The organism is Thermogemmata fonticola (assembly GCF_013694095.1).
GTDB lineage: Bacteria > Planctomycetota > Planctomycetia > Gemmatales > Gemmataceae > Thermogemmata > Thermogemmata fonticola.
On record NZ_JACEFB010000003.1, the window covers coordinates 115,343 to 230,685 of the forward strand.

Annotated in this window: 83 protein-coding genes, 1 tRNA gene, 1 pseudogene and 1 riboswitch (2 of these 86 running past the window's edge); of the genes and pseudogenes, 39 read left to right on the plus strand and 46 right to left on the minus strand. The window is 58.2% G+C overall.

What is annotated here, in order from left to right; all coding sequences use genetic code 11:
* Positions 1–640, minus strand: the 5' portion of a protein-coding gene (locus H0921_RS06550; RefSeq protein WP_194537258.1) for a sigma-54-dependent transcriptional regulator. Its footprint begins 767 nt before the window's first position; the window shows 640 of its 1,407 coding nt (coding positions 1–640); it begins with the start codon at positions 638–640; its stop codon lies beyond the left edge, outside the window.
* Between the two features lie 594 nt (positions 641–1,234).
* On the opposite strand from H0921_RS06550, the gene H0921_RS06555 reads away from it, so the two are divergent.
* Together H0921_RS06555 and H0921_RS06560 are read left to right on the plus strand one after the other, a co-directional pair.
* On the plus strand, positions 1,235–5,383 hold the full coding sequence (locus H0921_RS06555) for a PVC-type heme-binding CxxCH protein (protein WP_194537259.1): 4,149 nt from the start codon (positions 1,235–1,237) through the stop codon (positions 5,381–5,383).
* An 87-nt stretch (positions 5,384–5,470) separates the two neighbouring features.
* On the plus strand, positions 5,471–6,820 hold the full coding sequence (locus H0921_RS06560) for a hypothetical protein (RefSeq protein WP_194537260.1): 1,350 nt from the start codon (positions 5,471–5,473) through the stop codon (positions 6,818–6,820).
* Positions 6,821–6,865: 45 nt separating this feature from the next.
* Here the strand turns inward: H0921_RS06560 and H0921_RS06565 are convergent, their stop codons facing one another.
* Complete coding sequence (locus H0921_RS06565) at positions 6,866–7,486, minus strand: ParB N-terminal domain-containing protein (RefSeq protein WP_194537261.1); 621 nt, start codon at positions 7,484–7,486, stop codon at positions 6,866–6,868.
* A 136-nt stretch (positions 7,487–7,622) separates the two neighbouring features.
* A complete protein-coding gene (locus H0921_RS06570; RefSeq protein WP_194537262.1) occupies positions 7,623–7,814 on the minus strand; it encodes a hypothetical protein in 192 nt (63 codons plus the stop codon).
* Positions 7,815–7,860: 46 nt separating this feature from the next.
* Here H0921_RS06570 and H0921_RS06575 point away from each other — a divergent pair, with 46 nt between their 5' ends.
* Positions 7,861–8,172 carry a DUF167 domain-containing protein gene (locus H0921_RS06575; RefSeq protein WP_194537263.1) on the plus strand — a complete coding sequence of 104 codons (312 nt, stop codon included), beginning with the start codon at positions 7,861–7,863 and terminating at the stop codon, positions 8,170–8,172.
* Between the two features lie 215 nt (positions 8,173–8,387).
* Here H0921_RS06575 and H0921_RS06580 read toward each other — a convergent pair whose 3' ends face one another.
* From H0921_RS06580 to H0921_RS06595, 4 genes are all read right to left on the minus strand, one after another.
* Positions 8,388–9,956 (minus strand): lipopolysaccharide biosynthesis protein, encoded by a 1,569-nt coding sequence (locus H0921_RS06580; RefSeq protein ID WP_194537264.1) that lies wholly within the window; start codon positions 9,954–9,956, stop codon positions 8,388–8,390.
* 107 nt (positions 9,957–10,063) lie between these two features.
* The gene (recA, locus tag H0921_RS06585; protein ID WP_194537265.1) at positions 10,064–11,200 is read right to left on the minus strand and encodes a recombinase RecA; all 1,137 of its coding nucleotides are present in this window, start codon (positions 11,198–11,200) and stop codon (positions 10,064–10,066) included.
* A 536-nt stretch (positions 11,201–11,736) separates the two neighbouring features.
* On the minus strand, positions 11,737–12,225 hold the full coding sequence (locus tag H0921_RS06590) for a hypothetical protein (protein WP_194537266.1): 489 nt from the start codon (positions 12,223–12,225) through the stop codon (positions 11,737–11,739).
* A gap of 387 nt (positions 12,226–12,612) precedes the next feature.
* Positions 12,613–13,134, minus strand: a complete 522-nt coding sequence (locus H0921_RS06595) for a hypothetical protein (protein WP_194537267.1) — start codon at positions 13,132–13,134, stop codon at positions 12,613–12,615.
* 633 nt (positions 13,135–13,767) lie between these two features.
* Between H0921_RS06595 and H0921_RS06600 the strand changes: the two genes are divergently transcribed.
* The 4 genes from H0921_RS06600 to H0921_RS06615 all read left to right on the plus strand — a co-directional run bounded on the left by H0921_RS06600 (position 13,768) and on the right by H0921_RS06615 (position 18,251).
* Positions 13,768–15,603: a sulfatase gene (locus H0921_RS06600; protein ID WP_228499127.1), complete on the plus strand. Its 1,836-nt coding sequence runs from the start codon at positions 13,768–13,770 to the stop codon at positions 15,601–15,603.
* Between the two features lie 266 nt (positions 15,604–15,869).
* Positions 15,870–17,558 (plus strand): glycosyltransferase family 39 protein, encoded by a 1,689-nt coding sequence (locus H0921_RS06605; protein ID WP_194537268.1) that lies wholly within the window; start codon positions 15,870–15,872, stop codon positions 17,556–17,558.
* A gap of 141 nt (positions 17,559–17,699) precedes the next feature.
* Positions 17,700–17,864, plus strand: a complete 165-nt coding sequence (locus H0921_RS06610) for a hypothetical protein (RefSeq protein WP_194537269.1) — start codon at positions 17,700–17,702, stop codon at positions 17,862–17,864.
* A gap of 27 nt (positions 17,865–17,891) precedes the next feature.
* Positions 17,892–18,251: a hypothetical protein gene (locus H0921_RS06615; protein WP_194537270.1), complete on the plus strand. Its 360-nt coding sequence runs from the start codon at positions 17,892–17,894 to the stop codon at positions 18,249–18,251.
* Between the two features lie 495 nt (positions 18,252–18,746).
* On the opposite strand, the gene H0921_RS06620 is transcribed toward H0921_RS06615, so the two are convergent.
* From H0921_RS06620 to H0921_RS06630, 3 genes are all read right to left on the minus strand, one after another.
* Positions 18,747–20,153 carry a 6-phosphofructokinase gene (locus H0921_RS06620; RefSeq protein ID WP_194537271.1) on the minus strand — a complete coding sequence of 469 codons (1,407 nt, stop codon included), beginning with the start codon at positions 20,151–20,153 and terminating at the stop codon, positions 18,747–18,749.
* A 134-nt stretch (positions 20,154–20,287) separates the two neighbouring features.
* Positions 20,288–21,637, minus strand: coding sequence for a serine/threonine protein kinase (locus tag H0921_RS06625; RefSeq protein ID WP_194537272.1), 1,350 nt, complete (start codon positions 21,635–21,637; stop codon positions 20,288–20,290).
* 165 nt (positions 21,638–21,802) lie between these two features.
* Positions 21,803–22,831, minus strand: a complete 1,029-nt coding sequence (locus H0921_RS06630; RefSeq protein ID WP_194537273.1) for an aldose 1-epimerase — start codon at positions 22,829–22,831, stop codon at positions 21,803–21,805.
* Between the two features lie 77 nt (positions 22,832–22,908).
* Here H0921_RS06630 and H0921_RS06635 point away from each other — a divergent pair, with 77 nt between their 5' ends.
* Together H0921_RS06635 and H0921_RS06640 are read left to right on the plus strand one after the other, a co-directional pair.
* Positions 22,909–23,979, plus strand: a complete 1,071-nt coding sequence (locus H0921_RS06635; RefSeq protein WP_194537274.1) for an Ldh family oxidoreductase — start codon at positions 22,909–22,911, stop codon at positions 23,977–23,979.
* A gap of 219 nt (positions 23,980–24,198) precedes the next feature.
* Positions 24,199–25,701 (plus strand): glycosyltransferase, encoded by a 1,503-nt coding sequence (locus H0921_RS06640; RefSeq protein ID WP_194537275.1) that lies wholly within the window; start codon positions 24,199–24,201, stop codon positions 25,699–25,701.
* Between the two features lie 92 nt (positions 25,702–25,793).
* Here the strand turns inward: H0921_RS06640 and H0921_RS06645 are convergent, their stop codons facing one another.
* The 3 genes from H0921_RS06645 to selD form a co-directional block, all read right to left on the minus strand.
* Positions 25,794–27,011 carry a hypothetical protein gene (locus H0921_RS06645; RefSeq protein ID WP_194537276.1) on the minus strand — a complete coding sequence of 406 codons (1,218 nt, stop codon included), beginning with the start codon at positions 27,009–27,011 and terminating at the stop codon, positions 25,794–25,796.
* Positions 27,012–27,034: 23 nt separating this feature from the next.
* Entirely contained in the window at positions 27,035–27,829 is a 795-nt protein-coding gene (locus tag H0921_RS06650) for a 3-keto-disaccharide hydrolase (RefSeq protein ID WP_194537277.1), read from the minus strand.
* Positions 27,830–27,932: 103 nt separating this feature from the next.
* The gene (selD, locus tag H0921_RS06655; RefSeq protein ID WP_194537278.1) at positions 27,933–30,137 is read right to left on the minus strand and encodes a selenide, water dikinase SelD; all 2,205 of its coding nucleotides are present in this window, start codon (positions 30,135–30,137) and stop codon (positions 27,933–27,935) included.
* A gap of 205 nt (positions 30,138–30,342) precedes the next feature.
* Between selD and H0921_RS06660 the strand changes: the two genes are divergently transcribed.
* The 5 genes from H0921_RS06660 (at position 30,343) to tgt (ending at position 36,082) form a co-directional block, all read left to right on the plus strand.
* The gene (locus H0921_RS06660) at positions 30,343–30,597 is read left to right on the plus strand and encodes a hypothetical protein (protein WP_194537279.1); all 255 of its coding nucleotides are present in this window, start codon (positions 30,343–30,345) and stop codon (positions 30,595–30,597) included.
* 398 nt (positions 30,598–30,995) lie between these two features.
* Complete coding sequence (locus H0921_RS06665) at positions 30,996–31,919, plus strand: HEAT repeat domain-containing protein (protein WP_194537280.1); 924 nt, start codon at positions 30,996–30,998, stop codon at positions 31,917–31,919.
* 443 nt (positions 31,920–32,362) lie between these two features.
* Entirely contained in the window at positions 32,363–33,751 is a 1,389-nt protein-coding gene (locus H0921_RS06670; RefSeq protein ID WP_228499133.1) for a DNA-directed RNA polymerase subunit alpha C-terminal domain-containing protein, read from the plus strand.
* 511 nt (positions 33,752–34,262) lie between these two features.
* A complete protein-coding gene (locus H0921_RS18305; protein ID WP_194537281.1) occupies positions 34,263–34,820 on the plus strand; it encodes a PEP-CTERM sorting domain-containing protein in 558 nt (185 codons plus the stop codon).
* Positions 34,821–34,960: 140 nt separating this feature from the next.
* Positions 34,961–36,082, plus strand: a complete 1,122-nt coding sequence (gene tgt / locus H0921_RS06680) for a tRNA guanosine(34) transglycosylase Tgt (RefSeq protein WP_194537282.1) — start codon at positions 34,961–34,963, stop codon at positions 36,080–36,082.
* Positions 36,083–36,295: 213 nt separating this feature from the next.
* Here the strand turns inward: tgt and H0921_RS06685 are convergent.
* The 7 genes from H0921_RS06685 to H0921_RS06715 all read right to left on the minus strand — a co-directional run bounded on the left by H0921_RS06685 (position 36,296) and on the right by H0921_RS06715 (position 40,556).
* Positions 36,296–36,367, minus strand: a tRNA-Val gene (locus tag H0921_RS06685).
* Between the two features lie 177 nt (positions 36,368–36,544).
* On the minus strand, positions 36,545–36,847 hold the full coding sequence (locus tag H0921_RS06690; protein WP_194537283.1) for a carboxymuconolactone decarboxylase family protein: 303 nt from the start codon (positions 36,845–36,847) through the stop codon (positions 36,545–36,547).
* 20 nt (positions 36,848–36,867) lie between these two features.
* Complete coding sequence (gene hscB / locus H0921_RS06695; protein ID WP_194537284.1) at positions 36,868–37,398, minus strand: Fe-S protein assembly co-chaperone HscB; 531 nt, start codon at positions 37,396–37,398, stop codon at positions 36,868–36,870.
* 175 nt (positions 37,399–37,573) lie between these two features.
* Positions 37,574–37,978 carry a HesB/IscA family protein gene (locus tag H0921_RS06700; RefSeq protein ID WP_194537285.1) on the minus strand — a complete coding sequence of 135 codons (405 nt, stop codon included), beginning with the start codon at positions 37,976–37,978 and terminating at the stop codon, positions 37,574–37,576.
* A 108-nt stretch (positions 37,979–38,086) separates the two neighbouring features.
* Positions 38,087–38,563, minus strand: coding sequence for a Fe-S cluster assembly scaffold IscU (gene iscU, locus H0921_RS06705; RefSeq protein ID WP_194537286.1), 477 nt, complete (start codon positions 38,561–38,563; stop codon positions 38,087–38,089).
* Positions 38,564–38,705: 142 nt separating this feature from the next.
* The gene (locus tag H0921_RS06710) at positions 38,706–39,926 is read right to left on the minus strand and encodes an IscS subfamily cysteine desulfurase (protein WP_194537287.1); all 1,221 of its coding nucleotides are present in this window, start codon (positions 39,924–39,926) and stop codon (positions 38,706–38,708) included.
* Positions 39,927–40,073: 147 nt separating this feature from the next.
* Entirely contained in the window at positions 40,074–40,556 is a 483-nt protein-coding gene (locus H0921_RS06715) for an RrF2 family transcriptional regulator (protein ID WP_194537288.1), read from the minus strand.
* Positions 40,557–40,895: 339 nt separating this feature from the next.
* On the opposite strand from H0921_RS06715, the pseudogene H0921_RS18495 reads away from it, so the two are divergent.
* Positions 40,896–41,399: pseudogene (locus H0921_RS18495) on the plus strand (glycosyltransferase family 2 protein); the annotation flags it as partial.
* Positions 41,400–41,562: 163 nt separating this feature from the next.
* On the opposite strand, the gene H0921_RS06720 reads toward H0921_RS18495, so the two are convergent.
* The 3 genes from H0921_RS06720 to H0921_RS06730 all read right to left on the minus strand — a co-directional run bounded on the left by H0921_RS06720 (position 41,563) and on the right by H0921_RS06730 (position 46,301).
* A complete protein-coding gene (locus H0921_RS06720; RefSeq protein WP_194537289.1) occupies positions 41,563–43,059 on the minus strand; it encodes a CCA tRNA nucleotidyltransferase in 1,497 nt (498 codons plus the stop codon).
* 248 nt (positions 43,060–43,307) lie between these two features.
* Positions 43,308–44,705, minus strand: a complete 1,398-nt coding sequence (locus tag H0921_RS06725; protein ID WP_194537290.1) for a Gfo/Idh/MocA family protein — start codon at positions 44,703–44,705, stop codon at positions 43,308–43,310.
* 315 nt (positions 44,706–45,020) lie between these two features.
* Positions 45,021–46,301: a dihydroorotase gene (locus H0921_RS06730; protein ID WP_194537291.1), complete on the minus strand. Its 1,281-nt coding sequence runs from the start codon at positions 46,299–46,301 to the stop codon at positions 45,021–45,023.
* 279 nt (positions 46,302–46,580) lie between these two features.
* On the opposite strand from H0921_RS06730, the gene H0921_RS06735 reads away from it, so the two are divergent.
* Positions 46,581–47,366 carry a tetratricopeptide repeat protein gene (locus H0921_RS06735; protein WP_194537292.1) on the plus strand — a complete coding sequence of 262 codons (786 nt, stop codon included), beginning with the start codon at positions 46,581–46,583 and terminating at the stop codon, positions 47,364–47,366.
* 57 nt (positions 47,367–47,423) lie between these two features.
* Here H0921_RS06735 and bioA read toward each other — a convergent pair whose 3' ends face one another.
* The 5 genes from bioA to thiS form a co-directional block, all read right to left on the minus strand.
* Positions 47,424–49,334, minus strand: a complete 1,911-nt coding sequence (gene bioA / locus H0921_RS06740) for an adenosylmethionine--8-amino-7-oxononanoate transaminase (protein ID WP_194537293.1) — start codon at positions 49,332–49,334, stop codon at positions 47,424–47,426.
* Between the two features lie 8 nt (positions 49,335–49,342).
* Positions 49,343–50,476: an aminotransferase class I/II-fold pyridoxal phosphate-dependent enzyme gene (locus tag H0921_RS06745; protein WP_194537294.1), complete on the minus strand. Its 1,134-nt coding sequence runs from the start codon at positions 50,474–50,476 to the stop codon at positions 49,343–49,345.
* 15 nt (positions 50,477–50,491) lie between these two features.
* A complete protein-coding gene (gene bioB, locus H0921_RS06750) occupies positions 50,492–51,454 on the minus strand; it encodes a biotin synthase BioB (RefSeq protein WP_194537295.1) in 963 nt (320 codons plus the stop codon).
* A gap of 55 nt (positions 51,455–51,509) precedes the next feature.
* Complete coding sequence (locus H0921_RS06755; RefSeq protein WP_194537296.1) at positions 51,510–52,622, minus strand: Gfo/Idh/MocA family protein; 1,113 nt, start codon at positions 52,620–52,622, stop codon at positions 51,510–51,512.
* Positions 52,623–52,841: 219 nt separating this feature from the next.
* Positions 52,842–53,888 carry a sulfur carrier protein ThiS gene (gene thiS / locus H0921_RS06760; RefSeq protein ID WP_194537297.1) on the minus strand — a complete coding sequence of 349 codons (1,047 nt, stop codon included), beginning with the start codon at positions 53,886–53,888 and terminating at the stop codon, positions 52,842–52,844.
* A gap of 388 nt (positions 53,889–54,276) precedes the next feature.
* Here thiS and H0921_RS06765 point away from each other — a divergent pair, with 388 nt between their 5' ends.
* On the plus strand, positions 54,277–56,376 hold the full coding sequence (locus H0921_RS06765) for a bifunctional serine/threonine-protein kinase/formylglycine-generating enzyme family protein (protein WP_194537298.1): 2,100 nt from the start codon (positions 54,277–54,279) through the stop codon (positions 56,374–56,376).
* A 170-nt stretch (positions 56,377–56,546) separates the two neighbouring features.
* On the opposite strand, the gene H0921_RS06770 is transcribed toward H0921_RS06765, so the two are convergent.
* Positions 56,547–57,179: a UbiX family flavin prenyltransferase gene (locus H0921_RS06770; protein ID WP_194537299.1), complete on the minus strand. Its 633-nt coding sequence runs from the start codon at positions 57,177–57,179 to the stop codon at positions 56,547–56,549.
* A gap of 174 nt (positions 57,180–57,353) precedes the next feature.
* Here H0921_RS06770 and H0921_RS06775 point away from each other — a divergent pair, with 174 nt between their 5' ends.
* From H0921_RS06775 to H0921_RS06785, 3 genes are all read left to right on the plus strand, one after another.
* Positions 57,354–58,763 carry a DUF1570 domain-containing protein gene (locus tag H0921_RS06775; protein WP_194537300.1) on the plus strand — a complete coding sequence of 470 codons (1,410 nt, stop codon included), beginning with the start codon at positions 57,354–57,356 and terminating at the stop codon, positions 58,761–58,763.
* A gap of 93 nt (positions 58,764–58,856) precedes the next feature.
* Positions 58,857–60,059, plus strand: coding sequence for a CaiB/BaiF CoA transferase family protein (locus H0921_RS06780; RefSeq protein ID WP_194537301.1), 1,203 nt, complete (start codon positions 58,857–58,859; stop codon positions 60,057–60,059).
* 672 nt (positions 60,060–60,731) lie between these two features.
* On the plus strand, positions 60,732–61,745 hold the full coding sequence (locus H0921_RS06785) for a hypothetical protein (RefSeq protein ID WP_194537302.1): 1,014 nt from the start codon (positions 60,732–60,734) through the stop codon (positions 61,743–61,745).
* Positions 61,746–61,837: 92 nt separating this feature from the next.
* Here H0921_RS06785 and H0921_RS06790 read toward each other — a convergent pair whose 3' ends face one another.
* Complete coding sequence (locus H0921_RS06790) at positions 61,838–62,791, minus strand: acyl-CoA desaturase (protein WP_194537421.1); 954 nt, start codon at positions 62,789–62,791, stop codon at positions 61,838–61,840.
* 376 nt (positions 62,792–63,167) lie between these two features.
* Here H0921_RS06790 and H0921_RS06795 point away from each other — a divergent pair, with 376 nt between their 5' ends.
* Positions 63,168–63,623 carry an SRPBCC domain-containing protein gene (locus H0921_RS06795; RefSeq protein ID WP_194537303.1) on the plus strand — a complete coding sequence of 152 codons (456 nt, stop codon included), beginning with the start codon at positions 63,168–63,170 and terminating at the stop codon, positions 63,621–63,623.
* A gap of 171 nt (positions 63,624–63,794) precedes the next feature.
* On the opposite strand, the gene H0921_RS06800 is transcribed toward H0921_RS06795, so the two are convergent.
* Positions 63,795–64,670 (minus strand): MlaE family ABC transporter permease, encoded by an 876-nt coding sequence (locus H0921_RS06800; protein ID WP_194537304.1) that lies wholly within the window; start codon positions 64,668–64,670, stop codon positions 63,795–63,797.
* Between the two features lie 156 nt (positions 64,671–64,826).
* Positions 64,827–67,058, minus strand: a complete 2,232-nt coding sequence (locus tag H0921_RS06805) for a caspase family protein (protein WP_194537305.1) — start codon at positions 67,056–67,058, stop codon at positions 64,827–64,829.
* A 429-nt stretch (positions 67,059–67,487) separates the two neighbouring features.
* Here H0921_RS06805 and H0921_RS06810 point away from each other — a divergent pair, with 429 nt between their 5' ends.
* The 10 genes from H0921_RS06810 to H0921_RS06855 all read left to right on the plus strand — a co-directional run bounded on the left by H0921_RS06810 (position 67,488) and on the right by H0921_RS06855 (position 83,189).
* A complete protein-coding gene (locus H0921_RS06810; RefSeq protein WP_194537306.1) occupies positions 67,488–68,492 on the plus strand; it encodes an isocitrate/isopropylmalate dehydrogenase family protein in 1,005 nt (334 codons plus the stop codon).
* Between the two features lie 241 nt (positions 68,493–68,733).
* Entirely contained in the window at positions 68,734–69,822 is a 1,089-nt protein-coding gene (locus H0921_RS06815) for an arsenate reductase/protein-tyrosine-phosphatase family protein (RefSeq protein WP_194537307.1), read from the plus strand.
* A complete protein-coding gene (gene rpiB / locus H0921_RS06820) occupies positions 69,819–70,283 on the plus strand; it encodes a ribose 5-phosphate isomerase B (protein WP_228499136.1) in 465 nt (154 codons plus the stop codon). The genes H0921_RS06815 and rpiB overlap by 4 nt, the downstream gene beginning before the upstream one ends.
* Before the next feature lie 196 nt (positions 70,284–70,479).
* A complete protein-coding gene (locus H0921_RS06825; RefSeq protein ID WP_194537308.1) occupies positions 70,480–72,678 on the plus strand; it encodes a tetratricopeptide repeat protein in 2,199 nt (732 codons plus the stop codon).
* Between the two features lie 74 nt (positions 72,679–72,752).
* On the plus strand, positions 72,753–74,243 hold the full coding sequence (locus tag H0921_RS06830) for a tetratricopeptide repeat protein (protein WP_194537309.1): 1,491 nt from the start codon (positions 72,753–72,755) through the stop codon (positions 74,241–74,243).
* Positions 74,240–75,901: an exosortase C-terminal domain/associated protein EpsI gene (locus H0921_RS06835; protein WP_194537310.1), complete on the plus strand. Its 1,662-nt coding sequence runs from the start codon at positions 74,240–74,242 to the stop codon at positions 75,899–75,901. Before H0921_RS06830 ends, H0921_RS06835 begins: the two co-directional genes overlap by 4 nt.
* A gap of 237 nt (positions 75,902–76,138) precedes the next feature.
* Complete coding sequence (locus H0921_RS06840) at positions 76,139–77,371, plus strand: hypothetical protein (protein ID WP_194537311.1); 1,233 nt, start codon at positions 76,139–76,141, stop codon at positions 77,369–77,371.
* A 321-nt stretch (positions 77,372–77,692) separates the two neighbouring features.
* Positions 77,693–79,711 (plus strand): M28 family peptidase, encoded by a 2,019-nt coding sequence (locus H0921_RS06845; RefSeq protein ID WP_194537312.1) that lies wholly within the window; start codon positions 77,693–77,695, stop codon positions 79,709–79,711.
* 58 nt (positions 79,712–79,769) lie between these two features.
* Positions 79,770–81,071, plus strand: a complete 1,302-nt coding sequence (locus tag H0921_RS06850; RefSeq protein ID WP_194537313.1) for a nickel pincer cofactor-dependent isomerase, group 22 — start codon at positions 79,770–79,772, stop codon at positions 81,069–81,071.
* 75 nt (positions 81,072–81,146) lie between these two features.
* Positions 81,147–81,288, plus strand: a riboswitch (cyclic di-AMP (ydaO/yuaA leader).
* Between the two features lie 104 nt (positions 81,289–81,392).
* On the plus strand, positions 81,393–83,189 hold the full coding sequence (locus tag H0921_RS06855) for an amino acid permease (RefSeq protein WP_194537314.1): 1,797 nt from the start codon (positions 81,393–81,395) through the stop codon (positions 83,187–83,189).
* A gap of 106 nt (positions 83,190–83,295) precedes the next feature.
* On the opposite strand, the gene H0921_RS06860 is transcribed toward H0921_RS06855, so the two are convergent.
* From H0921_RS06860 to H0921_RS06880, 5 genes are all read right to left on the minus strand, one after another.
* Complete coding sequence (locus tag H0921_RS06860; RefSeq protein WP_194537315.1) at positions 83,296–83,910, minus strand: hypothetical protein; 615 nt, start codon at positions 83,908–83,910, stop codon at positions 83,296–83,298.
* Between the two features lie 350 nt (positions 83,911–84,260).
* Positions 84,261–86,363: a thioredoxin domain-containing protein gene (locus H0921_RS06865; RefSeq protein ID WP_194537316.1), complete on the minus strand. Its 2,103-nt coding sequence runs from the start codon at positions 86,361–86,363 to the stop codon at positions 84,261–84,263.
* A 216-nt stretch (positions 86,364–86,579) separates the two neighbouring features.
* On the minus strand, positions 86,580–87,764 hold the full coding sequence (locus tag H0921_RS06870) for a DUF1573 domain-containing protein (RefSeq protein ID WP_194537317.1): 1,185 nt from the start codon (positions 87,762–87,764) through the stop codon (positions 86,580–86,582).
* A gap of 298 nt (positions 87,765–88,062) precedes the next feature.
* Positions 88,063–88,917 (minus strand): sugar phosphate isomerase/epimerase family protein, encoded by an 855-nt coding sequence (locus tag H0921_RS06875; protein ID WP_194537318.1) that lies wholly within the window; start codon positions 88,915–88,917, stop codon positions 88,063–88,065.
* A 296-nt stretch (positions 88,918–89,213) separates the two neighbouring features.
* A complete protein-coding gene (locus tag H0921_RS06880) occupies positions 89,214–90,518 on the minus strand; it encodes a Tm-1-like ATP-binding domain-containing protein (protein WP_194537319.1) in 1,305 nt (434 codons plus the stop codon).
* Positions 90,519–90,675: 157 nt separating this feature from the next.
* Here H0921_RS06880 and H0921_RS06885 point away from each other — a divergent pair, with 157 nt between their 5' ends.
* Complete coding sequence (locus H0921_RS06885) at positions 90,676–91,077, plus strand: hypothetical protein (RefSeq protein ID WP_194537320.1); 402 nt, start codon at positions 90,676–90,678, stop codon at positions 91,075–91,077.
* Positions 91,078–91,167: 90 nt separating this feature from the next.
* Positions 91,168–92,010 (plus strand): phosphoenolpyruvate hydrolase family protein, encoded by an 843-nt coding sequence (locus H0921_RS06890; protein ID WP_194537321.1) that lies wholly within the window; start codon positions 91,168–91,170, stop codon positions 92,008–92,010.
* Between the two features lie 78 nt (positions 92,011–92,088).
* Here the strand turns inward: H0921_RS06890 and H0921_RS06895 are convergent, their stop codons facing one another.
* From H0921_RS06895 to H0921_RS06915, 5 genes are all read right to left on the minus strand, one after another.
* Complete coding sequence (locus tag H0921_RS06895; RefSeq protein WP_194537322.1) at positions 92,089–93,222, minus strand: hypothetical protein; 1,134 nt, start codon at positions 93,220–93,222, stop codon at positions 92,089–92,091.
* Positions 93,223–93,809: 587 nt separating this feature from the next.
* Positions 93,810–94,148, minus strand: coding sequence for a (2Fe-2S)-binding protein (locus H0921_RS06900; RefSeq protein ID WP_194537323.1), 339 nt, complete (start codon positions 94,146–94,148; stop codon positions 93,810–93,812).
* Between the two features lie 35 nt (positions 94,149–94,183).
* Complete coding sequence (hpnC, locus tag H0921_RS06905; protein ID WP_228499138.1) at positions 94,184–95,131, minus strand: squalene synthase HpnC; 948 nt, start codon at positions 95,129–95,131, stop codon at positions 94,184–94,186.
* Between the two features lie 120 nt (positions 95,132–95,251).
* Positions 95,252–96,622 carry a PhoPQ-activated pathogenicity-related family protein gene (locus H0921_RS06910; protein ID WP_228499140.1) on the minus strand — a complete coding sequence of 457 codons (1,371 nt, stop codon included), beginning with the start codon at positions 96,620–96,622 and terminating at the stop codon, positions 95,252–95,254.
* 97 nt (positions 96,623–96,719) lie between these two features.
* The gene (locus H0921_RS06915; protein ID WP_194537324.1) at positions 96,720–98,267 is read right to left on the minus strand and encodes a PhoPQ-activated pathogenicity-related family protein; all 1,548 of its coding nucleotides are present in this window, start codon (positions 98,265–98,267) and stop codon (positions 96,720–96,722) included.
* Positions 98,268–98,640: 373 nt separating this feature from the next.
* Here H0921_RS06915 and H0921_RS06920 point away from each other — a divergent pair, with 373 nt between their 5' ends.
* Both H0921_RS06920 and H0921_RS06925 read left to right on the plus strand, forming a co-directional pair.
* On the plus strand, positions 98,641–99,957 hold the full coding sequence (locus tag H0921_RS06920) for a tetratricopeptide repeat protein (RefSeq protein WP_194537325.1): 1,317 nt from the start codon (positions 98,641–98,643) through the stop codon (positions 99,955–99,957).
* A gap of 255 nt (positions 99,958–100,212) precedes the next feature.
* Entirely contained in the window at positions 100,213–101,259 is a 1,047-nt protein-coding gene (locus tag H0921_RS06925; RefSeq protein WP_194537326.1) for a hypothetical protein, read from the plus strand.
* A 91-nt stretch (positions 101,260–101,350) separates the two neighbouring features.
* Here the strand turns inward: H0921_RS06925 and H0921_RS06930 are convergent, their stop codons facing one another.
* Positions 101,351–101,671, minus strand: a complete 321-nt coding sequence (locus H0921_RS06930) for a hypothetical protein (RefSeq protein WP_194537327.1) — start codon at positions 101,669–101,671, stop codon at positions 101,351–101,353.
* Positions 101,672–101,867: 196 nt separating this feature from the next.
* On the minus strand, positions 101,868–103,361 hold the full coding sequence (locus tag H0921_RS06935) for a tetratricopeptide repeat protein (RefSeq protein WP_194537328.1): 1,494 nt from the start codon (positions 103,359–103,361) through the stop codon (positions 101,868–101,870).
* Between the two features lie 158 nt (positions 103,362–103,519).
* Between H0921_RS06935 and H0921_RS06940 the strand changes: the two genes are divergently transcribed.
* Positions 103,520–104,482 carry an L-threonylcarbamoyladenylate synthase gene (locus tag H0921_RS06940; protein ID WP_194537329.1) on the plus strand — a complete coding sequence of 321 codons (963 nt, stop codon included), beginning with the start codon at positions 103,520–103,522 and terminating at the stop codon, positions 104,480–104,482.
* A 45-nt stretch (positions 104,483–104,527) separates the two neighbouring features.
* Here H0921_RS06940 and H0921_RS06945 read toward each other — a convergent pair whose 3' ends face one another.
* Positions 104,528–107,203, minus strand: a complete 2,676-nt coding sequence (locus tag H0921_RS06945) for an autotransporter-associated beta strand repeat-containing protein (RefSeq protein WP_194537330.1) — start codon at positions 107,201–107,203, stop codon at positions 104,528–104,530.
* A 624-nt stretch (positions 107,204–107,827) separates the two neighbouring features.
* Between H0921_RS06945 and H0921_RS06950 the strand changes: the two genes are divergently transcribed.
* Positions 107,828–109,378 (plus strand): thioredoxin-like domain-containing protein, encoded by a 1,551-nt coding sequence (locus tag H0921_RS06950; protein ID WP_228499142.1) that lies wholly within the window; start codon positions 107,828–107,830, stop codon positions 109,376–109,378.
* Between the two features lie 155 nt (positions 109,379–109,533).
* Here the strand turns inward: H0921_RS06950 and H0921_RS06955 are convergent, their stop codons facing one another.
* The gene (locus H0921_RS06955; RefSeq protein ID WP_228499144.1) at positions 109,534–111,159 is read right to left on the minus strand and encodes a methyltransferase regulatory domain-containing protein; all 1,626 of its coding nucleotides are present in this window, start codon (positions 111,157–111,159) and stop codon (positions 109,534–109,536) included.
* Positions 111,160–111,410: 251 nt separating this feature from the next.
* On the opposite strand from H0921_RS06955, the gene H0921_RS06960 reads away from it, so the two are divergent.
* Together H0921_RS06960 and H0921_RS06965 are read left to right on the plus strand one after the other, a co-directional pair.
* Complete coding sequence (locus H0921_RS06960) at positions 111,411–113,495, plus strand: PPC domain-containing protein (RefSeq protein ID WP_194537331.1); 2,085 nt, start codon at positions 111,411–111,413, stop codon at positions 113,493–113,495.
* A gap of 451 nt (positions 113,496–113,946) precedes the next feature.
* Positions 113,947–115,343 carry the 5' portion of a TlpA family protein disulfide reductase gene (locus H0921_RS06965; RefSeq protein ID WP_194537332.1) on the plus strand. It continues 250 nt past the right edge of the window, so only the first 1,397 of its 1,647 coding nucleotides appear in the window; its start codon is at positions 113,947–113,949; its stop codon lies beyond the right edge, outside the window.

Below are 115,343 nucleotides of genomic sequence, written 5' to 3' on the forward strand. Positions count from 1 at the left end.
TCTCGTCATCGAGCAGATTCTCGTTTAGAGCGGCGCAATTCATGGCTACGAAGGGCTTGCCCCGCCGGGGACTGTTGGCGTGCAGGGCTCGGGCCACCAGTTCCTTGCCCGTACCGTTTTCTCCCAGAATCAGCACGGAAGCGGAAGTCGGAGCGTAGGCTTTGAGATGCTGCAACACCTTTTGCATTTTCGGGCTGTTCCCGACAACGCCCTCAAAGCCAAACTTTTCATCCAACTGGCGGCGTAACTCCCGCACAGTGCGAATCCGCTCGGCGGCGTGATCGACCACGGCCCGCAGTTCAGCCAAATCGATTGGTTTCTGCAAGTAATGGGCCGCTCCCAGTTTCATCGCCTCCACTGCTGTGCGGACATCGCCGTAACCCGTAATCACGAAGACTTCGGTTTCCGCCTGCAATTGCTTGCAACGCCGTACGACTTCCAACCCATCCACTTCCGCCATCTTCAGGTCCGTCAGTACGATGTCGAATGCTTCCGTTTCCAGACGGGCCAGACCCGCACGGCCGCTACAACAGATGGTGCAATTATGACCGCGGCGCTCTAAGCTTTCCGCCAAAGTCTCCGCGAGCAATTCATCATCGTCGATGATGAGCACCCGCAAGGCTTCTTCGGGACTGGACATGTTCCTCTACCCCGTGACTTGGGAATCCACCGCCTCGTTTCCCACTAGCTCATTCTTTTGGTTTTTGTTCCCGCGCCTCAGCGCCGCTAGCTACCTAGGAACAGGAATAGCCTAACTTCCCTTCCCCTGTCCGGCTTCCCCTATTGTTTTAGAGAGTCCTGGACACGGTGAGGGATTCATCCCCCTGGGGAGACGTTCCGCCAGGAATGATCGCCACATCCCCCGACAGCGGGTGTTCTCCGCGGATCCAGGTAACAACACTCCCCATGACGAGAAAACCCTATTATCTTAGGAAGTGATGCCACGACAGGGGAAAGTTTGGATGCAGCGCTGGCCGAACAGGTCCTGCTGCCCCAGGCCGACCTCTGCCGCGACCGAGGAATTCCCAGGAAAAACTGCCACCGCCGGTGTCAGGACCTGGGAAGAATGACCCTTTTCATGAAGCAATATTTGTAGCAATCGTATGCCAGTGGGATATTCTATGGAGGCCCGCCGGGCCGCGCCGAGTTGAAATGAGGACAGGAATACCCCAGGGGCGCGAGCAGGAAATCATGGGCCGACCCAGGAGTCATAAAGCCGTACGGAGGGTAATGCATGAGTCCGTGGATCCTCTCATTGGCGTTGCTCGCTCCCGCTCAGTCCAGCGATGGGTCTGCGGGAAATAACGAGGTGGGGCACCTGCCGCGTGCGGCCGATGGCCGTCCCTTGAATCTGGACTTTGAGACTGGCGATCTGCGAGATTGGGCGGCCGAAGGAGAGGCTTTCCGGGATCAGCCGATTCGCGGAGATACGGTACGCCGCCGCCGGGGAGACATGCGCAGCCGGCATCAGGGGGAATACTGGATCGGCGGATACGAGAAGTACGGCGACAAACCCACAGGTACGCTCACCAGCGTCCCCTTCCGAGTGACCCATCGCTGGGCTAGCTTCCTAGTCGGCGGCGGACCCTGGCCAGAAACCTGTGTGGAAATCCTCTGCGGTCCGAATGTCATCCTGCGCGTATCCGGTTTGGAAGAGGAAGATATGCGGCGGGTGGTGGTGGACCTGTCCCAATATGTGGGCCAGGACATTCGCATCCGCCTGGTAGACCGGCACAGCGGCCATTGGGGGCACATCAATTTCGACGATTTCCGCTTTCATGACCAGAAGCCGAACTTCCCCGAACGTCCAAAGCACCACCCTCTACCGCCACCGGATCAGTACAAATATGCCGGCCTGCCCCCCCAACAGGCAGCTCAGGTGATGACAGTACCGCCCGGTTTCTCCGTAACGCTCTTTGCCGGGGAACCGGATGTCCATCAACCGATCGCTTTTTGCCTGGACCATCGCGGCCGGCTGTGGGTGATCGAGGCCTATACCTATCCTCAACGCCAGCCGGAAAAGGGTCCGCTGATCCCGGTCCAGCCAGGCAAGCCAGCCGTCGGGGACAAAATCATTATCTTCGAGGATACGAATGGAGATGGCAAATACGACAAACGGACAGTTTTCCTAGAAGGGTTGAATTTGGCGTCGGGGATCGAGGTGGGATTCGGTGGAGTCTGGGTCGGTGCTGCCCCGTATCTGCTATTCATCCCGGACAAGGACGGTGACGACAAGCCCGATGGTCCGCCGCAAATCCTGCTAGATGGCTGGGGTTGGCAGGATACCCACGAAACGCTCAACAGTTTCATTTGGGGACCAGATGGCTGGCTCTACGGCTGCCACGGTGTCTTCACTCATTCCCGCGTGGGCAAACCCGGCACCCCGGATAAAGATCGCATTCCAATCAACGCCGGCATCTGGCGCTACCATCCAACCCGCCATGTTTTCGAGGTCGTGGCCCACGGAACCAGCAATCCCTGGGGATTGGATTACAACGCTTGGGGAGATTTCTTTTGTGAAGCCTGCGTCATTCCGCACATGTGGCACATCGTCTTAGGGGGTCGCTATCACCGCCAGGCAGGGACGCACTTCAACCCTTACACTTACGACGACATTAAAACCATCGCCGTGCATCGGCACTACGTTGGTCCCACTCCTCATGGAGGAAACAACCGCTCCGATAGCGCCGGCGGCGGACATGCCCATTGCGGCCTGATGTGCTACCAGGGCGGCGCGTGGCCGAAAGAATACTGGGGCAAATTGTTCATGGGCAATCTGCACGGCCACCGGCTCAATGTGGACATAATCACCCCCAAGGGCAGCGGCTATGTTGCCAATCGTCAGCCGGACTTTCTGCTCTCCCACGATCGCTGGTTCATCCCCGTCGCCATCAAGAGCGGGCCGGATGGCAATGCCTACCTGCTCGATTGGTACGACAAGCAGATTTGCCACTTGCCGCAACCGGAGAAATGGGACCGCACGAACGGACGCATTTACAAGATCAGCTATCAGGGAACCCGCCCGGTAGTGGGTTTGGACCTGTCCCGTTGCAGCGACCTGCAACTCGTGCAATATCAGGAACACAGCAACGACTGGTATGCCCGGATGGCTCGCCGCTTGTTGCAAGAGCGAGCCTATCAGCGAAGCCTGCAAGCGGACCGACCCGCCTGCCCGGAAGATTGCTTGCTGGAGGAGCAAGCCTATCGGCATTTGGTCGCGCTAGCCAGCCGGCATCCTGAGCCAACCATCCGACTGCGTGCCTGGTGGACGCTGCACCAGGTCCACCCGGATGGATGCCCGCTGCTCAAGCAAGCCTTGCAGGATGCCGACCCCCACATCCGGGCATGGGCCATCCTGCTGGCTTGTGAAAACGGCCTACCCGCATGGTTGACGAGCGGCGACCTCAACGATCTGTACGGTCCCCAAGAAACCTCCCCCATCGTGCGGCGTGCTCTGGTCTCAGTGGTGCTGCGCGATCCCTCCCGATATGTGCCCGCCCTACCCCGTTTGATGCCACGTTGGCTAGCCCACGCGGAGGATGCCAGCGACCCGAACCTGCCTTACCTGTACTGGTACGCTTTGGAACCCTACGTCGCACGACAGCCGGCGGATGGCCTACGGTTGGCAGCGGAAGGAAAAATCCCCTTCGTCCAGGAATGTGCCGCCCGCCGTGTTGGTGCCCTGGGCACTCCGGAAGCCTTACGCCTGCTCGTGCAGCATCTGGTCCAAGCACCGGGAGAGGAGCAGCGCGGGGCATATCTCCGCGGTTTGCAGGAAGCAGCACGGGGCAAGCGGCAACTTCCTATGCCGGAGGGGTGGCCTCAAGCCTTGGAACTGCTCTTGCGGGCGCGCGACAGCGCCGTGCGGCAACAAGCCCTGGCATTGGCTGCCACCTTCGGAGACAAATCCGCCCTCACCCTCCTGCGGAAAGTGTTGGCCGACCCACAGGCGGACGCCGGCGCACGCCTGTCCGCTCTGACGGCTTTGGTCGATGCTAGAGATGCCGAAGCCATTCCTCTGTTGCATGCGGCCGTGGCGGAACCATCTTTGCGAGCCAGTGCCATCCGGGCCTTGGCTGCCTGGGATCATCCCCAAACGCCTGCCGTCTTGCTCCTGCACTATCCCCGCTTGACTCTGGCCGAAAAGCGTGAAGTCCTCGCCACTCTGGCCTCCCGCCTCAGTTTCGCCAGGGAGTTGATGGCTGCCATCGCCGCACGCAAAATTCCTGCCAGCGATGTCCCAGCGGAAATCATCCGCCAGCTTCGCAGCTATAAGGACGCATCCTTAGACCGCCAAATCGCCGAGTTGTGGGGCATCGTCCGCGATTCGCCAGCCGAGCGCAAAGCGCTCATCGCACAATGGCGTGCTCGGCTCAACGCCTCGCCGCCTGGCGATCCCATCCTGGGGCGTGCGATCTTCGCCAAAACCTGCCAGCAGTGCCACGTCCTCTACGGAGTTGGCGGACAGGTCGGACCGGAAATCACGGGGGCAAACCGCTCCAGCCTGGATTATCTCCTGGAAAACATCCTCGATCCCAGTGCGGTTATCCCCAAGGAATACGCCGCCACGCGCATCGTCACCAGCGACGATCGCACTATCATCGGTATTATCAAGACAGAGAATAACGGTGTTCTGACGATCCAAACTGAACGCGAACTGCTCACGCTTCCCGTGGCAGACATCGTAGAGCGCAAGCCCTCCGAGCAGTCGATGATGCCGGATGACATCCTGCGGCAACTGAGCGAATGGGAGTTCCGCTGCCTCATCGCCTATTTGCAAACGACCCAACAGGTGCCCATGCTCGCCACACCCGACAATGCCAAGGATTTCTTCAATGGCAAGGACCTGACCGGCTGGGACGGCGACCGCACCCTCTGGACGGTGGAGGAAGGGGCCATCGTGGGCCGAACAAAAACGGGCTTGAAGCGCAACAATTTCCTCGTATCGCAACTGGCTGTGGAAGACTTCAAGCTGTCCCTCAAGGTCAAACTGGTGCCCAATAAGGAGAACAGCGGTATTCAATTCCGCAGCGTCCTCCTGCCGGATGGCGAGATGCGCGGGCCGCAAGCCGACATCGGCGCTGGCTGGTGGGGTAAACTCTATGAGGAAAGCGGGCGAGGTTTACTTGCCAAGGAAGGAGGAGAAAAATACGTCAAGCCGGAGGACTGGAACGACTACGTCATCGAAGCCATCGGCCCCCGCGTTCGCATCTGGATCAACGGCCAATTGTGCACTGACTACACCGATGACAAACTCGCACGCCGGGGAGTCATCGGGCTACAAATTCACAGCGGCGGACCTATGGAAATCCGTTTCAAAGACCTCCGCCTGGAAGTCTATCCATCTCAGCCCGCCCCGGAAAAAAAGACGGAGAAAAAATAATCGGCTACCCGCCAGGTGGTAGTGACAGCAGCCGCCGACATTGCTATGCCCCGTCCCCGCCGAATCCATCCAGCAGGAGGGCAAGGCATGGGACGCTGGCTTTTGGTCCCGGCGGTAGGAACGACCATGATGGTCCTGGCCCTGGCGACGGCCCAACAGTCGCTGCCACCGCCCGCCACGTTCCCGAGACGACCGGCTGTTTCCCCTCCATTATCGGAACCGCCAGCCGCTCCCGTTCAACCGGGGAAAGTCATTGCTTCTCCAGCAACTTCATCTCCAGCAGGGCCGGGAACGGCTCCATCCCTTCGATCGGACACTGTGGCGGTGAGTAACCAACGGATGCCTTTAAAAGTGGCGGAGCTGACTTTGAAACGCTTGGTCACCGGAGCAGATTCTGCAAGCTGGCAAATCTGGGCGGGCCATCGTCTGTTCCGGGATTTCGCCGACGACGAAGAAAGCGCCCGCGCCGTGCTAACCACCTTGCGCGATCAGCGGCCGGAGGAATGGTTCCTTATCGGTTCGCCGCACCCAATTGTCGAATACGGTCTAGTCAACGGTCAGCCGCCGCTGATGTTGGGCCGCACGGGATCAGGCGATCCGCGATCCGGCAGTTCCTTCCTGACCCACCAGCTCGATACCCACCGGCCCTTGATGAGCGGCACCGGATTGCATGCCATCCTGCCCATCGATCTGCGAACGATCCGCCTGGAACAAATCCACGGTGTGTGGGTCCTGCGGGATGATCACAATCTGCTGATCAACTTCGCCGATCAGCAAGCAGCGGGTGAGCAGGCGCTGGCAGCCATCCGGCGGCATGGCCTGAATCGCTTGGGGATTGTGGGCAGGCGCCGTCCTGTTTTTCGCTGTCTGTTTGCCGCCACCGAGGAGGGACGAGAGGGCCTGCCGGAACCGCTGCGCCGCCAGCATCTGCAACTCCAGAGTGATGCCCTCAATCCGATCGGCTTGGCCGTACCGGGAGTGGGATACGTGGGTCTGCTCCACCGTTTTGATCCCCGCAGTTTGAGCCTGCGCAAGCAAGGCGGACAATGGCAGATCGTGACCGCCGACGATTATGTGCTTGGCCAATTCGGCCCCGCGGAAAGCCATGCGGCTGATGCCCTCCGCCTGCTCCGTGAGGGGCAATTCACCGCCATTGCCCGTTACGGTCCGGCCACGTTGCTCTTCCGCCAGGAGCAAATCGCCCATCGCCTCCCGTTGCATACCCATGTCCGAGTTTTTGATCCGCGCAATTTACGCGTCGTCACCACGGGCCAGCGTTGTTTTGTGGCGGATCAAGGCCGCCCGGTGTGCGATTGCCGCGATTCTGCCGAAGGACAAACCATTATCGCCATCCTTCAGGCTTTCGGATGCAATTTGCTCGCCCATATCGGACCCACACCCCGTCAAGGCTTGACCTTCTTCGCCCGCCATCCATGAACCGCCGCCCCCCCACACCACTGACCGCGGTACTGCATAAACCGTTCACACCCCTTCTCGGAGAAATGCCGTTGTCGAAGAGTTGCTAACACCGGCAGGGAGAACATGGCAACGCAAATCATGCCGGCGGATGAGAGCGTCCAGCTCCCCTTCAACTTGCCGCCAGCGTGGGGAGGGTATGCACAGAATGACTTCAATCTCTTCCCTGTCCGCTGAGATCGGCTCGATGTTCAGAGGCTGAGGCCTCCAATCCAGGTTCTGCAAAGTCGCGGTTGTAAAACCGGTCAATTCCAGCTCTGGCAACTGCTCCAACTCGCGGAGCACAGCCAGCAAGCGTTTGGGATCGAAGCGGCCTTGAGCCTCTGGATTATTCAGGACAAGGTTAAGGGCTTTTTCCCGTTCCGGTGTCAGGTGCACCACCGAGACGGGCACGACTTCTACGCCCAGCTCCCGCAGAATACGTAGGCGGAAGTGACCTCCCACCACATGACCGGTTGTTTCATTCCAAACCAGGGGTTCGACCAGCCCGAAGCTCTGCAGACTCCGGCGCAATCGGTGGTAAACCCGCGACGTCTCCGGCAAGACCGCCCGCGGATTGTAAAGGGCCTCCTTCAACTCTTTCAGCGGCAAATAGCGGATTTCGAGCGGGGTCATCCTCTGAGTCATCGCGATTCCCTCGAATGTAAACATATTATCATGTGTACATAAGTATGCACCATAATTCGGGACTTGTCAAGGCAAAAATGTCCGAGGGAGTTAGTTTGTGCTCCCAGAGTGCAGGGAAGGACTGATAAACTAAAGGTTAGAGAATCAGAAAGCCCAAGGGCGGGTCGTCATGGGCGCGGGCGTCATTCGTTTCCGTTGTCCGCACTGCGGTCACGCCTACGAGGTGCTGGAGGCGATGGCCGGCCTTCCCCTGATCTGCAAACGTTGCCGCGGATCGTTCTTCGTACCTTGGCCATCCCAAGCCAGCCCAACTCCGTCGGAGAGCCATGCCGACCCATCGGACCCTGCCTCGCCCCTTTCTCACGAGCCGACCAATGACAACACTGACCGTGCACAATCACCCGGAGGGAGTCGTCGTGGAAATTTGGGTCCAGCCGAGAGCCAAACAAAACGCCTTCCTGGGAATCCATGACGGCAAGTGGCGGATCGCCTTGACTGCTCCCGCGCAACAGGGACGAGCCAACGCCGCGCTGATGGCCTTTCTGGCTGAATGGCTGCATCTACGCCGTTCGCAAATCGTCCTGCTCCGGGGTCAAACCCATCGGCACAAAACGCTGCTGCTCCGCGACGTCACAGAAAACCAACTCCGGCAACACCTCCGTTCCCTCTTTTCAGAAGGCGAGTAATCCGAAGGCGAGTCACCTCCTCCGCTTTCCGTTGGCAGGTCAGGAACGGCATGCCTCGCAACCCTCTTCAGGGAGTTAGTTCGCCAGAATGAATTGTTCCCATCCGCCTTCTGGCCAAAACACAACGGTTCAAACATTTCCAACTGTTGGCCCATCGAGTGGAACTAGGCGCTAGAGGGTGGCAAAAAGGAATCAAGAGGATGCGGCGGAGCGGATCAGGAGCGGCCACGGAACACGGCGGTCAAGTTTCGCAGGACACCGTGCCTTGCATGTTTTCCGGACCGAAAGGACCAGAGGCTTCCTTCGCAAAGCAGGACCAGCAGGGCGTAGGGAACCAAACCAGTAGTGATAGCGATCATCAGAGCCTGCCATTCCGCGGGGATTGGTCCTATAGTCCACCAAATGATAAGCGGTAAAGTGACGCACACCAGGGGACGCTTGCAACTCCGCTGCCAGTATTCCCCCCAGTTCGTATGAGTATGGCGGCAGGCGGCCATAATGGTCCAGAGGCAGAAGAGCACATTCGGGATCGCAACCGCAACTGCCAGTCCCATCAAATGCCAGAAGGAGGCCACCAGCAGACCGATGGTGAGGACCGCTGCGCCTTCCAGGAGTGCCCATCGGGCAAACCCGCGCAACTGTCCCACACCGTAAAGCACGCGAGCTGCCACCGATTGGGCCACACCCAGGGTAAGGGTCAGGGAGAGAATGAGAACCACCGGATAACTCGCATCGGCGACGCTGGAAGAGCCGAGCCAGCGATTCAGAAAGGCATGGCCGAAGAACACCAATCCGCCGTGTACCGGCAAGACAAGGTAGAGCACCGCCCGCGTCGCATCGAGGAAGAGGCGGCGCAAGCCTTCGCGGTCGTTCACGGCTTCCCGCTGGCTAATGGCAGGTGTCAAGGTAGTCGTGGCCGCCCGCAGCAGGTTCTTTCCCATGTCGATCAGGCGATACGCCAGGGTGTAATGAGCCACAGCCGCCGCCGAGAGGAACAGGCCCGCCACGATCGGCCCGCTCTGCCCACTCAACCGCCCGGCGACCATGGCCAGAAATGCATCGCGGCTGTATCCGCGCACCTCTCGCAGGGTGGTCCGATCCACCCAGCGCCAGGAGAGTGACAAACCCGGCAAATCACGCCGCACAACCCACCACATCACGCCGTGTTCCACAAGCTGGCTCAGGCTCAAGACAACGGCCAGGCCCGTCAAACCCGGTGCAGTCTCCATCACCAGTACGATACCGCTGACTCGCAGAACAAGAGCGCCCAACCGCACAGCGCTCTTCTGCCCAAACCTTTGCAAGCCATCCAGTAAAGTGGGAAACACACTCAGGGGCAGCGTGAAGGCAAACTGACCGAACATCAGAAGCAGAAATGGTAGGAGTCGATCGGCCTGGTCCAACCGGTTTTCGAGGAGGGGGGCGAGGACCAAGCCCAAGGGCAGACTCACGAGCAGCACAATCCCAGCGGCACCGCAGTAGAGCCAGAAGGCGGCAGCGGCATAGCGGCTCAATTCTTGCTGAGCGCTCAGCGCATGGTAGCGGGCCACGTAGCGGACGAGGCAAGCTGCTAGGCCTAGGTCCAGGAGAGTGAAGTACGCTAGCAGGGCTTCTACCATACACCACACGCCATAGCGGGCTTCCCCTAATCGGCGGAGCAGGTAAGGAGCCAGAAAGAAAGCCACGGTTAAGGTGGCGGCGAAGGCGACCCAGTTGGCCAGTGCCCCCCACGCCATGGTGCGGCCACTGGACCCAGGAGCGGAGTCATGGTGTTGCTCAGACATGGCAGTTGCCCTTCCTTGGGCTATGCGGCAGGCGGGAGCAGAGCCAACCGTTGGGTGTTTTCAATAGGCGTTATTTGGTATGCACCGCCGGGGACAGGTGAAACACTTCAGTTTTCTACGGCAGTACGCGAGCGGGCTTTGCGCTTCGGTTCCTCAGCCTGCTGCTCCAGTGCCTCCAAAGCAGCTTTCGCCTCGGCCTCTTCGCGTTCCGCTTCCAGAGCCAATTCTGCGTCCGTGGTGCTCTTGGGCTTATGCTTGCTCAGGACCGCTTGGCGAATCTCTTCGCACAGTTCCTCACGTTCTCGCAAAAATTGCAAGGCCGCTTCCTTCCCGTGGCCCAGCCGTTCTCCCTTGTAACTGAAGTGTGCCCCGCTTTTGGCGATGATCTGCTCATCCACCGCGAGGCGGAAGAGATCACCGAGCCAATCGATCCCGCGATCGAAGAGAATGTCGAACTCTGCGGTGCGGAAGGGCGGAGCCACCTTATTTTTCACCACGCGAACGCGAGTTTCTGCCCCGATCGCCTCTTCATCTTGCCGGAGTGTTGTCACTCGTTTGACTTCCATGCGGACGCTGGCATAGAACTTGAGGGCCAACCCGCCCGGCGTCGTATTCGGATCACCGTACATCACCCCGATCTTTTGGCGAATCTGGTTAATGAAGACCAGGCAGGTCCGGCTCTTGTTGATGATCGGCGTGAGCACCCGCATCGCCTGGCTCATCAAGCGGGCTTGCAGCCCCACCTTGGCATCGCCGATCTCCCCATCCTGAATTTCGCTTTTCGGTACCAAAGCGGCCACCGAATCGACCACGATAATATCCACCGCATTGGAACGGATTAGCATCTCGGCGATCCGCAGGGCTTCCTCCCCATAGCTAGGCTGCGAGACCAGCAGGGCATCCAGATCAACGCCAATCCGCTTGGCCCAACTGGGGTCCAGGGCATGCTCGGCGTCGATATACGCCGCCACTCCTCCCTGCTTTTGGGCATTGGCCACCGCATGCAGGGCAATCGTCGTCTTACCGCTCGACTCCGCTCCGAAAATCTCCACGACCCGGCCCCGCGGCAAACCCTTCCCGCCCAGGGCAATATCCAGCGACAGCGAACCGGTTGGAATCCCTTCCACGTCCTGCGCTGTCATATCCCCCAACGACATGATCGAGCCTTTTCCGAACTCCTTCTCGATCGCCGCGAGAGCGTTCCGCAGCTCCTTGTTGTCCAGCAACTTGTCCTTCTCCGCCATGGTTCTGTCTCCCCTGAGAGTATGTTGTATTTCGGATCAATCTGGGAAAGAGAAAAGGCGCCGCCACCCGGCCCTTGGTTCCTCTGTCCCTGTTGCGTGTAAAGAAGTTTACCCTCTTCCCCCCATTTTAGAGAAGGTCAGCAGGTCAAAAAAATTCCCGCGCATCCCAAGGTCTGCCGCGTGGCGAATTCATCTGCTGTCCTGCCTCCCATGAAACACAGACTCGGAGTTGCCGACCCTCCCCGTTCGTATTTTCTCCGCTGACTTATCAAAACTGTACGCGTACCTCCCGGCGAAAAACAAGACGAGCCGTCCTCCCCCGCTCTGGCCATTGCTGGTTCCTGATGGGAACTGCGGCATCACAGCGGTGGTGTCACAATAGGCTTAGGGGGATTCAAGGCTCAACCGCCAGGAAGGAACTGGAAGGCTAACCGCTGGGAACGGATCGGCTGCCTTTGCCATCCGGCTCAGTGGCTCCTGCAACTGTCGGTGCGACATGTGAGTGGTCGCGGAAGACCGGTTTTTCACCCATCGGTTCACTCCAAAGCAGCGTATTCGCGCTCCAGACGCTGGGCCACCGGGTGCCAGAAACTGGGATCGACGGCCGCATACATCATTTCGGCCCGTTGGATGAGAAAGCGAGCAATTATCTGCTCATGGGACAGTAACTTATACTGCCATGCCACGGAAGTGAAGAAACCCTGCCGGCGACGGAGTATGGGATCGGCCATCTCCACAGCCTGCCGAAGGGTAATTTCCCCGACGACCAAACGCACCGTGATATGATCCAAGGCCTGACAACTGAGATGCAACCGAACCCTTGTTCGCTCCAGGTGCTGCCTTTGCTCCTGAATCTGGCCCCAATCTAGGCCAGGCTGCGTCCTGCGGGGCAAGCAGAATGTGATCGTTTCCGGCGGTTCTGCTCGTTCAGAGTTATCGCATGCCCAGTGCCACACGGAGTGCATCGCCAACACCCCAAAGGCCATCCCGATCATCAAGCCCGGCATCTTGAAGAAGCCTTGCAATGGTGAGTCCTCCTGTCGGGCAACGGCAGTCTCTCTGGGGAATACGCCCTTTCAGGCATCTCTCCCGCAGGAGAGGTTACTGCCTGCCGGTGAAGGTGGCGTAAGAGTTCGGAGAGGCTTTGCTGCTAGTCAGGGAGAGGCACGTCGCTCAGGCAAAGGCTCTGGCCGCAGAGGACAAGATGTTTCGGAGAGGGAGGAAAATTCACGATCGTTCATGAGAAAGTTCGCTGCCGCTCAGGAGAAACCAGAGAGAGCACCGAACAGTCCGAATCCAGAAACAACGCTTTTTCAACTTTCATGACCATTGTTCTTCCGAGGCTTTCAAGACGCCTGCCGTTTCAAGTGTCCCCACGAGGCACCTCAGTCGAGGCGCCACTTCTGCATGACTCAATGTTCCCAAGCATACCTTCCCAACACAAGTTGCTGCCGCTCGGCTTCCAAGCGCTTCCAAACGCGAGCCTGTTCCGCCGGGGGTAGTTGCTGCACCTGAAACTGCACGTGGTGCAGGACATTGGCCAGAGTCTTTTCATAGTCGTTGCTGCCGGGATAGTGATGGCGCAAGACGGTCAGATAACCGGGATCGGATTGCATGGACTGCCAGAACTCCTCCGTGACCTGAGCGAGGGAGCATTCGCCTTCGATCAGGAGAGCGACGAGGTGTTCTTTGTGGAGGATGCGTTGCCGGAGGCGGAGGTTGGCGTGGTCGAGTATTTCCGTACGGCGCTGTTCCGTCTGGAGTTGTTGCTGAAGGCAAGGCCACTCCCGAAGGTCCTCAACAAGTTGATCCACAACAGGAGGGCGGAAGGCTGTCATAGCCAAAAGTATGCTCATGCCCACCGCCAAGCGGGCCAGGCGGAACGTTTGGAACACAGTTGTTTCTCCCAAGCCGGAACCGAGGGTTAAGAACATCGCAGCTTCCCAAAACTGGAAGGCTGCGGGGAAGAGGCAGGAGAACGGGGTGCTAGCCATATCGTCGAGCTGCGCCGCCGTTCCGTGTCAGGGGGGCTTCTTCTGTTCGTTCTTCCCAGGAATCTCCCTGGCGTCGAACAGCCACAGGTCTGAGCTGTTGCTCGCACCTGTAGGGGGTGAGACTGCCGGTTCCGGTCCGCAGACCCCACCACTTCTGAAGGTATGCAACACCGGTGCCACAGGGCAGGTTTCGCTCCTTCACCCTCTCTATCGATGAACACAAGCCTTATTTTGCTAGCCGTTGTCACGGCGAGAAGAATATCGTCGGGTTTTCAGCATCCCAATCCGCCTCGACCATTTTTGCGCAGGGCCTGGGCAAAATCGCTGAATTTCTCGCACAAGCAGCCCAAAGCCGCACGGCCAGAGCTTTTTCGTCTGTGGAGAAAAAATTGGGGGCCTTATCAATCCGGCGCCACTGCACCATACTGCGGAGGATGAGGATTGCGAGTGTTAGACGGAAATGCGATGATTGGTCAAGCTGCTGGGATTCTCACTCGCAAGAGCGACTTCCTGAGGATAACATGAGGAACTGGCAAGCAGCGAAGAGGATGGAACCCAACAGTGAGACATGCCATGAAGCATCGATTATGGTATCCAACTTGCGGGATGGTATGGGCGACCGTTTTGTTGGCCAGTGGATCGGTGTCAGCCGGGGAAGAGCGGCAATTGTTCAATGTGGTGTTGTTCGTCATCGATGATCTGGGGCAACGCGATCTCGGTTGTTATGGCAGTACCTTCTACCGTACACCCCATATTGATCGCTTGGCGCGGGAAGGGATCCGCTTCACCGACTTTTACGCCGTCTGTCCCGTCTGTTCCCCGACACGGGTGAGCATCCTAACCGGGCAGTATCCTCAACGCTGGAATATCACCGACTGGATTCCGGGCCGAAAGGATCAACCAGATCAACGATTACAGCGTCCGTCCATTCGTACAGAGTTGCCTTTGGAGGCGGTCACCATTGCCGAAGTGCTCAAGCGTCGCGGCTACGTGACGGCCCACATCGGCAAGTGGCATCTAGGGGGAAAAGGTTTCGGTCCGAAGGAACAGGGTTTCGACATCAATGTCGCCGGTGATGAGACGGGAACGCCTCGAAGTTATTTCGCCCCCTTCCGCAACAAAGGGGGCGTGATGCCTGGCTTGGAGGAGGCTCCGGAAGGGGAGTATTTGACGGACCGGTTGGCAGCGGAGGCCGTCCGGTTCATCTCCGCGCACAAGGACAGGCCGTTTTTCCTCTACCTGCCGCATTACGCCGTCCATACGCCGTTGCGAGCACCTGCGGAGCGTATCCGCCGCTATCCGAACCAACCGCGGCCGGGAACCCAGAGCAATCCCGTTTATGCCGCGATGGTCGAAAGCATGGACGACGCGGTCGGACAAGTGCTGCAAGCGCTTGCGGACTATCGCCTGGCAGACAAGACGGTGGTGCTTTTTACGAGCGATAACGGCGGGTTGGCCACTCGCGAAGGCGGACCTACTGGTGCCACTTACAACGGTCCACTTCGTGCCGGGAAGGGATTTCTTTATGAGGGAGGCGTGCGCGTGCCTCTGATCATCCGCTGGCCGGGTCGCGGCAAGCCGGGTACTACCTGTGCTGAGGTTGCTTGCAGCAACGACCTGTTCGACACGATTCTCGATGCCGCTGGGGGACGCCAACCCCCAGACCCCCCAACGGACGGCCGGTCATTATTCCCCCTGTTGGATGGGAAGCCGCTATCGGAACGAGCCATTTACTGGCACTATCCTCACTATGCCAATCAAGGTTCCCGCCCTGGAGGTGCCATCCGCCGGGGTCGTTATAAACTCGTCGAAGACTACGAAACTGGCCGCCACGAGTTGTACGACTTGAGCCGCGACCTCTCCGAGGAGAAGAATTTGGCAACGGAGCAGCCGGACTTAGTGCGTCAACTCGCCAGTGAACTAGAAAAATGGCGCCAGCAGGTTGACGCTCGCATGCCGCGGCCCAATCCGCAGTATCGTCCGCATCCCCCCGATGCCAACGGTACGATCACGCTACCCGCCCGCACGGCTCTGATCCACGGCCAACAGTGGCGTTTTGAACCGCTGCCCCACCAGGAAAGTCTCGGTCATTGGGTCCAAACGGGAGACAGTGCAAGCTGGGATTTCACCGCCATCCAGCCTGGCCGCTTCCGCCTGGAATTGGTCTACGGCTGCCACTCCAATGCTGCCGGTGCCTCGGTGGAAGTATCGCTCGATTCCTGGCGCCAACAACACACCCTCCAAGCGACAGCCGGCACGCACGACTATCAGCCTCACGTCGTAGGAGAACTGAAGGTGGATCAACCGGGCCGACACACACTCACCCTCAAGCTCGTGCGGCCACCGAGCCGTCCGCTAGTCGAGTTGCGGTCCATCGTTTTACGGCCGGTCAAGGACGGCGGTCGATGAGGCCGCATTACCTTCTCTGCTGATCTCACTCACCGCGTTGTTTTCCCCTTGGGTCAACCGTCCTCATTCCAGCTCTCGGCCAAGTCGCCTCGTACATCGGGGTTGACCGGACAAGGCATTTTGCGGCATGTAATGGCGTGCAGTTGTGACCGGGGATCGCATGCCTAGGCGGTGGAAACCGGTGGGGTGAACTGAGTTCCCCGGTGAGTGTCAGCCAGATATTCGGCCACGTTATCCCGATGATCCACAGGTTGGAGACAGCCGGAGTGCCACTCTCACGACCTTACCTGCCGCATCGAGACTCGATATACACCTCCACTTTCCTGTCGGATGGCGGACCTTCTTTTGCCCCTGGGTTTTCTCGCCAAGCGGGCAGGCTAGCCGCCGGTCTGATTTTCCTTTCGACATTCCTAACGGTTCTGTACCAATGGTGGACCCCAGCTCATGATTTAACGCCCGATGAAGCCCACTACTGGGATTGGTCCCGTCATTTGGATTGGAGCTATTACAGCAAAGGGCCTCTGGTCGCCTGGCTGATCCGGGTGGCGGACGTTTTGCTAGGGGACTGGAGCGTGGCTTGGACGGGGGATCGGGCGGCTGCTATCCGTTTTCCCGCCGCGCTCTGTCATGCGGCTGTGCTGGCCGGCTGCTATCTCCTCACCTGCCGTGTTTTCCAATTTCCGCGCCTGGCCCTGTGGGTCGTCTTCGTGAGCCTGATGGTTCCGCTGGTCCGCATTGGTGCCTTGCTCATCACCATTGATCCGCCATTTCTGGCGTGTTGGTGTTGGGCACTACTCATGGTACTCCAGGCTCTTGATGGCCGACGGCTCGCCTGGTGGGGTGCCGCCATTTTCATCGCTCTTGGCATCCTCGCCAAGTATACGATGCTTCTATTTCCTGCTGCCATCACACTGTTCGTACTTTGTCACCGCCGCCGTCCCGATGCTTTCCGTGGGCTGATCATACTCTATCTGGGCGTCGTCATGGGTTCACTGCCCATTCTTTACTGGAACGCCCAGCACGATTGGGTGACGTTCCGCCACGTTTTGGGCCAGGTCGCCGCAGTGGGGCAACAGCAGACCTCCCGTGGCCAGCCTTTCGGGTTGCTGTTGTTTTTAGGAGGGCAATTGGGCACCCTTTTCGGCTTCTGGCTGTTGGCCTTTCTGGCGGCTGCATGGTTTTTCCGGCCTTCCCGATGCCGGGATTACCCCCTTCAGCTTCTCTGGTGGACTTCCGTCCCCCTGTGGCTATTCTTCGCCGCCGCCTCTTTGATCAAGCCAGGACAACCGAATTGGCCAGCTCCCACTTACATCGCGGGTTTTATTCTCGCGGTGGCGTGGTTCTATCATCAATTGACTCGCGGACCGTATCCCCGTTTGCTCGCCAGTCTGGCTGCGGTCAATCTGGCGCTCGGATTGGCAGCCGTCCTGATGCTCCACTTCCCCCAGACCTACCGTCCCGTCCTCGCCCGCTGGTTGCCCCCCCCATCCCCGCATCAGCCCACCCCCATCCGCAAGCTCGACCCCACCGCACGACTCGCAGGCTGGAAAAGCCTTGCTGCTTACCTCGACCAACTCCGCGAACAGATCGCCCAACGCCACGGCCAAGCTCCCATCCTTTGCGGCACCTACTGGAACCAGCCGGGGATTCTGCGCTTCTACTGCCAGGGCCACCCCGATACCTACACCATCGGCATCCCCAACCGCTCCGATCGCCACAGCCAGTACGACTTTTGGAGACCTAACCCCGTGTCCGACCCGGAACTTTTCCATGGGCGGACCTTTCTGATCGTCGGAGATATCGGCCCCCACCTACTGCCCGCGTTCGAGAAGGTCGAGCCACCGTTGCGATTCACCCACTCCGAAGAGGGCATCCCGCTCCAAAGCTGGACCATCTGGATCGCCCACGGTTTCCGCGGATGGAAACACCTGCCGTCTTTCCAGGTTCCGTATTGAACCGCCCCCGTCCCGGTCTGGCCCCAAATTTGTTACACCCCTGCACTTGCAAATTCTCCGCCGGAATGCAGAATAACCGGTGATGGTGTTGGAGCGGGTCCAGCACCTCATGTTGTGTCCGTATTGGGAAAGGAGGTTGACATGCGGGTCACCTTCGGGCTTGGGCTAGCCTTGGCCACGCTCGCCCTGCCTGCCACGTCCGTCGCGGATGATATCAAATCCGGACCGGACAAGCGCATCGGTGGCGCTTTCGACGTCAAGGTCGTCACCGGCGAAAACAAAGGCCGTACCATGTGCTATGTATGAAAGTACAACGGCGAGGGTCGGCCTGCCGTGGTGATGATCTTCACCCAAAAGGCCGATGACGACTTGGCCAGTTTGGTCAAGGCTGTGGATGCGGTTCAGAAGACACACGCCGATCTCGGCACGGTTGTCGTGGGCGTCAGCGGAGTCGAAACCAGCGACTTCGAAAAACTCCAAGCCACCCACAAACTGACGACACCCCTGACCGTGTCTGTCGAAAAAGACGGTCCCAAACGTTACAACCTCAACAAGGAAGCAGCGGTCACCGTGCTGATCTACACGCGGGGCGGAAACATTTTCAAGAATTTCGCCTTCCGGGATACGAAAAGCGCGGCGGCCAAAGCCTCGGAAATCGCCAAAGCGGCTGAACAAGCCTTGGCGAAAAAGTGACCGTGATAGGCAGGATCGACCCATTGTTCTCGAATAAGGGTCGGTAGCCTGCGGGCCGGCGGCTTTTTCCACGCCGGCCTTGTTCTTTTAATCCGCTTCGCTTCTTCCATTCCCGTCGCTTGCACCCCATAACCCCACTGTACCGCCCTCACCCCTCCGCACCACTACACCACCATCTCCCCCCACTCCAATCGCCGCTACCCTCCTTACGCCCTTGGCTCCCTGAACCTGCCCAGCAAATGCGATTCAACGAGGCGCGGTTTTTTTATCGGGAGGGCATGTTTTGCCTTCCCCGCATGTACTGATATTTTGTACTAATGTAAACATGAACCATAAAACAGGAAAAGTCAAATCGCGTTAGCGATTTTCCTGGCAAAAGAGCGGTCTGACAATGACACAACGAGCTGGAAGTACACCACTTACAACTTGTGAAGCCGAAAAAATTCCCGTTTTTTTACCACTCCAGACTATGCCCTAGGCGGAAAAGGAAGGAGGTTAGGACTCGGAAAGGTAGCGGATGCGTTTGTCAATATCGACGTTGACGGAATGGTAGGGCATGGTCAAGTGACTGGGATCGAAGAGTTCCGTGCGGAGGACTTCGACATCATCCGGCGCCAGGGCATTATTGAAAATGGGGAGGAGGTAATCGATGCCGACGGGGCTGGGGCGAAGGGAGCGGGGGTCATAGAAGCTGGGGTGCATGAGTCGAGCGTGGATGTATCCCCAGCGATCGCGGAAGTCGTTCGCCTGGGCTTCACTGAGGAAGAAGCCGCGCTGACGGGTGTATTGGAGGATGGCCACGGCATTCGCCATGCCGCGCAGGAGCATATCGACCGCGTGTCCGCCAAGCTGAGCAGCATAGAAACGGTCGAAGAGGATAGGACGGCCCCCCCGCTGCGTGTGTCCCAATTTCCGGGTGAAGATAGCGGCACGAGCCGACTCATTCCGCCGTTTGCTGGTGAAGTAGTCATCACCCAGCCGCTGGATGAGTAGCGCGCGGAGGGCTTCCGAGGCTCCGCTGAGGATTTTATTCCCCGCGGGGTCGGTGCTAGCATGTTCAGCGCCTAACTCTTGGCCATGTTCATCGACAATCCCTTCACCGCAGACGATAACACAATGTTTCTGCAAGGTGTAGATTTCCTTGATCCGTTCAACGAGCATGTCGATCTGCAAGCGATGTTCCGGAACTAGGAGAATATCCGGCTGGCCATAGGCGGCTCCCAAAGCGAGATAGCCAGAATGCCGCCCCATGACTTCCACGATGGCAATGCGGCGGTGGCTCTCAGCGGTGGTCCGGATGCGCTGCACGCCGGAAGCGGAGACATAGACGGCCGTGGCGAACCCCGGCGTCACATAGTTGACCATCTGGTCGAGATCGAAACGGTGGTGGGAAGGTTTGCGGGTATAAGGATAGCCGTCCTTGATGATGGCATCGGTCACTGTCTCGTGGGGTGCATGGCGGATCCATTCGTCCGGTTCACCGCGATAGTTGAGTCCCAAGTCGTTGTCGATAGTTTTGGGAGCCAGCACTGTCGGAACGATGTCACTTAGGGCTTGCATGCCATTGAGGGTGCCATCGCCGCCGATGCAGATGAGTCCGTCGATGCGGAGGCGATGGAGGCGTTCGGCAATGCGGGCAATCTGTTCGCTGTCGTCCACATCGACGTAATCCCGCGACGCCCCCAAAATGGTCCCACCCCGGGTGGGATCGAGTTCAGGAATGGGCGTGAAAAGAGGATTGAGATGGACATGAGGCACACGCGGATTGAGCAGACCGCTGAAACCCTTGATGATGCCGTACATCTCGATTTTGTGCTGGCAGGCTCGCGTCACTGCCCCGTAGATCGTGGCATTGAGTGCTGGAGTATCGCCGCCCGCCGTAAGAATCGCCAGTCGTCTCATGAGTGTGAGAACCTTCTAGGTGAGAAAGATTGCTATATCCGTTGAAGTTGGGGGAGAGGTTGAAGGCAGTGTATGAAGCTAGGGGCAGATAGGCAGCCGGGGGAAAGGAGCAGGCGCAGCAGGGGCGCGAGGTCTCAGGCCCCTAAGTATTTGCGGATGAGAGCATTGAGTTTGTCACAGCGCTGCCGCCAGACGGTCATAGAATGCGGCGGATATTCCGGGAGGGGGCGATAGTAAAGGGTCATGTCTAAGCGGGAGTGCTGGGGTTTAGGCTTGTACAAGCGCAGTTCGACTTCGATAGGTTCGTTATCTCGCTCCACGCGGGGCCGGCCTTTCTGGAACCATCGGAACAAGCCGCTACTGCTCGTGGGTTGGCTCTGATAGCCATCCGGAACACCCAAACGGAGGACGATCAGGCCGGGTTCACAAGTGACGACCACTCCGAGGAGATCGTCCATAAAGCCGCGGAGTTTGGCCGCAACCATGCGTTCGGGCATCTCGACGGTGAAGCGGTGGACCACTTCATACGGATGGGGCCGCCTCAGTTCCCGGCTATCTCCCGCCGCGGGCGGCGGCGCTTTTAGGGGGCCCCCACAATCGGGCGGCTGAGTCTCCTCCCAAATGTCCCGATCGATGGCTTTGCTGAACAGGGTGGCCAATTCCTTTGCGCTTTGGGGACGCTCATTAGGATACTTCGACAAGGTCAATTGCACGACCTCTTCAACTTCAGGGGGAATGCTGCGGATGCCTAGCTGAGCGAATCGCGGTGGGGGTTGGCGCACATGAGCCGCGAGAACTTGGGACACTTCCGAGTAGGGGAAGGGCAGGTGGCCGGTGAGCATCTCAAAGAGGATCACTCCAACGGAGTAGAGATCGCTGCGGGCATCGACGGTGTCACCCCGGATCATTTCTGGGCTGACATATGAGGGCGTACCCAAGGAGTGAATCGAGCCGTAACCTGTCAACTCCTTCGGTTGAATGAAAGGGCGCGTGGCAAAGCCAGCAAAGCCGAAGTCCATGACTTTGAGGCTTTCCTGGATCGTACCGGCGCGCTGGACCATGAGATTGGCTGGCTTGAGGTCGCGATGGATGATCCCGGCATCATGGGCATGTTGCAGGGCGTGGCAGAAACACCCTAAGAGTTTGCCGACCCGTTCCAAGTCCAAGGTGCGGTGGCGCCGCAGCAACTGTTCCAGTGTTACTCCGGGGACATACTCCATGACCAGGCAAGGTCCGAGATAGGCATCGACATCAGCTTCGTACAATTGCACGGTATAGGGATGGCAGAGGCGTGCCAGGGACTGTACCTCCGCATCGAACATTTGGCGGAACTTGGGGTGGGACGTGATGTGGGCGTGGATTTTTTTAACGACGACGGGAGGGCCGCCCTCCAATGGTTCGGCCAGAAAGACTTCCGCATTGCTCCCCTGCCCCAAGGAGCGGTGTAAGCGGTATTTCCCCAACGCGACAAGGGGGTGCGTCATTCTCGTCCTTCCACATCCGCAACAGTGCCGGAACCGACTACTGAACCATACTTTGCGGGAAATGCTCAGGCAAATAATTCCCCGCGGCTTTTTCACCAGAACCACGAAGGAATCGGCAGTTTTTGCCTGTCCTGGAAACGCTTTTGTTCGGCGCGAAAGGGCCGTTCAAACGGCAGAGGGGGACCAATGGTATTCCACCACCCCTTCCCATTTGTCGCCAGGTTTGAGAACCAGCCAGCCGGTATCCAGGCCGCGAGAGGCAAGATTGGCAGCATCGGGCACGCAGGTGTACGGCTCCAGGGCGATGGCTTGGCGATGAGGCGGAGTGAATACCACCAGTTCCCGGAAGGCCGGCGCGGCGCGAATTTCGACTTGTCCTAACGCTGCGCTATGGCTCAAACGGGCTAAGGTGCGACGCCCGTCTTTTGCTGGTGAAGAAGTCAGGTCAGTCAGAATGATGTCCATGCGGGTGTCGCCAATACTTTTTGGCTTGCGAAAATCCCATTCCGGTGGAAGAGACCGGCGTTCTCCCGTCGGCAGCAGATCATCACAGTGCCAGATTTTGCTGGCAGGAATGTGCAAAATGTGCTGGTCGATCGTGGCATCTTGGACGCCGGGTAGGCGGAAGTAGGGGTGATAACCCAAGCCGAAGGGCAGCGGTTTGCTGTCGATGTTGCTGACTGAGGCTTCGACCTGGAGGCGTTGGGCCAGGAGGCGATAGGTGACCTGGATCTTGAAGTTGGCGGGCCAGAGATGGACAACCTCCGGCATATCATCCGCCAGAATGCATTCGCCGGTGACGAAGGCGCAGTCTCGTTCGCCATTCCAGTCAGCGATGCGCCAGCGATGGCGCGGCGTGAAGCCGTGGATGGCATGCCGCCGGGTCGCATCGTTGAGCGGCAATTGATACTCCGTACCCTGGAAGGAAAAGCGGCCTTCGCGCATGCGGCCGGGAAAGGGGAACAGCACGGCGTGGCCGCTGCGGGTTGGTATCGGTTCATACTCCCAATCGGGAGCAACGTAAAAGATGTCGGCCCAATGGCCGTCTTCTTGGCGGATTTGCCAGCGGAGACAATTCAAGCCCCAATGAGGCCAGACCTCGGCCCGGAACCGGCCCCCTGTGTCGATCAATTCGTACACATCGCCGATTCGGTCGCCGGCTCGCTTCTGGCTGAGATGCACTTCGAAGCTCATGACTAGCTCCTTCGCGCTGCCATCATCATATCTACATTGTACTGTGCCAATAAATCCTGCCGCAGGGAACTTTTCCTATGCCGATTCTTTCTTCCGAAGCGTTACTGGACCTCTGCCGGACTCTTTTCGGCGCTGCCGGCGTACCAGTGGATGAAGCGGAGATTGTAGCCCGCAGTCTAGTCGAGGCCAACCTATGCGGTCATGATTCACACGGGGTGTTGCGAGTGCCCCAATACATTACCCATCTGCGTCAAGGGGTGTACCGTGTCGGCGTCCCCCTGGAGGTACTTCAGGAAACGCCAGCGGTACTAGCCGCTGACGGTCAATGGGGGTTAGGCCAAGTGCAAGCCTACCGCTTGCTGGAGCGTTTGTCCAGCAAAGCGGAGGTATTGGGGGTGGCAGCCGGAACCCTGCGGCATTGTGGCCACATTGGCCGGCTTGGAGAGTATGCCGAATGGGCGGTCCAGCGTGGTCTCGCCCTTGTCGCCGCTGTCAACTCCCACGGCGCAGGCCGGCGCGTCGCTCCTCCTGGAGGTACGGAAGGACGCATCAGCACCAATCCTATTTGCATGGGCGTACCGACTTCGAGCGAACCTGTCATTCTCGACTTCAGCACCAGTGCCGCCGCCGAAGGTAAAGTGCGGGCGTGCTTCCAGAAACAACAGGCCTGTCCGGAAGGATGGCTCATCGACCACCGCGGCCAGCCAACCACGGACCCAGCCGTACTCTACACGGAACCGCGCGGCAGCTTGGTTCCTTTTGGCGGAAGTCAAGCATACAAGGGCTTCGGCCTGGGGCTGCTCATCGATCTGCTCTGCGGCGGGCTTTCCGGCGGTTCCTGCAGCAACCCGAATTATCCGATCAACGGCGCTGGCAATACCGCCTTGTTCATTCTGCTCCAACCCCAACGGTTCGCCGGTCTAGAGCACTTCTTGCAGCAGACCGATGCTTTGACCGCTTACGTTCGCTCCTGCCCCACGGCGGCCGGCGTCTCGGCCATCACCCTTCCTGGCGATCCGGAGCGCCACACGCGCAACATACGCCTGCGCCAAGGAATACCCATTCCGGAGGGGACCTGGGACCTCATCGGTCAGACCGCACGGGAACTCGATTTACCCTGGCCCTTACCTTCTCTACGGATCGACTAGCCCCATGATGAACAACTGAACAAAAATCGATAGATTGTCAAAAAAATTTCGCCTGCGGAATTGCTCATCTCAGGTTCGACTCTGCCCTTCGTCCGCCCCCTTACCCTTCTCGCCAGAGGTATCTGCGTATCAGTTCAGTCCCCCTTCCTCCATCGCCGATATTTCCAGTGAGCATGACTGGACTTACCCAAGGCAAACATACCGCCTCAGGAGAAAGCGATGTCCCTTGTGCGTGGGAGGCATTGCCGCTACTCGGTGCTGCTCCCTCTGGAAGGAGATCGCAATACTTTAGGACAAGCGATTCAAGCCTGGCAGAATCAACAGGGTCAATCGCCGCTGGAAGTGGAGTTGATCCTGGTTACCGCTGATGTCAAGGCGGCTGTCCAAGCGCGGCAACGCTGGCCTACCGTGCATATTCTCCAGGAATCGAATGCCAATCTCAGCCGGCTGTACGATCTGGCTGCTCGGGCTGCCACGGGGGACGTTCTGATCTTCACCGAGGCCCATTGCCTCCCCGCTACCGACTTCTTGCACCGATTACAAACTGTCTGGGAGGATTTACCTTGTGCTGGGATCACAGCTCATATCCGGCCTGTTTGCCCGAACCGCTTAGCCGAGATGGATGCCCGCCTTTGGGAAGAGGGCTGGTGCAAGCTGGTGTGTACTCCCGGAGAATGGCGGCGATTCAACGTCCAGGGAACGGCCCTGCGGCGTGACATTTATTTACAACTCGGTGGACTACCTTATCAATACGATCGCTTTGCCGAAATGCTCTTTGCTGCCCAATTGCGCGATGCAGGATATACGATTGCCTATTCCAGTAAACTGATCATGCAACACATATTCCGCGGCAATCTGCGCGATTACATCTCGGACATCTTCGCCTATGTCGGCGGAGAGAACCGCTATCGCCGCGAGATCGGGCAGGCGGATCAACCTGGTCACAGCTACGTTTTTCCCTTGCCACGCGATGCTCATAAAGAGGCTTTGCTCCGGGAACTGGTACAGACTCTACTGCGAGACCTGGTCGGCCGGGGGCTTTGGCAAAGGGATGGGATCACACTGCGGTTGCTGCGATATGCCTGGCTCCTCTGGTGGAACCACGGTTATCGACTCCTCTTTCGCTATCGCTGGCAAGGGCGAGGGGCCGTCGTGCGCTGCCACCTGTGGCGCTGGCTTTCCCGTTCGCGACTGGAAGCAGCCTATCGTGAGCTTTGGCCGTCCTGGAGTCGGTTCTTACGGCTCGCCGACTTGCTCCGCGATCCACCGGTGCCGGCAGAAATGCCTCCAGAATGCCGTTTCCCAGCCGCCGCCTGGCCGGAGGAACTTCAATGCGGTCTTTACGCGCAGGAAAGAGCGGAAGGTCAAGCATTCTGCTGGACCGGTCCGCTCGCGGTATTCCGTCTTCCACCCAGCGAGTGTCCCCGCAAGATTGAACTAGAATTGCTTGCCTCCGCGGCGCCGCCGCATCTGGAGGGTATTCGCGTCTGGTACAATGGACGCCGCCTGCCATGGAAGGCTATCCACTACCAGAGGCCACGGCTGTCTCTGTTCGTTCCACCGGTATCCGCATCGCCGTGTCTTATCTTGGGCTGCCTTCCGCTCCAACCGTGGCGTTATGGTGTGGCGGATTCCCGCGAGTTGGGCCTGCCGGTCGTGACAGTGTCATTACAACGAGAAAATCCCGCGATAACGCTCGGACACTTGGCCAGAGCAGCCTGAACATTCCGAACAATTAGCGACGCGCGGCTACGCTGGGACACATTGGACCGCTTCCGGCGACGGTCATTTCTGATACCGCCTCCAGCGGCCGGTCATTTCTGATCCGGACGGGGCGGCGGGGCGACATCGAAGTCCTCCGCCGGGCGAGGCGGCGGGAGAGTTTCCGGCGCACGTTCCGCCAGCAATGCCAGATAGCGCGTCGTGTCGCGCAACGATTCGATCCGCTGGCGGTATTGGGCATCCCACGTCACAACGACAGGCAGCCAATCGATCGCATGGAGGCGTGCGACGCTGTATGCTTGCAGATAACGATGGGCTTGAATGTGTTGCATCACTTCCTGGACCGCCGCTCTTTGAGCCAGTGCAAAAACCCGTTGCAGGGCCGATCTGAGGAAGGGTTCCTGCGGATTCTGGAGGAGTTGCAGATGCCGGAGGCGTTCTTTGAGCTGGCGACACTGCTGAAGGGTCAGGCGCGGCTGGGCGGGCAGGTGCTGCTCGGCTTGCTCCAGATGATAGTCGAGGCTGCGATGGACCCAACGTTGCTCGGCTTCGATGAGGTCCTTACGGGCCGAGGCATGATACTGGGCCAGTTGCCGACGTAAGGACGCCGTGCTGCGCAAACGTTCCCATTGGTCCGGGGACAGGCGGTTGAGTTCTGCGATGCGGGCCGCAACAGCGCGGTTGAGCCAGGCTTGCCAGGCTTCCTCCACCACCGAGCGGGTCGCGGGAAGCTGCTTGGTCAATGGGGCACATTGCAGATACACCACACGAGCCGCGTGCACATCCTCGGTGCTGATTGAGTCGAAACGCTGCCGAATCCGGGATAATATCGCCTCGATCCATTGCTGCCACTGTTCTGCCAGTGGTGCGGCCAGGGAGGGAAATTCATCCTGAAGCCTTTTCAGCGTCCGAGCGTAATAATCGACAGCCTTGAGGTCTTCCAAGGCTGCCTGCTGCCATCGCTGCCGGAGTTGTTCGCGGGTGGTCCAGGCGTGATAGAGGCTGGAACCTTGAGGCCAGGCGGGGGTGAAAAGCCAAGCGGCCAGAGTCAGGATTAAGCCGAGTAGGGCGGCTGCGAGTCGTTGGAGACGAGAAAGATCCGGACGACTGACCAGAAGGGCCGGCGCTAAAAGCAGGGTACAAACAGCAGCGAGACGGAAGGAGTGAATATCCCATCCGCCCCCAGCCAGGCCGCAGCCCGCCACGGTACCGGAAGCGGCCAGGGCCATATATGTCACGCCGAGTAGCCAGCCCTGCCATCTCCTCTGCGGGGGCGGCAGAGGTGTGGTTTCACCCACGGCGAGAATCATGGAAGCTCCCCGAAAACCTGAGGCTATTTCCGCCCCGGCGTGGAAGGATCGCTAGACTTTTCCGGCTTCTTGCCCACTATCGGCTTCAATTCACGAACCCAGATATTCCGGAACTTAACGGGATTGCCATGATATTGGATGTGGATCGGCTGTTTTTCAGGATGCTTACTATACTGTGGAGGACGGTCATAAAATGTGCCACCTAATAACTCGAAATGATTGTGGACACAGATGCCATTATGAATGACTGTCACATAAGCGGGTCGGAGGACCTTACCATCGTCGGCGAAACGGGGAGCCGTGAAAATAATGTCGTATGTCTGCCATTCTCCGGGTTTGCGGCAGGCGTTGACCATGGGCGGCTGCTGCTTGTAGATAGCAGCACACTGCCCATCGAAATACGTCGGGTTATTATAGCTATCAAGGATTTGTACCTCATAACGTTGCATCAGGTAGATTCCACTATTACCCCGTCCCTGGCCGCGCCCTTCGATTTTCTCTGGAGTTGCGAATTCCACGTGGAGTTGAATATCCCCAAAAGCTTGTTTGGTGGTGATGCCACGTTTCCGGGCGATGGCATAGCCATCTCGGATTTCCCAATCTTCACCGCCGATCCATTGGGACAAGTCCTTGCCATTGAACAGAACGATGGCGTCGGAGGGGGGATCCGCATTCGTCGGTCCTGGGGTCACGACAGGCGGTTCCGGCCAAATGATGCCGCTTTTGTACTCCCGCACTTGCAAGGCATAGGTTGCCGCCGCAGTCAACATGGCGATTCCGAGCAGTACCGGAGACACGAGAATGACACATCGTCGCATAGCAGAACTCCCAAAGGGTCATAAGGAACACGAAGGACGGAGAAGTATCGCCGAGGGTTGGAGGGATTGTGCGACAGACTGGGGAAAATGGCAACGGCGAATCTTAGGTCGACGCCAGCAATTCGATGTGAGGGGCAGTTCCTTGCAGGGGTATGGTCTGGCCGATGACGGCAGCGTGCAGGTAACCGGCCGCGCGAAGCTGAGCGAGGAGGTCGTCCGTCTGATCGGGAGGCACGGCCAGAAGCAATCCCCCACAGGTCTGAGGATCAAAGAGCCAAGACGGCAAGGGAGCGGAACCATGAATCCGGCATTCCCATTTCGCGTTGTCGGCATGGAGTGTGCTGACAATTCCTTGTCGCACAGCCATCTCAAAGCCTTCCAGCAAGGGAACTCGGTGGATGAAAAGCCGTGCGGAAAGGCGTGAGGCATCGAGCATTTCCAAGAGATGCCCCGCCAATCCGAAACCGGTGATGTCGGTGCAGGCTCTCAGATTCAGTCCAGCAGCGATGCGAGCCGCGGCACGGTTGGATTGCAGGGTGTGCTGGACCAACTCTCGCCAATGGCGTGCTGGACAGGCGGATCGCATCCAGGCGGCCCAGAGAGCGCCTGTCCCCAGCGGTTTGGTTAGGACAAGATTATGCCCGACTTGCAGGGCATTTTTGCGGAACAAGGCCGAAGGCTGGGCCAAACCAGTGAGGGCAAAACCCAATGCCAGTTCAGGGCCTTCCGTCGTGTGTCCCCCCGCAAGGACAACCTCTTCGGCTGTGAAGATGCTTTGCGCCCCCGCGAGGAGTTCGTGCAGCATCTGTTCCTGGATCGGCCCACGCGCAAACGGAAGTGTCGCAATGGCCAAGGCAGCCAACGGCACCGCATTCATGGCATACAGGTCGCTCAGAGCGTGGATCGCAGCGCCTTGGCCTAACAGATAGGGATCATCCGTAAAAGCCCGGAAATAGTCCACGGTTTGCACATGGACGGGACCATCCGGCACGACTTGCAATACGGCAGCATCTTCGCCTTCGGACAGCCCCAGCAGGATGCGCGGATCGCGGGGAACCTCCAGCCGGCTGAGAACCTTGTGCAGAACATGGCCCGGCACCTTAGCGCCACACCCTCCACAACGCATCAGGGGCGATTCTTCCGTCTCTGGCACAGCAGAAGCTGCCATGGAAGCAGGCGGTTCAAAGGACATAAGCCAGCGGCGATCGATCCGCTCCTTCCAGCGGCGGACCCAGCGTCCGGAAAACGTCCACCGGCCATAGCTACCTACCGCTTGGCCGTTAGAAAGATTGAGCAGATACAAACAGCGACGCTGGGGGCGGAACGAGCGCAAGGGCCGCTTTTGGAGATAGGACAGAATGTTGTCATAAAGCACCGGTCCCTGTCGGACGGCGTACACCCCATTGTGGGGCAGCTCCGGATGGTCTAGCAGGGTGATGCAATCCCCGGCCGCGAAAAGATGGGGAAATTGCTCGACTTGCAAGGTGCTATGGACCCGGAGGAAACCCTCGGCATCCACAGGCAGCCCGCTGTTGCGAAGCAAAGGGGGAGCTACTCCAGGAGTCGCCCAGATGGCGGCGTCGCACTCCAGCTCCTGGCCGTCATCTAGGACCAGCCGCCCAGGACTTCCTCCCACAACGCGGCACTGGGTCAGAACCGTGACACCGGCTTCGGACAAACGTTGAGTAAATCTGGCAGAAGCCCAGCTAGGGAAGCGAGGCAAAAGCCGCTCATGGGCTTCCACAACGGTCAAACGAAAGCGAGGAAGATGCTCGCAGCGCCGGGCCAGAGCGGCGGACAACTCGCAACCACTCGCTCCGCCACCGACTACCACACAGTGGAATGGCCGCGGTTGTTTCTCCAGCCGCGCGATCCATGCCTCGCAGCGATCTAGCAGCCGTCCCAAGGGCCGCAGGGGAATCGAGCCTTCCCACTGCACGGGATCCACCAGAGGGCGAGACACTGAGCCGACATTCAGGGACAAGACATCAAACCGCAACGGCGGCCGATCTGGCACGTGGACGAGACGCTCCACAGGATCGATCCGCTCTGCGGCACCAACCACCAAGCGAATACCCGCCGAACGGGCGAGCCGCACCAAGTCGATGGTGATCTCTTCGCGTGCAGCTTCCCCGTTCAAACAGGCCGGTGTCATCGCCGAGTAAGGAATAGTATCCTGGGTATTGATCCAGATGACGGCAACGCCCGGTACCGGTCGCATACGCCAACGCCGGACGAACACAAGATGAGAGTTCCCAGCTCCCACCAGCACTACTGTTTTCTGGAAGACCGCCTCGCCTCTTTTCACCCTTGCACCCTCCTGGGGAGGTCCCTTGCTGGCAGTATATGCCCCAGATTCGCTCATTCCCCTACCATCCCTTTCCGTTTTCCCCACCTTTGCTTCGCTTCCCATTCCCGATGTCGCCTCCACCCCTCAACGGTTCCTCTTGCACAGCAGCGTAAGGTCTCTTATACCGCCGCAGCATCTACATCCTCGATGGGGAGGGATCACCGTGTTTGGGCGTATCGCCGTCTGTCGGGTGGGCTGGCTCTCCGCCATCCTGGCAGTGCTGGGTTGCTACCACGACAAGTACAACATGAAACCGACCTTGCGCGAAGAATACACCCTGCCTCCCCAAGAGAAACGCTTTAACGAACCGGAGATGACCCCCTATCGCAAACCGCCGCCTCCCAAAGAAGAAAAAACGCTTCTGGGCCGTCCTCCGGCGCCGATGTCCCCGGCGGGCGTAGGGGGTTTTGGACCTTGATTCCGCACATCCAAAATCATTTCCAATTGTTAGACCACCCTTGTTTTAACCTCGGACTTGACTCTTTCAGCTCGGATATTCAGGGGCCTTGCGCACCAAAATCATCCCATGCCGTCGATTTAGTAAACGAGAACCAACGAAGGGGCTACGGCTTTTTCGCGTGGGCAGCACCTGTCCGTACCTCCAAAGCCTATCGGATCCAGGAATTGCAACGGCCGATGGAATCGGCGGTTCTGTATCACTTTCCCAGGTCGTAACGATCGCGATTTCTCCACCAACATTAGCGGCTGCCTGAGACCGACAGCGCGAGAAAATGTGCTTGGAATGCCTCACGCGCATGACTAGCGGTCGAACAATGGAGATACACGAGGACGGGATGGACAGTGGGGACTTCTCTCATGCTTGGCCCTAAGCGATGGCACGCGGCGACTCGAACGAGTCTATGGATTGTAACGGTTTGGCTGGTCTGGCAATCGTCGGCCACCGGGCAGTGGCGCTGGCAAGATTGGTTTCGCCTTCCGCGGCTGGAACCCGCACGGGTGCGCTATTGGGCCGAGAAACTGCGTTCGGAGAAGGACCCGGCGTTGCGCTTGGAGGCGTTGCGGCGACTAGCTGAGGCCGACCCGCGCGTTCATGCCGATGTATTGCCGGCGCTGGTGGCGGCCCTGCGCTACGATCCTTCCCCGGCTCTTCGCCAGGCCGCGGCGGAAACCCTCGGCCAATTCCCTGTGCTCTTTGCCCAAGCCGGTCTCGCGTTGGAAGAAGCCTTGGAACAAGACCCTGTGGTCGCCGTACAGGAAGCGGCCCGGCAGGCCCTGTGGAATTACCACTTGCTCGGCTACCGCAGCAGCAAGGGTGCTGGGGGATTCGTCGGGCAAACGGAGGAACCGCCGTTGGCTCCTCAGCCTGCCGCCTTGCATCAGACACAGGCCCTATCCCCTCTTCCATCCACTCGTCGTCTGGTTTTCCCCTGGGCGTCTTCATTACCGCCGCTGCTTTCGCCTTCCTCCCGCTCGTTCTGGTCGTACCCCCTCGTCTCCAGCGAGGCTTCCTCCCCCTCTTCACCCTCCGCAGGGACCGGAGGAACACCGGAACCCCCCTTGGCACGCACGCCGCCGCCCCCGACTTGGAACATCCAACTGATGGAACCCCCCATACGAACAGTCCTGCGAGAACCCCCTCGCCTCCTGCAACCCCCACCGATAGCCGCTGCCTTACCGTCGATAGTTCCCCTTCCAGACCAGATTTTCCTCCCCCCTCTGCCCAACTCCTCCAGCCCCGAGCCGCCGTTGGCTTCACCGACTCCTACGCCACGCCAATGACTCCAGAAATGGAATCTACCAGGAAACGGTGTGGCAACAGTGTGCCGTGCCGTCCCCCAAGCCGCCCTGTTCTCCCCTCAACTGACATCGTCGGCCTTACGCAGCGCTTGACTCTCCCCTTCTAACTCTGGCATCCGCGGTCCGAGCAGGGACTTGCCCTTTCCAAACGACCAGCGAATGGTTACAATTCATCATCTCCGGCGATGCTCTTTTCGTGAGGGGCAGGCTCTCGCGTGATCCGCCGGCACGCGGCAAGGGCCAGCCGGATGATAGATATTGATGGTAGCTGCGGATAACAGACCGCGACTGTTGGAACCTGCCGCTCCGCTAACGGGGTGCCGGTTGAGTCACATCACGGACCGTAAAGGGGTATAGAAGATAAGGGGTTCCAACAGCCCGGTTCGGGCGAGTGAGGTATCCACAGGGAAAGCGACGAGGAAGCCATGGCCGTCACTATTGCTGAGCCGATGATCGATTTGCGGGCACTGCTCCTGGAACGGGAGGAGTTCGAGGGAGGAATGGTCAGCCGCCTGCGCGACGGATTGGCCCAAGGAAGCACTCAGATCCGCGTGCTGAAAGACATTGCGGACACCTTGCAAAAACGGCTGGTGACTGCCGCTGCTCCTCAACAGAAGAAGTTGCACCTGAAACTCGGAATCGTCCACTACTACCTCGGCCACATGCGCCAGGCCATCGAGCATTTGAACAAAACCGAAGGACCGCTGGCTTTCTACTATCTCGGCCTGGCCCATTTGTTCCTGGCCCAGGCGCAAAGCTATAGCGATGAGCCGGATACGATCGATCATCTGGATGCGGCGTTCAAGGCCTTCGATCGGGCAGAAAAGGTCGGCTACGCAGCTCAGCAAGCCCAGTTGCAAAAAGCTGGAGTGCTGCGCCTCCAAGGGCGAATCGGAGAAGCCAAGGCGATCCTGGCCCGACTCAAAGATGCAGCCGCCCACAACGCCGAGTATTACTTCCAAGAGGGGGCCATTGCCGAGGTGGAAGGGGATCGGGCGCGCGCAGCTCGCGCTTACGAACGGGCTGTCGAACTGGACCCCCGTCATGCAGGTGCCCTATTCCGCCTCGGTTGGATTCATGACCAGCAAGGCAACGATGAAGATGCCATCGCTTGCTACGAACGCTGCCTGAAGTATCCCCCCATCGGCAAAGGTGTTCTCTACAACCTGGGCATCCTCTACGAGGACAACGAGAAGTACGACAAAGCGGTGGCATGCTTCCGCCAACTTTACAAAATGGATCCGCGTGATCCGCGCGCCAAGCTCTTCCTCAAGGACGCGGAAGCCTCCCAGTCCATGTACTTCAGCCCGGAGGAGGACCAGCTGAGCCAGCAGTTCCGCCAAGTGCTAGAAATTCCCGTCACCGACTTCGAGCTGTCCGTGCGTGCCCGCAATTGCCTCAAACGCCTCAATATCAAGACCTTGGGCGATCTGACCCGCGTCACCGAGGCCCAACTCCTCGCCAGCAAAAACTTCGGGGAAACCTCTTTGCAAGAAATTCGCCAGATCATGGCCAGCAAGGGATTGCGGATCGGCCAATCCCTTGAACAGGGACAACAGTATGACCCCCGCCACCGCACCCCCCAGCAATATCTCACCCCAGAGGAACAGGCCATCCTCAACAAACCCGTGACCGAACTCAATCTTTCCGTCCGCGATCGCAAATGCATGAACCGCTTGGGCATTACCACCTTGGGCGAGTTGATCCAGCGCAGTGCGGACGAATTGCTCGAAGCCAAAAACTTCGGCCAGACTTCCCTCAAAGAAGTCCGCGAAAAACTCGCTCAATACAACCTCAAACTCCGCGGCGACTGACCCAGCATGACCAATCTGCGGACATCTGAGCCGCCCATAGCATCCTTAGTGGCCCCCTTCCCTCTCCCATCAGACCTCCTAAATGGAGAGGCAAAACGCAGCTAACAGCTCCTCATCATCGTTACCCTCGCTATTCAAGTTAGAGAGTTCAACATATTATGGCTAAAGTAAAGATCAACTCCTATTTGATGCTAAACATGAATTTTGTCTCCATTTTCTTCTGAGAGCAAAACTAAACCTTCGATTTAGGAAAAAAGTTTCTATTTCGAGATTGACGGGCCTGACTGGGCGAGTTACCATCAGCATGGTGTATTTAGACCCCAAGATTGACACCTTCACTTCACAAGGAGTCGCCCATGATCGCCCGTCCTTTGTTTGGTAGCATGCTGCTCGTCGGTTACCTCGCTGCCTCCGCCTATGCTTCCCCCTAACATTCACCTTCACCGGTGCATCTGGGAACGTCCCCAGCATCGTCCAAACTCAGGGAGGTACCACTCTTACGGCCATTCCTGTGGTTGGCCCATTCTCACCGATAACAATAACCAATACGTACATAACCCAAGACAGTGTCTTAGGTCTCGGTGTTACATGGGACGGAACTTTTCCCCTCTTTATACCATTTATTGGAATAATCAACATTCCAATCTCCGACACAGACCCGCAAATCGACAATCTCGGTGCCAACGAAGCCATCCAGTTTACCTTCAGTGGGAATGGTCCTTGGCGGTTGGACAGTGTTACTTTTTCTGCAACTACAAACTTTCTCGACATACTCCTTGGTACCGCAAATGAATCCTTTGCCTTAAGCGTCAACGGCAATCCCATCAACGTCTCCGCGTTTAATCCCTTTGGCGCGAATGGTTCTTTCACAATCAATCTCATCAGCAGTATTCCCGATACTGAGCGTACAGGAACGCAGTTTGTGATCTCCCCCGCGGGAACATTGGATGACTTTCGTATCGTGTCGCTTCAGGTCACCGAAGTGCCGGAGCCAGCGACACTTGGAGTTTTGGGCATCGCATTGACCGGGTTGGGAGTTTATCGCCGTCTGGTTCGGCGCCGCCGGTAAACGATGGGCAAGCTACCCATCATAAGACTGCGAATACCACTTCTTCACCTGCATGCTGTTGATCTCCTCGTCCTGAATCCTCCCATTACCCCCTCTCCTCCAAGGGTGAGCGGGGCGGCGGGAGTTTTTACAATGACTCCATGAGCATTCAGTTTCGAGTGGAAAGGACGGACGGAGCAGCCCGTGCCGGACGGCTTCTGACTCCGCATGGACCCGTCGAAACACCGGTGTTCATGCCGGTGGGAACCCAGGCGACGATCAAGGGACTGACACCAGAGCAGGTCCGAACGCTCGGGGCCTCGCTGATTCTGGCCAACACTTATCATTTGGCCCTGCGTCCTGGAGATGCCCTAATCCGTGATCTGGGAGGTTTACACCGCTTCATGCACTGGGATGGACCCATCCTAACCGATTCCGGCGGATTCCAGGTTTTCAGCCTGGCAACGCTCGTGCACATCAGCGATGTTGGGGCCACCTTCCGCAGCCATATTGACGGTGCGATTCTGGAACTCACTCCTGAGCGTGCGGTGGAGATTCAGGAAAACCTCGGCTCGGACATTGCGATGGTACTGGACGAATGTCCTCCAGCCGACGCCAATCGTGAGCAACTCCAGCAAGCGGTCCGGCGTACCATCGCTTGGGCGGAACGCTGCCAAAAACGGCATCAAAGCCGGGAGCAAGCGCTTTTCGCCATCGTGCAGGGAGGGTTGGACCAGGAATTGCGCCGGCAATGTGCTGAGGCTCTCGTCGCCATGGATTTCCCCGGCTACGCATTGGGAGGCTTTAGCGTCGGCGAGACAGCGGCGCAAATGCAGGCAGCCTTGCCGGAGTGCGCCTCCCTGCTCCCCCACGACAAGCCGCGTTATCTCATGGGGGTGGGCCGTCCCGAGGACCTACTCGCTGGCATTGCTGCGGGCATCGATATGTTCGATTGTGTTCTGCCCACTCGCAATGGGCGCAATGCCCAAGCCTTCACCAGCACTGGCGTCCTGCGCCTGCGTAATGCCTGCCATCGTCGAGACCCCGCACCTCTGGATAGCGCCTGCAATTGCTACTGCTGCCAGCACTTCTCCCGCGCCTACCTCCATCATCTCTTTGCTGCCGAGGAAATGCTCGGCCCGATCCTGCTGAGCTTGCACAATCTCGCCTTCTATCTACGGTTGATGCGCCAGGCCCGCGAAGCCATTTTCGGCGGTACTTTTGCGGCATTTCACGCCCGCTGCCTACGCCAATGGGGACACTCCCACGATCCGAAACCTTGAATGATCATCCGCGGCAAAATCGAGATGCTGGAATTCACTGTTGCGATCCAGTCGTTCATCGGCCTCTCACGACCGTGCTCCTGATGTTGAAATGTCATGCATCTGTCACGCCCTTGAACAGGACCTGCGCCCTGTGGAGCAATCGCGAGAATTGTAGGGGGAAGTATCGAGAGGGCATCATACAGGGCAAGGATAAAGATACCAAACCGTAGGTGGGCGCTGCAGGACTCGAACCTGCGACACCTCCCGTGTAAGGGGAGTGCTCTACCGCTGAGCTAAGCGCCCGCAAGGAATGCGGCCATCGATGGCAGCGGGTGGATCCTTGCTCTGGCTTCCTTCACTACGGCTTCTAACCTTCGCCGCTCATGGAAGCCCCTTCACCAGCGATGGAAGGAACCGCCGATTGCTGGCCAACCCCTCGACCCATCAGTTCTTCACGCTTGGCGGCTCCTGAATTCCATGTCATTCTAAGGCATGGGTTCCATGGGTAACGGCAGCCCCTGCCCGCAGAGCAGCAGCAACCAACACCGCTTCGCTGATTTCCGCGTCGGTGCACCCTAACTGCCGGGCCTGTTTTCTGTGGTACTCGATACAATAGGGGCACTGCGTAGTCATGGCGACGGCCAAGGCCATCAACTCCTTGTATTTGGCCGGAATGGCACCGTCCTTCATTGCGGCACTGGTGAAGGATTCATAGGCGGCGTAGGCTTCGGGGGCAGCCTGCCGTATCACCTTCAACTTTTTCAACTGTTGCATGTCGTACATGTGGTCATCCTCCGGCGGCATTAGGGGGCAGGTGCGTGCAGGTCACGGAGCAAACCCTGGATATACCGGGCCGCATTGAGTAACATGCGGATGCGACGGCGGATGTCCAGATGCTGGGGTTCGTGATCCGGAATCTTTTCCAATTCTGCAAACAGGGCAGCAAGCTGTTCAATCACCTGGTCCTGCCGACGACGGAAGTCTGCCTCCAAGTCCGCCAGGGCTTGAGGATTATGACGGACCTGTTCCAGTTGCTCGCGACATTCTAACATCTCGGCAAGGAACTCAGGCGGTATCTGTTTGTGCTCTTCCGCAGACGGCCCACCGTAAAGATTCAACAGGTAATCCGCCCGGCGAAACGGATCGCGCAAGGTGGCGTAGGCTGCATTGAGAGCCGCAGACAATGCCAAACTGGCTGCCTGTTCTGCCGGCGTCGCCGTGGTGTGGAAGTCCGGATGGACAGCTCGCGAACGGAGCAAATAGGCTTGTTCCAGGGCACGTAGGTCCAGAGCATAACGTCGCGGTAAGCCCAACAACTCGAAGTGATCGCTCATACGCTAGCCCCCACGCCGGTGCAAACAACATCCGGAAAAAAGCAAACGCCGGCTACGCCGGCGTCCGGCACCAAGGTGGATGAAAGAGATAGTTCCTCCGCCGACTTTAAGGCGAGCGGTTGTTTCACCACACGTGGCTGCTTGGCCGAGGTCCGTCGATGTGGCACCGGACTGGTCACATGCTATAGGAGCTTCCGCAGCCGCACGTGCTCTTGGCGTTGGGATTGTGGATGGTGAATCCTTTCTTGTTCAGGTCCACATGGTAATCAACCACCGCTCCGGCCAAGTAGAGCATAGAGCGCTTATCAACGACGACATCTACACCGTAGAATTCAAACTTGTGGTCCAGCTTTTCGTCGTATTTGGTATCGAGATCGAGCTTGTTCTGAAAGCCGCTGCATCCTCCTCCCTGGACCCGCACCCGCAGGTACAGCTTGGTGCCCGGCTCGATTTGGCCAGCGGCTTCCATCTCCGCGATGACGCGTTTGACCTCCTCAGCAGCCTTTTCCGTGACCGTGATGGTCGGCGCCGGCGGAGCGTCTTTCAAGCCCAGATTGGCAGCAGAAGCTGTTGTCGCCATCGGTTACGTTCCTTTCTCTTTCAGTCAAGGATCAAGAACTCGCGGAAGTAATACTATCCCATTATACCTCCCAGTCGGACCGTGCAGCGTTTCCCTCCTGCTATCACCTCAGCTTTGGGAGACGGTCAGGACCGGGGTCGAGGGTGCACGAGAATCCAAGGGCGTATCGGGGCTATCGTGGCCATTGTTGGCAATATTCTGATTCTTTTGTTTGTCCATGTAGTTGCGGATGGCGGCTTTGATCGCATCCTCGGCCAATACGGAGCAATGGACTTTCACCGGGGGCAAGGCTAACTCTTCCACGATCTGGGTGTTCTTGATCGCCATGGCTTCCTCGAGGGTCTTCCCCTTAAGCCACTCGGTCGCCAAGCTGCTAGACGCGATAGCCGAGCCACAACCGAAAGTCTTGAAGCGGGCGTCCTCGATGATGCCGGTTTGCGGATTCACCTTGATTTGCAACTTCATCACGTCCCCGCATTCCGGCGCACCGACCAAACCCGTCCCAACGTTTGGGTCGGAAGCGTCAAAACTCCCCACGTTCCGCGGGTTGTTGTAGTGGTCGAGAATCTTATTGCTATACGGCATAGCATCCCTCCTTGCACAGTATCATAGGAAGTCTTTTGAGGTCAACGTATGTTTCCCTTTCCCAAGTTTCCTTTCTCAATTCAGGGTGAATTCTCAATTCAGGGTGAATGCAGGCCAGGCTTTGGGCACAACCCCGTCATTCTCAGTGAGCTGCCCATTCGATTTTCTTCAAGTCGATCCCCTGTTGTACCATTTCGTAGAGGGGGGACATCTCCCGCAGGCGGTTGACTTCGCGAATCACCAGTTGGATGACATAGTCCACTTCTTCCTCGGTGTTGAAGCGGCCAAGGCCAAAGCGGATGCTGGAGTGGGCTAGCTCATCCCCAACCCCCAAGGCCCGCAGGACATAGCTCGGTTCGAGACTGGCACTGGTGCACGCGGAACCGGAGGAGACCGCCACCTCCTTGATCCCCATCATCAGCCCCTCTCCTTCCACATAGGCGAAGCTGATATTGAGGTTATTGGGCAAGCGTTCGGTCGGGTGGCCATTCAGGTAGGTATCGCTGAGGTTGTCCATGATACCTTTACGGAGGCGTTCGCGCAGTTGCCGCAGGCGCTCGCTTTCCTGGGGCATCAATTCGCGGCACAAGTCACAGGCTTTGGCGAAACCGACGATGAGGGGAACAGCGAGGGTCCCGGACCGCATGCCGCGCTCGTGCCCGCCGCCGTCGATGATCGGTTCCAGGCGCACACGAGGATTCTTTTTGCGAACATACAGGGCGCCAATCCCCTTGGGACCGTACATCTTGTGGGCTGTCATGCTGAGCAGGTCGATACCCATCTCCTCGACATCGATGGGAATTTTGCCCACAGCCTGGACCGCGTCGGTGTGGAAAAGAACGCCTTTCTCCTTACAAATCGCGCCGATCTGCTTGATCGGTTGCAAGGTGCCGATCTCGTTATTGGCGGCCATGATCGTGACCAGAATGGTCTGGTCCGTGATCGCTTCGCGCACCTGTTCGGGATGGACCTGGCCATAGCGGTCCACAGGAAGCCACGTGATTTTGTACCCCTCCCGTTCGAGCCGTTTGCAAGTGTCGATGACCGCCTTGTGCTCCGTCGCCTGGGTAATGATGTGATTCCCTTTTTTCTTATACATAGCGGCAACGCCCTTGATAGCGAGATTGTCGCTTTCGGTCGCCCCGCTGGTGAAGATGATCTCCTTGGCCGTGGCACCAATCAGAGCGGCAATCCGCTCACGGGCCTCTTCCACGGCGCTTTCGGCTTCCCAGCCGAACACATGGCTGCGGCTGGCCGCGTTGCCGTATTTCTCCGTAAAGTAGGGCAACATTGCTTCCACGACCCGCGGATCGACACGAGTCGTCGAGTTGTTATCCATGTAAATCGGGGTCTTTACCGCCATAATCTCGTACTCCTTTCCTGAGGTGTTTGGCCATTTCGGGTTCTGTCAGGCTCTTGGCATTTCTTCTCCACCTCGGTGCGGATAAGTCGGCTAGTTTTCGCCTGTCCTTCCCGTTCTTCCCTTGGGTACCTGTCCTGATGGGGTTCGTCACAGGACAGCATCCGCCGCCAAAGCGGGCATCTCCAGCACGGGTAGGGACCGGGCGGGCACCACGTGGACCGAGCAGCCGTGCCCCTCGAACAAATCTGCCAGAGTAACGCCGCGCAACACATCTAACAGTCGCTGATGCACCTCAGCCAACGGCCCCTGAAGGGTGCAGCAATGGGTGAATTCGCACACTTCTGGGTGAGGAGTATTCCCACTGCATAGCGTTAGGCGCCAGCCATCCTCCAATGCCTCGATCACCTCCGCCAGAGTGATCTGCCGGGCGGGTCGGGCCAGGGCGTAACCCCCTTTGACTCCCCGCTGGCTGACGACAAAGCCGTGATGGCCCAATTCCTTGAGGATATTGGCCGTGAATGAACGGCTCAAACCAAAGCGCTCCGCAATACCACGGGCCGTCCCCGTTTGGCGGTATAGATACGACAGAATCAGGAGGGCATAATCCACCTTGCGACTGAAGAGTGTCATGGTTCTTCCCTCCTGCTTTCTGCCGCGACTTTACCCCAACAATCCTCCAAGGCTTCCCGACGAAGGAAATCGTACTGCTTCAATCCCATTTATAGGCCCCTAATGGCATCTGGCAAGTGCGATTTTATTTTTCTGCGGAATTTGGGGACAAAACTTGATGGGCGGTCGGGGTTTACAAGACAGCACACCTGCGGGTATGTTCGGCTCCCATCGGGAACGAAGTGGAACGCATCCTCTGGAAATTCGAGGCGATTCCGGAGGTGACTCCGCCACTGTCTCGGAGATGGCAGGTCGGATCTTTTCCAGCGGCCGGCCATATTTGGGCGAGAGGGTCATAACATGCTCCAGCAAGCGGTTACGCCGGAAGTGAGCTTGGTGATTCCCGCCTACAATGAGTCGGCGGTGATCGTGCAAGCCGTGCGCGAAGCAGAAGCTGCTTTATCAGAGCGGTGTACCCGCTACGAGATCATCGTGGTCGATGACGGAAGCAACGACGGCACCACCGAGAAGCTCGCCGAGTTATCGGGGAAGATTCATCACCTGCGTGTCATCCGGCATCGGAGCAATCGCGGTTATGGGGCGGCTCTGGCTAGTGGTTTCCGGGCAGCTCGTTGTCCTTGGGTCGCCTTCACCGACGCCGATTGCCAATTCGACCTGCGGGAGTTGTTTCATCTTCTGGAGCAGTGCGAAGAGGGGGTGATTGTGGTCGGCCGGCGGGTTGGGCGGAAGGACCCCTGGTTACGGCGCTTTCTATCGTGGGGTTACAATCGCCTGGTGCGGTTCTGCTTCGGACTGCCGGTGCGGGATGTGGATTGTGCCTTGAAGGTTTATCCCCGGCCGATCTTGCGCCGACTGCTGCCGCGATCGCCTGGTTACTTCGTGAACACGGAGATGCTGGTTCGGGCATTCCGCCAGGGTTGGCGCATCCGGGAAGTTCCGGTCTCGCATCGCCCGCGAGCTGGTGGGGTCAGTAAAGTGGGCTTGCGGGAAGTTCCGCGGACTGCTCTCACTCTGTTCCGTTTCTGGTGGCGGGATTGGAAGCGCCGTTGGCGGCAGCAGAGGGTGTTTCACCGGACGGAGCAGGTTCGGCCGGGACTTCTGCAGGTCTGGTCAGGCCGTCTGCCTGGGCCACTTCCGCGTACAGCCGCAGGGCCATGGCCAACGCTTCGGAGCGGGTATGGATCTCGCCATCCCATTGGGCCTGGCGCACCGCCTCCAAAAGCCGCCGGATGACGGGGCCTTGGGGAATACCCAACGCCAGCAAATCACCCCCTCGGAGTAGCGGCGGGGGGTCCAACCATTCTCGCGGGCTTTCACGCAGCAGCCGTTCGCAGTACTCCACGGCATCAAGGTGTTCTCCACCGTTTGCCAGCGCCTCGGCCCGATGCAAAGCCAATAATTCTTCCGCTCCGGGATGCACCAGCAAGGGGCGCCAACGATGCGGTTTCTGCTGGGGGGCTGCAAACAAAGCGGATTGATGGGCGATGAGCCAGACGATCCGATCCTTCTCCGCATTGGCCAGCCGCAAGCGTTGGGCAATCGCCTGCGCTCGGCAGGCTCCCCGTTGCTCGTGGCCTTCCCAGGACTGGACAGTTGGCACTTCCTGAGCCAATTCAGGTTTGCCAATGTCGTGCAACAGAGCCGCCATGGCCAAGGGAAAAGAGGCCTCCTCCGGCAAGTGATCCACCACCGAAACGGTATGATCCCAGATGGTGGCACCAGCCGCTGCCTGCCCCTGGGAAGCGGATAGAGATGTGTTCGGTCCAACGGCCGTCAGACGATGCGGGTATGAGAATGTCGGCACCAGTTCTGGAAAGAGCGGCGGGATCAGTTCCAACTCTCGCAGCAGGCGCACGCTTTGCCCCCGGCTTTTGTGGCGGAGCATCTTGCGCAATTCCTCGGCGATGCGCTCCGGGGATACGACTGTGATCTGGGCCGCCATAGCCTTGGCAGCAGCGAGCGTCTCAGCATCGATAGTCAGTTGATAACGAGCCGCGAGTCGGACAGCACGCAGGAGGCGAAGTTTATCCTCGGCGAAACGCTCCCAAGGATTGCCGATGGCGCGCAACCGCCGGGCCTCCAGATCCGCCTGACCTCCCACATAATCGATCAACACGCCGCGAACTGGATCATAAAACATCCCATTGATGGTGAAATCCCGCCGCAGAGCATCTTCCTGCGGACTGGAGAAAGTGACGGCATCCGGGCGGCGGCCATCGCTATATCCCAAATCGCTGCGGAAGGTAGCCACCTCGACGGTCAGCCACTGTCCATCCGGCCCGCGCGGTCCTATGACCTGCACCACACCGAACGCCGCCCCGATTTCGTTACGCCGGGGAAACAGAGCCATGATCTGTTCGGGCCGGGCATCCGTGGCCACATCGTAGTCCTTAGGGTCTAAACCCAGTAACTGATCGCGAACGCACCCCCCCGCCCAGTAAGCGATGAAACCCGCTTGCTGCAATCGCTGGACTACTTTCAGGGCAAAATCGCGCGCCGTCATGACTCCGCCTGCGCTAGCCTACCGCCATGCCGCCATGGCTTCATCCATTCTAAAAGAGTGAGTTCCTGAACCGAAACCCGCGGAACAGAGCATCACAAAAACCGGGCACTGGGTACTATAGTGAACAAGGGGTGGCTCCGACCGACCACCCCTCGTCCTGGATTCGTTTTAGGCCAACAATTTTATCGGCTGATGCACTGGACAGCTAAGTCAGCCAAGCAAGGCCGATCGCTGCTCCAGGGAGAGCACTAGCCATTGTAACCGATTAGGTCCCAGCCCTTGCGGTAGGTCCGGCGGACGTACTGGGCGGCTTCCGGGCAATCCACCGCCTGGCATTTGGCACCATCCCAAGTAAACGCCTTGCCCACCCGGATCGCGACATTGCCCAGCAGGAAGGCCGCTGTCAGCAATGCCGCATAGTCGAAGTTAGCCAAGGCCAGTTCGGGCTTGTTGGCCTTGATGGCGTCCACCCATTCGCGTTTCTGCCCGCCATCTCCGCCATTGTTGACCGGCAGCTTTTCCGGCTTGGTGCCGCCGTTGGTCTTCTGGCCCGTACTGAAGAACACCTCAGCGCCATAGTCGTTGGGCGAGTAGGCGATCCCCTTGGAGCCGACGAGAATCGAGCCGCTATCGACCAGTTTTTTGCTTCCCGCCAGAGCCATCGCCTTCTGGACCAACTCGTCCGGCGGAAGCAGTTTCTGGCCACCCTTACGCCCCTCGTACCAGTGGACCGTGACCGGGCCGCGGCTGCCCCGTGCCGGGAACTTCAGCGTCACATGAGCATAACTGGGACAAGTCAAGGGATTGACATCACCGGCCTCAGCGGACACATGGACCGGATGATCCAGCTCCAACGCCATGAAAGCCATGTTGGCCGTATGGCAGGCCATATCGCCGATAGCACCCGTGCCATAGTCCCAGAAACCACGCCAGGCGAAGGGATGAATGCCACTGGCATAAGGCCGTTCCGGGGCGGGGCCGAGGAACTCGTCCCAGTGCACCCCCTTGGGGATGGGAGCCAGCGGGGGAGGATTCTTGTCGGTGATCTTGGGAGCTTGCGGCCAGATGGGACGGTTGGTCCATACGTGCACTTCCGTGACCTCGCCCAATTCCCCGGCACGGATCAACTCCACTGCACGTCGCAAGCCGTTGGCTGCCGTCCCCTGATTGCCCATCTGAGTACAGACTTTGTTCTTCTTGGCCTCTTCACGCATCAAATGGGCTTCATACACATCGTGCGTCAGCGGCTTCTGGCAATACACATGCTTGCCCGCCCGCATGGCCAGAATACTGGGCAGAGCGTGAGTGTGGTCCGGCGTCGAGACCACCACCGCATCGATCACCTTCAGCAGGGCACTGTCGTCGAACAGTTTCCGAAAGTCGAAAAAGGTCTTGGCCTGGGGCCACTTCTTCGCCTTTTCTCCCAAGGGTCTTTCGTCGATGTCGCACAACGCCACGACTTCCATGAACTGGGCAGCCTGATCGATGTCGCTGGAGCCTTTCCCGCCGACACCGATTCCAGCCACCCGGAGCCGTCCGTTGGCCCCTTGAATTCGGACTGCGGAGAAGGCCGGAGCGGCATACAAATAACCCAGTCCTGCCGCCGCGCTCGCCAATACTTGCCGCCGTGTCATGCCTCGAGCCATGGTTGTCTCCTTGTTGAAAACTGATCCGCACGTTCGTGTTTCGACTTAGACGGGAACCGGCCCAGCATCACCCTCCGCGGCTGGTTCCACCGATTCCACCCGTGGTAGGTCTTCCCTCATGAGTCTAACCTTCCTTTCCATAGGAGGCAACAAAAAAACGGACCAGAGACCTTGATTCTTCCCGTCCTTTTCAACAATTTCGCATCCACGCAGAGGTGAGCTTGCTCCGATTCGACGAAACCTTAGGAACAATAAGGTCTGTCTCTTCGGCCAGGAGGAACCTTCCCGCTCGATCGACGGCCACGATCCGACTCATCAAGCCAGATGGCACATCTTGATTTGGCCACCTACGATCGTCGCTACTGCCCGTCCCACCACCCGCCAGCCATCGAAGGGGGTATTACGGCTTTTCGATTTGAACTCGCGCTTGTCGATGGTCCACTGCACCTTCGGATCGATCACCGTCACGTCGGCTGGGCGGCCGGGAAGTAATGTCCCGCGATCAATACCCAATACTTGCGCTGGGTGCAGCGTCATTTTGGCCAGCATTTGCTCCCAGCTCAGGTGGCCTGCTTCGACCAGGTGGGTGATGCACAACGGCAAAAAGGTCTCCAGACCAATGATTCCATTAGGAGCCTGATCCAGTTCGCGCTCCTTTTTCTCAGGCGCATGGGGTGCATGATCGGTGGCCAGCACCGAGAGCGTCCCGTCTTTCAATCCTTGCACAATGGCTGCCACATCGCGAGCCGTCCGCAGGGGGGGCGACATCTTGAAATTACTGTCGAAGGATCGCATCGCTTCGTCCGTCAGCAAGAAATGATGGGGGCAAGCTTCCCCGGTCACCTGCACGCCCCGTTGTTTCCCCTGGCGAATCAACTCCACTCCCCCCGCCGTGGACACGTGGAGGATATGGACCCGCCCCCCCGTCAACTCGGCTAGCAGAATGTCCCGGAAGATCATGATCTCCTCAGCCACCGCCGGCATGCCGCGCAGTCCCAACTGCACGCTAACTACCCCTTCGTTCATGACCCCGCCTTGGGTCAATTCCAGCACCTCGGCGTGGACCAACACCGCCTTGTCCAACATGCGGCAGTACTCCAAAGCCCGCCGCATAATCTCCGCCGAACTGACCGGCGCGCCGTCATCACTGAAAGCCACCGCGCCTCCTTCCACCAATCCGCCGAGTTCTGCCAACTCTTTGCCTTCCCGATTTTTGGTGATTGCCCCTACCGGAAAGACGTTGCAGTTTCCCGCTCGGCGTGCCTGGAGGATCACAAACTCCGCGGCTGATCGGCTATCTAGTGCGGGTTCCGTATTGGGCATGCAGGCCACGCTGGTGATTCCTCCCGCCACCGCCGCCGCCGTACCCGTCGCAATGGTCTCGTCTTCCTCTCGGCCCGGCTCACGCAAATGCACATGCATATCGATTAGCCCCGGGCACACGATCAAACCCCGGCAATCCAAGACCACATCCGCACCATAAGGCTGAGGTCCCAAGCCCAATATCTTCCCATCCCGCAGCCAAACGTCAGCCACTACATCCAACGACTGGGCTGGATCAATCACCCGGCCCTGACGAAGCAGTATCGTACTCATTGACTCTTCCGCCTTCTTCAAAACAACCCACACTCCAGACTGCGGCACTTCGATTGCTTCTGTTCTAAGAAACTGTTTGCTGGACTGAAGAGGGCGCCCAACCCCTCGCCCTCTTCTCAGCCACCCTGGCGGAATAACCGACACCTCCCGAACATCTTGAGCAGCTTTCGCACCCTTTTGCCTGTCTTTCCTCGTCCCATTGCATTCCACCATTCTTCGCCGTCGATGCCCTCCACATCTAGAGTGCCATTCACATCGAGATCAGTTGGGACACCGCCGATGTCAGGAAAGTTGCCCGTGGTGATAGCCTTGCTTTGCGGAGGATGCACCGCCCTTTCGCATGGGCCGCCAACGGTCACGGTTGCCCGGACCTCCCTTCCTGCGTCCACCGAAATTTCTGGACCGCTGAATGGGTCCAACGTTTCCCCACCCAATCCGGCAATCGCAGCGGGCCATCCCCGCATTGCCAGTGTTTCGGCCAATTCCACCATTTCTAGCGAGGAGGGTGATTCCACCGATCCACTCACTCAGGCCGCCGCCTGCCTGAAGCGGGGAGAGGAACTGCAAGCCGCCGCTTATCTGGAGCAATACCTCCGCGAACAACCGCACGCCCATCTCTTTCGCATTCAATTGGCCGAGATCTATCACCGCGGCCAGCAAGCGACCCGCGCCCAGCTTCACTACGAATACTTCCTCGGATATTTGCCCTCTCCGGCCAAGGACCCTCTGAACCAATATGCAGTCCTGGCTCATACACGCCTGCGCGAATATGCCCTGCTCCGCCACGATTCCTTCCGCGAGGCTTACCACCGCGCTGCGGGACTACTTCTGTTGGCTCGATCTGCCCAGCAACTTCATCCTAGCTTAGCCGATGAATTGCTCGGCCAAGCACGCCAGGCTCTAGAGCAAGCCCGGGCCTTGCGACCGTACCATCCCCTCCTACTCGCTCGCCGCCTCGAAATGCACGAACTCTGTCATCAGAACAGCACAGCTTTTTGGGAACGACTTGCTATCGAGCACTCTCCCCTTCCTTCAGTCATCACACCTGCACTCTCTTTGGAATAAATAGTTATTTGGCATTCTATAATGCATTTATTCCTTATAAAATTCACAAACATCTGTTTATGCTATATCTATACAAGCTTGGAATACATCCAGCACGCGATTCAAGGATTCTTGCCGAATGCACAACGGCGGCAAACAATACAACACTGGCCCGAGGGGGCGGAGGAGCACCCCCATTTCCAGGGCCATGGCTCGCCAACGGGGTACCATCTCACTGAGATAACCTCCCGGAAGATTCAGCTCGACGACGCCGATCGTACCACACCATCGCACATCCTTCACTTTGGGATGCCCTCGCCAGCGGGGCAAATGTGCTGTCCAGTAGGCCTCGATTCGTTTGGCCTGATGCAACCAGTCTCCTTTTTGGAGCAGTCGCCAATTGGCCGCCGCCACTGCGCACGCTAGCGGGTTGGCCGTATAGGAATGGCCGTGAAAAAACATGCGGGAACGATCGGCGTGCTGGAAAAGTTCGACGACGCGGGGAGCCGCCAAGGTCGCTGCTAAGGGCAGCATTCCTCCGGTCAACGTCTTAGCCGTGCAAATCAAATCCGGGGCAATTCCGGCATGATCAAACGCCCATAGGCGGCCGGTGCGACAAGCGGTCATCACCTCATCTACAATAAAAAGCAGGTTTTCCTCACGGGCCACCTCCCACAAGTCGCGCAGAGTTTGGGCGGGATACATGCGCATCCCCCCGGCTCCCTGCACCAGCGGTTCAATAACCACCGCCGCAATCCGATCCTGACGGCAGCGAATCGCCTCCACCAGTGCCTCAACCTCCAACGGAATTTGCATCACTTCAAACAACAAGGAATCATACATTCCGAAATATATGGGATCACGGCTAATAGACATTGCACCGAAGGTGTCGCCATGATATGAATTTTGAAAGCAAATAAATATATCTTTACTGTATCCCTGCATACGCCAATACTGCACCGCCATTTTTAAGGCTACTTCCACAGCCGTGCTACCGTTGTCCGAGAAAAAAACCCGGCCGCCATTCCATCCCGGCACGGAACGCAACAAACCTTCCGCCAGTTCCACCGCATAGAAGTGAGTCGTTCCCGCAAAAACCGTATGGTCCAGCGTGGCCGCAGCTCGACGCAACGCTGCCACCAGCGGCGGATGACAATGACCGTGTAGAATCGTCCACCAGGAAGCGATCGCATCGATGACCCGCCGTCCATCCGCCAAAATCAAATACTCCTCCTCGGCTGCCACAACGGGCGCCGGTAGAACGGCCTCCAACAGCGGGGTATAGGGATGCCATACATAGCGCTGATCCAGTTCCTGAATCTCAGCCGCAAAGCAGGACCGATCGTCGTAGTAGCGCTCGACAAGCTGATCGATTGCTTGCAGGACAGGCAGTTGAGATAGGCTGATGCGTCGGAGAGAAGAGGCATCCCAGTGGTCATTTTGTGGCGTAGCAAGGGAGAATACCGGCAGTTGTGTGTAGCGATGGATTTGCTCTTCTGCAAAAGGATCAGGCGGACCAAGCAATACCACCGCAATGACTGATACTCCATGTAATGATTCACAAGCAGACAGTATACGACCGATGGCACCAATCCTGGATGAACCTACTAAGATAACAGGGCTTCTCCAAGCACGAATCAGATCGATTTGCAAGGCATTCTCTGTCAAAGGAGAAAGCGGACCGCCAAAGGTCTCGATCAGCAATGGCTGCTTGGACGGAGGGCGGGCTGCGAGGATTTCTCCAACGGAAGGAATGGTATCACCCTGTCGTCGAGCTACCAGCAGCGGTGCCACGGCCTCAGCAAAATGCCGCAAGGGTGTATAAACACAGGCCTCAGGGACGCAATCGCGGACTCTCGCTGTGTCCGAATCTCCGGTCTCTAAGGGTTTCCAGTATGCATACTTATCAGAAAATGCATTGAGATATATGATAGAAAACGTCGTTTTACCAACTTCTGTATCTGTACCAACAATAATAATATCACGCATAGCTCTTATTAATGATATTCAGTAAAAATAGATCGTAATCGCAGAGCTAGATTCTCTAAACAATCAGGTGTATGATCAGCGTGGAGGGAGATACGAAGTCGCGCGGAATATTCAGGCACCGAGGGCGGGCGTATTGCCCGAATATCCCAGCCTTGGAGCCATAACTGTTGAGCCAGGCGAACGGCCTTGTTATCCTCACCAACCACTATGGGAACAATATAAGAATCGCCTCGTATATCCCAGCCGCTATCATGTAGAAGTGATCGAAATAATTGCACATTACGAAATAGCAATTCTCGCCCTGAATTATCATTAATGACTCTTTGTATTCCTTTGCACCAATAAGCACCTAAAAGTGGCGGTAATGCTGTCGTAAAAATCAAATGTCGGCAACGATTGATAAGATACTCTTTCAATAAATGCGATCCACAAATATATGCTCCGCATAATCCCAACGCTTTGCCGCCTGTGTGAACGGTGGCTAGCACGCGAGAACGGAGGTGCAGAGCATCGACGAGTCCGGAACCGTTGACGCCGTAGCAACCCGTGCTATGGGCTTCATCCACAATGAGATGTGCCCCATAGCGTTCCGCGAGTTCCACAATATCTTGGAGAGGAGCCAGATCACCGTCCATACTGAAAATGGATTCGGTGACAATAAACATCTCACGCCCTACTGGGCGTATCTGCGCCTCCTGTCTCAATCCATCCTCAAGATGATTAAGGTCATTGTGCTTGAATATATATTTTCGTGGCCGGCAGATACGTAAGGCCTCATAGATGCTTGCGTGGCACCGCTCATCTGCCGCCACCCAATCTCCCGGTTCGATCACTGTGGTTAGCAACCCTTCGTTGGCTGTGAAGCCGCTTGTCATCATCAACACCGATTCGGCCCCATGCCATTGAGCCAATTGCGCTTCGACCTGCTCCCAGATGGGATGGTGCCCGCGCAGCAGACGCGAACCCATTCCCGTCACCGGCAAGCTCGCCTGGTCTTCGACAGAGATCGGACAGCGTCCATGACCATAACCAAGATAATCATTCGATGTGAAATCAATACCATCCCCTGCCCGTATATTGCGGTATCGGTCTTGTGATTTCAATGTATTCAGTGTTATTTTCCAGCGATCGATCAATCCCATAGAACTTTGATATCCTCAAGCGATATTTCCACAATGATTTTTCTGCTTCTCAGCAATCGGACCAATTGCAGTCAACAAGTGCTCATCCTCTTGAATATCAGGGTTAGAAGCTGTGAGGAGTTTTTCACCATAGAATATGGAATCTGCACCAGCTAAAAAGCAAAGGATTTGCGCCTCTTGGCTCAGGCGATCTCGGCCCGCACTCAGGCGGATTCTGGATTTGGGAAAGGTGATCCGAGCTACTGCGATGAGGCGTACGAGTTCCGTAACAGAGACTGGCGGAGCTTTTTCCAAGGGTGTTCCCGGTATAGGAATCAGACAATTGATAGGTATGCTTTCTGGAGGCGGTTGCAATTGTGAAAGCTCCACAAGCATCATTAAGCGATCATCAATAGATTCTCCCATGCCGATGATTCCACCACAACAAACGGAGATACCAGCTTGAGACACGGCACGTAGTGTAGCCAAACGGTCATCATATGTACGTGTGGTGACGATATTGGAATAGAATTGGCGGGAGGTATCGAGATTGTGATTGTACGCGGTCAGTCCTGCTTCTTTGAGGCGCCGGGCTTGATCGGGAGTGAGCATGCCTAAGGTGACACAGGCTTCCAAACCGAGGGAGCGAACGGTGCGGATCATTTCGAGAACGCGCTCGAATTCTGGTCCCTCCTTCGGAGGCGAACGCCAGGCTGCTCCCATGCAGAAACGGGTCGCGCCAGCCGCCTTGGCCTGCTCGGCAGCCTGCCGCACCTCCTCCACGGTCAGCAACGGCTGGCGTGACACCGGTGTGTCATAATGTGCCGATTGCGGGCAATAAGCGCAGTCCTCCGGGCATCCGCCTGTTTTGATACTCAACAAGGCGCACTTCTGAATGTCGCCATAGCCCCGATTCTGACGGTGCACATCGCTGGCCTGAGCGACTAGTTCCAGAAGTGGTTGACTATATAGAGATCGCAATTCTGTTAGCGTCTTCATATTATCTATCAATCCAGAATAGGTGAATCCAATGTCTAACTTCAGGAGTTCTATATCACAATGCTGAAGAATCCATATTCAGGGACACAGGCTCGCCTCTATTGCGGGCTGAGCGGAGGCAGGCATCGAGTACAACCTGAGTCTTCCACGCAATCTCGGACCATTTAGGATCGTGCCGTCCTGAGAGAATCGCGAGGGAAAAGTTGCGAATCATGTTTACTTCCTGTGCTCCCGGCATACCATCACTGTATTCTCGCACGGCATGGCGCTGGCTATGTTGTTCCATGTTGAATGAACATCCAACAACACGGAAGTATGGTTGCGATACAGTCAATGATACTTCCGCACCATAATACGGTAGTACAAAATCCTCGATCCAAATGGAACCTTTCGTACCACTGATATGTGCCCACTGTTGTAATTCTGTCACGAAGGAGCAATAAAACGAAGCGGTGACCTGCTCTGGGAAAAAGAGATCGGCGGCAAATTCCAGGGGAACGGCATTCTCGGTCTGCTCCGGGGGTGAGAGGATGCGTCCTACGACCGATTGGGGCAACTGATACTTCATGATCCAAAGGGAAAGGCGAATGTTGTACCAGCCGAGATCGCCCAAAGCGCCCAGGGGTTCAAGCTGCGGTTGGACACGGATATTGCCACGCAGGAATTCGGGGGGAGCAGCAAAACTAAATTGGGAGTTGATGCGGCGAAGCGTGCCGACAGTTTGGCCATCATCTAGGAGGCGGCGCAGCAGAGGGAGTCGCTGACTGTGCATGAACATAACGCCATCCATGAAGTGGACGTTGTGGGTACGGCAGGCTAGGAGCATCTCGCGGAGTTGTTCCGCGTTGGGAGCGCAAGGTTTTTCGCAGAGGACATGTTTGCGTGCCTGAGCCGTGCGGATGACCCATGGCGGTCGGATACCGGTGGGCAGAGGAATATAGACGGCGTCCACATCCGGGCGTTCGAGCAACTCTTCGTAGCTGCATGCTGTCGGCATCCGGGGAAAAGGCGCTTCCGCTTGGCATTCGGCGATGAATTGTTCGGCTTTCGCGCGATCACGGCTGGCCACGGCCACCAACTCCGCATTACCGGCCAAGCGCATCGCTTTCCAATTTTTACGCGCGATATTGGCAGCACCTAGAATACCCCAACGACAGAGAGTCGTCATGCGTCGCTCCTCGGTCCATCCTTGCCGAACCGTTAGAGAAAAAGCCAACTCCCTTTTTTCTCCGGCATACCTGCATCACTAGGGAAATGTTGTATGAGGTGAGAGGTAAGGTCACAACCGGCTCGCTCGCATCCATTGCAAACTAATCTGCGCGAAGCAAGGGTTTAGTGGATTGTCGCGATCGCATGAGCGGGAAGCGATAGCACAAGAGACACCAGTTCAACGGCTCGAATGGATCAATCCTTCTGTGGGGCTGCTGGCATTGGCATAGAGTCGCTTAGGAATACGACCGGCCAGGTAAGCCAGCCGTCCAGCTTCACATGCATACCGGACAGCCCAAGCCATGCGAAGGGGGTCTTTAGCGAGAGCAATAGCGGTATTCAGGAGGACGCCATCGCATCCGAGTTCCATCGCCACACTGACATCGCTTGCCGTGCCCACTCCCGCATCGACGATCACTGGGTAGTCCGGGTCGTTGTCCTTGAGATATTCCAGGCAAATGCGGATATTGTTGGGGTTGAGAATCCCTTGCCCACTGCCGATGGGACTGCCCGCAGGCATCACGCTGGCTGCCCCGGCTTGTTTGAGTCGCCGAGCCAGAACCGGGTCATCCGAAGTATAAACCAGCACGAGAAAACCTTCCGCGACCAGTTGTTCGGTAGCCCGAAGGGTTTCGATGGGGTCCGGCAAGAGGGTTTTGGGATCGGCTAGGCATTCGAGTTTGACCCATTGGGCGCCAGGATTGCCAAGGTTAGCGAGGAGTTCGCGGGCCAAGCGGGCATGGCGGATGGCATCCTCAGCGGAGTAGCAGCCTGCGGTATTGGGTAGAATGGTCAAGCGTTCCAGGTTGAGATAATCCAGGAGACTTTTGCCTTCCTTGTCGAAGAGGCGTTCGCGCCGGACGGCTACGGTGGTGACTTCACAGCCGCTAGCCGCCAAACACTGCCGCATTAATTCATAGCTGGCATACTTCCCCGTACCAGTAAAGAGACGCGAACGGAAGGTGAACGGTCCGATCTTCAATGGCCGATCCTCGGGCGGAGTTTCACCGGCACTTGCTCCGCTTCCACCTCCCACCAATGTGACGATTTCCACCACATCCCCATCGCGCAGCCAATAGGACTCGTGTTCGTGCCGGGGAACGACGCACCGGTTGACCTCCACAGCGACTTGCGCCGGATTCTTACCCAATTGCCGCAGTAACTCGGCCACGGTCAGCGGCTTAGGGAAATGGCGTTGTTCCGCATTGAGCGTGATCCTGAGCATAGGCCATCCATCCTCGTCCGAACTTGGAAAAGCCGCGGAATTGCTAGCCGGTTCCCACCGCAACTCGCCAAGGCTCCGGATGATAGCGGGAAATCCGCCCGCACCATCGGTTCTCTGTTATGGTCCAAAATAAACGCCGCATTGTCCACTCAGGGGATAACCCACGGGGTCAAGACGGGGACTGGAGCGAACCTCGGCCTACGGTTAGCCGCAGAATAACCGACGGGACTGAGTTCGCAGAGGGATTTTTTCCACGAGCGCCCCTTTGGAACCGTCCTCCTTGCTCCAAGGACAAAAGGTACCTCGCTGGGCCTTTTCTCAACGGAGCCGCTCTAAGTATGCTAGAACAATTAGCGAAGGGTAATACTTCGTCGGAATGATAGATGCTATGGCTGCTGCGGACCCTGTTTCTGTGTTATTCGACCAGTTGCGCAGTAGCGGGCTTCTTAGCCCGCACCAGCTTCAAGAATTAGGAATGTGGATTGTTCAGCGGCGGCCAGATGTCAATGCGGTAGCAAAAGAATTGGAACGGCGAGGGTGGCTGACGAACTTCCAAATCCGAGAGATTGCCAAGGGACGGGGGCGACAGCTTCTGTTGGGACCGTATGTCCTTCTCGATCTGCTCGGCGAAGGTGGGATGGGGCGCGTGTACAAGGCCCGGCATCAGCGTTTGGGCCGGCTCTGCGCCATCAAAGTGATCCGCCGGGAACGCTTGACTCATCCCGCTGTCGAGGAAAGGTTCCGCAAAGAAATCGAAGCCTTAGGACGCATGCAGCATCCTAACGTAGTGCAAGTATTCAATGCTGATCAGAGCGGGGATGTCATCTATTACGAGATGGAATGGATCGATGGCACTGACTTGACGAAGTTGGTCCGGCAACATGGACCATTGCCCGTAGCTCAAGCCTGCGATTACATCCGTCAAGCGGCCTTGGGATTGCAACATGCTCACGAGTTGGGAATGGTCCACCGCGATATTAAACCCAGCAACATTTTAGTCAGCCGGGATGGCCGACAGGTCAAATTGGTGGATATGGGGCTGGCCCGCATCCTCGATGATAAGTCGATTACAACGGAGGAAGGCAAACGGATCACGCGGGAAGGTTTCGTGTTGGGGACACCCGATTTTCTGGCTCCCGAACAGGCACGTAATCCCATGATGGTCGATATTCGTGCCGACATCTATTCCCTGGGAGGAACGCTTTATTACATTCTGACAGGGCGGGTGCCTTATGAAGGAGCCAATCCCACAGAAAAAATGCTCAAGCACTGCACCGATCCACCACCATCGCTGTTGGCGTATCGCCCAGATGCCCCGCCGCAACTGGAGCAGATCATTCATTGGTGCATGGCCAAGCAACCGGAGCAGCGTCCTCAGACTCCTATTCAACTAGCGCTGGCATTGCAGCCGTTCTGCCTCAGCGGGGGAACTCGAACTGGTACGGCACATCCGGGTGGAGTTGCTGTCAGTCCTCACGCTGGAGCAGGAGCAGTTCCCTGGCCGGTGACCCCTCCTCAGGAGCCACGTTCCAGCCAGATTTTCCGTCTGCCAGACGATGTCCAAGCTGCTTCCCCCCGCGCGCGTCGCAGCAGTTTTCCCTGGGGTCTCGGTGCATTTGTTGCCTTGCTGGTGCTCTCGTTCGTGGTCCTGGTGCCCCGGCTGAACCGCCTTCTAGCTCCACCGGAGGGTCAACAAGCACCCGAGACCTTCACCAACACTTTGGGGATGCGCATGGTGCGCTTGGCAGGGGGGGAATTCTGGATGGGTTCGCCCGAACAAGAGAAGGGACGCCGTTCGGACGAAGGTCCCCGGCACCGAGTTCGGATCGCCCACGCCTTCCTCATGGCGGCCACAGAAGTGAGTAATGGACAGTTTCAGCAGGTCATGGGATTCACACCATCTCAAGCCTCGAAGACCGCCTCGCGCTCTTTGCTACTGCCGGTCGAAAGTGTCACTTGGTGGGAAGCGGTCGAGTTCTGCCGCAAGTTGACGGAAAAGGAGCAGAAGGAACCTTGGGCGCGAAGCGGCTGGGGATACCGCCTACCCACCGAGGCGGAATGGGAATATGCAGCACGAGCGGGCATGGACACTCCCTTTGCCTTTGGCAATCTGCTGGAGTTCGGGCGCCGGGGGGTGTATAAACCTGTCGAAGACGACCCGTGTGGAGTCGGTGGCGATCCTGCCCGCCCCCCTAACTTTCCTGAAGAAATCGGCAAGCGGCAGGAGAATGCCTTCGGTTTGCAAGATATGCACGGCAACGTCGCCGAGTGGTGCGAGGATTGGTACAGTTCCACTTATCCGAGCACTGCCGAGGTCCGCCACGATCCCCTCGGTCCGCCGGATGGAGAACGACGAGTGATCCGCGGCGGCTCGTTTGCCTTGCCCGCATCGGCCTGTCGCTCGGCGACCCGTTCCTCCTTACGACCCGATGGACGGCGCGCCGATGTCGGTTTCCGGATCGTCTATGCTCCCATGTTCCATCGCTGAGACACCTCACACCTATGATCCCATTCCGCTCGCCCCGAAGCCCCGACTTCCCACCCCCTGGGATTGATTCCCAATATCCGGGGAAGATGGGAAAGCAAGCGGATACGGTGAGGCGTTATCCCTTCACAACCGAGCTGGCGTGAGGATTGCAGTTGGAAGGAATGGGTTGCTCAGTCGCGGTCCGCGATCTGCCCCCAGCGCGGCACAAGGCGGTGAGGAATCTGCAGGTGATCGCAAATCCGAGCCACGATGAAGTCGACCATGTCTTGGAGCGTCTGGGGACGGGTGTAGAAAGCGGGCATAGCAGGCAGGATCACGGCACCTGCCTCGGTCGCCGCGACCATGTTGCGCAGCGGAATCAATCCCAGCGGCGTTTCCCGGGGTACGAGAATCAGCGGCCTGCGCTCTTTGAGGTGAACATCCGCGGCCCGGTGGATCAAATTCTCGGACAACCCATGGGCCACCGCGGCTAACGTTCCCAAACTGCAAGGGCAAATCACCATCCCGGCAGTCTGATAGGAACCGCTAGCGATCGGTGCAGAAAAATTGGTGTGGTGATGGAAGCGGAGGTGATCCGCCGGAAACGACACATCCCGGCCCAGAAAGGTACGGGGATCGAAACGGGTCTCATCCAAGTGCAGAATGCGATCCATTTCCCGCAGGAACACCTCAGCGGCTGCCGGGCTGATGAGCAAATGCACCCTGCGTCCCGCATGCAGCAAGACTTCCACAAGGCGGACGCCGTAAGGGGCTCCGCTGGCCCCCGTCAACGCTACGACGATTGGCCGATCCGCCGAACTCATCCGAGCCCCCCGATGCCGCCTAGACCTTTTGCCGGAGCCATTGGGCTGACACAATATTCATAGTCATGGGCATCACATGCGGTGTAAAGGGGAACCTCGGAAATTGGGTTCATCCAACGGGGAATAATCGACATGCGCCGAAGGGAACACTCGCTCCGAGGAAGGCTAGGATACTTGTCAGCCGTAGCGACGATTTTAGGCGCGGTGACAGGCTCGTGGGTGGTCCCCCAGGAACCAGTGGAGCCACCCTTGGGACAATCCGTCTGGACGTTCGACGTTCTCCATTTGAAAAACGGAGCGAAGTTCCAGGGATTGCTCGTGGCCGAAGAACCGGACGGCTACGTTTTCCGTGTGGTCCTTCGCCGTCCCGGACGCCCGACAAGTACCCTGACAACGTTTTTCGCCAAGGGAGAGGTCCAACGACTCCAGCGACTGAGCGAATCCGAACGGGCCATTTTGCGGGACCGGCTGGCGGAACTGGACCCCAGCGGTCAGGGAGAACAACAGCGGATGGAAGCAGTCGAATTGGTCACCGATGATTGGCCCGGTTTACCTGGACAGGCCCGGCGGTATGAGTCTGAGCACTTCATTCTGATATCCACCGGTTCGGAGGAACTGACCCGGCGGACGGCCGTGCGCCTGGAGCAGTTATACACTGCGTTCGTGCGTTTCTTCCCACCGCAGGTGAACGATGCTGTACCTACCCGCATCTGGCTGGCCGTTTCCGAGGAGGAATACCGCCTGTTGCTTCGCAGCCTGAATCTACCCCCTCTGCTCAATCCGGCGTTGTACGAGCCGCGCAGCAATCAGATCGTTTGCGGTAGTCCGTGGCGGGAACTTGGCCAGCAATTGCAGACGGCTCGCGTCCATCATTCGCAGCATTTGGCCGCGCTTGCCCGCCAGGAGATGGAGCTACGCCGCCTCTACCGCCGGCCGGAATTGGACCGCCACCTCGCCGTGTTGGAACGGGAGCGAAAACGAATCTACCAAGCGGAACGCCTGAATACCCAGCAATTCGAGGCGGCCACCGCTCGCATCTTCCCCCTGTTGTACCACGAAGCGTTTCACGCTTATATCGGCACCTTTGTCTATCCTCCCCTGCCCGTCGAGCAAGTACGCGCCGGACGGGGAACCGGCGAGTTACCGCGCTGGCTCAACGAAGGATTGGCTCAGATTTTTGAGAGTGCAGTAATCGAGGCGGGCGAATTGCGCGCTGACGCTCCCCAAGTGGAACGCCTGCATCGCGTCCAGGATTGGCTTCGAGGTAAGGAGGGCGGCCCCCTGCTCCCCTTGCAAGAACTTCTCAATGCCGGCCCTTCCTTATTTGCCACCGTCCACACTGACCAGAAAGCCCAAACTCACCGGGCTTATCTAACGAGTTGGGCTTTGGCCTATTACCTCACCTTTACCCGCCGCCGACTCACGACACCCGAATTCCGCAACTATCTCATCGCCGTCAATAGCGGTGCCGACCCCCAACAGGCCTTCTGCGAATGGGTGGGTCAGCCCCTGCACATCTTTGAACGCGAGTTTCATGCCGACCTGCTTCGCCTGCAACGCAATGGCCGCTTGGCCCCTCGTTAGAATACTCCCCATCTTCAAACAGACCCAAGCGACGAGCGAACAGTACGAAGTGACCTTCCCTTCCTCGAACTGGCAATGGAATGGAGGTGGTCCATGCTGCCTTTCCCCATCGATCCTGTGCCGCCACTGGCCGGTTTGCGGGTGGTAGAAGCTGCACGGGTCCTCGCAGGTCCGTTCTGCGGGCAAATTCTGGCTGACTTGGGAGCCGAAGTGATCAAGGTGGAGCGGCCAGGCAGTGGAGATGAAACCCGCGATTGGGGTCCGCCGTTCCTGGATGCTCAACGTTCAGCCTACTTTCTTTCCTGTAATCGCGGGAAGAAATCGGTCACCCTCGACCTGAGCCAGCCAGCAGATCGGCAAGCGTTGGAAGCCTTGCTTGCCCGGAGCGACATCCTCATTGAAAACTTCCGCACGGATAGCCTCGCCAAATTGGACCTGGAAGCTCCACGTTTGCTGCAACGTCACCCGCGCTTGATTATCTGCTCCATCAGCGGTTTTGGACGCACTGGACCGTTACAGGATGTTCCCGGCTACGACTTTGCCATTCAGGCGCTCTGCGGTTTGATGAGCATCACCGGTCCTCCCGAAGGTCCCCCTTACAAAGTAGGGGTTGCCGTAACTGATGTTTGGACAGCTTTGTATGCCAGCACGGCGATTTTGGCGTGTGTCCATGCCCGCGCTCGCAGCGGCCACGGCTACGCCATCGATCTGGCACTGCACGATTGTGCCCTGGCTGCCCAAGTGAATGTTGCCCAGAGCTATCTGACCAGCGGTCAGGTTCCCCCTCGCGTAGGCAACGCCCATCTGCACATCGTCCCGTACCAGCTTTTTGCCACCGCCGATGGCTATTTGGTCCTTGCGGTGGGCAATGATTCCCAATGGCAAGCTTTCTGTCGTGCCGCCCAGGCTGAAACGTTGGGGCGCGATCCCCGCTATCGCACCAACCATCAACGAGTGGAACGACGAGAAGAGCTAATACCCCAGGTCGCCGCCTTATTACGACAGTACTCCACCCAGCACTGGCAAGAGGTGCTCACCGCCGCAGGAGTTCCCCATGCCGTCGTGCGAGACTATGCCGCTGTCTTTGCGGACCCTCAAACTCAGCATCGGAGGATGACACTGACGGTCACGGACCCTCAGGGCCAACCCATCAAGCTGTTGGGACATCCCTTCCATCTCCTTGGGGCACCCCTCGCCACACCCACCCTACCCCCACGATTGGGAGAGCATAATGCCGATCTGACCGCACTTCTCCAAGATTCCACCCTCACCAACAGATCGCCGGAGGGGGAATAGCAATTGCACTTGACAAGACTCCCCGCTATACGTCACGGTGGAATGGCGAGTATCGCTCCCGACAGTCCTTCGGGTCACGATCACCTTGGTCATGCTGGTCAAGTTAGCTGATCAAGTTAGATAGTGCTGTGGACCACCAGGGGGACAATGGAGATGATCGCACCAGGTGGTGGTAAGTTCAGTGAGAGAACACAATAGCCTTGGAATTAAGGGATGAAGGATGCCCGGAATGAGGATCAGGATGCGATGAGGAAGATAGAACACCGACCGCCCCGCCCGCTAACAGGAGCATGGCACTGTCGTGGCCGAGGAGCAACCGTAACTTTGCCATCGCTTCTGAAAACTCCCCCCAAAAGGCCAAATCAAGACAAAGCGACAACCTCCCAAGGCCGAGGGTGGGCACTGTTCCTCGTCGGCTGCCTTACAGCTCTCGGCGCAGGATGCCAAAGCCACTCGTCCCCCTCCCATCCGACACCGCAGGAAGAAACTTCCCCCGATGCACCGGCGGCAAGTCAAACAGCGAACACTCCTCCCTTAGCGAGTTCTGACGGTTCTCCCACAAGATCAGGCGCTACCCCTGCCGAGGCAGTCGCTGAAGTTGAGCCGCAGCATGAATGGGACCCCAACCGGCATGTTCTGTCGACGCGGGCGGTCCAAGGACGGCTGGGAGGCGTGGCTGTCACACCCGAAGCTAGCATCGAGGGGGAGTACTTAATCTTCCGCGTGCGCAAGGACAAGATGACCGAACGGGCCTTGTGGATCAAGTTGCGAAACAGTCCCAGCCAACCCTTGCCGCAAGGACGATTTGTTTACGGCCCCCAGGGGGCAATCGGCGAAGGTCTCGCTGGAGTAGTGCCGGAAATTATGCTGGAGTTGCCAGGCCAGCCGCTCCATTTATATCCCTCTGGCCAGTATGCCATGACCTTGCAACTAGAACCTCGGCAGAAGGGTCAGGTCCGCGGCCATGTGCATGTCAGTCTCGCGGATGCCCAACAATCGTTCCTAGCGGGTGCATTCACCGCCCTGGCTCCGCGACAACCCACCGAGCCGCCCGGTGTGGAAGATGTACCGCTCATCAACGGCACCGTCACCGTCCGCAACGCTTCTCCCGGAGCAGTTCTGATGACCGGCTATGCCGCCCATCCGAGCGGTGACAACTTCCCCCTCGGAGCCGTGGAGATCGAACTCGGTGCATCGGCCGAGCCGCTCCGATGGGAGCAACGGGACTATGACCAGCCGCGCGTCACCAGCCTCATCGCAGGAGATGTCAGCAAAACTCCCAGCCGGTTTGAACACAGCCGCCTGACGCCCGGACGCTACATCGTCTTTGCCCGCCTGAAAAACGGACCTGCTGTCTGGCAATGGGTCGAGGTCGGAGAACAAACGACTCGCAAGGTGGAGTTAGTCCTGGATGCCCAGCATACCGGCGGACTGGAAGTGACCGCACCAGTTGGCGCCTTGGGGAAAGTACACTTGGCACCGGCAGACCCGCAACGCCCCAACCTTGAAGAGCCGCTCCTGCTCGGTCTGGCCTTGCAATTGGGATTGGAACAGGAGTTGGTACTGCGCAAGGCCCTGTTCAAGAATCTCGGACCGGGAACCTATGTCGTTCGCATCGGTGGCGAGGTCCGCACGGTGGAAATTGTCGCCGGTAAAACCGTAGAACTGGATTTCGACAGACGCTAGCCTTGACTTCAGCTTGGTCCCCTTACTTATTCCCCCCAGGCTTGTTTCCGAAAACGCAGTGGCATCTCGTAGCCAGAACAACCAGCACACCCTTATTCCCCCCTGCCCTGTACGGGGGATACATCATTCGACTCAGGTCGTTCTGAGGTCAGCGGCTCGATTCGGCCGGCGGACAACGCCTTGGGCGTAGGTTCACGTATATCCCAGACCAATCCGGCCCATGCCAAGGCCCGCAGGATGTAGTAGCTCAGGTCGATCTCCCACCAGTAAAAACCTTGGCGAGCACAACTCTGATAATGGTGGTGGTTGTTATGCCAGCCTTCGCCCATGGTCAGCAAAGCGGCCCACCAGCAATTGCGGCTCTGGTCCGGAGTGGCATAGCGACGCGTGCCGAAAAGGTGGCAGGCGGAGTTGACCAGGAAGGTGGCGTGATAGAGCAGCACCGTGCCCACAATGAAGCCGTACACAACCCCGCTCCATCCCGCCAGCCAATAACAGAGCAAGGCTAACGACAGGCCCGGCAGCCAAGTGAAATAGCGGTCGAGCCAACGCAGCTCTGGGAACTTCTCGAAGTCCCGCAACGGCGGTGCTTGGCGAAATCGGCCCGAAAGTACCCACCCCACATGCGCCCACCAAACCGTGCGCACAATCGGGGAATGCGGATCCTCCTCCTGATCCGAGTGCTTGTGGTGATGGCGATGGTGAGCGGCCCACCATAACGGCCCTTTCTGCATCGCGGAGCAGCCAATCCAAGCCAGCACAAACTGAAACCAGCGGCTCGTCTTGTAACTGCGATGGCTGAAATAGCGATGATAGGCTGCTGTCACACCGAACATCCGCACCAGGTAGAACACAATCCCCCAGCCAATGGCTGCCCATGTCGGCGCCACGAAAAAGGGCAATACGACTGCGGCCACATGCAAGCCGACAAAGGGGAGAGCACGGAAGAAGTTCCACCAGCGCCGCGGAGGCCACCTATCGACTCCAAGCGGCCAGGATACTGAAGGGGATGGTAAAGTTACGTGAGGTAGGGTTGCGTGAGAAATGACTAGCTCGCTTTCTGTTGAATCTCTGGCGTACCGGAACTATTATCGCGGAAAGCCAGCGGCAAATTGGAACGGAATTTTCCCATGCTCCGCAACTCTTCCGCCGAAGGACCAAATGCCTTTGTTCCCGTTTGCAATCCACACCTGCTGAGAAACCATCAGGTCCAACCTGTGTGAACCAACCGGAGTGGACCCACAAGAGGGACTCTAACATCTAGAATAGGACAGAGGCGGCACCTTGGCTCGCTTCTTAGCAAGAAAAAAATAAAATCCGGGAAGATGTTTTGTCCCGATGTGGTCCTAAGCCATACCCTGGAAACCCCGGTGATTCTCCCGGAATCGTCCCCATTCCCCTAAGACCCCTTACGACGAGGTTATGATGATCCATTTCGAGGGAGAAGTGCGATTCCCCCTGCCGCTGTCGGAAGTGGCAGAAAAGCTTTCCGATGCCGGCTACCTGGCTCGCAGTCTGACGGAGGCCGAGATTATCTCGGCCACACCGGAAAAAGCCGTTTGGCGCATGAAACCAAAACTTTCCTTCCTGACAGGCACTCAAACAACCGAAATGACGCGGAGCGACCACCGTCCAGATGAAGCAGTGAGCTTCACATTAACCACGCGCAGCATCGGGGCAAGCAGCACTGTGGTGGCGCATCTGCGCTTTGCCGCGGATCCGCAAGGCACCGATGTGTTCTGGAGCGCGGATATCACGGAAGTCAGCGGGCTGCTGAAAATGGTTCCTTCAGGGCTTTTGGAAGGAGCGGCTCGCAAAATCATCGAGGACGTGTGGGAAGCTGTCCGCCGACACTTGCTTCCTACCTCAGCGCCGTGAATTTTTCTGAAAAAACCCACGCTGGAGAATCCGGAAAAGCTTCACCGTTCATTCCGGTCAGTCTCTCAATAAACTTCATGAGCCAGACCGCGAGCTTCAGGCATCAGGCAGGGACAGCACGCTCGCGGCAGCATGCATTTCGCCGGGGGAAAACCGCAACCTTTTGGATGGTTATGCCAGCCGATGAGGTACTTCCGGCCAGAGCAAGGCATAGAGAGAATTAAAAAACATCGCCAGGAAAAAGTCGAGAATGAGGATGGCCACAAAAGCGTGGACAAAGGCTTGCGTGGCGGCTCGTCCCACACCGGCAGCTCCCGGTTGACTGTGAAATCCTCGATGGCAGGCGAGTAGGCACAACGTAACCCCAAAAACCATCGCTTTGGCCAGTCCTGTCAGGACATCCCAAGCTGCGACAAATTCCCGCGTGTGACGCCAGTAATGGAAACTGTCAATCGGATAGATACCGACACAGATGAATGTGCTGCCGATCATGCCCGTCAAGTCGGCAATCACGGTCAACAAAGGTACCATGATCAGGCAGGCTAGGAGGCGAGGCGCTACCAGATAGTGCACAGGATCTAGTCCCAGACAAGTCAGGGCATCCAGTTGTTCGCTTACACGCATTGTGGCAATTTCCGCCGCCATAGCGGAACCGACCCGCCCCGCCACCATCACCGATGCCAGCACCGGGCCCAATTCCCGGACCAACGACATGTGAATGACCGCTCCCAAAGACGTTTCCATGCCAATGAGATGAAACTGATCATACGCTTGCACCGCGAGCACCATGCCGATGAATGCCCCGGTGATAGCCACCACGGGGGCACTCGCATTGCCAACCTCTGCGGCGATGCGAAACCACTCCAGACGACTGAAATGCCCCCGGAACAAACCTCCCCAGGCATGGAGGGCGAAGAGTGTAAAGTCTCCGACGGCCTCAAGCACCTCGCGAAACGCCTGATTCCGAGCTGAAAGTCCATCCGCCTGACGAGTGGCAGGAGAGGAAGGGGGTGAGCTGGACGGTGCATCCGGTTTGGCTTCGATCATGACTGACGAACGCAGGGGTCAGCCTTCCTGACTCTCTCAGGGAAAATCTGCCAGAAGTTCATCCTAGCATCCTGCCGCCACGACTGAGAAGGGAAAAACCATCGAAGGAACAACCCTATTGAAAAGAAGGGCCATGCCCTGGAAAGATGACTCCTTCTACTCATCGGCTTTCTTGTCACTGGAGGGCTGCCACATCAGTCCCAGCGAAAGATTCTTTTCGCGCTTGGCCTGGATGGCCCAAGGGGTACCACGGTGTTCTGTGATGATCCGGGCATAGATTTCACGGGCTTGCTGGACCATACGCTCGACTTCTTTGCCGCTGCGCATCCGATTGCTCGAGGCCAGCTTGTACTGGTTCTGTCCGAGTTTGGGATCGAGATTGGGTAGGGTGTTCGTGCGGACCAATCCCATGACTTTGTTGTATTCATTGAGGAACGCCAAGCGAGTTTTGACTGCCGCCCGTGCGTAGTCGTAATGGGCCTGCCAGCGCTTGGTTTCCCCATCCCGGAGAGACTCTAGGCTATCGAGAGTCGTGTCGATCAACTCCAGGCGTGCGATGCCTAAAGCGTAGAAATCCAGACCCGCGAAAATTTCCTTCTTCAATTCGTCAGTGATGGGGGCTTTGATGACATCAGGAAGCTGGCCTGTACCGCCACCCGCAGGATTTCCCTTCCAAATATCCCGAATTTCGTCAAAGGCTTGGAGAACAGCCGCCCGCAAGCGGTATCTCTCCTTGTTAGCCATCACCTCCTGAATAGTGGTCGTATCCCGATAGGCTGCCAGCAATTGAGGATCGAAAGGAAAGTTGGCAATGTTGTCCTGTCCAAGATCGTCCTTGAGAGGGGGCAACTGAAACTCACTGGTAATACTGGCGACTTCCGCGGGGGAAGCAGTTTTCGGTGGAGAAGGAATGACCACGGCCGCCGCCGGGGATTCCTGAGAATTGGAAGCCACCAATTGAGCAGGACGCGCCCCGTGGACTTGAAGCGTTTGCTTCCTATCCATGTGCACCGCTTCCAAGACTTCCTGCAACCGCTGCTGGACTTCCGCCACCCATTCGCTGACCGGCAGTGGATCATCCGGGTGAGGCGGTGTTACCACTCCTTTTTTCCGCTCGGCAGCGATGCGTGCTGCAATGAGAAAAGCGCTACCAGCATAGGTCGTTGTGCGCGGCCCGCCGGACAAGGTCACGCTGCTGAACTCCAGAGCGTTTTCCCCCGGCTGACATGTAATGATCACTTCTACACCCGGCGGTGATGCCTGTAGAGCCGTGAACAATTCCTGGCTCATCGGTTCGCTGCCCGGACGGATGATCCCGCGTTCCGGATTGTAGCGGCACACATCCCAAATCACCACTTTTTGCGTCGCACGACATTGTCGCAGCTTGTCATAAAAATCCGCTAAAGGAATGAAGCTCGCAGGATCGTCCGGATCGGCTTCCATCGGTGCCAGATAGGCCGCTCCGTCGCGAAATTGGGCGTGACCGCTGAAGTAAATCACGACTCGATCCTGAGCACGGCAGCTCTGGAAAAAGGACTCATAGGTTCCGATTAGGACCGACTTAACCGGCAACAATCGCTCTGGCAAAGTATCGGACAGGACAAACACCTGATGGTTCTCCTTGTCCATCGGAATACGCCATTCAAACGCCCAGCGATTGGCCAGAGAACGCACCCGATCCCCCTGTCCCGGCGGTGCAGAAGTCAGAGGATTAAGAAACATGTAATTGTCGATGCTCAGGAACAATAGACGTCGGGGAAAAGATGCTGCCGCTACCCCACGAGCCAAGGTATCCCCGGACTCTTTCCCTTTGTCCAATACCTTGGGAGATTCGGCGTCCTTCGAGCGATTGCCGGCATATGAAGTGGCTTGTTGTAGATAGTTGCGAAAGTAGTAGAGTCCGCAGCCCAACAGTGCCACGGCTAGAAGGAACACCAGGACAGGAGTTATGCGCTGTCCCACGGAACGCGGACCGCGGTACCGGCTTGGCGGTTGGATCGCAGGTCCTGGAGGGGGAAGAGTCTGACCCATCGCTGGCGAAACATATCCCCCACCATGCGCCATTCCCGCAGGGGCCGTCGCAGGGGGAACTGCCGCTGGGAGAACGTAACCTGTCGATGTACCCGGTGCTACCACAGGTCCAGGCAAGCCATTGGTTCCGCCTGGAGAGGTGGCTAGCCAAGCCGATGCCGGGATGGCGGTGGACGTGGAACTGCTCATTTTCTGCCCATGATTCACTTCGTGCCCCGAAATGGGGGAAGTGCTAACACCACGGGGACGGACCACCGCCCCACAATTCCGGCAGCGCAGCGTTTGCGTTAACCAATGGGACGGGATACGCAAAACCGCTTGGCAGCTCGGACAACGCCCCCGCATAATGGCACTCATCCCGATTAGCTCCTCACTTCCACTACAATCATCGTCCCCAATTTGCCACAGTTATGGCCTGATACCATTCTTACGGCCTCATGCCTTCCTTTGCCGGCCATCTGTTAGTCTTCACCTCTCCCCTTGGTTCTGCCAAAGCATTCTCTAGGGGTTTAGAACCCACTCCCAGGGTAAAAGTTCCTCGTAGCTTATTCTACGTGCGATGTTCCTCGAAAAATCGGTGCCGAATTGTGTCGAGGGCAACAGTTTGTATTGATGATTGAAATCCGAGTCTTGAGATAGGCATCGCCGGACGGATACAAGAACCCCAGATAACAGGTTGAGTCAAAGCCGCCAACAATAGGCCGAGTTCTAGCCGTCGGCTGTTCCGCCCTTGCCACAATCGCCCCCAACCGTCAAGCTGACGGAGAAGCGCCAAGGGAGTCTGCCATGCAGATTGTTTTGATCGAAGGAGATGGCATCGGTCCGGAGGTAACTCAGGCAGCTTGCCGAGTGATTGCTGCGGCGGGAGTCCAAGTGGAGTGGATCAAGGGGATGGCCGGCGCTGCCGCTGCAGAGCGATACGGAGAACCCTTGCCGGAACAAACCCTGGAAATGATTCGCCGCTATCGGATTGCCCTCAAGGGACCCTGTACCACGCCGGTCGGTCATGGTTACCGCTCCGTCAACGTCCGCCTGCGCCAAGGATTGGACCTGTTTGCCAGTGTCCGCCCCGTGCGCACTTTGCCGGGCATCGCCACCCCTTACGAGCAGGTGGACCTGATCGTTGTCCGCGAAAACACCGAAGGACTTTATGCTGGTCTGGAACATGAAGTAACACCGGGTGTGGTCGAGAGTGTCCGTCTGATTACACGTCCTGCAGCCGAACGGATCGTTCGCTTTGCTTTCGACTTGGCCCGCCAGATGGGACGCCGCAAAGTTAGCTTCTGTCATAAAGCGGACGTTATGCGTCTAGCCGACGGGTTGTTCCTGGAGTGCGCCCGCCGCGTGGCAGAGGATTATCCTTTCATTCAGTTCGAGGAAATCCCGATCGATACGCTGTGCATGGAGCTGGTTTTAGAGCCGCGCCGTTTCGATGTTCTGGTCATGGAGAATCTTTTCGGAGATGTGGTCTCGGACCTGGCTGCCGGTCTGGTGGGCGGACTAGGGGTAGTTCCTGGCGCCAACTACGGCACTCGTTACGCTGTGTTCGAGGCTGTCCACGGCAGCGCCCCGGACATTGCAGGCCGCGGCATCGCCAATCCCATCGCTGTCATCCGCAGCGCCGCCCTGATGCTCGAATACATTGGTTATCGTCAGGAAGCCCAAAGGATCGAACAAGCTGTCCTGGCGACCCTGAAAGCAGGCATTGGCTTGACCCCCGACCTGGGCGGAGATGGCACCACCATGACCCTGACGGAACAAATCATCCACCACCTCCATGCTGGGGTCTAACACCCCCTCTCGACCCCACTGGAACACGACCTTCTGCACCCGGACATGACAGACCACACCCGTAGTCTTGAATTCCTCACGAAATCCCTCTTGGTTTGTTACCCGGATTTCGGATTCGTCATTTCCCTTCCCCCTGAAAGACCTCCATCTCAACTGGCAACTAGAGTGAGGAATCCGTAGAACAATGTATAGGGAGTGGAGGTGGGGTGCGGATGAGAACAGGTTCTGGAGAAGTGCCGTCATGCCGGCGGTTCTGGAATGGAACCCCACCGTCGCTGCCGAGGAACTCCGCGAGCGTATCCTAGCGACAGCGGCAGAAGGAGCACCCGTCATCCTACCAGGGGACTACGGGTACGTGGCGGCATTACCCGTTCAATCCCCCCGCTTGGCCACGTTGTTACAACGTTTGCCGGAGCCGGCCGCTCTGTGGGTTAAGGATAGCGAATGCTTGCGCGCCTTAGGGGTGGAAATACCACTGGCTTTGCAACGGCTGTTGAACCGTGCCTGGCCACTCCCCCTGTTGGTCCTGCTGTCTGCCGATTCGCTCCAGAAACAGGGCTTTTCAAGGCCAGCGTGGTGGGACTCTGCTGTAGATAGCGGCCAGCGACTCCGTCTGCGACATCCTGAACATACTGTGGCTAGTGCGATAGCTGAGGTGCTGGACGTTTCACAGTGGCTTATAGCAGATACCGGCCTTCCGACCGTGGAAGCGGCTTTGGACCTGATGGAGGAAGCGGAGGCTTTGGGGATTTCGGCCGGCGTCCTCTCTTGTCATGTCCGGCCTTCCCAGGTTTGCTTTGGCAGCCGCGGTTGGGAGATGATCGAGGAAGGGGCGGTGAGCCGGGAGGAACTGGCCCACTTGACAGCCCGGCTGATTCTGTTTGTGTGTACAGGAAACACCTGCCGCAGTCCTTTGGCAGAAGGATTGGCCAAAGTTCTAGCGGCCAACCGGTTGGGATGCAGCATCGACGAGTTACCCCAGCGCGGTTTATGGATCACATCGGCCGGCTTGTGTACTAGCGGCGGCTGGCCCGCGAGTGCCGAAGCGATCCAAGTGGCGGCAGAATATGGTGTGGACCTGAATCGACATCGCAGTCAACCTTTACAACCTTGGCTGTTGGCAATGGCCGACCAAGTGATTACCATGACGCAAGGGCATCAGCAATTGCTCAGGGAACAGTATCCGGGACTGGGTCCACCTCCCCGCTTGCTCTGGGAAGACGGCGATGTCGCGGACCCGATCGGTGCCGGCCCGGACGCTTACCGGGCTTGCGCTGCCTTGCTCCGGGAACAGGTGGAGCGATTGCTCGCGGAGTGGTTAGCATCATGAAAATTGCTTTGGGGAACGATCATCGCGGTGTGCCGGTCAAGCAGCGGGTCATCGCCTTGCTCAAGGAATTAGGGCACGAGGTGCTCGATCTGGGAACCAACAGTCCGGCCAGTGTTGACTACCCGGATTATGCTGTGGCTGTGGCAGAGGCGGTGGCGCGCGGCGAGGCCGACCGCGGTATCCTGATCTGCGGTACTGGTCACGGTATGTGCATCGCGGCCAATAAAGTGGCTGGCATCCGCGCCACCAACTGCCGCGATGTCATCGATGCGGAACTGAGCCGCCGCCATAATAATGCCAACGTCTTGTGCCTGTCCGCCGATCTGGTCGGAGAGGAAATGTCGGAAAAGATGATCCGCGTCTGGCTGACCACCGAATTTGAAGGGGGGCGCCATGCCCGGCGGACTGAGAAAATCTCAGCCTATGAACGCTGCCACATGAAAACGGAGGGGCATTGCTAACCGGCTATCGACAGCGAACTGCCGGCCATCGACACGGGCTCCAAAGCGGGATGCGCCTCGGAAACTAGGACGCGATCCCTTTCATCTGGGAGGCGGGGACTCGCTTCAGGCCTACAAGCTACGAAGGTTTGTCCGGAGGAAAAAGCGATACCCCTCTCTTGCTCTTCCTTGCTGCGGGAAGTGTCGGGTTGAACTCATGGACCGGCCTGCACGCCCACCCCAAGTCGCCTCCTCCGGTCGGCACCGCCGCTTCCGGGATTGGTTTCATCAGCGATCCTGGGCCATCCGCTGCTTGATCCTAGCCACTCCTTTCCTCCTCGCTGCTAGCGCCGGACTATGTTGGTGGGGATACCGGCACATTCGTACCCAGCGTCAGCTCGCGGTCCAATCTCAGGCTTGGAGCGAATATCATCAAGCCCTAGAGCGTCACGATTTCCAGGGATTGGAAGACGCCTTGCAAACGCTGTTGCGTTTCGATCCGCCCCCCGCCGCTGCGAAAGCCCTGTCCGAGGCCTGGATCCAGAAGCGCTCGACGAGCGAGACGCTGGAGTTGGCGCCGCTGCTAATGGATTACCATCTCCGCCGCAATGATTTGCCAGCCGCCACTCAGGAAGCCGAACAGGTCCTGCGAAGACTCCCCCGACACTGGCTCGCCCATTGTGTGCGACTTCACGCCGCTTTGAACGAACAAGCACCCTGGAATACCCCCAAACCCCCGCCGAAGATCATACACCTGCTGGAGCAATTCCCTGATCCGGAAGACGAGTCGGCCTGGACTACCCCCGCCGGCCTCCTCTACGCCCTGCGGCTATGGAAGTGGGCACATCAAGACACCAATCCATTGCTCCGGGTTCTGGAACGCCGGGTGTTGCCGCTCTTGCGCACGGCCAAAGCTCAGGAAGCCCCCTCCTATCAGCAACTGCACCTAATCGCCTGCTGGCTGGCTGTGGCTGAACAGGCCGGAGGCACCGCCACCCTATCCCAGTACTGGGCTGCTGTGGATCAACTGAGCGAACTAGCGGTGCAACAAGCCGTAGCCAAGTCGGACGCCGAAGCGTTGCGTTACTGGCTGGCCTTGGCCCCGGCTCTGGAGCAACAATTGCTCCGCTGGCAGCGGGAAGACTCCCAGCGCTTCCCGGCCAGTCGCATAACCCCTCTTTACCAAGAAGTGCGCCGCCGACGCCGGCTGGCAATAGACGCTTGGCATTCCCTCGAACCCCAGCAACCGGAGGTGTACTTCCACTTGGCCGAACTCGCCTGGCAAGAACAGGACGTCCGAGGGGCCTTTGGGTACTATCTGAAGGCCCTGCGCCGCTGTCCTGATCCAGTGCCCGTTTGGGAGCGTTTTCTGCCTTTTCTGACCCACTTTGCGAGCGAATCGAGCTTGCAGCGGTTGTCTGAGCACCTTTGGAATGAAGCCGAACAGGCCGGGAAAGACGCACAACTCTGGTGCCTTGCTGCCCAGGCTGCCGCCGCCGTACAACGCTACGAACAAGCTGTGGAAGCCTGCCGGCGAGCGCGACAAATCCAGGCGGGACATCCCACCGCAGGTCTACTGGAAGCTACCTTGTGGCTCCGCAGTGGCGACCCGGTCCGAGCACGTACCGCTCTGGAAAGCTTGGACCCCCAATGGTTCCGCCGGCATCCGGAAGCCGCCCGACTTTACAGTCGATGTTTGTCTGCTACTGCCCCGCTCGATACCATAATCCGACGCTACCAGGAATTGTACCCCTCTCCAATAGCCGCTGATCCCGCAATGGCAGCATTCCTGCGAGGGGCGGGAGAGAATTCCGAGACGGCGGAAATCCTACGCTGGGCCGTTCGGGAACTCCAGACCGCAGCGGTCCGCGGAGAACCACTCTGCTGCCGCTACTACACAGAGTTGCGCTTCCGCCTGGCCGAAGCCCTAGTTCGCCCTCATCCCTCAGGGGGACCAGCCGTCTGGGACGCCGAAGCAGTCACCGCTGCTCTCCACGCCTTCCTGACTTTGTCCCCCGAACAACTCCGCGAACCGGACATGCTCCTGGCCCAAGCCACCCTCTACGCCTTTGGCCGGCAGCAACCGGAAGTAGCCCGCCGCTTGATCGAACCTTTACTCCACCCTCCCTCTTCCCGTCCCCTCACTCCAGCTCAGCAATTAGCTCTGGCCTATATTCTGCTCGCTAGCCAACAAGCCCGCGACGCCCTCCCTCTGCTGACCGCTGTGCAACAGTCTTCCCCGTCCCCGCCTGCGGCCTTGTGGATTGCCTTGGCCTGGGCTTATCATGATCTGGGTGAACCCCAACAAGCCGCTACGGCACTCAACCGCGCCGCTCTCACTCCCTACCGTTCCGCACGGGAACAAGCCGACTGGGTGGCCCTCAAACACCGGATATTCAGGGGAAAACCGCCATGAATCGACGCGATCTCCATCCTCCCGGTTCTGAGGGACAAGAAACACACAAGCGGGGATGTCTCCGGAGCACTAGAATGGCTCGATTAGGCGGTCCGCTCATCTGGCTGCTCGTGGCTGGTCCATTCACAAGGGCGGATCCGCTCGTGATGGAGGCGAAACCCACACTCGCCCAGAACAGTCCTGCCGAACCTGCCCAGAAGAAAACATCCGAATCTCCCGCTGTCACCACACCGGCAGACCCTCCGGCCACCCCACCTCCTCCACCGAACAATGGAGGGATCGTTCTGACTCCTGACCAGAAGCGAGCGCGGGAAGCCTTCCAGGCCGGCAAATGGGAAGAGGCCCTGCAAATCCTGGAAGCGGCCGCCAAGACCACCCCGAACAACCCCATGCCGCCCAAGGTCCTCTTGGCGCGGTGGTGTGCCGAATCCGGTCAATTAGCTCAAGCCCGTTCCTGGCTGGAACAAGCCGCTCGCGATGATCCCAAGCATCCGGAAGTGTTTCTAACCAATGGCCACTTCGCTTTTCTCGAAGGCCGGATCACAGATACGATTCTCAACTGCCAGGCGGCTCTAGACGTGCTGGACACGCCTCGGTGGGAAGCTGCTTACAAACAACAAGTGCGACTGCAAGCACGCCTCGGTCTAGCGGCGGCTTATGAGGCCCGCCAGGACTACCTCAATGCCTATACCCAGTTACGCGAAATCCTCCAAGCCGATCCTCGCAACGCCCGCCTTCGGCAGCGCTTGGCCCGACTCTTGTTCCTGCTCCACCGAACTGAAGAAGCCTTACAACAATGGCAGCAAGCCCAGCGAGATGACCCTACACTGGAACCTGCCGAGTTGCAACTGGCCCAACTCTACACTGTGCGTCACGAGTTCGATCAGGCCGAAGCCTGGTTCCAGAAGGCGGTCACCAGCCACGGACAAGATGTTCGTGTCCGCCGTCTCTTCGCCGTGTTTCTGCTGGAACAGGGCCGAATCAAAGAGGCACGCTCTCACCTCGAAGCGGTCCAACGGCTCGAACCCGACAGCCGGGATACTCGTGCCTTGACCGGCTATTTCGCCCGCCAGGAGCGGGATTACTCCACAGCCATCAAGATTTTCGAGGACCTGGTCCGGGATTATCCTTCGTTCCCCTTTGCCCTCGTGAATCTCGCACTGTTGCTGGCAGAAAACGGCGATGGTAGAGGCAAGGAGCGTGCGATCGCGTTGGCCGAAAATTATGTCCGCCAACAGCCGATGCACGCGGATGCGCGAGCCGTGCTAGCCTATACGCTCCTCCAAGCGGGGCGTGAGGCGGAAGCGGAACGGGTTGCTCGCTCGGCACTCGGCTTGACTCTGCTCAGCCCTGATGGGGCCTATTTTCTGGCCAAGGTGCTGCAAGCACGGGGTGCCTCCGACGAGGCCCGTACCCTGGTACAAGCCGCCCTCAATAACAAAGCCCCGATGTTCTATCGCCAGGAAGCCGAGGAACTGGCTCGCAAACTCGTTCCTGACCCGGCATCCCCGAAGAAAAATGCTCCCCCCTCTTCCAGCGATAGCAAAAACAAGAAACAACCGTGAGGATCCCCGCAACAACAGCTTGTGTGCTCCTTCTGACGGTGGCCATCCCCTGGTGGCTGGCTCCCTGGATCCGCTACTGGGGCATCCAGGCGGAATATGCCGATCGCTGGCTCATCCTCCTAGTGGCCGCCGTGATCGCATGGCAGAGGTACGCTCAAGGAATTCCGGCGGAACTATCCTCCTCGCGGTTTCTCTCGTCGGTTTTGCTGCTAAGCGGCGGTCTCCTCTTTCCCCTCGGCGTATTCCTCCAAGCCCAAGTGACTCCGCGCCCGCTCCTGCTCTGGTGGCTCTTTGTCTCCTGGCAGACTTTGGTCGTTGGCACATTGCTGCGTTTGGGCGGCCTGCCCCTGCTCCGTCACTTCGCCTTCCCTCTGGCATTCCTCTTGTTCGCCTTGCCGCTCCCAAACCGCCTGCAACTTCCTTTGCAATTTGGCCTGCAACACGGGACCACTGGTTTAGCCGCCTTTGTCCTCGATGCCCTGGGATGGAATGTCCAGCGTGACGGATTTATCCTCCACCTGCCGCATTGCGATTTGAACGTGGTGGAAGCGTGCAGCGGCGTCCGCTCTGTGACGGCAATGCTGGCGGTCGCCACGTTTCTGGCTTACCTGCATCATCTCTCTCTCCGGCGAGGTTTAATCCTGCTTCTACTCACCCTCCCCTTGATCGCCTTGATCAACGCAGTGCGAGTGATTGCCAGCGGTATTTTGTGCGAATGCTGGGGACCAGCAAGCATTCAAGGATGGCGGCACCAAGGTCTCGGATTATTCATGGTGATCATTGGTTTCGGCTTGTTGTATGCTCTGACCCGATTCCTCCAACCGCGACCGCGTTCTGTCGTCAGTCTCTCTCCAGCCACCCCTTCTCTCTCCCCATTTCCTCTTTCTCAAACTCTAAGGCATGATGCTGCGCTGAGGTCCCAACTTGATACCCTGCGTGGCCTTCCGATCCCCACCGCAGGGCAATTCACCAGCGGAATCCACATGGTTCTCACCATCCTGGGAGTCATCACTTTTGCTACCCTCCTGGCATCGTGGCTGGGGCGGCAGCAGCAAGCGGAGGTCCAAGCCGAGGCACCCTTGGAGCAACTCCCCCTCCACTTCGCCGACTTCACTGGGCAGGACCTGCCAATTCCCGAACCCATTCGGGAAATGTTGACACCGGATCAGATTTTGCACCGTGCCTATTGCGACAGTCTGGGTCATACCTGGGAGGTCTGGATCATCTTCTGGTCTTCTCCCGCTATGGTGAAGGGGTATCATCACCCCGACATCTGCTGGCCGAATCGTGGCTTTACCTGCTTAGACCGCCGACCCATTTCTCTGCCTTTGCCTTCCGGACAGTTGACTGTCACCGAACGATTATTTGCCAGAGATACCCAGAGATACATGATCTGGTATTGGACGCAAGAGGGACAGCAGGTTTGGAGCGAAGCGGATGAACGTCGGGTTCAACTGCTTGGAAATTCGCACGAATGGGTTCTGGAACGCCTGTGGTATCAACGCCAATCCCAGGTGCGGGGACGGCTGAGCGTCTGGGTGGGGACTCCCCTCTGGGGTCAACGGCCGCTCCTGGAGGCCGTCTCGTATGAATTTCTAAGCCAGCTTGCCGTGCATCTGTACCAACTCTGCCCGTGGGCCTACCCAACGTCCCCCTAGGATCCCTGCCAATTCAGGCAAAGAATCCGGGTGTAACTAGATTCTCTGGGGGTGGGGGCTGAACCTGCGAGGTGTTTCCCCAGACTAGCAGAGCTGCCCGGCAGGGAACCCCCAGAAAATCTGGTTGCACCCAAGAATCCGCAGACGCAAGACTGATCTGGACAAGAGCGAGGATTTGGGTATAGCCCCGGAGAGATTCGGGTCAAGAGCACTGGGCACAGAGGGGGGAAACGGAATATGCGAGGGATGATGCAATTGTCGGCCATTGCGCTGGCGGCGGCAGCAGGAGCGGCCCTGTCCACCCTCTTCCTTTCCGATAGCAAACCGGCTGATGCTGCCTCGAATGATCGCTACGGCGACTACATCATGGCCACCGGTGCCGTGGCAGTCAATCCCCGCATTCCGACCGACGGCGTCTGGCTGCTGGATTACAAGGCGGGCAAATTGCTGGGTACAGTGATCGACCGCAACAGCGGTAAGATCGTCGGTTGGGCCGAAGTCGACCTCACCACCGAGTTCGGTTTGGCGCGCCAGGCCGACGTGCATTTCCTCATGACCACGGGTTACATCACTCAAGGCCAGTCCGCCTTATATTTGGCCGAGACTACTACCGGACAGTTCGGCGTCTATACGATGGGGCCGGGTCCGAATGGCGTGGGGATTGTCATCCGACGGCATGATTTGACCCGTTTTCGCGAGGCGGTTGCTCAGGGAGGCGGCGGTCTGCCCCCCGCAGGAGGAGGCGGACTGCCTCCAGGAGCAAGCGGTGGAGGACTCCCCGCAGGAGGAGGTAGCGGACTACCCTCCGCGGTTCCACCTGCTGCAAGTGGTGGCACACCCGTCCTTCCTCCCACTCCCGGAGGAACGCCTGCACCATTCCCCCCGCCAGCCAATCTTCCCACTATTCCCGGATTGGGGTCTCCAGGAACCGGGGGGATGAGTCCTAGCGGGGGGAAAGTCCCGCCTGCTACCAATCCCCTGTCCCCTTCACCCGGTGGCGGGATAACTCCACCAGGTAGCGGAATCTCTCCCGCCGGCGGTGACCCCCGCTCCTCCGCCAACCCCTCTCCGTCATCACTTGGTAACGCTAACGCGAGCTGGACTCTTCCTTCCCACAATCGGGCTTATGCCAGCGATCCCCAGGCTGCCACTTCCGCCAGTAGTACCTGGCCACCCACAGAATCCCATTCCGCGGCCACTAGCGACTCCTACAAGGTTGCCAGCCGGTCGCAGTCTCCGCCGGCTTCTCCTCCGCCAGGCCGTTTGCCGCCGATACCTCCCTTGAATCCCATTCGCAACGATATGCTCGCCCACAACTCCCCCGCCCCAATACCGGGGGTCGGGTACCCTCCATACTTCTATGGATACCCTCCATACGCCGGTCCATACGCCGCGCCGCCGGGCACCGTGCCCCCCATCGATCCCACGGTCCTATTGCAGCATTTTTTGCGCCCCCTCCCTTTGCCCTAAGGCCGGATCGCTCCTCTGGAGACAAGGGTCATCGCCTTGCCCAGAGACATCTACGCTTCCGTGTGTTCCCGCATAAAGTTCGGTGTTCCATTCCCATGCACACGCCTCGCATGAAGAATGCCCCGTATGCATAATCCCCGCTGTCCATCCCCATCGATCCCGCTTGTCGATATATGGATGAAACATTTTCTCCCTGGAACCTATTTCTACTCCATGAGGTAATACCCCGTCCGAGCTTGTCCTTGGCATTCTGGAAGTCGGATAATAAAGCAAGAAATAGCCAACCGAAGATCGCCAGCCTTCGTATAAGGGCCACTTCTTATGAATCATCACCGATCTTTGTCCCGACCCCTGCCGTTGTGGGTATGCTGGGGTGTTTTGAGTCTGGCCTGTTTGTGGGTTCCTGCCGGGCGAAGCGACCCAGGAAGCGCAACATCCCAGTTTCCGTTCCAGGGACCAGAGACGACAGGCGTTACCGCTAAGTCCAAACCGGCCAGCGAAAGAGAAGCAGGACGGAACTTACGCCGCGAGGCCGCTGTCGAACGTCTGCGGCAGCACGTCGGCTTTTTAGCCAGTGCGGAATGTGAAGGGCGCGGCATCGACACACAAGGAATCGAAAAGGCCGCGGCCTACATCGCAGAGGAGTTTCGCAAAGCCGGTCTAAAGCCCGCGGGAAAAGATGGCAGCTACTACCAGCCGTTCACGGTCACAGCGAGTGCCAGGCTAAGCGAACGCCCCCAAGCCTCGCTGCGTGGTCCCCGAAACCAGCAAGTCGATTTGGACTCCGGGAGCGATTTTGCCGTCATGGGCTTCAGCAGCAGTGGCAAAGTTCAGGCTCCGCTGATCTTCGCCGGCTATGGAATTACAGCCCCGGAATTGAAATACGACGATTATGCGGGTTTGGATGTCCAGGGCAAGATCGTAGTGTTGCTCCGCCGGACTCCCCGGCCTAACGAACGGGGCGAACAACGCTTCGATCACAACGTGCCGACTCCCGAAGAGAGCACTCATGCGGCGTTCGTCACCAAGATCACCAACGCTCATAAGCATGGAGCGGTAGCCGTAGTTATCGTTAATGATGCTTCCTCAGCAGGGGAGCGCGACCCCTTGCCGCAATTTGCCAACCATGCGGTGGGCCATCCCGCCGCGCCGTTCCCGGTCCTGTTCCTCAAACGAGCTTTGCTCGACCAGATGTTGCAATCACAGCAAAAGTCACTAGCAGCGTGGGAGAAAGCGGTCGATGCCGATCTGCGTCCCCGTTCCTTCCCTCTAGAAGGCTGGATGCTTCAGGCCGCTATCCGCGTCGAACGCACCGAATACAAGTGCAAGAACATTGTCGGCGTACTGGAGGGTTCGGGGCCGCTATCTCAAGAGACAATCGTCATCGGCGCCCATTACGACCACATCGGCTATGGCACCATCGGGAGTCTGGGCGGTGCGAACGCCCGGGGAAAGATCCATCACGGTGCGGATGACAATGCCAGCGGTACCAGCGGCCTGATCGAACTGGCCTATCGCTTTGCCGCGCAGCCCCAACGTCAAGGACGCCGCCTCCTCTTCATCGCCTTCAGTGCGGAAGAGCGCGGCCTTTATGGCTCTCTGCACTACTGCCGGGAACCGATCTATCCTTTGGAGACCACCGTTTTGATGGTGAACATGGACATGATCGGACGGGCCAGACTTGTACCTGCCGATTGGCTCGGCTGGGAGAAAAAAGAGCGCTTGCTCGTCTATGGAGTAGGAACAGGCACAGGATTGGAAGCTCTGGTTCATCAGGCCAATGGCAATCCCGGTTTAGTCCTTCGCACTCTCGCCGCCGGGACAGGACCGAGCGATCACGATTCCTTCTATCGCAAACGGATACCCGTGCTGTTTCTTTACACAGGGACCCACGGGGACTATCATCGTCCTTCCGACAAGGCCGATACCTTGAATTATGAAGGAATGGCCCATGTCGTCGATTTTGCAGAGCGGCTGATCCAAGCGGCGGCCAACCTACCAGAAAGGCCGAAGTTCCAGGTGACGCGCGAAGTTTGGCGCGACCCGACGGATCCCCGCGCTCAGACACCTTCCCGCACCCAGATTCCGCGTCTGGGTATCCGTCCGGGTAACTACGAAAGCGAAGATGGCGGCGTGTTGGTCGATGGCGTCACTCCCGGCAGCCCGGCGGAAAAGGCAGGAATCAAAGAGGGAGACCGAATCATCGCGATTGCGGGAGAAAACATCAAAAATATCAGCACCTACATGACGGTCATGAGCCGGCAAAAAAGCGGCTCGCCATTGGAAGTGACAATCCTGCGTCAGAATCAGCGATTGACGCTGCGCGTGATCCCAGAGTGAGAAAGGGCCTCATCCCCTCTGGAAGGGGTGGATGAGGAGAAGAGGAGACCAGCCAACCGTGCAATTCCCGCTTGTTCAACTGGTGCGCCAAATCGCTCCGCAACCGGAGATTGCTGACGTATCGATGGCGGTCCAAGAGGCGTGGCACCGGTCCCGCACCTTAGATCGCATCCGTCCGGGCATGCGGATTGCTGTGGCGTGCGGCAGCCGAGGAATCCGCCATTATCTGACCATTGTCCGCGCCACTTTGGCCGTGTTACGCGAACGGGGAGCCAACCCTTTCATCGTAGCGGCCATGGGGTCGCATGGCGGAGCAACCTCCCAGGGCCAACGCGAGTTGCTGGCGAGTTATCAGATCGACGAGGTCCATTTAGGTGTTCCCGTCCTGACCGATATGGAGACCGTGTGTATCGGTCACAACTCCTGGGGTCAGCCCGTTTGGTGGGATCGCAACGCTTTGTCAGCGGACGGTGTGGTGACAATCTCCCGCGTGAAACCCCACACGGATTTCCGAGGACGGTTCGAGAGCGGCATCCTCAAAATGCTGGTGATTGGCTTAGGAAAGCGTCAGGGCGCCGACCAGGTCCACAGTTTCGGGACCCGCGGCCTACGGGACATGATGCCGGAATCAGCCAAAGTGATCCTGGAAAAAACTCCTTTCCTGGGCGGTTTGGCCATTTTGGAAAATGCCCGTGAAGAGACAGCTCACGTCGAAGTCGTCGACCGCGAGGACCTTTGGGAACGGGAACCGCAACTCTTGGAACAGGCCCGGCAGTTGATGGGTCGCATCCCCTTCTCGGCCCTAGATGTGTTGATCGTGGGCGAATGTGGCAAAAATTACTCCGGGGCTGGGTTGGACCCGAATGTCGTGGGTCGCATGCTCATCGAGGCTTCGCCAGAAATGGAAACGAATGTGCCTCGGATCACACGTATCGGTCTGCTCGATGTCTCCCCAGAAAGCCACGGGAACGCCACAGGAATCGGCATTGCCGATCTGACCACCACGCGGGCGTTGGCAGCCATCGATCCGTTGCCTTTCCGAATGAACAATCTGACCGCCCGCTTCCTCTGGCGAAGCAAATTACCTTTGGCCTTCGACACCGATCGGGAAGTTATCGCCGCTTGCCTGCAAACTTGTTGGCAACCTCAACTCGATCAGGTCAAGCTTTGCCTGATACCCAACACCTTAGAGGTGGCGGAACTGTGGGTCTCTGCCCCCTTGGCCGAGGAAGCTCGCCAGCGTTCCGACTTGGAACTGGTTGGCGATCCGCAACCGTTGCCCTTCGATGAAACGGGCCGACTCCTCCAGGAGAAACTCTTTCCCCACTCGGTACGTGCCCGTCGGCAAGTCCACCTATGAGGGTAATGATGGGTTCTCTTGCCCCTGTCTGTGGATAAAGCTAGCATGGAGATGAACCGAATGGATCGGCGCTGCCGCGATAAGTCGCCGAATCCATCTGCATGAAGCAGGTGGAACGGGGGACCTCAAATACCGGGCGAATCCTGAACGATCAGGAGGGGGTAACTCGGCTCCTAGCCCAAACTAGCTAACCCCGTAGGCGTCCGAGGACATCGCAGGAGCGGCGTGTGTAAACAACAGCCCACCTCGATTTGCCGACCGTGTGGAGCGGTCGGCCTCGGCGCTGGTCTGCTGCCATTGTCAGACAGATAGCACTACTTTATGGAGATCAGTCAAGGGCATCGGCCCCGCGAACTGCGCTGGTATCATGCCGGTGCGATGCTCTTTGGGGATTGGGGCACCAGCCGGCTTTACGTTCTCGGCCTTTGCTTTTTCTATGCCCGCCATGCCTCGATTTGGTACATGTTGGCCATGTCCCTGTTGTTGCTCGGCATCGGCTGGGCCTACCAAGTCATCTGCCGTCTGTATCCGGATGGTGGCGGGGTGTATACCTCGGGCCGATTACGGCATCCTTTACTAGGCGTCTTAGGCGGCCTGCTTTTATTCGCAGATTACACGGTGACAGCAGCCGCCTCGGTCTTCGACGCCTTTCATTACCTCCGCTTGGATTCCCCTCATCTCTGGGCCACCGGGTGCCTATTGCTTCTGGGGGTGGTCAACCTCTTCGGACCGCGTAAATCCGGCAATGGCGCCCTCGTCGTCGCCCTTAGCGCTGTGGTAATCACTCTGGTGATCGCGCTGGCCACCCTCCCTCGCATGCCGTATCTGGAAGTCGAGCGCCCCGCTGGCGGTCCCGGGCAGTGGTGGATGCACTTTACTTTCATCATCCTAGCGATCTCTGGAGTCGAAACGATAGCCAATCTGACCGGCGTCATGGTTCTTCCCGTCGAAGGAACATCGCGCCGAGCCATTTATCCTGTTGTGCTTGAAATTGCCATTTTCAATGTGATCATGTGTATAGCAATGCAAGCTGTCCCTCTCTCCATTCTCGGTGACGGAAACCCTGAGATGGCTTACACCGCCCACCGCGATGACATGCTCCGTTTGCTGGCCGAATACTATGTCGGTCCGTTTTTTGCCTTTGCCGCCGCCATCGTTTTTGCGTTAGTGCTCATTTCGGCGGGAAATACCGCACTGGCGGGACTGGTCAGCCTCCAATACATGATGGCACGCGACCGGGAACTGCCTCACCTCTTTGCCGGGCTGAACGCTTACGGGATGCCCGTGTTACCCTTGTTACTTGCTGTGCTTCTGCCTGCGACCCTTATATTGCTCTTTCCTGACATGGCCGCTTTGGCGGACCTTTACGCTATAGGAGTAGTGGGAGCCGTCACGATCAATCTGCTGACCACGGCTTCCAACGGCCAACTCACTATCTGCCGTGGCGAACGCCTTGGTTTAGGCGGCTTAGGCCTGTTGATGGGGGCGATTGCTATTACAATCGCGGTAGAAAAACCCCATGCTCTAATGTTTGCTCTCAGTATTATTCTAGGCGGGTTTACGTTGAGAAGTTTGCGACGTTCGCCCTACTTCCAAACGTGGTGGCATCGTTATCGTCCGATTTTTCTGCCGTCGCCACCTGCTTCACCAGGCCACTTGGAAAGTGGTACTCCCCTGCACTCGGCAGCGGGAACTGTTCCTCGGACGCCTCCACGCATCCTGGTCGCCACGCGCGGCAATCCCGGTTTGCTTCGCTTCGCCGTTGAAGAGGCCCGCAACCGCCAAGCCGAGTTACTCGTCCTGTTTGTGCGGCAATTGGCTGTCATCCCCATGGGATCCGTGACAACACCGAATTGGACCGAAGATGAAGAAGCTCAAGCCTTATTTAAGGAAGCCCGGACCCTAGCACAACCCATGGGCATTATTGTGCGGCCGTTGTACGCTGTCACGTATGATGTTGCGGAGGCCATCCTCGAACTGGCCGTGACGTATGGGGTGGACTTGCTCATTCTCGGTGTCTCCCAACGGGGCCGTCTCGATCGTCTCATGAAAGGTGATGTCATCCAGCAGGTGGCTCAATACCTACCGGAACGAATCACCCTGTTGATCCACGCCTGATGCCAATCCCCTACTGCAAACTCACGGGCTAGCCTGCGGGGATCCCTTCTTGACCTCAGGCTGATCCACTTGGTGGCCACAAAGTGCCACGTTGGGGCTTTGATGGTTACTTCAACGCTTTGATCCACTGCTCGAAGCTCTTGTAATGCTTCTCCACAACCGGGGCCGGACCACTGAAACGGATATGGGTAGCCTCATCTTTTTCCACCACAATCACCCAGATGGCGCGATAATTCTCCAGGATCATCTCCTTTGAGGAGGGGTCCTTAGGCCGCTCGCGGTACTTCCACGTTCCCTGAATATCCAGATAGTGCGCTTTGGCTGCGGGCAACTCCCAAACGCCAACACGGCTGATGTCAGACAGCGTCTTACCTTCTGGAGGCACAAACTGAGCCTGCCAGCGCGGGAAGTTCTTTTCCGGACTGGGATGGCTCTCCGGATAGATTGCGATTTCCGCATCGGGAAGTCCGCTCCCTCCAGGCAAGCGGAACTGATAAGAGCGCAAACGGTTGCTGGGCTTCTCATTCTTCCATGCCTCTGGTGCCACAGCAGAGAGCTTGCCGACTTTGACCACAACCGGCTTTTGCGCTGAATCCTCCGATGTGGCCTCAGCCCCCGTACCGATGGCTTCGATCATCAAGACCCACCCTAACACACTGGCACATCCCCCCAACCTGAACACAACTCCGACCCATCCCATAGCATTGACCTCCGGCATCATGAACACTCCTGTAATTGATGGACACCCGTGGATTTGGGTGTGCCCCTACCTTGCCTCTCAGCGAGCATCGAACACCTGATGCTCACGTCCGAGTTCTGAACAGGCAGTCGCTCCAAGGATCGTTCCCGCTCCTTGGTTCTTTCTGACTCCACTCTGTCCAGCATCGGTAAGACGCTCTAGTAGCTCCCGCAGTTCGCCATTTCGCAAACCAAAAGCATTGTGTTTCCTCTCGGTTCTCGTCCGCGCCACTTCCTTCCGAACATTTTCGCAGGAAGCCCCCTGGAATGACCTCGACAACGGCATTCCCGCTTGCTCACAACCTCCTCTTTTTTTCCCCACGGCAGCACCGTTCAGGACGGAGAAGCCAATGGCTCCTGGCGGAACGCCTGTTCGACCCTCTCCGGTCCGATCAAGGGGGACTGGCATTGGAACTCCCGGCAGCGATAGACTGTGACCGTATCCTGACAAGCCACCTTACCAGCCAGCCAAGGTAACAGGTGTGGCGGGGGACCAGCGTCAGGATCATGGATCGCCAAGACCTGGCGGGGGCGGAATGCCTGGCGAATCATATCTAAGGCGCGTGCGGTAGCAGAGTCTGAGCGCCGCCCAATGACTGCGACCTGATCCACCGGGCCAAGATACCAATCGAGCGCTATCAGGAACTGACCCGCAGCCAGGGGTTGCTGCTGCATGAGTGTTGCGTAGGTCCGCAGGGCGTCCTCGGCCTTGCGCGCCAACTCAACATCTTGCAGTAGATGCGAGAGGCGCAACAGGGCTGTAATGGCCAGCGCGCTGCCGCTAGGGGTAGCTCCATCGTGTTGTTCTCGGAGGCGGGCGGGTAGCGGTTCTTGATCGCTCGCGACAAAGTAGAAGCCGCCCCCATGTGCCTCCGCGAAGCGCTGGAGCATGGATCGGGCTAACTCCACTGCCGATTGCAAGTAGGACAATTGCCCGCTGGCTTCGTAGAGAGTGATCAGAGCATCGATCAGGGCCGCATAATCTTCCAGAAAGCCCAAAGGGGGAGGCGGCGCATTATCGCCGGGAAGCTGGGCTAAGCGGAGCAACCGCCCTTGAGAATCCCGCGCATAACGGAGTAACTGGTCTGCGGCGTGACATGCCCGCATCAGGTATTCCGGAATGTTCCAGGCTACAGCGGCACGAGCCAAGGCGGCGATCGCCCAGGCATTCCAAGCGGTGATGATCTTATCATCTCGGTCAGGACGTACCCGCTGTTGGCGTGCTTGAAACAGACGGTTTCGCGCCTCCGCCAGTTTTTGGCGAAACTCTTCCAGCGGGATGCCTAATCGTTCTGCGTCCTCGGCATCGCTCCCCTGCCGGTGCAAAATATTCTTACCCTCAAAGTTCCCCGCTGCTGTCACACCCCAGACACGGCAGGCAAACTCGGCTAGCTCCCGTCCCAATATCTGCTCCATCTCTTTCGGAGTCCACAGATAAAACTTTCCCTCCTCGCCTTCGCTATCTGCATCCTCCGAGGAACAGAACAGACCCGCGGGGACAGCCAGGTCCCGGCATACATAATCGAGTGTGGAACGGGCAATCTCCTCCAAGAAGGGATCACCCGTCAGTAGGGCCGCCTCCGTATAGGTGCTGGCTAAGAGAGCATTGTCGTAGAGCATCTTCTCAAAGTGAGGGACAAGCCAGCGGGCATCGACGCTGTAGCGTGCGAATCCGCCGCCTAGCTGATCGTAGATGCCGCCGCGAGCCATGGCAGTCAGTGTCTGGCAGACCATAGCCAAGAGTGCCGATTCCCGAAATCGGAGCGACAGCCTCAGAAGTAGCGACAGCTCGACGGCATGGGGAAACTTAGGAGCGGCACCAAACCCGCCATATACGGGATCGAACGCACGCTGGAAGGCCCGGGCAGCATCCCTTAGGATCGACTCGGAAAGCAATACCGGCGGCGTGTCCGCCGCGCTTTGCATCTGTTGCAGGGCGGTAATGACCTGCTGCCCCAATTGTTCGATTTCCGTCCGTCGGCTTTGCCAGGCCTGGATAATGGCTTGCAAAAGGCGCGGAAACGCTGGCCGATGGGGCGCGTAGCGATCATCCGGGGGGAAGTAAGTCCCGGCATAAAACGGCGTCAACTGTGGAGTCAGAAAGACGCTCAGGGGCCAGCCGCCTCCTTCCCGGGTGAGAAGGTGCAGGGCTGTCATGTACAAGGCATCGAGATCGGGCCGTTCTTCACGATCCACTTTGATGGACACGAAATTTGCATTCAGCAAGGCGGCAATCTGAGGATTTTCGAAACACTCGTGCTCCATCACATGACACCAGTGACAAGCCGCATACCCGATGGACAGAAAGATGGGACGATCGAGTTGTCGCGCCAGGGCCAAGGCTTCTTCGCACCAGGGGTACCAGTCGACGGGATTGGTTGCATGCTGGCGCAGATAGGGACTACGCTGGCCAGCCAAACGGTTGTAGGAAACCATCGAGTTGCTTCCTCAGGAGGCAGAGGGGGAAAGAATGAGGGATGAATAGCCGCGGAGTTCTTCCGCCAGGCATCATCACAAATCTATTGTAGGTCGGAGTGTGCGCCGCGTAGTACACAGATTAGTGCCACAGGTCTCGAGGCGTGCGCGGAGCTGACAATCCCCTTCTTGGGAGACGTTAGCCAATTCCGGAAAGAGGTTCGCCAGCGGTTGGACTCAGCGACTTATTCCCTTGGCTGACAACGGTAAGGAAACAGCGGTCCCATCCAGATCGGTCAATAAGCGCAGCGTGCGCTGGATGGTGCCTGCCTGAGACGGGCTAAACTTGACGGTCACGAACTGAACTGGTAGCGGATTGTTCCCCGGTGGTAGTTCCACACTTACCCCTTGGCCTTCTCCCTCCACGCCCAGAATGCGGAAGGGGCGGGCTGCTCGCACTAGCACGCGCTGTGTAGCGCTTTGGCCCAGCGGTACAGGATCAAACTGAACCTGAGCGGGAGAGCATTCCACGACAGCGGCAATGACAGCCGACACAGCAATCCGCAACACTGGCTGCGCGGGATCATTCGTTTTGACGTAAACCGTCTCGTTGAGCGGACCCGGCTCGGTTCCCGCTTGGAGCACGACATCGACATGATATTCGACTCCGCCGCGGAGTAATCCACCCCGGCTGACCTCGGTTAAACTGGCCCCAAGAGCAGGGGATGGAGCCACCACTTCGGTCAATTTCCAATCGCGGTTCCGACCACTGTACTTAATCAGAACCCGTTGGACCACTCGCGTTCCCGGAGGAACTACGCCAAATTGGATAGCTCCCGGTTGCAAACTGACATCGGTCCGGCTGGTCGCTTGCAAGCGCAGGATCGCCGTCGAGACATACCTGGGGCCAAAGGTCACGTAAAGAGTCTGGGCATTGAACCCCACAAACTTGCCTGTGTTCATCGTGACCACGAACTCTGCCGACTCGTTCGGTTGCAGTACCTTGGTCATCGGCACATAGTCGAGACAATGGCAACTCTTGCGCACTTCGGTGATCTGGAGCGGAACGTCATAGATGTTAGTAATTGTGAAGCGGTGCAGGCAGACGGTCCCGTGAGGAACTTCGCCGAAATCGTGGACGATCACGGGCGGCGGAGCCTGCTCGCGGTGGAGAGCAATATCCGGCAAGAAGAGCTTATTGGCCCACGGAGCCACGGGCGCCGCGGCGGAGGTGGAATTCCCCCCACTAGCACTCGGCGCGGCAGCAGGACCTGTTGTTCTCGGAGTGGTTGAAGGGGAGGGGGCGGGGGGATTTGGCCGCAACCAATGGGGAAGTAATCCTTGGGCCTGGACAGGAGTGTGACTGAAGAGGCAACAGACCCAAGCAATACATAGGCTGGTCCAAGCGCCGCGGCGTGGCATGTCTGCCTCCTGCGTGGTCCTCTCCGGGGGCGCGCAAAACTTCACCCCGTGTAAGGGGGCATCGACCAGACAAGCGCGGCAACTTGTCATCGGCCCGCTTCTGGGCTTCCCGCTAGGGCATCCCTGCCCCTCAGGACCGGCACAGTTCTTACACCTGGAACTCCCCCAACCGCTACGTGGAGGTAACTTCCTGACTGGAAAGTTCATGGATTACAGCAGGAGGGGGAACCGACAGGTCTCTCGCGCTTCGGGAAAGTTAGGGCTACTTCTGGACCTGACCGGCTGTCATCTCGTAGCGTTACGCCCGTGCGGCAGCTTTCCAGCTATTTTGGATGAAGGCGATACCACAGGTGTACACCTCCTCAGAACTTGGGAACAGGTCTCGCCAGATACGGGTCGCCGCCGCCAGGTCCGGCAAGGCACGCCCGAAGGCCTCGATCGTCAGCCAGCCATCGTAGCCCACCTCACGCAGAGTTTGGAAAGTGGCATCCCAACGGACCTGACCCGTTCCTGGAGTGCCGCGATCGTTTTCACTGATATGAACGTGGGCGAGTACAGGTGCCACAGTGCGAATAGCCGCTGCTGGGTCTTTCTCTTCGATGTGGGCATGGAAGGTATCGTACATTGCCCGGAAATGAGGATGATTCACCATCCGGACCAATTCGACCGCTTGAGCGGCGGTATTGAGAAAATAGCACTCGAATCGATTCAGATATTCGATGGCGAGCATGAGTCCGGCTTGTTGGGCATATTCCGCGGCGCTGCGCAGGACATCGGCAGCACGCTTCTTTTCCTCCTCCGTCGGGCCTGTCCCGCTGAACTCCCCTAAGGCGGAATGATACGGCCCGCACATCGTTTCCGCACCCAAGACGTGGTTGATCTCAATGGCTGTTTTGAGCCACTCCACCGCTTTCTGGCGAACGGCAGGGTCTGGACTGACCGCGTTAGTTTCCCGCGTCAGGATCGTGACGGTGGTGCACTTCAAACCCAGCTTATCCAACTCGGCGCGGATCGGTTTGTAATCCTCCGGCTTGCCGCCGAATATCGGCAATTCCACCCCATCGAACCCGGCAGCCTTCAAGCGGGCCAGGAGCGGAAAATGTTCAGCAGTGACCTGCCCTGTCCACAAAAGCAGATTCATCCCGATTTTCATGTTGACCTCTCCCCCAGTGGCTAATGCAGGGCGGCACCCTGGTATGTTCAGCCGTCGATTCTGCCGGCAAGGGACCTCTGCGCGTAACGTCGCTTCTATTGCCCTGCTTTGCTGCATTCTCCGATGCCAATATCCCAGCGGCAAGCGTCAGGGGGACTTTTCCGCCGTTCCTTCTGGTGTATTCCTCTGGGTTCTGGACACCGGGCGCTGCCTCAAGCAGGTCCATGATCTCCGCACCGTTCCGCCAGTGTCCATATCCGCAGGAGTAGTGGGAGGAGATTCCCAGCGTGCTTCTGTCATCGGGATCGGGAGTGGAAGCGGAGCATTTCCAGGAGGAGTTCTGCACAAGTTCGGGCGAAGGCGGGGTCATTGATATGCAGATCCAGTTCCACGAGACGGACCTGGGGAGCGATCCAATTGCGGATGCTTTGAAAGAGGGCGTGATCTGCCTCCGGCCACCAGAACGGCTGGCCTTCGGCATCGAGGGCGGATACGCCCCGCAGGGGCAAGACCACCGCCGTGGGACCGCGGGATGCACTTGTCTTTTCCGCGATTTCCTTACCCAGCCGGTCCATTTCCTGAGGCGTGGTCCGCATCAAGGTGACGTTCGGATTGTGGGCATGCAAGCGGCGACATCGGAATTGTTCTGGCACTGTCAAGGGCGGCCCAAAATTGACCATATCGAGGGCGCCTACCGAAACGACTTGAGGAATGCCGCACATCGCAGCGGCAGTCAGGCGGTCTGGCCCAGCACTGAGGATACCCCCGACCAACTCGTCGGCCAACTCGGTCGTGGTAATATCCAGGACGCCTGCAATCCAACCGTCGCGGATCAGCTCTTCCATCGTTCGGCCCCCGGTGCCCGTGGCATGGAAGACGACGACCTCGTATCCCGCCGCCTCCAGATGCTGCCGCGCAGCCTGTACACAGGGAGTGGTTACACCGAACATGGTCGCAGCGATGACAGGCTTGTCCGAGGAGGCAGGCACCCCACGGGAGGTTGCCTGGCTTTGGTCCCCCAGATCATTCGCAAATTCGGCTGCGGAGGGTGCCTTTGGAAATACTCGCCGTCTCTCATAGGCTTGCACCATCCCCTGCATTGCTGCCACCGCGGTGTCTAAAACTTGCCGGCTGATCCGGTTCAGTCCAGCAATATCCACCACGGAGTGAAGCATGAGGATATCCCGCGTTCCGACATAGGGCTGCACTTGACCACTGGCTAGAGTGCTGACCATCAACTTCGGCACTCCCAACGGCACGACGCGCATGGCCGCTGTGGCTATGGTGGTGCCTGCGGAACCGCCCAAGCCCAGAATACCGCTCAGGCGGCCAGCTTGGTACAGCTCCTGCGCCAAGTGGGCAGCTCCTTGCGCCGCCGCAGCCACGGCCTGACCGCGATCGCCGGCTGCTCGCACGATGGCATAGTCAACGCCGCCGAGCCGGAAGAGCGACTCCCGTGGCACCTCGGGTTCAAAAGCAGGAGGTCCCAAAACACCTGCATCCGCCGTGATGACCTCCAAACCTGCTTTGACCAGACTATCCCGCACGTAGCGATACTCTTCCCCTTTAGTATCCAACGTGCCGATCAATAATACGGCCATGATCCTCCCTCCCCGCTGCCGGAATCGCTAGGCACCCACGAAGGTCGTCGAGCGACTTCCTTGCACCACCGCGCAAATTCCTCCTCCATTACCACCGACTTCGGCACTCTTTGCATGTTATGTTACCGATAGAGTCCTCCAAGCAGGGAGAACACCGATGACTCAGCGGGCACCTTGGCCAGGTCTGCTCATCCACACCGCTCTAACCGCCGTCTTCTTGGCGATGGTTGGCTGGTTCCTCGTTCAGCTTGCGGCCATCGCCCTGAACCAGAACCCCATCCCAGGACCGCCCGCTGTTCCGAAGGATCATCTTCCTCCCCAGGACCTGGAGGATCGCCATTCCCCCCAGGACCTAGTGGCGGCACTCCAGTGGCAATTACCCTTACGTTTGGCCGTCCTCGGTGCCTTGCTAGTCCTGTTGGGAGAAGGGTTGCTCATCCTCGTTCGCCGATCCTTTTCACGCCTCGATTCGCCTCAGGCGTCGCCTCGTTCCTTTTCTGCCGATCCGGTCTCGCGCCCTCCAGCGGAATCTACTTCCTCGTCATCCCTTCCTTCGTAAATCATCCGTGTCCATCCATCCTCCGTGGAACCCAGGGGCGGACAGAGAGCTGAGTCCGACTGCTCCTGGAAAGAGCAGGAGAGTGTGCGTATGAACCGTCAGGAGATTCTGGCACGTTTGAGGCAGGTGGTCGCTTCGGGCCGCCCGATCATTGGCGGAGGTGCAGGAACGGGAATATCCGCGAAATGTGCGGAACTGGGCGGGATCGACTTAATCATTATTTACAATTCGGGGCGATTCCGCATGGCCGGTCGCGGCTCGCTGGCGGGTCTGCTCCCCTATGGCGACGCCAATCAGATAGTCATGGACATGGCCCGTGAAGTGCTCCCCATTGTACAACACACACCGGTGCTGGCCGGCGTGTGCGCCACCGATCCTTTCCGGGTGATGAAACGCTTCCTCCAGGATGTGCGGGACATCGGGTTTGCGGGGGTGCAAAACTTCCCCACGGTCGGTTTGTTCGACGGCACCTTTCGTCAGGGACTGGAAGAAACCGGCATGGGCTTTGCCAAGGAAGTCGAGATGATCGCCTTGGCGCACGACTTGGACCTGCTCACCTGCCCATACGTGTTCACAATCGAAGAGGCGGAGGCAATGGCCCGAGCCGGTGCCGACATCCTTATCCCCCACATGGGCTTGACAACCAAAGGAACCATCGGCGCGAAAACTGCCCTGTCTCTGGAACAAGCTGCTCAGAAAGTTCAGCAACTCGCTGAGGCCGCCCGCCGCATCCGCCCCGATATTCTCGTTCTCTGTCACGGCGGCCCCATCTCAGAACCGGAGGACGTTCGCTATATTTTGGAGCACACCCGTGGCATCGTCGGCTTCTTTGGGGCCTCCAGTATCGAACGCCTTCCTACAGAACAGGCCATTACTACCTGCGTCCGGCAGTTCAAAGATCTGCGCCTCGCGGGACCGGCACTCTCTCCGTAAGATCGGCAAGCAGTGATATTGTTATGTAATTCTAGCAAGTTGTGTGAGCACCGATACCAGACAATCCGCGGTAGCACTTCAGTATCGCAGGATGAAATCCACCGTAAAGCGATAGCTGAAGAAATCCCGTGGACCGGCGATCGGCAACTCAAAGGCAGCCCCCAATTGCGCGGCTTCGTTGATCTTGTACCGCGCTCCTACCGCCCAAGTCATCAGACCGCGCCCGCGAGCCAGACCGCCGAGATTGAACAGGTCTCTTCCCTCGGCGCCAAAAAACGGGCGTTCCTTGCCATTAGCTGTCACCACCTGCCAGTTTAATCCCATGAGGGGATAGAACCGATGATTGTTGAATGTATCCAGGTCCACCTGAGCTGACAAATAGTAATAATCACTTCGCTCGGCTGTCACACTGAAAGAGTAACCGGTCCCCACCAGAGCATTGAGGCTGCCTACCCGCCAACCGAAGTCCAGATTTTGCGCATAACTGAGGTAAGGGGCCAGGGATAAACTCCCGGTGTCCTGATACACACTGCGGGTGCCAAGGGGAATCTGAAACTGTAAGCCCGCGGCAAGGACACTACCCGATTGTTCATTGCGGATGAGGGTGTACTTAGGTCCCAACCACAATTCGCTGAAACCTGTGGAACCGTCGTAGATGGAGGCGTTCCCGGTATTGATCGACAGGCCGCCCAGCTTGTGGATAACCAGCGAGATGCGATCCGTCAGAGCGACACGCGCCTGCCCTCCGAAAAACCAGATGTCACCCCCTCGGAAATCCGGCTGGCTCCGCGGCACCTTCTGGAAAATGAACAGGGGACGAAACTCTGTCAGCGAGCGCGGGTCTTCCAGCAAAAACGGGTTGGTCATCGGCGAGATGAAATTATCAAATACATGGTCACTTTTGAACAATTCCTGGGTGTTACCCAAGGCATGATGCAGAATATCACCCAAGCGTTCGCCGAAACGGGTAGTGTTCGCAGGGGGAGGATTATCGGCGGATGACGGAGCCGATTGAACGGGGGTCTCCCCCAAGGTGGAGCGTTGCTGCAAGAATGTCTGCACGGGATCGGAACGAGGCGGTGCGGATGCGGAGGTTTCACGGTGTTCTAGAGCCTGGGCCGGTACCAGTTCTGCCGAGGCCGTCGGACGACCCAATGCTGCCGAGCGCACCGTTGGAGCAGCTTGAGCCGTCTCATCCAGGGATGAGGACACCGGCCGGGCAACTTCTTCGGAATGAACAGACGAAGGCGGAGTAATCTGGGTAGCTACCGAGGTAGGCTGGGTGGCTACTGAGACATCACCGGGAGTTCCTACGCTTCGGGGAGCTACAGGAGGGCCTAACAACGGTGGCAAGAGTGCCTGCGCTGGCACCGGACCAGGAGGTGGCAATTGTCCCCTGTGGCGGCTGGAAACCTCAGGGTCCGGCGGGAGTTGCCCGACTCCTGATCGCTCGACCATAGGGGAAATTGTACTGCGAAAGTTGTTGCCGGCTGCGAATGGTGTTTCCCAATCTCCGCGTGCGAAAACATGGGCAGGAGCAGGACCGACGGAGGGAAGCGCCGCAGATCCTGGAGCATCCGAGGAAACCGGTACCAGAGGCGATGCATCCAGCCTATCAGTCCCCGCCCAGGGGCTGGCTGACAACAACAGCCAAACCACGGCATTGATTTGGACTGTTACGCGCCGCGGCATCCTGCCTCCTCCGTGGCCGGGAGAACATCCCGTTCAGCCTCCGGGGTACTGGGGCATGCTACACCCTATCCCATTTTCTCTATCGGCCACGTCTTATCTGGACTTCACTAGGATTCCGGGGAAGGAGAGGCAGGAGGGGGCGGTTTGCCGCGTCCTGATCGGATATATTCCGCCCGCAAAGCCGCATATTCTTCCGCCGTGAGCGTGATAAGGGCCGCCTCCGCTTCTGCCTCCTGAGCCACAGGCTGAAGACCGCCTCGAGAAGATTCTTCCAGAACCCGGCGATGGATGAGCCGCAAAAAGGGAATACACCAGCCACAACCCGTTCCTGCTCCGCCACAGGCTGATAACTGACTGGCCACCTGAGGGCGATGGCGCCGCGCCCAGTTCTCCAGTTTCCGCCACGTCACGTGGAAACAATAACACACCGTGTCATCAGCCTGCATAATCTACCCGGTGCATGACCACTGCTGATTCTCGCTCAGCGTTTCCCAACACCTGTTGCGTACCTCCACAAGCGCCGACTCACCACCCATCCTAGCAGATAACACTTCATCCTGGAACTGAGGACCGGGCGCTGCGTCCAAACATCGTAGTTTTGCCGCTCGATGGCTTGCAGAATGGCTTGGCCCCCTCGCAGGAATAACTCCACCGGCACTTGGGCTTCCGAAGGCAGTAGCGGCAGCAACTGCTCTCCTCGGTCGAAAAACCCGCGGGTGCGCTGCACCTGGAACTGGAGCATTTCCCGGAAAGCCCCGTTGCAACGCCGGGCTTGGAAGTCCGCTTCGGTGTAACCGAAACGAACACAGTCCTCGAGCGGGAGATAGATGCGCCCCCGCTCCCAATCCCGACCCACATCCTGCCAGAAGTTGGCGAGTTGCAGGCCCGTGCAAATCTCATCCGCTAGAGCTGCTCGACGGGCATCGTAACTGTCAAACAGGTACAGCACCAGTTGGCCCACGGGATTGGCCGAGCGCTGGCAGTACTGGAGCAGCGAGGCAAAATCAGGGTAACGAACTTGCTGCTGGTCTTGCACAAAGGCTTCCAGCAGTCGGAGGAATGGCTCCGGCGGAATCGCGAAGCGTCGTAGAGTCGGTTGAAGCGCCACGAAGACAGGATGGCGGCAAAACCCCTCGTAGCAGAGGAGTAATTCGCGGCGCCACCACTGGAGCAAACTGAGCGCTTCGTTCCCTCCGCGGGTTTCGTCTGCGAGATCATCGGCCCAACGGCAGTAGGCGTAAATAACCTCGACATGGGGTCGCAGGCGCCGAGGCAGCCACCAACTGACGACACTGAAGTTTTCGTAGTGAGTATGGGCAAGCCAACGGCAGTAAGCTCGCGCTTGGGCCAGCGTCGGAGCTGGCCGGCCGGCAAGAGTTTGCGGCCCCCACCGGCGCAATTGGTCCAACATGTTCCACGCCGCTGTCATGGTTCACCGTGCGGCGTATCCGCCGGGAATGAGGCGGGCAGAAGGGAAAGGTGATGTTCCACCCTGCCTCCTAGCCCGCCTCTGCTCCGCCTTTACCGTATCATCCCGGCTGGACACCCGTTACTTTTTCGCCTCCAGAATGCGGATCTGTGTGCAGAGGCTGAAAGTCAAGTCATCCATCTGGTATTCCGTTTCCGCGAAGAAAGCCCGGAATCCCTTATCTGGCGCGTGGACCACCGCAGGCAAGTCCGTCTGGGGCTGTTCCTTCCATCGCGCGGGACGGAAATCCCGCGTGGGTGATTCGGCTACCCACACGCGAACTTGCCGGACCTTAGCCGCAGACTTCAACTCCAGCCGGCAGAAGCCCTGCTCTTCGGAACAGACCCATTCCAACCGCGGCATGGGCTTGTTGAAAATCATACATCGCCCGAAGGCACATAGAGTACTCATTGCACGTCGGGGAAGTAGTTCCGGCTTGCCGTTGGCGTCGCGTTCCCGCAAATCATGCCCCGCATTGGGAACATAGAGAACGTATTTCTCCCCTTTCAGATCATCCCAATAGCTGTTGAGCGCATCCAGGGGCCAATACGGATCATTGGCTCCGTTGATGATCATCTTGGGCACGGTGATCCGTTCGCGGTACACCCAGGGATCAATCATGCGCCACAAGTTACGGGCCTCCGGCGTATCGGGAATGGGCACCAGCTTGCGGTTGGTATAGTCGCGGATCATTTCGCTGGGTTTGCCGAATGCCTTGACCTGATTGGCCATTTGCACGGGCATGTTCAGGGTATCGATAACCAGAGGAGCAATCGCTTTGATCCGCGGATCGCCAGTGGCTGCTGTCAACCAACTGGTCCAGCCGCGCTTGGAGGCTCCAGTGACGACAAACCCGCGGATTTCTTTCTGCCACTGTTCCTGGGCAAATTGCTGGACGGCATCCATAGCTCGAATGAGGCTTTTGACCATCGGGAACAACAACGGCCAAGTGGAATCCTTGGTCTCCAGATAGCGGACAAACGTCTCAGCAATCAGGGCATCTTCGGTCTTGCCGCCAAAGAGGGGCTGCTTGGGAATCCCATAGAGGAAGACTACGGGCGCCCCGATCCGCCGGGCCATCTCCATCCCTAAAACGGCCGAGCCTGGATTGGGACGTCCCCCTTGATTCCAAAGCACCACGGTTTCCGTGATGGGTGCCCCCTTGGGCACAAAAATCTGAATCTTATGATCCCAAACAATTCCATGCCACGTCTGGGACACCAGATCGAGGGTATAAACCGTTCCCGCCTCCGTCTCCTGGTGATTCTCCTTCTTCCAACGGAAAGAATTATCCGGAGCACGGACGTAGTTCACCAAGTCCGGAGGGGGTTCGGCTTCCGCAGTCCCGGCCGCAGGGGCGGCTGGTTCGATCACACCCCTGCTCCAACAAGGGTAAACCCCGACCACCAATCCCAGCATAAGCGGTACACTCCACCATCCACCTCGTCTCATAAATTCCCCTCCTTCGCCTGAAGGAAATGACAGGCATCTACCACCAACGAGTCCGACCCCGCTGGTGTCCCGCATCTGCTTTCCATCATACTCCCCATTATGGCCGATGGGCTGAAGATTCCCAGACACGCAGAGGGGAAGACAGGGTGAAGCGGCGTCCGTCGCTGGCAAACTCTACTTCGACAAAGGCGGCGGAATACGATTTGGCTTGGGGAGGGACAACCACTTGGACTGGGACCTGATCCAAACGCAACTCGTGTTCCTGCCACCACGCTTGGCGAAAGTCCCGGCTGTCGGAAGTGGCGGTAAACAACCGGACCTTGCAGGGTATTTGATCACAGTGCCCCTGGACATGCCATTGTCCCTGATCCAAGGGTTGCCAGTGCCATTGCAAGCGCGGCAAGGGGCGGCCGTGAATCTGGGCATAGGCGAAGCTGGTCAGGGTAGCAACGGCTCGGCGCGGCAAAGATTCTTCGGCACCGTCGGCACGCCGCTCGCACATGTAATGCCCGGCATTGGGAACATAGAGGACCCACTTGTCCCCCGGCAAACCTTCCCAATACAGGTTGAGGGCATCCAATGGCCAGTAGGGATCATTCGTCCCATTGATAATGAGCTTGGGCATACGCAACCGCGGACAATAGGTCCACGGATCGATCATGGCCCACAGTCGCTGAGCGGCAGATGTATTGGGAATGGGTAACAAGCCGCGTTTTTGGTAGTCGTGGATCATCTCACTAAAGCGGCCAAACACCCGCACCTGTTGCGCCATTTGTGCGGGCAAGTTGAGGGTATCGAACACCAACGGTGCAATCGCTTGAACACGGGGATCGCCCGTGGCCGCTGTCAACCACGCTGTCCATCCCCGCTTGGAAGCCCCCGACAGGACAAAGCGTTCCAGCCGACATCCCCACTGCTGTTGCGCGTAACCTTGCAGCGCATCCATACAGCGGATGACGCTTTTGACCATAGGAAAGAGCAAGGGCCAATCACTCCTCTGCGTCTGCAAGTAACGAGCCAGGGTTTCAGCAATCAACGCATCTTCCCGATAATCGCCCAGCAGAGGTTGATTGGGCACGCCGAATAGCATAGCAAACGGCGCGCGGATCTGCGAAGCCACCAGCATTCCCAAGGTGTCCACCTTGCTTCGTGGCGGCAGATCCCCGTCGATCCAGAGCAACCAGGTCTGTCCCGGTGAGAGGCCGGGAGGAATATAGACGATCACCTCATGTTGCCAAACTACCCCTTGCCAACGCTGAGAGCGCACCTGGAGGGTGTGGATGGTTCCCCAGGGCCGGCCCAAGAGCCAGCGTTCCTCCCGGCCTTGCACGCTCCAGGTGAAATGTTCGTCGGGTTGGGCTACGTAATCCGTTAACTCCCGCGGCAAGTCCTTGTGTTCTTGTCCCGCGGTCAACCTTACGGTTTCGCCAATGCTGTCCCCCTCAGTGGGAGCCGTTTTTTCTGAAGCAGGTTTTTCTGTTCCGGCAGCGTTCGGTTCGCTGACCTGAGCCAAGTTCTGCTGCCAAACACTTGACCCCAGCCAAACGACAGCACTACCAAGCAGCCCGAACAAAATCATGCCGCACAAAATGACAGACCACCGTCGCTTGGACATGGCGCAGACATTGGCATTCCACCCCCTCACAGCCGGCTCCTCCCTACGTATGCGTCCAATCCCTGCCACCTCCTGTTACCATTTTACCCTCCCACTCCAAGAAAAGATGACATCTTTTTCCCCATTCCTCACTGTATCAGACAGCATTACAACAACATCCGGCAAACCTACCTTCCAAACTCCCCTTGCTTCTGAAGAGATTGCGCTGTCCGGCGAGCTTCGGTGCGGAGGGAATGCCACAACTGTGGTCGCAAGCTCTGCTGAGGCGGCTACAATAGACAGAACCGTTATTATGATGGCACCAGACGGTCGGCCCACTCCCGGCTCATGAGATGCCAAGCGACTCCCGACACAGGCAAGCGATGCGGCGGCCACCGAGAAGGGCCAAACAGGTGAGAAACCTATGGCACACGATCGGATCAGCGAAGACGCTCAGGCATTGTTTGAGCGTGGCCAACAGGCCTATCAACAGGGGGATCACCGTGAGGCAGTGGAGTGTTTTTCCCGGGCTATTCGCCTGCGACCGGATGTGGCCGCAGCTTATCGCTACAGGGCCTACGCCTACCGGGAATTGGGAGACCGCCTGAGTGCGCTCAACGATTTTGATACGGCTATTCGACTCAAGCCGGACGACGTTCAGGCCTATGCTGACCGGGCGGCGGTGCTATTCGCCCAGAAGGCCTTCGACCAGGCTATCTCAGATTGCAATCAGGTGTTAGCTTTAGACCCTGGCCGGGGGTTTATTTACGGGCTGCGCGGTCGTTGCCATGCGGAGCTAGGCAACAGTGCCCAGGCACTCCAGGATTACACGGAAGCCATCCGTGCCGACCCCGACAACGCAATCCAATACCTGCAATGGCGGGCGGAACTCCACTTGGAATGCGGAAATCTAGCGGAAGTTCTCGCCGACTGCGAAGCCATCTGCCAGCAACAACCCCAGCACGTCATGGCCCATTGCTTGCGCGGTATGGCCCAGGCGCAAGCGGCTCAACTGGAGGAGGCCCTCCACGCATTCAGTACCGCTTTGCAAATTCAAGCCACGCACAAGCCTTCGCTGCTGGGCCGTGCTCGCGTTTACTTGCAACTTGGCTCTAGCCGGCAAGCCGAGGAGGACTGCAACACCCTCTTGGCCCTGGAGCCAAACCTAGCCACGGCTCATGAACTCCGCGGACTGGCGCGCCGCCTCCAAGGACGATGGTGTGAAGCCGCCGAAGACTTCACCCAAGCCTTACAAATCGACCCCAGTGCGACCCTGTTCAACCGGCGTGCCGAAATGCACTACTATGCTGGCGATTATGCCGCGGCGTTACGCGACCACGTCGAGGCTCTTAAACTCAACCCCCGCGATCCGGCCACCTTCAATTCTTTAGCCTGGATCTGGAGTACCTGCCCCGACCCGGAATTCCGCAACGGTCAGCGTGCCAAAGATTGTGCCACACGGGCTTGTGAACTGACGGAATGGGCGGAGCCTGGCTTTCTCGATACTCTGGCGGCAGCTTGCGCCGAATGCGGAGAATACGAACAAGCCGTTCAATGGGCCAATCGAGCCATCGAATTACTCCAACAGAAACAACCGGCCAACCCGGAAGTGTGGCACGACTATACCCAACGGCGGGAATTGTATCGGCAGCATAAGCCCTTCCGCACCTCGCCGGGACCGCTGACCAGCCTCCCTATATGGGGAGACAGCTCCACCTCTGCGCCCTCCCAGGTCAACTGATCATTTCTCACCGACCTATCGCTACTCTCCTACTGCGCCAGCCACATTACCCCCCTGGGATTCCCGCTAGATTCTGCGTCTCTTACCCCTCTTCCTAACCAAAGACGCGGGATCAACCTCCCCTCGACCCACGGCTATTGAAATGACCCGCTGATACCACCGAAGATTCTCATAGCCGGGTATATTGAAACCAACTGCAGTATGGCATGTACTGCAATCCCGAAAAAACATCCATTCGCATTAAGGGGATTTGTCATGACTGCAACACCATCGAATTCTCTGTTTCCTCCCAATACCCCTGTCGTACAAACTCTCGATGGGGTCGTTTACACAGCGCTGTATACCCCTGCTGTCAAACGAGGAAAACAGAACATCCCCTCCTGTTTGCGTATCAGTATCACCGTGCCCACCGAGGGAGAATTTCATCTGCTACCGGAACGCTTCTGGGACCGCTTCGGCAAGTTTCTCGGCATCGCCCAGGAAATTGCTACCAACGACCCGGAATTTGACCGGCGCTGCTATGTCCGCAGTGACACACCGGCATTCGCGGCGGCCTACCTAAGCGATCCGATCAAACGGATCGCCTTTCTCGATCTCCAACGTTTAGGATTCCCCGAAGTGGAACTGAAAAAAGGCGAACTAGCCGCGACCTGGACACACTTTGATCCCGCCAAACATGGTTCCCCGGATTTGATCGAGGAAGCGGCTGCCCGGTTGGTCATTCTGAGTCGCAATTTGCCTCCTACGGACCCGGAATTGCTCCACAATGTCGCCTCACGGCGCATTCTGGGGCAGTGGATTCTGTGGCCGTTGTTGATTCTCTTTGCAGCGATCTCCTTCATCATTGGGCTGTTTTTCCCGCCCCTCGATGAAGACGAATGGTTCCTGGCCAGTTTGCCGCTGCTGGGTGTGACCCTGCTGGCCTTTGCGGTGCTTTCCGCTCTCCTACTCCGCGGCACTTCCACTTCCCACCGTGCTTGGCTAGCTCTCATGTTCGGAGCGATTATTCTGCTCCCCTTCGGAAGCTGCGGTACCGTAGCCACCGTCAATGGAGTGACCGACAGCGCACCCTCTCAAACCCATCGCGCGCTGATCGTCCGGAAATACACCACCCGATCCAAGAATACCACCCATTACAAAGTGCAGTGCCTTTCCTGGCGCCATCCTGGAAATACGGAAACATTCGAAGTTTCCTCTTCGGAGTACGCCTCTGTCGTCGAAAACCGCAGTCTTATGGAAGTGGTCACCCGTCCGGGGAGCCTGGGATTGGAATGGATCGTTTCCAAACGGGTGATTCCTTGATAAGTGCCATGTTCCACTCCAGGCCTCAAGGGATCACTCTGCCAGCTCCTATGTGCTCTTTCCCCGCTTTTGCTGGAATCGATGGGTCGCCTCAGAGGGAGGAGCTATCCGGTTTCGCGCCGTAGATGTACAGTGCGACCAAAAAACCTGCCGCGCGAGAAACATCACTTTCCTGGCTCGTTCCCGGTCGTGGGGGGCGAGACTCGTCTCCGTACTCCCCGACTGCGGTATCCGTTGTTTTAGGCAGAATAATGCGCAACCGGTTGCGTACCTGCAGCCAGGCAGTTACATCCATTGCCCAGTCACCATCGTCATCTGCTCGGCCGGCGTCGTGCTCATTGACCTGCACGTGAGCACCGGGCGGAAGATGGCTTGCGACCAGCCAGACGCGCTCTTGAGCATCCAGACGCATCGGCCGGCCAAACATCCTCTCCCAACATATGCCGTTAGAATGGCCAATGTGCCTCCAGTGGCCGCGCAGATGAATAACATGGCACGGTGTAGACAAAGGCAACGACCCCTTCATCATATGTCATCATGGCCTAGGCTTCATACAAGCGGACCAACTCGAAGGCGGAATCCTCATCGACGGGAGACAACAGGCGACCCTAAGCTGACTGAAGTCGATCATTCCATTCTTCCAGAAGGCGGCCGATATTTTTGTAGGCGTAGTCGATGTTGGCGAGTTCGTGTCCCAGATCGAGTGCGCGTTGCAGGTCCCCTGCGGTTGCATTACCTTGAGCCAGTTCAAAGAGGATTTCCTTACGGGCTTCTTCCTCCGCAGGTGGCAACAGTTGCAGGGCTTCCTCATAGTTCCTCTGAGCGAGGCGCCAGTTGTTCCGTTGGCGAAATGCATGTCCGAGCAGTAACGCCGCCTTCCACTTGAGCCGTTCATCCCGCCGCGCCTGTTGCAGTTCGACAATTGCGGCTTCCACCTGGCCGATTCGGAGCAATCGTTCCCCCAATTCCAGACGATACACCGCTTGTTCCGGATAGCGATCCGCTTTGAGCTGGTAGAGTTCGATTTCCCGGCGTTCAATCTCGCCCCGCAGTTGCTCGCGGAGTTGCTCCAGTTCCGCAATCGACAGGTCTTCGTAAGGATCAGCGGCGGTAGACTTGGCAGAAGAGTGGGGGGATCGAGGATCGCTGGGCTGGCGAGTACGCACCTGTTGCAGGCGGGATTCCACCAGATCGAGATTCCGCCGAACGGAGGCCAGCTCCAATTCCATCAATTCCACCTGCAAGACGAAGGCCTGGCCGGTCGGTCCCAGACCTTGTTCCAGCACCGCTTTGGCCCGATCCCATTGCTGATGCTGGCGATAGAGCTGGGCTAGTTGCACATACAGGCTCGGCTCGGTCGGATCGGCCTCGATCCGCTTGAGCAAAGCCTCGACATCGCGGCTGAGCCGATCCTGTTTCTCATTCGCTCTGGCTTCGATTCGGCCCAGAATTGGCGATTCCTTACTGCCGCCGACCACCTCTTCATACTGGCCCTTCTGAATCGTTTCTCGCGCCGCCAAGTCCTTGGCTTTGTGAGCGGCCTCCACGTCAGTGGGATGGACCTCCTTGACTAATTGCCACAAGACAATGGCTTTCTGGAAATCGCCGCGCTTCTCAAACAGGCGAGCCAAGGCCCGATTGAGGGTCGCATCCTTGGGATACTTTTGCCGGGCCTGATCGAGGGTAAACACAGCGAGATCGCTCAGGCCGAGGGCATCAAAGGCTTCGGCCATATCGAGTTGCGTGCCCAAGTCCCAGGGATTGCGACAAAGAACCTGCTCGCCGTATTCCAACACTTTGAGGTAATCTCTGGCTCGTTTGGCCGCCTTGACACGGGCTTTCCACCGGGGCGTCGTCAGAAAGGCGAAACGACTGCCGCGCAAATTATGTCCGTACTTGTCCTTTTGGGCTTTCCGGAGGGTTTGGCGATAGAGAAAGTTCGCCGGGTCGATCCGGCAACACGTCAGCAACAATTCGATCGCGTAATCAATCTGCTGATTGGAAAGAGCTTCCTTGGCCCGTGTGAAGCTTTCCTGAGCAATACGGCGCTGCTCCGCCGTCAAGGAGGGTAGTCGTTGGGGCGTAACGGGCGTGGCAGACATAACTCGGCTCTCCTGCTCCAGTCGGCGGGTCCGTTGGGAGGCATGGCGGACTGCGACACCATATTATGATAACAGATCGACGCCTGAAAGCTTGGCAGTCCTCCGGGAACAACATGGACTAACTAGCCGAATCTGCTACCCGCCGCCAGGACGATCCTATGGCCGCACTGGTCTGGCCGATCGATGCCGACGCTCCGGACCTTTCCCGTCTCCAGGAAGCAGCCAAGTTGCTGCATCGAGGGAAATTGGTGGTGTTTCCCACGGAAACGGTTTACGGTCTGGGCGCCCATGCCTTTGATCGCCAAGCCGTCCAACGTATTTTCACGGTGAAGGGACGCCCTGCCTCAAACCCTTTGATTGTCCACATCGCCTCCCCGGCTCAATTGGATCAAGTGGCTTCCGGCTGCCCCCCCTTAGCTCGCCGCTTGGCCGAGCAGTTTTGGCCCGGTCCTTTGACCCTGGTGTTTCCCAAGCACCCACAGATTCCAGCGGAAGTCACAGCCGGAGGACCGACAGTGGCTGTTCGCATCCCTTCCCATCCCGTGGCTCTCGCTCTGTTACGAATCGCCGGCGTGCCCGTGGCTGCCCCCAGTGCTAATCGGAGTACTGCCATCTCCCCGACACGGGCCGAGCACGTGTTGAGCAGCTTGGGTGAGGCGGTCGATCTTATTCTCGATGCCGGTCCCTGTCCCAGCGGTGTGGAATCCACCGTCCTCGATGTCACGGTGGACCCTCCGCGTCTGTTGCGTCCTGGGCCAATCACCGTACCGATGCTGGAATCCGTGATTGGTTCGATTGCTGTGGGTTCGCCGCCTTCTGGGACCGTTTCCCCACCGCCGCGATCTCCAGGCCAGATGCCCCGACATTATGCCCCCCGCACCCCGCTCCGTCTCGTTTCCGCGGAACACCTCCCTCAGGAACAATCTCGCCTCGTGGAGCAGGGATTGCACTGTGGCATACTGGAACTGCCAGACGACCCTCGCCAAGCGGCGGCGATCCTTTACGCCGAGTTGCACCGTCTGGATGCTGCTGGGTACGATCTGCTGTTGGCACCCTTACCGCCCGACACCTGGGATTGGCTCGCCATCCGGGATCGCCTCCAGCGGGCAGCTCACCCTTAAACTTCATCTTCAAAACAATCACAACGCCCCCCACCGCCCCAGCTCTCAGACCCCCGCCAACACTTCGGAGTGCCTATCTCGCTTCCACCGACGGCGAATGGCCCACCCTACCATCCCCACAACAGCCACGGTGCCTAAGATGGCAGAAGGTTCAGGAACTGGCACTAAAGTCAGAACCAGGGCAACGCCTCCGCCGCTTCCGTCTGCCGTGATCCGCAGCGTGTAATCGAAGCCGGAGGCTATCTGCGAGGGACGAAGCTCGTAATACGAACGATTGATCGCTGTTCCTGGATCGAGCACTGCTCCATTGAGGCGGATGCGCCCGTCACCTGTGGTGGTGATCAGCGGCAGATTGTATGTCTCGTGAGTCAGCAGAGACGGAGTACCCGAAGGGTTGATCAACTCGATAACAAGTTTGTTGCTTCCCAGGTCCAGATCTACGAAAAACGGTGCGCCGACATTCAGACGGCTGACATTGGCTGTGTCCGTTCCAGTACGATGAACCTCAGCTTGTAGAATGGCAGGGTTCGCCGCGGAGCTACGGATCGCCAAGGGGCCATTGATCGCCAATACTCCCGTTCGCAACCCCGCGTCACTCTCGTTAGGATGTCCCCCGCGGATAGTCCCTCCTGGTTGCACGATAACCTGTTTGCCTGTAGCATCGTCCGGCATAAGGGTGCCGGTTCCTGCCAAGCGAGCACCTGAACCGACGATGATATCCCCACTCCGACTAGCCCCCGTCCCGATAGAGGCATTGTCGGACACAATCAGCGTACCAGCTTGAATCAACGTGTTGCCGCGATAGGTGTTCTGAGCCGCTAGTTCCAGAGTGCCGGAACCGGTCTTGAGCAAGTCTGTGGTCGGCGAGCCAGAAATGACGCCCACTAGGATCGTCCGATCCGCATCAGTGCCCGCACCGCGAATGACCTGGATTTCTCGCACCAGATACCGACCCGGTGTGAGACTGTCCATCTGGATCGGATTCTGCCAGGCGACCGGAGCATTGGAATAGGGGGAGCCGAACTTCAGAGCATAACCGTCTGCCACAAAAGCGCCGTTATTCCACGTCAGCTTGCGTGCATCCCCGAACAGGTTCACGAATAAGTAGCGGCCCGCCGTGGTAGAGTAGGCAGAAAAGCCGCCGCTGCCGAAGTCATTCGCCCCGGTCCAGTTCACCTGATTGGCTCCTGTCCCGAGGGCCAGGTTGAAGATGTAGTTTCCATTGCTGATGTCGTATTCCAATACGCCTCCTCGCAAGCTAACGGTAGCCGTTACAGGATTGAAGTTTGTGGCAGTCGCTCGCAAGGTTCCCCCGCCGATGGTAACGTTCTGTGGTGAACTGAAGGCGATCTGATTGCTAGTACCCGTGAGCACGACCATGCCGGGTCCCGAGATGGTCACCGGACTGTTGTGCGCAGCAAGATTGCTGCTCGTGAAAAGCCGGGTGGTGGGATTAACCACGATCAAGGCACGCGGGCCAGGGGTTGAAGTCGAAAACAAGCTGCCGCCGGTGATGGTCATGTCCCGCGAGCCGGACAGCATGATCCCCAGCGTGTTGATCTGCCCTCCGCTACCGATCGACAGGGTGGTGTTATCCGCCTGGGGTTCGAGAACGACAGAGGCTAGGGCATTGCTCCCTGTCAGAGTGATGGTCTGACCCGCTTGAGACGGACCAATAAAGAGCACATGGGTACCAGCAGAGGCCGTGTTGAAATTGCCTGTAAAGCTGGTCGTGGTCGTTGCTACGACGCCATTGACACTGTGATAATTCGCCCACCGGCCCACCACGTCCGCACTGCCAGCCGAAGAACGCCGCGCCACGACCGCCCAGGGAATCGGAGTGCTTGTGGAAGTCGAAATCATCCCTTGGGAAGTGACCGGAGCGGTGGTGAAGAGCACCTGCGGTTGGCCGGCCTCCCCGATAAAGCCGCTACCGATGTTCTCGAAGAAAAGATGCCCGCTGGGGTTCACCCGACTCAAGGCCCCAAAGTTGACAGTCAAACTCCCCGCGCCTGAGGCAACAGTCCGCAGACGGGTTTCCCCGGCACCCACAGCCAACGTACCGGTCAGCCCTGTGAAAATGCTCCCGGAATCTGCACCGCGAAATTCGATTGTGGCACCACCTCCATAGAGCTGAATCGCATTCGATGTGGTCAGACGTTGGAGCGACGGGTTTCCCGCGCTATTGTCCAGCACCAACGTTCCACCCCGCAGGGTAATCGGTGCTGTTCCGTCGACTTGTGCTATTGTATTCCCAGTCAGAACAAGCTGCGTCCCGCTACCCACCACCATACCGCCTCCCGTCGACCCGGTAGGACCATTAAGCGTCAGGGAGGTCAGCGTACCATTCCCCAAATCGATGGTGAATGTGCCGGTCCCCTGGGTCATAAGTCCGAAGTTGCCAGTCGAGGTGTCGCCGGCGGCCAAAGTACCGCTACCGGACAATGACCAACCGGAAAACTGAGCATGACTGCTGAGGCGCAGTTGCCGCACAGTGACGGATGAGTTCAGCACCGGCTGCCGGAGAGTCGCGGGATAGACGGTTCCCAATACCTCGAACTGCGCCACATCCGTGGCCCCCGGCACGCCTGCTGGACTCCAACTAGCACTGTTTTCCCAGGTGGTGCTGCTGTTGTTCCAACTATAGTTTTGCGCCAGCAAACGTGCTGATCCTGATAATACCCCCACCATGCCTAGACATAGCCCGATCCAGCGGATCATGACGCACCTCCGCTTCAAAAAGATGGGCAATGGATTCTTTATTGTAAAATCACATAGCTCTAAGCGATCGCAATAATCGAACCATATCCAGAACACTGGAACCAGTTTCCTTGGCTCTGCGTCTGCCGTCAAGGAAAAAGTTGAAAAATGTGGAAGGCGGAAGATCCGATGATCGGAAACGCTATTAGGGAGCAAACAGAAGACAAAAAATGCCGAGGCTGAAAGCTTTCCGCTTCGCGCCTGCTCAGTGCGGTACTACGATAGGTTCCAGGAGGGGTGTCAGTCTATGAACCGAGAAGGTTGCCGGTCGTGGAACCGAGGACCAACTCACAGGAGAGGCACTGGCACCATTTTCAAGGAATCCGCAGAAGTAATGGGAGCGGACCTGCACCGTAGGGAGGGAGGCAGATGGTCAGATTCGTCCGGCGAATCCATCGAGACGGCAGGCTGCTGCCAAGTCTGTGGTTGGGGATGGTACTCGGCCTGGGCTTACCGAGCCTTGTCTATTTTCTCTGGCGAGCCACGGACAATTCGGCTGCGTCTAGCTCTGAAGAAAGAACCCCCCATTTCCGCAGTAAGCTTGCGGAATCTTCCTCCTCTCCCTCGGTGACGGAAGAGACTGCCATGACGGACCCTGCACCACCCCCTCGCAAACCAATTCCTGCACCAGAGTTAGAAGGCGGTGTGGCTTGGCTCAATACCGCCGGTCCTTTGTCCTTGAAAAAAGACCTCAAAGGCAAAATTGTCCTTCTCGATTTTTGGACGCTCTGCTGCATCAACTGCATGCACATTCTGCCCGACTTGGCCAAGCTCGAGAAGAAATACGCCAACCAACTCGTGGTCATCGGCGTCCATTCCCCCAAGTTTGAAAACGAAAAGGATACCAACAGCATCCGCAAGGCTATCCTGCGCTATCAGATCGAGCATCCCGTCGTCAACGATGCGGACCACAGGATTTGGAACGCTTACGATGTGGAAGCCTGGCCGACCTTCGTACTCATCGATCCGGAAGGGAACCTGGTGGGCTACACCTCCGGCGAGGGACGCTATGAACTGCTGGACAAGGTGATCGAAAAACTGATCGAGGAACATCGCAAGAAGAGGACTCTCGATGAGCGTCCCCTGCGCTTCGATTTGGTCCGTTTCCGGGAAGGCGGCGATACCCCCCTGTTTTTCCCTGGGAAGGTGCTGGCGGATGCTGAGGGAAAACGCCTCTTCATCGCGGACAGCACCCATCACCGCTTGGTCGTTACAGACCTGGAAGGCAACCACCTTTTCACGATTGGAACCGGACAAGCGGGTGCAGCGGACGGACCTTTTGACAAATGCCAATTCCAGGACCCTCAGGGGATGGCTTTGCGCGGGAACACACTCTATGTCGCGGATCGGAAAAATCATCTGATCCGAGAGGTGGACCTACAAGCAAAGACAGTTCGGAGCATCGCCGGCACAGGTGAACAGGATGGAGGTTTCACTCACCGCCAACTTAACGAACCGGTCCCTGCCCGCAGCATCGGTTTGAATAGTCCCTGGGACCTCTGTTTGGTGGGCGACACCTTATACATAGCGATGGCTGGGCACCATCAGATTTGGGCCTACGACCTGAAAAAACGGGAAATCGGGCCGTATGCAGGCACCGGTCGAGAGAACATCCGCGACGGCCCCCTGCGCTTCGCCGACTTCGCCCAACCGAGTGGCATCACCACCGATGGCCGCTTCCTCTATATCGCCGATTGCGAGACCAGCTCGCTGCGTAAAGTTCCGCTGGGAGGAGATGGGCGAGTCGAAACTCTGGTGGGCCGCGGGTTATTCGTTTTCGGCGACGTGGACGGTCCTGGCAGGGTGGCTGATCCCTCCAGCGCTCAGGAAGCGCGCTTGCAGCATGCCATCGGCGTGGTCTATCACGATGATAAACTCTACGTGGCCGACACCTACAACAACAAGATCAAGATGTTCGATCTGCGAACGGGACGGCTGGAAACCTTCGCTGGTCACGAGTCCGACTGGCCTTTGCTACCGCAACACTTTCACGAGCCTGCTGGGGTGAGTTACGCCGCGGGGAAATTGTACGTAGCTGACACAAACGCCCATCGCATCCAGGTGGTGGACCTGAAAACGCGGCAGGTGTCCACTCTTCCTTTACGAGGAGTCCAACCCCCGGCTCCGCAGCCCTGAAACGGGCATGTTCGAACACCGAGCCAAACTACCCGGCCTACGTTCTCGTGAAAAGGACACCCGCCTTCCACGGGGCGCCCGGCATAGTGCTGGCGGAGTTTGGGGATTTCCGCAGTTTTTAGCCGTGATGGAGAATCGGACCACCGAGGGAGGATTCACGCCACAAGGACCGAGGCGTCGGCTAGTCGCTGCAAGGCCTCTTCTAGCAAGGGGGCAAGGCGGGTACGGATCCCTTCCAGATCGCTACTCGGCGAGGCTTCTCCTGGCAGCAATAACAGTCCGCGTGCGGCTCGGCGAGTCAGTTCTTCCAATAGCTCCGGTTTTGTCCGCGTACCATCGAGCAGGGGAATCAGCACGCTATCGAAAGGGTTGGGACGGAACACCTCGTGGCGGCGGTTGGCTCCTCCGTTTTCCCCCAACTCCAGGCGGACGCGCAGGGATCGCAAAGCCTGGGGGCGTTCTGTCACAGGCACGCGCGGGATGGGCAAGGCATGCAACTCCATCAGATCGGAGGAAAGGTATACATGCAAAATCTGGACAGCTAGCGGTGTGCGCACCTGTTCCGGCGGCTGTCCCAGCCTTTCCGTTACTCGTGCGACTAGGTCGGCAAAGGGCAGAGTCCCCGGCCACTCTTCCCCCAGGATGCGAAACGCCGCCTTGAGGGTCGGTTGGGAAGTGGCCACCACCATGCCGGACTTCGAGCGATACTGCACCGTCGTCGTGGAGCGCACATCGCCGCTTTCATCGACCACCCGGCGATGGGTACACACATGCAAATTGTCAATTCGCCCCGGCTGGACCGTCCAATCTGGCTGCACCTCCCCCCGCACCAGCAATGTCTCGCGAAACATCCGATTGCGGACAAAGTCCAGGTATTGTTCCGATTGAATCTGATCCGGAGCGATGATCTGAAGGGCTTGCTGGACTTCATAAGGGAAATTGCTGCTGAGCATGGTGGTGATCTGCGCGTCGCCCAGATAGTTCAATCCGTGGCGTTGAGCTGCTGCGATGAATTCGTGAAAATACACCGGCTCGTTGACCTCTTCCAAATGCTCGTGATAGAGGTAATGGTCCGCTTGCTGGCGCAGATGTTCCAGTTCCATCCGCAGCAAAGTCGCATAGGGACCGCCGTCGATGCGCGTCGCCTGGGCGAGAAAATCCAGGAGAGCACGGGCCTGGCGGATTTGTTCCCCCGGAGTAGTAAAGCGCAAGGCATGATAACGCATCATATCTCGAATCATGCCGCGCATGTGCCAGCCCGGATAGGTGTTGTAGGAGATGTAGGCCACCCCCTGCGGGGACAACTGCTCCGCGCAGATAGCCAGAATCTTTTCCCGCACTCGATCCGGTACCCAGGAATAAACCCCGTGGCAGATGATGTAGTCGAACTGCCCCCAAGAGCGATCCACATCCAGAATGCTGGCATGGACCAGGCGGACGTTGGCTAGTCCCAGAGCCTGCAAGATCCGCTGGCCGTCCGCGATCTGGCGGGCCGACAGGTCCACTCCCACGAAGCTACTCTGCGGCAGGGCTTCGGCCATGGGCAGCAGATTCCCCCCCGCGGCGCACCCCAGTTCCAGAACGCGGCAGTGTTGCACCGGCGGCGGCTGTAGACCAAAGAGTGTTGCAATGACCGCCAGATGGGAAGGATGCGTCTGGGGAAACGGATAGCTCGCATAAGGAACTTCATCATAACTGGTCGCGGTGACCTTCTCTGATGCTCCCGCAGCTTGCAACGTTTCTTCAGACCATGCCATTCTACCAGATATGGGAAGGTTCATAACTCCCCCTGCTCCTCAAGTCTAGCCGTTAGAAGAGTCGGTACCTGCTCGGTCACAGTACAGCCGGCTACCATAAGTCGGCGGCCAGACACGGATGCCGCATTCACTCTCCCCTATGTCTCCTCCGCTTTCCTCTGTCTAGCCGATTTGCCACAGGCAGGGTATCATCCTCTTCATCCCACCTGCAAGAGAGGTTCCTTCCTCTGGGTCCCCTGAGCGTGCTTTTCTCCCCCAATTGGCGAGGTGCTGCCATGTCCCGGCGTCATACCTTCCTGGGTGCCCTGCTGAGCTTTGCTCTGGGATTGGGTTTGATCCTGTCCAGTTCCCTACCCTCGTTGCAGGGGCAACAGAAGCTCCCGCCTGTCAAGATTGCCCCCCAGTCCCCAACCTTAACCACTCCCGCTCATCTCGGCGTCAAAACGGGAGACAAGGCGGAAGTTGTTTTTTCGGGCACCAATCTGGCAGATCCAACTGGTGTGATCTGCACCTGTCCCGGCGTGCAGTTTACCATACCCACCGATAACAAAAACGGCACCAATCCCAATCAGTTACGAGTTCAGATCGCCGTACCAACCCAAACTCCCATTGGCATCTATGGCCTGCGTCTGGCCACACGGCAGGGGGTCTCCAACATGCGGCCGTTTGTCGTCGATGAGCTACCGGCGATTGTGGAGGTGGATAATAACCGGAGTAAAACGGCTGCGCAATCCGTTACCATTCCTGTGGTCGTTTTGGGCCGCACAGATGCGGAAAGCAGCGATTTCTTCAAAATTGCCGTTTCGGCTGGACAACGCCTGACCATCGAAGTGCTGGCCCGGCGACTCGGCTCACCGCTTGACCCTTGGATTGTCCTCTATGACGCCAAAACCCAACGAGAGTTGATCCATCTGACGGCGGATGACACGCCCGGTTTGCAAGGAGATTGCCGACTGATCCATACCTTCACCCAAGGGGGAGAGTACCTCATCGAAGTGCGTGATAGCACCTGGCGCGGTGGGGCCGACTTTCATTACCGCCTTCGCATTGCCGATTGTCCGGGCGTAACCACCGCCTTCCCCCTCGCGCTCCAACGGGGCCAGAAGGGATCGATTGGTTTTGCCGGGCCTGGAGCGGAATCCCTGCCGCCCGTGGCCGTTCAGGCACCAACCGATAGAACCCTGGAAACCCTCCTCGTAGCTCCACGATATGCCAGCGGGGGCGTTCCAGGCTGGCCGGTACCAGTCCACCTCCACGATTGGCCCGAAACGATGGAACAAGAACCGAATAACATCCCCGCCCAAGCCCAACACCTTTCTCTACCAGGGGGTGTTTCGGCACGCTTCGACAAGGCAGGCGACCTGGACCACTTCCGCGTCACTGCCAAAAAAGGGCAAAAAATCGCTGCGGTCGCCCGCGCTTTCGAGTTCCGCTCCCCTTGCGAAGTCTTCCTGCGGGTGCTCAATGCAAAAGGGAATGAACTGGCTCGTAGCAACCCTGCCCAACTCCCTGCCCGTGCGGAATGGACAGCTCCAGACGACGGCGAATATGTCATTGCCTGCGAACATCTGAATTACCGCGGCGGAGCCAATGAGGTGTACCATTTGGCGGTCTTGCCTGTCATCGGGGATTTTACTCTGACCTGTCCTGTGGATCGCCTAGAAGCTCTTCCGGGAGGGAGCACTGCCATCCTGGTAGCGGTCAATCGCCTCGATGGATTCAAGGGGCCAATCGAACTGCAAGCGGTGGGTTCGCCCGTCGTCAGCGGAAGTATCACGGTGCCGGCGGGACAAGACTTTACCTTCCTACCCTTGCGCGTCCAGCCAGGAGCACCCCCAGGCGCTTACAGCTTCCGCGTGCAGGGCCGCGCGACGATCGGGGATCAGGCAGTGATCCGCCACGCTTTCTTCCTCGATCAATTCAAAAGCAATTGGGGGAACATGTCCCATCCCCCGCTTGAGTTGGCGGGCGTGTGTGCCCTGGCCGTCGTTCAACCTCCATTCTCGGTCGCAGCCCAGGCTCAACCCCCAGCCCTTAGCAAGGGACAAGCCGGCAAACTTCTCTTCTCGGCCAAACGTGAGAAAAGCGCAGATGGAGACATTGCCTTATCCCCTCTCTACCTTCCCCCCAACATCACAACGTCTGTCAAGGCCATCCCCAAAGGGCAAACCGAGGCCAACGCCGAGTTGAAAGTCGCACCCAATGCCGCTCCGGGGTCTCATCCGCTGATCTTTCAAGCCTCATCCAAGATCGGCGGTAAGGATTACGTGCTGCTCGCTCCCCTGCTGCTCCAGGTAACTGAACCCTCAAAGGACAGCAAAAGCCCACCCTCCCAAGGCGAACCGGCGAAGAAAAAGTGACAATTCGCACAAAAAGACGACCAATCCGGGAGCATAGAGACCTAACAGGCACATCCATTCCGATAACCCGACTCCTTGCAAAGCGTCGGGTTCCGCTTTCTCGCTCCGTAAGGGCCGTGTCTTTCCTTCCCCTGTTTCCAGACGCCACCCGTGTGCTTGTTTCTACCACCTCCTCATCCCGCTGATCCGCCCGGGAGAGGAAACAAGATCAATCCGCCCGTGTGGCCGGCGGAAACGGGGGAAGACCATTCAAATCAAAAAGCCAGCAGAGAGTGTGCTTGCGTACCACGGCAAAACGGGTATAGAGCACGGCAAAACGGCTATAGAGAACACCCGCGATGAAGGAAGAAGGAAAGACTCCACGTAGGAGGCAGGAGCAAAAACTGGGAGGGAGCAAAGATAAGCGCGGGGACCAATAGCCCCCATAAATCCTGGAAAGGGGAGATATCAGGTGAGGTCTGGCACTCAAGGAATCCAGGCTCAGACAGGAGTGCGGCTAGCTTGCGGCTGCTTGCTCGTAGCGGGGTGGTGGTTCATTTTGCCAATGGCCGGTGGGCAGAAAGCGGAACAGCAGAGAATAGCTATCCCAGGGGAAAGCGGTTCCGATTCCGTCCGCTGTGCCGGGGAAATGGCTGGGAGTATCACGGAGAATTGGCGTCGCGGTCTAGAGGCGGTGTATCGGGGGGAAGTCGTGGAAGAGGTTCATCAGCCAGGCCGGGAGTTTCGTCGGCAGCACCAGTTGGAGGTCCGCGTCCTCTGCGTGGGGAATCAGGGTCGCTGGACGGACCTGGCGGTGGTCACCCGTCTGCGCCGTCAGGAAGACGGTTTGAAAGAGGGCATTTTAGGGATCGTTCAGGGAGGGGAGCGGGAAGAGTGCCCCGCCTTGATGCGCATCGACTGGCTCCGATTATACTCGGATGGCCGAGTGCGGCAGTTGTTGCCGGAAGGTCCGCCTCCTTTGACCTTCACGGATAAGACTCCTTCCCGCGACTTGCCGACTCCGCCCGTGGATAGCTTTCCGCTCGGCGAGTGGTGGATGTTCCCTCCTACTACGGATTGGCGGGCAGGAGAGGCCAGCCGGTGGTCAGGCGGACGGCTGGAACGCTGGGAGCAATTATCCCCGGAGGCAGTCCACGGGGAGCGTTGCTCCGTTTGGCGGATGCGCCTGGAAGGAGAGCTAGAAGCGGGCGCTGAATTGTGGCACCGGCAAGACATTATGTGGGTATCCAAACAAGATGGTATCAGCCGAAAAGTGAACCGGCGGATCGAACGGCGGAGTGGTCGTCATGCGCTACCATGGGCGTGGGTAGAGACGCACTATGAGTTAGTGACGATGACACCCGTGAGTGGCCGCCGGTGGGAACGTCTGCGCCGCGACCTGGATGTGGCATACTGTGCCCTGCGGGATGCCACTGCCCTAGCCCCCTTTGCGGGACAGTTGGGACCGCGCCTCTTTGAACAGCGGTTGGCCCGCCTGGAAGCCTGTCTGGACGACGGGGATGCAGCCGATCCCTACCGAGAATTGTTGGTCGCCGCCCAGCAGGCACTGGAAGCCGCTCAACGCGGCCAGCGCACGGTAGCAGGAGAGGAAACATTCCCTCAGCCAGCCCACTGGCCCAAAACTGGAGAAACGGCTCCCGACATCAACCTCGGAAAACAACGGCTCGCTTCCTGGCAAGGCCAAGTTGTACTCTTGATATTTCTGGCGGCGGAAGGGGAAACCACCGAACTAACTCTGGCCATCGCCCATGCCTTGCAGCAACGCTATGGGCATCAAGCCGCTATCCTTCCGCTTCTGGCGTGGGGGGATAAAGCCGCCACCGAACGACTCCTGCAACGGCGGGGCTG

What these genes read in the sequence shown, in the direction of transcription:
- H0921_RS06620 (WP_194537271.1), bottom strand. Translation starts at nt 20,153, where the DNA reads ATGAGACGACTGGCGATTCTTACGGCGGGCGGCGATACTCCAGCACTC.
- H0921_RS06765 (WP_194537298.1), top strand. Translation starts at nt 54,277, where the DNA reads ATGGCTGCTGCGGACCCTGTTTCTGTGTTATTCGACCAGTTGCGCAGT.
- H0921_RS06800 (WP_194537304.1), bottom strand. Translation starts at nt 64,670, where the DNA reads ATGATCGAAGCCAAACCGGATGCACCGTCCAGCTCACCCCCTTCCTCT.
- H0921_RS06555 (WP_194537259.1), top strand. Translation starts at nt 1,235, where the DNA reads ATGAGTCCGTGGATCCTCTCATTGGCGTTGCTCGCTCCCGCTCAGTCC.
- H0921_RS06830 (WP_194537309.1), top strand. Translation starts at nt 72,753, where the DNA reads ATGGCTCGATTAGGCGGTCCGCTCATCTGGCTGCTCGTGGCTGGTCCA.
- H0921_RS06665 (WP_194537280.1), top strand. Translation starts at nt 30,996, where the DNA reads ATGCTTGGCCCTAAGCGATGGCACGCGGCGACTCGAACGAGTCTATGG.
- H0921_RS06960 (WP_194537331.1), top strand. Translation starts at nt 111,411, where the DNA reads ATGTCCCGGCGTCATACCTTCCTGGGTGCCCTGCTGAGCTTTGCTCTG.
- H0921_RS06940 (WP_194537329.1), top strand. Translation starts at nt 103,520, where the DNA reads ATGGCCGCACTGGTCTGGCCGATCGATGCCGACGCTCCGGACCTTTCC.
- H0921_RS06565 (WP_194537261.1), bottom strand. Translation starts at nt 7,486, where the DNA reads ATGACTCAGAGGATGACCCCGCTCGAAATCCGCTATTTGCCGCTGAAA.
- H0921_RS06890 (WP_194537321.1), top strand. Translation starts at nt 91,168, where the DNA reads ATGAACCGTCAGGAGATTCTGGCACGTTTGAGGCAGGTGGTCGCTTCG.
- H0921_RS06930 (WP_194537327.1), bottom strand. Translation starts at nt 101,671, where the DNA reads ATGCGTCTGGATGCTCAAGAGCGCGTCTGGCTGGTCGCAAGCCATCTT.
- hpnC (WP_228499138.1), bottom strand. Translation starts at nt 95,131, where the DNA reads ATGACAGCGGCGTGGAACATGTTGGACCAATTGCGCCGGTGGGGGCCG.
- H0921_RS06625 (WP_194537272.1), bottom strand. Translation starts at nt 21,637, where the DNA reads ATGACGCACCCCCTTGTCGCGTTGGGGAAATACCGCTTACACCGCTCC.
- H0921_RS06795 (WP_194537303.1), top strand. Translation starts at nt 63,168, where the DNA reads ATGATGATCCATTTCGAGGGAGAAGTGCGATTCCCCCTGCCGCTGTCG.
- H0921_RS06885 (WP_194537320.1), top strand. Translation starts at nt 90,676, where the DNA reads ATGACTCAGCGGGCACCTTGGCCAGGTCTGCTCATCCACACCGCTCTA.
- H0921_RS06595 (WP_194537267.1), bottom strand. Translation starts at nt 13,134, where the DNA reads ATGTTCTTAACCCTCGGTTCCGGCTTGGGAGAAACAACTGTGTTCCAA.
- H0921_RS06645 (WP_194537276.1), bottom strand. Translation starts at nt 27,011, where the DNA reads ATGATTCTCGCCGTGGGTGAAACCACACCTCTGCCGCCCCCGCAGAGG.
- H0921_RS06630 (WP_194537273.1), bottom strand. Translation starts at nt 22,831, where the DNA reads ATGAGCTTCGAAGTGCATCTCAGCCAGAAGCGAGCCGGCGACCGAATC.
- H0921_RS06560 (WP_194537260.1), top strand. Translation starts at nt 5,471, where the DNA reads ATGGGACGCTGGCTTTTGGTCCCGGCGGTAGGAACGACCATGATGGTC.
- H0921_RS06670 (WP_228499133.1), top strand. Translation starts at nt 32,363, where the DNA reads ATGGCCGTCACTATTGCTGAGCCGATGATCGATTTGCGGGCACTGCTC.
- H0921_RS06700 (WP_194537285.1), bottom strand. Translation starts at nt 37,978, where the DNA reads ATGGCGACAACAGCTTCTGCTGCCAATCTGGGCTTGAAAGACGCTCCG.
- thiS (WP_194537297.1), bottom strand. Translation starts at nt 53,888, where the DNA reads ATGCTCAGGATCACGCTCAATGCGGAACAACGCCATTTCCCTAAGCCG.
- H0921_RS06855 (WP_194537314.1), top strand. Translation starts at nt 81,393, where the DNA reads ATGGAGATCAGTCAAGGGCATCGGCCCCGCGAACTGCGCTGGTATCAT.
- H0921_RS06725 (WP_194537290.1), bottom strand. Translation starts at nt 44,705, where the DNA reads ATGGCTCGAGGCATGACACGGCGGCAAGTATTGGCGAGCGCGGCGGCA.
- H0921_RS06805 (WP_194537305.1), bottom strand. Translation starts at nt 67,058, where the DNA reads ATGAGTGCCATTATGCGGGGGCGTTGTCCGAGCTGCCAAGCGGTTTTG.
- H0921_RS06780 (WP_194537301.1), top strand. Translation starts at nt 58,857, where the DNA reads ATGCTGCCTTTCCCCATCGATCCTGTGCCGCCACTGGCCGGTTTGCGG.
- H0921_RS06840 (WP_194537311.1), top strand. Translation starts at nt 76,139, where the DNA reads ATGCGAGGGATGATGCAATTGTCGGCCATTGCGCTGGCGGCGGCAGCA.
- H0921_RS06900 (WP_194537323.1), bottom strand. Translation starts at nt 94,148, where the DNA reads ATGCAGGCTGATGACACGGTGTGTTATTGTTTCCACGTGACGTGGCGG.
- H0921_RS06815 (WP_194537307.1), top strand. Translation starts at nt 68,734, where the DNA reads ATGCCGGCGGTTCTGGAATGGAACCCCACCGTCGCTGCCGAGGAACTC.
- H0921_RS06950 (WP_228499142.1), top strand. Translation starts at nt 107,828, where the DNA reads ATGACGGACCCTGCACCACCCCCTCGCAAACCAATTCCTGCACCAGAG.
- H0921_RS06610 (WP_194537269.1), top strand. Translation starts at nt 17,700, where the DNA reads ATGCGGGTCACCTTCGGGCTTGGGCTAGCCTTGGCCACGCTCGCCCTG.
- H0921_RS06770 (WP_194537299.1), bottom strand. Translation starts at nt 57,179, where the DNA reads ATGAGTTCGGCGGATCGGCCAATCGTCGTAGCGTTGACGGGGGCCAGC.
- H0921_RS06755 (WP_194537296.1), bottom strand. Translation starts at nt 52,622, where the DNA reads ATGACGACTCTCTGTCGTTGGGGTATTCTAGGTGCTGCCAATATCGCG.
- H0921_RS06865 (WP_194537316.1), bottom strand. Translation starts at nt 86,363, where the DNA reads ATGGTTTCCTACAACCGTTTGGCTGGCCAGCGTAGTCCCTATCTGCGC.
- H0921_RS06575 (WP_194537263.1), top strand. Translation starts at nt 7,861, where the DNA reads ATGACAACACTGACCGTGCACAATCACCCGGAGGGAGTCGTCGTGGAA.
- H0921_RS06955 (WP_228499144.1), bottom strand. Translation starts at nt 111,159, where the DNA reads ATGAACCTTCCCATATCTGGTAGAATGGCATGGTCTGAAGAAACGTTG.
- H0921_RS06720 (WP_194537289.1), bottom strand. Translation starts at nt 43,059, where the DNA reads ATGACGGCGCGCGATTTTGCCCTGAAAGTAGTCCAGCGATTGCAGCAA.
- H0921_RS06880 (WP_194537319.1), bottom strand. Translation starts at nt 90,518, where the DNA reads ATGGCCGTATTATTGATCGGCACGTTGGATACTAAAGGGGAAGAGTAT.
- H0921_RS06875 (WP_194537318.1), bottom strand. Translation starts at nt 88,917, where the DNA reads ATGAAAATCGGGATGAATCTGCTTTTGTGGACAGGGCAGGTCACTGCT.
- H0921_RS06810 (WP_194537306.1), top strand. Translation starts at nt 67,488, where the DNA reads ATGCAGATTGTTTTGATCGAAGGAGATGGCATCGGTCCGGAGGTAACT.
- H0921_RS06870 (WP_194537317.1), bottom strand. Translation starts at nt 87,764, where the DNA reads ATGCCACGCCGCGGCGCTTGGACCAGCCTATGTATTGCTTGGGTCTGT.
- H0921_RS06925 (WP_194537326.1), top strand. Translation starts at nt 100,213, where the DNA reads ATGACTGCAACACCATCGAATTCTCTGTTTCCTCCCAATACCCCTGTC.
- H0921_RS06945 (WP_194537330.1), bottom strand. Translation starts at nt 107,203, where the DNA reads ATGATCCGCTGGATCGGGCTATGTCTAGGCATGGTGGGGGTATTATCA.
- H0921_RS06860 (WP_194537315.1), bottom strand. Translation starts at nt 83,910, where the DNA reads ATGATGCCGGAGGTCAATGCTATGGGATGGGTCGGAGTTGTGTTCAGG.
- H0921_RS06920 (WP_194537325.1), top strand. Translation starts at nt 98,641, where the DNA reads ATGGCACACGATCGGATCAGCGAAGACGCTCAGGCATTGTTTGAGCGT.
- H0921_RS06710 (WP_194537287.1), bottom strand. Translation starts at nt 39,926, where the DNA reads ATGGCGGTAAAGACCCCGATTTACATGGATAACAACTCGACGACTCGT.
- iscU (WP_194537286.1), bottom strand. Translation starts at nt 38,563, where the DNA reads ATGCCGTATAGCAATAAGATTCTCGACCACTACAACAACCCGCGGAAC.
- H0921_RS06635 (WP_194537274.1), top strand. Translation starts at nt 22,909, where the DNA reads ATGCCGATTCTTTCTTCCGAAGCGTTACTGGACCTCTGCCGGACTCTT.
- bioA (WP_194537293.1), bottom strand. Translation starts at nt 49,334, where the DNA reads ATGCGTGATATTATTATTGTTGGTACAGATACAGAAGTTGGTAAAACG.
- H0921_RS06910 (WP_228499140.1), bottom strand. Translation starts at nt 96,622, where the DNA reads ATGAGACGAGGTGGATGGTGGAGTGTACCGCTTATGCTGGGATTGGTG.
- H0921_RS06735 (WP_194537292.1), top strand. Translation starts at nt 46,581, where the DNA reads ATGTCAGGAAAGTTGCCCGTGGTGATAGCCTTGCTTTGCGGAGGATGC.
- hscB (WP_194537284.1), bottom strand. Translation starts at nt 37,398, where the DNA reads ATGAGCGATCACTTCGAGTTGTTGGGCTTACCGCGACGTTATGCTCTG.
- tgt (WP_194537282.1), top strand. Translation starts at nt 34,961, where the DNA reads ATGAGCATTCAGTTTCGAGTGGAAAGGACGGACGGAGCAGCCCGTGCC.
- H0921_RS06715 (WP_194537288.1), bottom strand. Translation starts at nt 40,556, where the DNA reads ATGACACTCTTCAGTCGCAAGGTGGATTATGCCCTCCTGATTCTGTCG.
- rpiB (WP_228499136.1), top strand. Translation starts at nt 69,819, where the DNA reads ATGAAAATTGCTTTGGGGAACGATCATCGCGGTGTGCCGGTCAAGCAG.
- H0921_RS06935 (WP_194537328.1), bottom strand. Translation starts at nt 103,361, where the DNA reads ATGTCTGCCACGCCCGTTACGCCCCAACGACTACCCTCCTTGACGGCG.
- H0921_RS06640 (WP_194537275.1), top strand. Translation starts at nt 24,199, where the DNA reads ATGTCCCTTGTGCGTGGGAGGCATTGCCGCTACTCGGTGCTGCTCCCT.
- H0921_RS06730 (WP_194537291.1), bottom strand. Translation starts at nt 46,301, where the DNA reads ATGAGTACGATACTGCTTCGTCAGGGCCGGGTGATTGATCCAGCCCAG.
- H0921_RS06825 (WP_194537308.1), top strand. Translation starts at nt 70,480, where the DNA reads ATGGACCGGCCTGCACGCCCACCCCAAGTCGCCTCCTCCGGTCGGCAC.
- H0921_RS06690 (WP_194537283.1), bottom strand. Translation starts at nt 36,847, where the DNA reads ATGTACGACATGCAACAGTTGAAAAAGTTGAAGGTGATACGGCAGGCT.
- H0921_RS06600 (WP_228499127.1), top strand. Translation starts at nt 13,768, where the DNA reads ATGAAGCATCGATTATGGTATCCAACTTGCGGGATGGTATGGGCGACC.
- H0921_RS06580 (WP_194537264.1), bottom strand. Translation starts at nt 9,956, where the DNA reads ATGTCTGAGCAACACCATGACTCCGCTCCTGGGTCCAGTGGCCGCACC.
- H0921_RS06570 (WP_194537262.1), bottom strand. Translation starts at nt 7,814, where the DNA reads ATGGCTCTCCGACGGAGTTGGGCTGGCTTGGGATGGCCAAGGTACGAA.
- bioB (WP_194537295.1), bottom strand. Translation starts at nt 51,454, where the DNA reads ATGAAGACGCTAACAGAATTGCGATCTCTATATAGTCAACCACTTCTG.
- H0921_RS06745 (WP_194537294.1), bottom strand. Translation starts at nt 50,476, where the DNA reads ATGGGATTGATCGATCGCTGGAAAATAACACTGAATACATTGAAATCA.
- recA (WP_194537265.1), bottom strand. Translation starts at nt 11,200, where the DNA reads ATGGCGGAGAAGGACAAGTTGCTGGACAACAAGGAGCTGCGGAACGCT.
- H0921_RS06845 (WP_194537312.1), top strand. Translation starts at nt 77,693, where the DNA reads ATGAATCATCACCGATCTTTGTCCCGACCCCTGCCGTTGTGGGTATGC.
- H0921_RS06650 (WP_194537277.1), bottom strand. Translation starts at nt 27,829, where the DNA reads ATGCGACGATGTGTCATTCTCGTGTCTCCGGTACTGCTCGGAATCGCC.